This is a genomic window from Curtobacterium sp. PhB190 (assembly GCF_004365385.1).
In the GTDB taxonomy this organism is placed as follows: Bacteria; Actinomycetota; Actinomycetes; order Actinomycetales; family Microbacteriaceae; genus Curtobacterium.
The window spans coordinates 1-111,441 of record NZ_SODN01000009.1; the positions used below are offsets into that span (position 1 = coordinate 1).

Genomic DNA, 111,441 nt, shown 5'->3' on the forward strand with positions numbered 1-111,441 from the left:
TAGGCGGAGAACCGGCCGAAGTGCGCAATCCCACTCGCCGCCGCGGCCGTTCCGACTGGCTGATACGGGTTCGCGAGGATCATCTGTCGTGCCCGATGCAACCGCAGCACCCGGACCACGAGGGAGGGCGGCATCCCCAAATCCCGCTGGAACGCTTCCTGCAGGCCCCGTTTGCTGTAGCCGCTCGCCACCGCGATCTCCGGCGCTGTCAGCCGCCCCCGATACCGCGACCCGATACAGACCAACGCCCGAGCCACCGCCGGCTTCTGCGCGCCAACATCGATCCCCACCGCTGCAAGCTCGTCCGACGACGTCGACATGAACCGACCGTAGACCCAGCCCACCAACCACGGTCACGGATCGTGAAAGCGTCCCCGAGGACGGCCGCCGCAGCCGGCACGGTTTGCTGGCATCCCCCTTAGTGAAGCGGGCCGCAGCGAACTCATCTTCTGGGAAAGCATGACCGCGTAGCGATCCCCTCAGGGACCCTCACTGCTCCCGCGGAAAGGGCGACACCACGGGCTCGCCAACAGCTCCCCCAAGCCCTCTGCCACGCGCTGCGTCCCACAAACCGTCAAGACAACGCAACGAGCCACCAGCCAGGCCGAGACGACATTCCGAGACAAGCGGCACCCGCTTGGATGCTGATGTCACCGACATGGCAATGTGTCTCACGGCTGCATCTCGGAAAACTATAGTTTTACGAGGCGGACGACGTGCTGCGTTTGTCGCACCCTCACCGGGCAGTTTCGCGGGACACCTACACGGGATTCCCCGGGTCAAGCAGGACAGGGGCAAGTTGTCGCGGTTGATGCCGCCGAACGTGCACCGGAAGGCGACCGGCTGGCGGGCAGCGCAGAAGCCGCCGCAGGGCGAAAGGCAGCTGCTGCCTTTCGCCCTGCGCGTGCTAGCTTCCGTATTCGCGGATGGTGATGTTAGAGAAGGTGGCGGGACCGCCGTCGGAGTACAGCGAGATACCTGTGTCGCCGGCGTCGAAGTTCACCTGGTTGGACAGGACCGTGTAGCCGGCGTTGACGAACACCTCGACGCTTTGCGTGTCGACGAGGATGCGGAGATGCACGGCGCGGGCGGCCGGATCGATGGGCGCTGCAGCCCGCGTGTAGGGCGCCAACGCGAATCCTGCACGGTCGGACGGCGCGCGGTCGACGTACAGGTCGCTCCCGTACTTACCGATGTTGGTGTGCCGCGCCCCGTCCGTCGAACGTCCGACCGAGACTCCGACGTTGGTGGCATTGGTCCACGTGACGTCGAGCTCGATCTCGTACGCGCGGCCGTTGTAGGGCAACACCACCGAACCGTTCACGGTCTGGTTCGCGATCGGCACGGTCCGCTTCGCGGTGCCCTTGAGCGCCGCGATCGGTGCACTGAGGAGGGTGTAGCGACCATCGGTCTGCTTCTGCAGCGTGATCTCGCGGACGATCGAGTTCTGGCCGTTGTACCCATCGGATGCGTCGGTGGGTACCTGCCGGTTCGCGTACTTCCAGTTGTTCATCCAGCCGAGGCCGTACCGCTTTGTTGTCGGCGCTTCGTTGGCAGGCCAGGTGACTGCAGCGTACCAGTCCCACCCCCAGTCGAGCCATTGCGGGGTGAGGTTATCCGCCGTGTACGTGGTGCCGTTCCAGGAGCCGGTCCAGTACGCGTACGTGCAGGGCAGCCCCTCGTTGTAGGCGTCCATGCTGCCGGCGAGGACCCAGTGTTTGGTGCCGTCATTTGCTGCGATCTGGAAGAGGTCGGGGCATTCGATGCCGCCGAGGTTGTGGTCGGGGTAGTCGAAGTTGTGCTGCAGCGTCCAGTCGATGAGGTTCTTCGATGTGTAGAACGCGGCGTAGCGCTGCCGGCCGATGACGCAGACCCATTCGTTGCGGGCGTCGTCCCAGGCCACCTTGGGGTCGCGGAACCACTCGGCGTTGGAGATCTGCGCGTCGGTGGTTGCGGCGCGTCCGTCGGTGTTGACGATGACGGGGGTCGGTCGGGCGGTGAAGGTGAAGCCGCCGTCGGTGGAGTAGAAGAGGTACTGCTCCTGATACTTCCGAACGCCTCCAGTGGGGCGGGTGGCTAGCGCGATGACGGCGCCGGCGCCGTAGCCGGCGGTGTTGTTCGTGTCGATCAGGGTGCAGCCGGTCCAGGTGGGCAGGTTGGTCTGCAGGGGGATGACGGTGCCCTGGAAGGTGAAGTTGATGCCGTCGGTGGTGGAGACGTGGTCCCACCCACCGTCCCCGTTGTCGACATCGGAGTGCAGGTAGTAGAGCTGGTAGGCGCCCCGGGTGAACACCGGGCGCTGCGGGTCGGACAGCCATCCAGCCGGCGGGGTCATGTGGTACTTCGCGCGGAATGATGTCGCTGCGGTGGCTGACGTTGAAGCGGATCCGGCGGTGGCGGCCTGGGCGGCCTCAGCGGGTGCCGCGGTGGCGAACAGCGCCAGGGCGCCGATTCCGGCGCCCTGGAAGAGGGCTCGGCGGTGAATTTCAGAGGTCATCGTTGACTCCGGTTCGAGGGTTGGTTGGTCCTGCGGTGTGGGTGAGCGCCGTTGGTTGGACGGCCGGTTCGTGTGGTGTCTGGGGTTGCGTGAGAGCGTCGCGGATGATGCGGCGCGGGTCGTAGCGGCGCGGATCGAGTTCGGACCAGTCGATGTCGACCCCGGTCTGCTCTTCGATCTGCGCTTTAGTCGTGTCAGCCCATCCCCGGAGTTGACGCAAGAGAGCGGTGAGCTGCTTGGTGTGGGCAGCTAGCCGAGCCGGTCCCAGACATAACCCTGCGATGGCGGCGATGACGAGCAGCTTCTCGAGGTCCACGGTGCTTTCCTTTCGTCAGCCCGCCAGGGAGCAACTCACTCGTGGGACGGCACGGTGCCGTCGTGTGTGACCGGGGTGCTGGCCGGGTCTGCGCTCTTCTTGTTGTCGCCGGCGTGGATCTCGCTGCGGAAGATGTTGAGCGACTGTCCCAGCCCCTTTGCCAGGGCGGGCAGCTTGGTGGCGCCGAAGAGGAGTACGACGATGCCGAGGATGATGAGCAGGTGGATGCCGGTGAGGTTGCCGAGCATGATGAGTCCTTCGTGTGCAGGCGGCGCAGCGGACGCTACGTCACGGGGTGGTGGTTGAGGAAGCCGTCGAGAGGCGCCGGGCGAGACGGCGGTCGTGTAGCCAGGCGACCGCGCACGCTGCGAGGTAGAGCACGCCCATCGGGATGGCGAGCAAGAACATCGACGCGATGTCAGCGGACGGTGTGACGAGTGCAGTGAAGATGAGGATGCACAGCACGGCGATGCGCCATGCGCCGAGGATCGCTTTCGCGGTGAGGACCCCGACGAAGTTGAGCAGGACCAGGAACACCGGCAGGACGAACGCGATACCGACGGCGAGGACGAGCTTCACGGCGAAGTCGTAGTACGCCTTCGCGTCGACGATCGAGGTGTCCTGGTGGGCGACGAAGCTGCCGAGGATCTGCACGATGTGCGGCAGGACGTACCAGCCGAACCAGCATCCGCCGAGGAACAGGGGAATCGCGGATCCGAGGAACCCGACGGCGTAGAGCTTTTCCTTCCGCACCAGGGCAGGAACGACGAACGCCCAGACTTGGTACAGCCAGACGGGGCTGGCGATGACGACCGCGATGGTGATCGTGATTTGGAGGCGCAGGTCGAAGGCGCCGCTGATCGCGGGGAAGTTCAGTTCCGCGGTGTGACCGCCGCCGGCGTTTGCGAGCTCGGTGACGGGTGCGCGGAGTTGATCGAGCACGAACGGTGTGAGGAACCAGCCGATGACCGCGCAGACTGCGATGGCGAGCACCGCGCGGAAGAGCCGCTTTCGGAGCTCGTTGAGGTGCCGGCCGAGTGACATCGTTCCGGCGGCGGGGCGCTCATGCCGCGTCGTCCCTCCGGAAATGGACGGGGCGCTCATCTGGTGGGCGCTCCCCGCGCTGCGAGCACGTTATCAGCGGTTGGTAGGTCCGCACCACGACGGCTCACGGTGATCGCCGCGGCGGTGGCGCTGACCTGCCCGAGTCTTGTCAGAGTGCTGGAGTCCAGGGCGTCGAGCGTGATGGTGGTGTCCTGGAGTTGCCAGATGAGGGTGGCCATATACGTGTCGCCGGCCCCGACCGTGTCGACGACGTCGACGCGTTCGCTGGGCACGGCGATCCGCTCTCGTGCGGTGGTGAGCGTTGCGCCGGCGGCACCGGTGGTGATGGCGGCCAGCGTGACGCCGAGCTCGAGGAGCCGGTCGAGGACGACGTCGGCGCTGTCGCCTGGGTAGAGCCAGGCGGCGTCCTCGTCGGAGAGTTTCAGCACAGTGGTGTCCGCAGCGAGCTGCTCGAACCGAACCCGTTCTGCTACCGCATCTCCGAGGAGCGCGGGTCGGATGTTCGGATCGAACGAGACAATGCCACCGGCGGTTGCGGTGCGTCGAACGAGCTCTCGCACTTTGCCCGCTCCGGGCTGCAGGAATGCGCCGATCGATCCGATGTGCAGCCATCGAGGCGTGTCCTGCAGGTGCGGCAGGTCCCATTCGATGCCGAACTCGTAGGTAGGCTGACCGTCCGGAGCAAGCAGGACTGTCGCCGCGGAGGTTTTCGTGGCACCGAAGACGCCTGGCACCAGCTCGACCCCTGACGCCTCGAGGTGATCTGCGACCTGGTTGCCGCGAGCGTCGTTCCCGAGCCACGTGGCGAACTCGACCGGCGCGCCGAGCCGTCCGAGCCCGAGAGCGACGTTCGCGGGGCTCCCGCCGGGGATCTCCCGTGTGGCGTCGTCGTGGACGATGTCGACGAGGGCTTCTCCCGCAACGGTGATTCGATGCACAGTCATCTCCTTCGATGATTGGGAACGAGGTGGTGTCGGCGAACCTGTCGGCGCCGCTCCGCTAGATCGAGGCGGATCCAGCCGTGGCGTCGGCGGCGGGAGCTGAAACAGTTGTGACGCTCGGCTTGAGATGCCACGCCAGCGCCTGGTTTGGGGCTTCCACGCTCCACGGCGGCGCCTGCGTCGGGTAGACGCGCGTGGTGACGGAACGTCCTGCGCTGGTGAACAGTTCGAGAACCGAACCGTCTAGCAGCACTCGGACTGCGGGTCGGTCCGCGGTCCGGTCGAAGGGAGCACGAATCACCGCGGGGCTCGGGTCAGCGCGGTAATCCGTGCTGGCGTGCGCCCGGTCGACGGTGAGGGTGTCTGCATCGACGTCGACCGTGATGTCGAGGTATTCGGCATCGGAGAAGCGCAGCCGGATGCAGCCAGTGATGGCGACGGGCAGCACGATTTCGGCTTGCGCGCCGATGCGAGCACCGTTTGCAGCCTGCGAGCTGCCGACGCGAAGGGCGTCGATTGCGGGGTGGGGTTCGGTGCCGAGCCGACCGTTCGTGATCCACGCCCGGCGCGGTAGAGAGATCGCGCCGGACCAGCCTGCTTGCTCGGTCCACTGCTCGGTTCGGCCTTCGGTGACCCATCCGAAGAGCACCGGCCCCCACGAGCTGGTCCGCATCACGGAAGCTGCGTAGAAGTGCTGCCCTTCATCGACTTTGAACGGCGAAGGAGACACGGCCAGCGGGATGGCGACCACCTCGCCCGGGCCGGCGGCGTGGGACCAGGACGCCACGATCGCGATGTCGATGCCGTCGACGGTGAGAATCTGTGGGCACTCCCACCCTTCGCCGGTATCGATGCCGTTGACCGTGTCGCGTGCCATCGACACCAGATCGCCCGCGTGGCTCCAGCTGATGCCGTCGACGGATCGGTAGTGGCGGACAGACGCGGTGTGATTCCTGGCCGCCGCGCCGACCGCCATCGACCATCCGTCATCCGTTTGCCAGACGAATGGGTCGCGGAACATGGTGATCGCCTCGTCAGCAGACGGGTCGGCGACGACCTGCACGGGAGGGCCGAACGTTATCCCACCGTCGGTGGATTCCGCGAGGAGGACCGACTGGAACGGACTGTGATCGACTTTGCCGGAGTAGTAGGCGCGGACGGTGCCGTTGTGCAGGACCGTGTTACCAGACCATGCGCCGCCGGAGTCGGCGCCACCGGGGACGGGGACGATCGCCGGCCGGTGGAGCGTCCAGTGCACGAGGTCGTCGCTGGTGGCGTGGCCCCACTCGACGGGGATCTCGAGGTCCACCCGCGGCCGGGACTGGAAGTACAGGTGCGCCTGCCCGCCGATGTCGATGGGGCCGTTCGGATCGTTGACGTACCCACGAGGGAGTCGGACGTGGAACTGCGGAAGGAGGTGGTCTGTTGCGGTCACGGCGGGTGCGGCTTCCTGGGGTGCTGGTGGCAGGGCGTGGAGGTCGGTCATCGGGACGACCCCGCGGTGACGCCTTCGATGAAGTACCGCTGCGCGAAGATGAACAGCAGCACGCTCGGAATCATGGTCAGCACGACGCCTGCGAGGACGACTGAGATCGATCCGGTGCCGAGGTTCCCCTGCAGACCGACAAGCCCGAGCGGCAGGGTGAAGGTGTCCTGCTGGTTGAGGAAGATCAGCGGCCGGTAGTACTCGGCCCAGAAGCCGGAGAAGTTGAGAATCGCCAGCGTCGCGATCGCCGGGCTGGCCATCCGCGAGTACACGTGCCAGAACACCCCGAACTGGCTCGCGCCGTCGATGCGGGCCGCCTCCCCGAGCTCCTTGGGCATCTGCATGAAGTACTGGCGCATGAGGAACGTCCCGAACGCGCTGCCGAGCGCGGGGACGATCAGGGACGCGATGGAACCGGTCAGCCCCAAGTCCTTCAGGATGACGAACACGGGGATGATGATCGTCTGGATCGGCACCATCATCGTGGCGAGGAAGATGCCGAAGATGGTGTTCTTCCCGGGGAAGCTGATCATCGCGAACGCATACCCGGACAAGGTGCAGGTGATGGTCTGTCCGACGACGATGAGCAACGTCACGAGAACGCTGTTGACGAAGAACTGCCCGATCGGGATCTGGTTGAACACCGCCGCGTAGTTGCCGAAGTCCCACGAGAGCGGGATCCACTGCGGCGGGTTCTGGAACGACTCCGCCGGGGTGCGCAGCGAGGTGGTCAGCGTCCAGAGCAGTGGCCCAAGGGCGAACACGGCGGCGATGATCAGGATGATCATCCCAAGGATGCTTCCCACCTTGGCGACGGGCTTGCGGCGCCGAACGATGTGGCTTACGGCCGGCTGCGCGACGGTTTCCGGGGCGTGCAACGGGTTGAGGGTGTCAGTGGTCGTCATTGGTAGAACACCAGCTTTCGTGCGGCGATGAACTGGATCCCGGTGATGATGCCGATGATGACCAGCAGCAGGATCGCGATGGCCGAGGCAAACCCGAACTGCAGGTTCTGGAAGCCGGCCTGGTACATGGAGATCGTCGCGGTCGTCGTCGCGGTGCCGGGGCCGCCCTTGGTCATGATGAACGGCTGGTCGAACAGCTGCATCGCGTTGATCATCGCGATCACGGTCGCGAACAGGATCGTGGGGCTGATGAGCGGGATCTTGATCCGGAACAGGGTCCGCCAGGGGCCGGCACCGTCGATCGCTGCAGCTTCCTGCACGTCGACGGGCACCGCGAGCAGTGCGGCGACGAAGAGCACGAAGGTGAAGCCGACCTGCTGCCAGACCACCACCATCACGACCGTGACCTTCGCCCAGAAGGGATCGTTCAACCAGTGCGCCCCGGGGAGTCCGATCTCGTTCAGGTAGTAGTTGATGAGGCCGAACTTGGTGTCGAAGATGTAGCCCATGAAGATCGACACGGCCGCCGTCGACGCCAGCAGGGGCAGGTAGAACGACGTCCGGAAGAACACACGCGTGGCGTTGCGCTTCCGGTTGTTCGCCAACACCGCCAGGAGCAGGCCGAGCGAGATCTGCAGCACGACGATGGCGATCGCGAGGGCGACGGTCACACCGAACGATGCCAGGACCGGCCCGTCGGTGAAGAGCCGCTTGTAATTGTCCAGTCCCACGAACTTCGGGCTGCTGATGACGTCCCATGACGTGAACGAGAGCCCGAGGGAGGCGAGGATGGGGATGAGGGTGAACACGGCGACAAAGAGCACCGCGAGCCCGATCATCAGGAACCCGAACGTGGACTCACGTCGGCGGGCGCGCTTGGCCGCCGGCCGGCGGGCTGCGACCTTGGCAGCCCGCCGGATTGGTGTTTCTGTTGCTGCTGTCATCACGAAGCCTGCGACGCTGCCTTCTCGATGTCTGCCTGGAGGCCGTCGAGCGCCTTCTTGGCGTTCCCAGAGGAAATCGCCTGGGTGGTGCGCTGGTTCAGAGCCGTGGCGAGGGCGTTGTAGTACGGCGGTGCGGAGATCGGCACCGAGTTGTCGAGCTGGTCGTAGAACACCGACCAGTGCTCCGGCCCGGTTGTCTTGTACCGCTCGGCGGTCATCAGCGACTTCTGTGCCGGTGTAGTGACGTTGCCGGGCCAAAGGGCGTCGAAACTCTCCGGCTGCACCATGACCTTGATGACCTCGAACGCGAGTTCCTTGTTCTTGGAAGAGTTGAAGATGCCGTAGCCGCCGGCGCCGAAGAGCGACTTGTTGCTCTTCCACGTGGGGAACTCGACGACATCGAAGCTGCCGTTCTTCATCCCGGCGTTGTGGAGGCCACCGGCCCAGAAGCCGCCACCGATGGTCATACCGATCCGTCCGGATGCCATCAGACCCTGCAGCGTGGCGCCACCGCCAACGTCGGGCGACGGGGACGCACCGGACTTCTGCAGGTCGATGACGTACTGCAGCGCCTCGATGGCGGCATCCGAGTTCGCCGTGGGGTCGCCCCACTTCCAGCCGCCCTTGCGTCCGGAGACACCGATCGGGTTGTCGGAGAAGGCCTTGCTGTTCCACAGCCAGTCGCCGCCGGAGTACTTGCCCTCCTCGAGCAGGTTCCCGTCGTTGGCGTAGAGGAACGAGGTCCAGCTGCCCCAGAGGCGAACGACCCAGTCGAAGGCGTAGGTGCCGCCGCCGACCTTTGCGATGCTCTCAGCCGAGGAGTGGAAGTCGTCCATCGACCACTTGCTCGTCGGGCGGGACAGGCCGGCCTTGTCGAACAGGTCGGTGGAGTAGAACATGCTGCCCGCGTTGAAGCTGTCGGGCAGCGTGTAGAGGTGCCCCTGGTACATCGTCGACTCGAGCAGCGCCGGGTGGGCCCCGGTGAAGTAGGTGTGCAGGTCCGAGAGGTTCTTCGTGACGTAGTCGTCGAGCGGGGTGAGGAGGTTCTTCGACGCCAGCAGCTGCTGCCCCTCGGTTGCCACGCTGACGATGTCTGGCACGTCACCCGAGGCGATCTGCGTGAGGACCTTTGCGAGGAAGTCGTTCCAGTCGGTCCCGTTAATCGCCGTGACCTGCAGGCTCGCCTTCTTGTCGAGCTGCTTGATCTTCGGCTCGATGGCTTTCTGCAGGGCCGTCGCTGCGCTCTGCTCACCGAAGTAGAGCATCTTCACCGTGCCGGAGGTGCTGCCTCCGCCGCCGGTGGTTGAGCAAGCAGCCAGCGATCCGATACCGGCCAGCGCGAGGCCTGCGCCACCGAACTTGAACAGCGTGCGCCGGTCGATCGGGGTGCTGAATCCGTTCGCCATGGGTCGCTCCTCTCTGAGCGATAGTGACCCCGCTAGGTCGGGGCCAATACGTATTTGCATGGCGAGCGTACACAGCATGCAGAGCGGACGCAATACGTATTTGCTTCTGGCATGATGATGGCAACGGAGGAGGCTCAATGGCGAACCGCAAGCGCACAACGCAGTCACAGCGCGTCACCATGAAGGACGTCGCGCGCCACGCTGGCGTGTCCCAGCCGACGGTGTCGTTCGTCCTTAACGATCGCCGGGACGTTTCAATCGCTGCTGAGACGCGCACTCGTGTCCTCGAGGCCGCGAAGGAGCTGAACTTCCAGCCCAACCGGGCGGCGCAGTCGCTGCGATCGAATCGGTCCTACACAGTTGGTGTGATCGCCGACCGGCTTGTCTCCCAGCCCTACGCCGGTCACATCGTGCTCGGCGTGCAGCAGGCCGTGCAGGAGGCCGGGTACGTCTGCTTCGTAGTCGAGACCGCGCAAACCACCGACGGCGGCAAGGCCGCCGTTGAGAACCTCGTACAGCAGGGCGTCGCCGGCTTGATCTACGCAGCGCCTGGGCCCGAGTACGTCACCCCTGTCGACGGACTGGACACGGTCCCGACAGTCTTCGTTAACTGCTTCCCGCCCGGGGATACGCCCGCGGTGACCGTACTCGCTGACGAATACCAGGGCGGGTACGACGTCGCCGCCGCCGTTTTCGCAGCCGGCCACACCAATGTCGCCTTCCTCGGCGGCCCTGCGGACGACTACGCCTGTCAGGAGCGCAAGCGTGGACTCGAACGTGCCACCGCCGATTCGGGCATTCCCTCGACGCAGATCAGCATCACGTTCGGCACCTTCCAGGTGGGATCCGGCTACGACCTCGCGGTGGAGGTCCTCGACGACGCTGCCACCCGTCCGACGGCGATCATCTGCGGCAACGACCGAATGGCGGTCGGTGCGCTGATGGCGGCCCAGGCGCTGGGAATGCGCTGCCCGGAGGACATCAGCATCGTCGGATTCGACGACCAGCCCGACCTCGCCGACCAGATGCATCCACCGCTCACCACCGTCGCACTCCCGCACCAGCAGATGGGCTTCGAAGCCGGAACGCTGCTCCTGGCGGAGGCGGAACAGCCCGGCCGACACCTCGTGCCCTGCGAATACGTCTCCCGCAGCTCGCTCGCGGCCCCACGACCCGAAGGAACCTAAGTGACTCCCCCGCCCAGCACCCACTTCCAACCCCCGAATGGCTACGTCGGCGACGTCATCCCGTTCGAACACGACGGAACCGCGTGGCTGTTCTACCTCCTCGACGAACGACCGGACGCTCCGCCGCTCGAACGAACAACGGGGATGCCCTGGGCGGCCGTCACCACAACCGACTTCGTCACCTTCACCAACGAGGGCGTCATACTGCCCTCCGGCGGCCCCGACGCGAGCGACTTCGACTGCTACACCGGCAGCGTCGTCCGCGATGAAGAGGGAACGCTGCATTTGTTCTACACAGGGCACAACCCCCACATCAAGACCGGATCCGATGGCGGCGGCAAGGACGCGCAGGTCATCGCGCACGCGACGTCGTCCGGCGACCTGACCGACTGGGTCAAGCACCCCGACTGGAACTTCCCGGCGCTCGCTGGCTACTCCCCCGAAGACTGGCGAGACCCCTTCGTCTTCCGCCCGGCGGCCGACCGGCCCTGGCAGATGCTCCTCGCCACGCGGCGACTCGGCGAGCCGTACCGGCGCTCCGGCCTCGTTGCACGCCTCGAATCCGATGACCTCGTCACTTGGCGGGACGCCGAGCCGATCTGGGAGCCGCACCGCTTCATCACGCAAGAGTGCCCGGACGTGTTCCAGTGGGGCGACTGGTGGTACCTGGTGTACTCGGAGTTCTCCGACGCCTTTTGCACCCGATACCGTATCGCGAAGTCACCAGACGGCCCATGGCTCGCGCCCGCTGATGACACAGTCGACGGCCGCGCCTTCTACGCAGCAAAGACAGTTGCCCTTGGCGATCAGCGGTACTTCGTCGGGTGGATCGCGTCGAAGGAAGACGAACGCGATGGCGGCCCGTGGCAGTGGGCGGGCACCATGGCGACGTTGCAGGCCCACCAGCGTGCCGACGGGTCGTTGCGGTTCGACCTACCTGACGGGGTGAAGGCTGCGTACCCGAACGAGGTCGACGTCACCGCGGAGCTTGAACCGACCAACGGTGCGGAGGCAACCGTCGGCGCTGGCGCAACCACCCGATACGCATCCTGGGTTGGCCCGGAGCTACCAGAGGAAGCGCTCGTGGCTGTGGACCTCACCCTGGAAGCAGACACCCGCTCGCTGGGTTTGCTCCTGCGCACCAGCGACGACGGGGAAGAGGGCTACGCGCTCCGCCTCGAACCTGACCGGAACCGGCTCGTGTTGGACCGGTGGCCACGTGGCACGACTGGCACCGAGCAGTGGCAAATCCTCGGCGATGTGCCGCACGCCGTCGAGCTCGAGCGCTCGGTAGAGCTCGCCCCCGGCAAGCACCACATCGAGGTGCACCTGGACGGGGACATCTGTGTCGCTGTCATCGACGGGGCCGTCGCGCTGAGCACACGCCTCTACGACAGCCCTGCCGGCCGCGTCGGCGTGTTCGTGCAGGACGGCGCGTTCACGCTTGACCGCCTGACGGTCCGCACTCGCTAACGCTGGCACGGACGAAGTGCGCCTGCCCCGGACGACGGGGCAGGCGCACTTCGTTTCCGCGTTACTTCCAGATCGACTTCAGAGTTCAGGCTCGGAGGTCATCGACGCGGGCGGTGCCGCCCGTGGCGAACGCGCTGACCCCGGTGCTGGTGGAGTCCGGGAAGATCTGATCGGTGAGAACGACCTGGCCGTCGGCGCCGAACACTTCGATCGAGGAAGCGTCGACCAGGATGCGCAGGTCCAGGCCGCCGCGGGCAAGCTGCAGGGGCGCCTCACTGCGTGATGCGAACACGCTGCTGAAATCTACGTTCCAGGAATGGGTGCGGTCGATGAACACCGTTCCGGTGCTTATGTCGTACCCAACCTGCGTGTACCGGATCAGCGCTAGGAGCGCGATGCGGGTGTTTTCGTCCTGCGGCGGATCGAAGCGAAGGGTGGCGCGGAGGCCGCCTTCGGGTGGGGTGTCGAGCTGGAGGTGGGTGTGATGAACTGTTGCGATCCACTCCACGATCGCAAGCCCGGTCCCGGTGCCCTCGCTGGAGCCGTACCCGGCTTGCCGGACGAGGCGTCGCTGCGCGGTGGGTACCCCCGGTCCGTGATCCGTGACGGTGAGCGTTGCGTCGCGGACCTGGACCGACGGGGTGTCGCCGCTCTATTTCAGGGCGTTGTCGACGAGGTTCCGGGTGAGAAGTTCACCGTTGCCGAGGACGACGGTCGGTGTTGTCTCGAGGGGGATGTGATGGTCGGGGTAGTCGTCGAGGGCGACGTCGACGAGCTGATCGAGACGGATATGGGTCAGTGGCACGGGGTCGTGGCCGGCGTCGGCGCGAGCGCGCATCAGGAGCTGTTCGGGATCGGACGCGCGACGGTGTACCGGGCGGGCGACCGGAACCCGGTCGCCGAGGCTCCCGACCCCACGCTCCCCCGCGTCGAGGCTTAGTCGATGAGTGCAGTTACGCCAGCGGCCTACTGTGCCCGGCTACTCAAACGGACTCGAGAAGACGTCGCCGCGGCCATTGTCGAAGCCGTGGAGCGTCGGGATGAAGGCGAGGACTCGTCCGGCCGTGGCCGGCTCATCCACTGGGTCGCCGGCATTGACGACCCAGACACCGCGGGATTCTTCCGATTCATGGCCGACGAGTCATTGGAGGACGCCACCCGCCTCCTGACCGCGATCGACGAACACGCGCATGCGATGCAGCTCGTCATGGAAGCCGGCGCGGCGTCAACGTCGCTCGTGACGCTCCAGCGTGCGCTGATCGAGGCCGTTCTGACGCTTTGCTACGTCCATGACGCTGACGCAGCCCCGGCGCGGTCCATGCTCCGAATCCTCGCCCGGCAGCTCGATGCCTTCGAAGGGTCGGAGCGCAACTCCGCGGCATTCCCTCGTTCGGTCATCGGCGACCGTGCCGCTGAGATTCGCGAGGGCGTCGAAGGTTTCCGCGCCATGCTCGTGAGGTACGGCGTCGAGCTCGCTCCGCTCCACAAGGGGTCCACGCCGTCGCTGGCCTACGACGGCCACCGCGAGAACGTCATGTTCAACGCTACCGACGCCGCCAAGCGGTACCTCAAAGCCGACGCACACCACTGGAACATGGGAAGCGGTGGCACTCACTCGAAGGCGTGGTTCCTACCGAGCGTGCTGGACGGGCTCACGGACGAGAAGCTGTCGAGCGAAGTGGAGCAGTTCGGTGCGCCAACGTTCGCGGTCCTCGCGTCGGCACGGGTACTGCTGGTCGCGGTCGCCGCGCACAGCGGGGTGTCCACGACGCCTCCGCGTGAAGCGGTGTTCATGCGGGAGAAAGCGTTGATGGCCTTCGTGCAAGGCAACGACCCCAGCCCCATGTCTCTGGCCGAGTTCGAGTCGCGACCGGCTGACTGGAAGCCGGAGGCACGAGACCTCTCGGCATTCCAGCTGCGGCGGCCGCGTTGAAGAACGAACACAACCCAGGCAGCCACAGCGCAGCGAAGACCAGCAGCTAACCACGCTCAAGGTTACTAGTCACAAGTTATAAACTGCAAACTGCAAACTCATTTGGGCAGGGCGTCGTCGGTGATGCCCAGGGACGCCCGCAGCTCAGCCTCGGTGGTGCCCTGCAGCCGCTCGCCGTTCACGATCAGAAGGTCGATGGCGACACGGATCAACGTGTTGTCAGTCAGCCGCTCTCCCGCGCGCCCCCGGAGCGCATTCAGCTCCTTGCGCTTTGCCTCGACCCAGTCGAGTTGATCGCGGCGCTGGCGCGTGGGCTTCGGCTCGAACGTGAGCCACTTGGGCACGTCCGAGTCGGGCGTCGAGGGCGCCGGCGTCGACTGCGCCGCAGGCCTCGGCGGTGCCTTCGTGTCCGCCACCGGAACGGTCTCTACCTGCTTGCCGATGATGCCGGCGAGGTTCGCGCGTGCCATCACTACTTCCCTTCGTTGGCCCAGATTGTTGTCAGCTCGAGCGCTGCTGACATGAAGTCGTCCACCGCGAGGCTCGTGTTGCGGGTCGACGCGTAATTGGTGACGACTTCGCCGGTTCCTTGTGCATCCGAGTGGGCGATGTACTCGCGGATCCAGGTGTTCAGATGCGGGATCCCGGCGCCATCGAGGGCTGTGAAAGTGTCGTCCTTCCGCGCGTAGGACGCCTCGTTGCGGCCCACACGGCTGATGACAGCGCGATACGGGATGCCCCGCGGCTCCACGAGGGATTTGATCGTCCGGAGCAACGGACGGATGCTCGCCGGCTGAGGCTCAAGTGGAAGGACCGCGAAGTCGGTCGAGTCCAGCACCAAGCCGATGCGCTCCGCCGCGGAGGGTTCAAGGTTGCCAGGCGTGTCTACGAAGATCGTGTCCCAGCTGTCGGCGGCGCGAAGCTGACGAAGCACTGCGGGATCGTTCTCGTCTGTGAAGTCGAACGGCAATGCGATCCCCTGCTCGTCGGCGGTCTCCGCCCAGTCAGTGAGCGTGCGCTGAGACGGGTCAAGGTCGACAACCAACACACGAGAGTGCTTTGCGGCAATGGCCGCCAGGTTCATGACGACAGTGCTCTTGCCGACGCCGCCCTTTTGGTTGAGCACAGTAACGATGCGCATCTGATCCTCCAACTTGCTACTGCAAGTTCGTAGTTGGGAGTTCGCAACTCCTAAGTAGAGTGTACTTGACAGGTCAAAACTGTCAACTAACAACTCGCAGTTGTTAGCTGCCAAGTAGATCCTACAGGCCGAGCTATAAAGTAGCAACTACTAGTTTGGAGTTGTTAACTTGGAGTTGATACGTTCAAGCTGCCAACTCCGTGTCTCGTAGCTCCTGCAGGATCCCGCGTCGGACCAACCGCATGGCTTCTTGGTGGTCGGCTCGGCCGTCGCCCGAGCATGGATATGACGGGTACGCCTCGGGACCGCCGTAGTCATCGACGGATCGGAACATGACGACCTGCGTGGTGGGAGTGCGGTCGCGGCCGCGACGGCCGGCCTTGCGGATGAGGTGGTTCTGCCACCACGCCCAGAGGTCGCGCTCGTCGGCATACTGCTGTTCCCGTCGCCGGAGGATCCCGTCCACTCCAAGCTGCTTGGCCACGTGTGTCCGGAAATCCTGGAGCCGTCGACGCCAGCCGGTAGGTGTGGCAATCACGAGTGTCCAGCGGCGCATGCGTGCGAGCGCTGCACGTGCGCGGCCGCGGGGGAGTCCTGCACGGTCAGCGACGACCTCGGGGGCGTTCTCGTCAGTGGTCAGGCTCTCGTAGACACGGCGCGCAGTGGGCCCCAGCCCTGCGCGGGTGAAGACGTCGTGCCGTCCGGCATCGAGCCGGTCTTCCAGCACGTCCAGGAGGGTGACTCTCGTGTCGAAGAGGTCGGCCGGGGGGCGGGCGGTCACATCGTGAAGTGGCCCGACATGTACGAAGGGTGTGGAAAACCGGTCTGTGAGTCGCCAAACTGCCGCGTTGGGGCCGTCCGCCTGGCGTCGGCGGGTGATCCATCCGGCCGCCTGGAGGCGGCGGAGTGAGCGGTCGGCGGTGCTCGAGGGGATCCCGGTGGCGATCGCCACGGACCGGAGTGCGGCGCCGACGTCGCGGGAGCCGGAGCGCAGGGACAGCCAGGCGAGGTGGGTCAGGACGGTGCTGTCGTGCAGGTCCGCCTCGGTGCGGGTCCAGCGGCCGGGGGAGGCGGTGAACGCCTGCAGCATGGCATCGACGATGTCGACGATCCCGGTCAGCTGGGTCAGGTCGCGCTGCTGGCGTTCCTCGGGCGCGTACCGGTACAGCACGGCCCGCTCCTGCGCCTTCGCCCACTGCCGCTCGAGGCGCGCGGCAGCCTCCGCCGCGGTGCGGGGCTCGCGGCCGCCGGTGGGGCGGTTGCGGGTGCGGTAGTGCTCCATGCCGGGTGCGGTCTTCGCGGCGTGCTCGACGTCGGCGAGGGTCCACCCGGACACCGCGGCCGCGAGCAGGCACAGGTAGCCGGTGCGCGACGGGTCGCGGCCGCCGGCAACGGTTCCCATGTGCGCCTCACCCCACGCCGGCAGGGACCGGTGCACCCGGTGACCGGCGTCGACGGGCCCGGTGGGGGAGGAGTCCGCGGGATCCACGGTGGGCCGGAGCTCACGGAACGCGGCCGTGACACGGAGGAGATCGCCGGCGGTGACGATCGGGGTGCGGAGCACGTCGACGTCGTCGGCACCGGCCATCACCTCGGACGCGCCACCGCGTGCGTGTGGAGTCAGGGGCGGGCGGACGGCGCCCGTGCGGTCGTTGCAGAGCAGCCCGTGGTCAAGGGACGGCAGGACAGCGCGCGCGGCGCCGGCGAGCTGCACCATCGTGGCCTTGTCGACGCCGGCGAGGGGCACCCACACGTGGAACCCGCCCGTGGGGCTCGAGCGGCACACCACGTGCGGCACCTGCGCGTCGCGGAGGATCCGCACCAGCACGCCAAGGTCCTCGGCCGCCTGGTCGAAGTCCTCCGGGGTCTTCGCGTCGAGGTCGAACGCGGCGAACCAGAACCGTCCATCAAGGTCGGTGAGATCGATCGTCCACGGCGTCGACGGGGGAGTACGCCCGGCAGTCGGGAACTTCGACGGGTAGCTGTTCGACCGGACCATCCCGTCAGCCTCCGCGATCATGCGGTTCACGTACCGACGAGGCGCGATCGAGCGCGTGAGAGCCCAGGCGGTATCCGTTGAGGACACGCGGGCAGATTGATCTGTACCAGGCGCAGCAACGTGCGTTACGATGGCGACACCTCCTCCTCTCGGGGTGGCGGTACGACGAAGGCTCCCGGCTCCAACCGGGCTTCTTCTCTCGGAACCTCAGAACCTGAACTGATTGGCGTCGTGCCAGGTGCTGAGATACATGACTTGGGGCTAAGCCCCGGACCCCCGCTTCGGCGGGGGTTTTGTCGTTATGCGGTCCTCTTGAGCGCCTCCGCGGTGTCGTCGGTCAGCAGCGGCAGGGCGCCGTGCTCGGTCTTGACCAGGAGCGCCAGGCGCTCGAGGTACATCGAGAGGGACAGGTTGCCCGAAGCGCGGGCAGCCTGTCCGAAGTCCTCGGCCGTGGTCGGCGCGAAGGAAACGTGGTCGTATACCGCCTTCTGCCCGCGCGGCAGTCGGTTGCGTCGAGTCCCGGCGTTCACACCCATGGCCGCAGTCTGTCGCGTTAACAAGCGGTTAGGCGTGCAGGCGCGCCGGTGGGTCGCGGTCACGCTGCGTTCGACCACTGTGCGTACCCGGGCAACCAGCCCTCGATCGCTGCGTCGAACTCGTCGGTGCTTGCGGAACGGACGGCCGCGAGCTCCGGGGCGGGACCGAGGTGCGAGATGAGCTCTGGGGTAATGTCGTAAACAGAGACGGCCGCTTGTAATTTGCTACGAGTAGTCATGATGACCTCCGGTAGTTCCGGGCTGCGAGTCGGGTCTCGTGAGCAGATTGTCAACCAGGGTAAGTTGTTGTCGAATGGTACTCTAGAGCATGCTCTCGGAAGATGCGTTCGCGGCATGGCTGGTGATGGTGGGTGCACCGTCCCGGTCCAGCGAGCTCGCGCATCTGATCGGGGAAAACGTCGGCAAGATCAGGGCGCAGCGACTTCGCTCACGCGTGTCATGGTCGGTCGTGGTCGCAGTGAGTCGTGCACTGGGCCGGAACCCTGTCCAGGATCTTCGGAGCTTCCCGGCGTTCGCCGCGGTGGACGCGGTCCAGCCGTCGGCGCCCGAAGCGCTGAGCCAGGTGGAGGTCGAGGACGTCCTGCTCGAGATCTCGAAGCGGCGCCGCTCGCAGATCGCGCGGATGGTCGGAGGGGCAGGGTACGAGCTGCAGTCGTTCCCGTTCGAGGACTCGACCCGGTACTGGTTCGATGCCATTGACACCGACGGGACCCTTCGGGCGAAGTTGATCGACGCCACGACGCTCGATAAGGCGTCTCTCTCACGTGCCATCAGCGCGAATACGCTGAGTCCAGAGCAGGCAGTCGTGGCAGCGACGATCGCGGACGGGACGCCCACTGTTGGGCTGGTCGTCACTGGCCTTGTGTCTCCGGCGGAGGCAGGGTGGTCACCAACCCTGCGGGACACGGCCCTCATTGAGGCCTCTGACACGGAGCTGATCGACCTCGCGGGTGCCCGGCTGAGAACGCTTCGGAGAAAGATCCGCGCTGACCAGGTGGAAGCGAACTACTGGAAGACACTGGGGTGAGCACGTGAACATCAGCTTGACCGTCATCATGGCTGCGGTAGCAATTCCGGCTGCTCTGTTGGCTGTAACGAGGCTTCCGCAGTGGAACCGGCGCCGCAACCTTCGCGCGATCAGCGCGTTCCTGCTGCTGTCCGCGTCGTTCTCGCTGATGATTCCGGGGGTCTACACCGCACTCGACGTCGGGCACAACAACGCCCTAGATCTCGTCGTCAAGGGAGTGCTCTTCCTCTCGCTCAACATCGTGTGTGTGGATCTCGCTGACGCCAACGGCGCGCCACAGCTGGCGCGTCGTATGAACGGCGCTCTGGGGTGGACCATCTTCGGCGCCTTCATGATCGCGCTGGCAGTGATGCTCGCGCTCATCGGTGCCCACGGATCAAGCCCGGCGCTCGAGGCGTACCGGAGCGACCCATTGGTGGTCTGGTACAACACCCTCGCGAACGCCTACCCGGCAGTCATCGGCGTGGTACTCGCCCCACACGTGCTTGCGACAATCCGAGACACAGCCGCATCCGAGAAACGGCGCCGCAACGCGATGCTCGTCGCCGCGGGCTTCCTCTTGAGCGTGATCGGCACGGTCCTGCTGCCAGTCTTCGCCGAGAGCACTCCGATGTACCGGCTAGACCAGGCAATCAATGGCCTCGCCGCCATCTGCGTCGTCATGGGTTTTATCTTGGCCTACCGCGAGATGGGCACGCAGAAGTACAACAGCGTCCGTAGGTCGGCGCTGAGCGTCGACTAGGAGCCCCAGTCTCCGTCCGTGACGAATGCGCGCCACAGGTCGATGAGCTGTTGCAGGCGTTCGCGGTCGAGTGTGTAGGTGACGGAACGGCCGTGCCTGCGATCGGCGGGAACGTCGGTTGAGACGACTGCCCACTGCTCGAGCTGCTGCATTGAAGCGCTGATGGTGCCTTGGAGGATGCCGAGCTCTCGGACAAGCTCCGACGCCGGCGTCGGACCGTTCAGCCACAGGTACCGCACAACGAGAGCCTTCGTTCGGTTACCCATGATCGCGCTGGCGACGTCGAGATCAGGCTCCGTCGGGTCTAGCGGGTCCTGGGGTCTCGGCACGTCCCAAGTGTGACTTAGCACATGCCACGGTGTCTTACTAGCCGAGTTTGACAAATTGAGTTAGTGTTGCCCCAGACGGGGGCCAACCGGTGGTTCCCGGGGGAGGGGCCACCGTGGCTGAGCTAAAGGGCACGGCAACTCCGAGCTCGCGGACCGAGTTTTCTGACGGCTCTGGTTCCGCGTCCGTCGTCGGCAACGGCGACGACGGTCAGGTGCAGACGCGTCGACCCCTCACGCGCCTGCACCTGACCCACCACCCACGCGCGACCATCGCGCGGAACGTTCTCGTGGCCGCCGCTGCAGCGGTCGTCGTTGGTACCTGCATCACGGTCGCCGTGGCGGCTCGTCCGACCGAGCAGTTTTCTGCACCGACGGCGGCACCGAGCACTGCGGTTTCGATCCCGGTTCGTCCCGGCCCGTTCCACGCTCTGACCGCCGGCCAGGTGGCCTCCCTGCCGGAGGCCCGGTACGACGCGGTGATCCCAGGCCTGATCCGCTACGACAGCACGAACACCACGGCGTTGACCCGATCGGCGACGGTCACGAAGGACGTCGCCCTCTACGGTGCCGCGCAGAAAAGTGCAGTGGCGCACCTTTCTGCAACGAACTTCCTCGACGACCCGACGACCGTCGTCCCGGTCCGGACGGACGGCGCGTGGACGCTGATCCTGACACCGGCCCGCCAGCAGCTCCCCTCGAGCACGAACGGTGACGCGGCAGCGCAGACCGCAGCGTGGATCCGCACTGACGCCCTCACCGCGGGGGAGGCCCTGCCGTCGCGCGTGGTCGTGTCCGTGAGCGAGCAGACCCTCAGCATCGTCACCGGCAAGGACGTCGCCACCTACCAGGTGGGTGTCGGCACGAAGACAACCCCGACACCAACCGGAGTCACCGGGTACCTGCAGGCCCGCTACCTCGACCCGAAGCAGGGGCAAAGCGTCCACCCGATCGAGCTGACGTCGCTGCACTCCGCGGCGAAGGACGAGCCGTTCGGCGGCTCGGACGGCGGCCTGATCGGGGTGCACTTCAACACGACCAGCTCCGGGGCGGTCTCGCACGGGTGCATTCGCCTGACCGCGAAGGCGATCGCGGCCGTCAACGGGCTGCCGCTGGGTACTCCGATCACGATCACGAAGTGAGAGCACGATGACGGACACCACACACGAGACGCCCCCTCCTGGCGAGCGGGATTGGGTGACCTGCCCGGAGTGCAGCGAGACGGTTCCGGACGCGCCGTTCTGCGCGAGCTGCGGCCGCCAGCTCGGCATGCCGGACCTGTCGAAGATCTTCACGTCCTCGCACCGTGCCGCCGGCTACGCCGAGGTCGACCAGCGCGCTCCACTGGCGCGGACTGGCGACGTCGACAGTGCGGTGCTCGACGAGCCCGAGGTGGAGCACGACGAGCCCGTGGGTGAACCGGACGCCCGCCCGACGCTCCGCGTGCTGTTCGGTGGCCTGTTCGGCCGCGGCGCACGACCGACCGATGCCGCCGCCGACGACACGACCGGCGACGAGGGGGACACCGTCCCGAGCGCCGAGAACGAGAACCCGAGCCTGCGGACCTTGTTCGCCAGCTGGTTCCACCGCGCGCCGGCGATTGCCTCGAACGAGAACGACGAGCATGCAGACACGGCGGACGGTGACCAGCCGCAGCCGTTCCTGAGCCGCCGCGGGTGGCTCTGGGCGGCGGGGGCAGCCGTGGTCGTAGTGGCCGCAGCCGCGGCGCTCGTGGCGAGCAGCGGCCACCAGGACACGCAGAGCCCGACAGCGCAGGTCGCGTCGGCGCCCACCACGACGCTGCCGGGCTGGAGCACGAAGCAGACCTGGTCGCGCACCGGCGCGGCCGGTGCGGTCGGGGTGACCAGCGACGGTAACTACGTCGGCTACGCCCATGGGCGCACCGTCACCGTCCTGCACGCCGGGTCAGGCCGCACCGCGGCCACGCTCACCCTGCCGGGGAAGGCCGTTGGCGGCGTCAGCGCGGTGACGGTCGACGGTGAGCCTGCCCTCGCGGCCGCGTCGAAGAGCGCCGTGACCGTCTGGGGTGCCGGGAAGGTGCAGCTCGAGGCGGGGATCCCCACCGGCGGCGAATTCCAGGTGCGCGCCGGCGTGCCGTTCGTGACCACCGACACCACCGCAGCGATGCTCACCGGCCACGGCGCCGTCCCGGTCACGTTCCCCCGACCGGGCGCGCTCATCATGGGCGGCACCGCGAACGGGCAGGTGCTGTGGGCATCCGCTCGAGGGGAAGTTCTCACCGCGGCCACGAACGGCACCGTCACCCGCACCGCGAAGCTTGCCGCCCCGAAGAACGCGACGGAGATCTCCTCCTGGATCGTCGCGACCGGGAACACGGTCTGGGTGCGGTGGAAGACGGACGGCAAGGGCAGCGTCCTCGCCGCACACAGCGTCCGAACCGGGCAGATCGTCAGCACGACCGGTACCAGCTCGGACGAAGCGATCGCGACCAGCCAGGACCGGTCGGCGCTCCTGATCGAGGGCACCGCATTCACCACGTCCGGCCGGACCGTGCAGCTGCCGAAGGGATTCGTCGCCGACGGGTTCGTGGGGAACCACCTCTACGGGGCCAACAGCGCCGGGAAGACCGCCTACCTCGACGGTGACACCGTCCGCACCGGCCCCGCGCCCACCGTCGTCCCGATCGCCACGACCGGCGGCGGGGACCTCATCACGGTCACCAACGGCCGGATCAGCGCGTACCCGTCCACCGACCAGCACACCACCAACCAGTGAGGATCTCCATGCACACCCGCTCCCGCATCGCGCTCACCAGCGCCGCGATCGCCACCCTCGTCCTCGGCCCCGCGGCCATCAGCCACGCGGACACCCTCGACCCCGGCGTTGTCGCCGCCGTCGACGAGCCGACCGACCCCACTCTCCCGGTCGATCCGACCTTGCCCGTCGACCCGATCCCGGCGGACCCGATCCCGGTCCCGACCGACCCAACGGACCCGACCGACCCGGGCACCGACCCGACACTGCCCGTCGATCCGGTCCCGGAGCCCTCCGAACCTGCACCCGCAGACCCGACGCCGGTCGACCCGGAGCCCGCGCCAGCAGACCCAACGCCGGCACCGTCGGAGCCCGCACCGGCAGACCCGACGCAGCCGAGCGACCCGGCACCGGTAGCACCGACCCAGCCGACCGACCCCGGCACGACCTCGCCGGCACCGTCCGCGTCGGCGCAGCCCGCCGCACCGGCCCCGGCGCCGTCGGCCTCCGGATCGTCGTCGTCCTCGGCCACTGGCACCGGCAGCACCGGTGCTTCCCAGACCCGGGGCAGCAGCAGTGCAGCCCCGACTCCCCAGCACACCACTACTGACCCCGGAACGGCCCTCCCGGTCGTCGCCGGCTAACCCAGAAAGGCCTTGTCTCATGAGCGCACTCCTCGCCCCGGTGATCAACATCACCACCAGTGCCGTCGTCGCAACCCACACCCCGTTGCACGTGGTCGCGGGTAACGCCGACATCAACCCGTTCGATGGCGTCAAGCCGGACCCGTCGTGGCTCGGTGACAACTTCACCACCCAGTGGAAGCTCGCGCTCGGCGGCATCTGGTTCGTCGTGATCCTGTTCTGCGCCTTCTTCCTCCTCCGCGCCGTCACGTCCCTGCGGCACTTCAAGAACGCGAAGATGCCGCAGAAGGCCGAGCAGGCCAAGGGCGCCGTGATCGGCACGTCCGTGATGACCGGCGCCGCGGTGATGGTGCCCGCGATCTTCGGCTTCATCCTCAGCGCCGTCAACGGCTGATCCGTCCACACCAGCGAGGGGAATCGCCCATGAGTAAGCAGCCCGCAACCAGCACCCGCCGCCGCCGGAAGTGGTGGCTGATCCCAGTCGCCATCGTCGCCGCGGCGGTGCTGGTCGGTGTCGGCGTCACCGTGACGAACCTCGCCTCGCCGAACACCACCCGCACCCCGGCCGGGGCGAGCACCAAGGCCCCCACGGGCACCGGCAGTGCCGCCCCGGTCCAGGGCGTCGACTACGCGTCCGGCTGTGTCGCCGGCGTCGGCATCACGTCGAAGGATCTGCTCGAGCTCCGCGAGCAGAAGCAGTTCACCCCGGCCGGGGCCGCGGAGTTCCTCGGCGCATTCATGCAGCTCTACAGCGCAGCGGACCCCGACCGTCGACCGAACCTGCGGGAGACCGTCAACGACGTCACGGACGGCACCGCCCACTCGATGCTCGCCGCGTCGGACCTGTCGAAGTCGGGCTACGACGACGGGCAGACGCACGGCGTCGACCTGTCCGGTTCGGCGTACCTCGTCCGGGACAGCACCGACACCACCGTCACCATCGCGTTCGCCGGCCTCACCACGACGAACGGCAAACCCGACCCCGCCGAGGACAGCGCCTCCCAGTACCAGTACACGGGCGGCACCTTCACCCTCACCACCAGCGCGCAGGGCTGGGTCATCTCCGACGCCGACCCCTCTCCCGGCTGGGACGAGGGCCTGACGTCCGGCACCAAGTACAAGGAGGGCTGCTGATGGCATGCCAAGGAGGAGCAATCGTCTGCGGCAGCGGTAACGCAGTCGCCACAGGCCTGTCGTGGATCTCCGGCGTCTTCGCCAAGGGCAAGGGCGTCGTCGAGGGTGTGAAGAAGGGCATCGAGTTCGCCCAGGACCCGCTCGGGTTCATCACGCAGCAGATCCAGGACGCCGTGCACGCCGTCGCCGGGGTCCTCATCCCGTGGCTGCTCAGCGCCCTGCACCCGAACTACGACGCGCAGTGGTGGCTGAAGTCCTACGCGGTGTCGTTCTCGATGTCGATGTTCGTTCTCGCGCTGCAGCTGCTGTTCATCACCCTGCGCCGCAAGAACGGCTCCCTCGGCTCCAAGCAGCTGATCGAGTCGATCTTCGTCGCCGCCCCCGCGTTCCTCATCGGTGCCGCCTTCGGCCCGGTGATCGGTATCGCGTTGACCAAGGTCTTCACCGCGGCCGGCGACTCGATCGCGGAGTGGGCGGTGAACTCCACCACCCAGGAGTTCTTCACCAAGATCGCCGAGCTCGCAGCCGACGGCGACGCGGGCGCACTGCTCGGATCGGCCGTGGTGTCGATCGTGGTCCTCGGGACCCTGTTCCTCAGCCTGCTCGGGGTGGCGTTCATCTTCATCCTGCAGCTGGCCACCCAGTACCTCGTCGGCGCGGTCCTGCCGCTCGGGTTCGTGTGGATCGTCAACCCGGACACCCGGAAGATCGGCAAGGCCGTCCCGGTGATCTGGCTCGTCATCGGGATCACGCAGGTCGCGCTGATCCTCCTCGTCGGTCTGGCGTTCCGGGCCATCAACGGGATCTCGATCACCGCTGATCCCGGCACCCTCGGCAAGCTCGTCAACCCGATCCAGACGTTCGTGAACCTCGCCGTGCCGGCGGTCATCTCCTTCATCGTCGTGTTCGCGCCGCTGTCGATGCTGAAGTTCATTCCTCGCCCCGGCGGCGGTGCCGGAACCGCCCGCGGTAGCGGGTTCACGCCGCCGCAGGTGGCACCGCAGATCCCGAACATGCCCTCCCACGCGCCGCAGTCCGCGCACCAGACCGCAGCCGCCCAGCCCGGCGGACAGAGCGGCGGTGGCGGCGGGTATCAGTGGAACATGCCGACCGCGCCGGCGGAGCCCGCCGGCGGGTACGGGTACGGCGGCTCCCAGATCGGCGCTGCCGGCAAGGCCGCCGCCGGCGGCGCCGGTGGTGGTGCTGCTGGTGGTGGCGGGCTCAACGTGACCGCGAACGCTGCCGGGACCGCCGGGAAGCACGCCGTCGGCGGTGCGGCAGGGGCCGCCGGGAAGGCCGGCGTGGGCGCTGCTGGCGCCGGCGGTGCGACCGGTGGTGCGGCGGCCGCGGCCGGGACCGCGTCGACCGGTGTCGGTGCGCCGCTGGCGGTCGGGATGCTGCTGGCGAACTCGGCACTCAAGGTCGCGCAGCAGGCCTCCCAGGCGGCGTCGACGGCCGCTGAGCAGGCCGTCGACCACGGCACCCACCAGGAGGCATGAGCATGCGTACCTCGATCATCGGCGGCGACAGCGCCCACCGTGGCCTGTTCGGGGGCCGGATCTCCAAGGCCCGCCTCTGGGCCGTCGGCTCGAGCATCGCGCTCACTCTCGTGCTGGTGTTCATCATCGGCCTGTGGGCACTCGCAATCGGCGTGGTCCTCATCGGCCTTGCCTGGTTCGCGACAATCGACACGGCGAACAACACCATCCTGCAGCGCCGCATGAAGGCCGCCCGGTGGAAGGAACGCAATAAGCGCGGGACCACGAAGTTCGTCCCGTACGACCAGGACGGGTGGGACATGCTCACCGACCGGTGGGCGGAGGCTGCCACCCGCGAGGAGAAGCGGGACTCCATGCAGGAGCTCCACGCGATGCGGGACAACCCGGACGGGGTCACCGGGATGCTGTGGCTGCAGGACGGCGTCGGCGAGCCCGGCATCCAGTGGCACCAGACCCCGGAAGGGGAGGAGTACCTCGCCGTCACGTTCGCCACGACCGGGCAGGTCACCGGCATCGAAACCGACCAGGTGTTCGACGTCGCCTCCGCCGGGTTCTCCACCGTGCTGGCATCCCTCGGCGACCCGCTCGGGTTCGCCAAGCGGATCCAGTCGATCAGCCGGGACATGCCCACCGACTCCGCCCAGCACGAGGCATGGATGGCCGAGCACGGTGACCCGTCGGTGCCGGCGAAGCTGCTGCACTCCTACAAGGACGTCATCGACGGCGTCGCCGCCGGCCAGCTGATGCAGCGGCCCATGTTCACCGTGTCGTGGCCGGTCACCGACCGGTTCGTCAACCGCGCCGCACGGTTCGGCGACGCCGCCCTCGGGTGGCGGCTGTTCATGGCGAACGAGATCGAAGGGATGCGGCGCCTGCTCGTTGGGGCCGGCTTCGAGAACGTGCACGCCCTCTCGGCCCGGCAGACCGCTGCCGTGATCCGGCACATGCAGCACCCCGGGTTCCCGATCGACCAGGTCGCCGACGTCACCCCCACCAGCGGGTGGTTGCCCTCCGAAGACGCCTGGTCGTACACCACCTACGTCGGCGCGCCGAAGGGCGGGCAGGTGTCGGTGTCGCTGTCCAGGACGGCGCGGGTCACAGCGAAGAACCTCGAGGTGATCGAGCGGAACGCGCTGTGGATGGCGCCGCTGCTCGGCGGGATGCAGCAGCAGGTCGTCCGCACCATCGCGTGGCACATCGAAGGATCCCCGCAGGACGAAGCCCGCCACCTCGCCGAACAGGACCGGGTCTCCGATACCGCGGACCAGATCAAGCGCCGCAAGGACGGCCAGCTCGAAGACGTCGCGCTCGACGTGGAAGCAGACGCCGCCGCGCGCCGACACATGGACCTCAAGCCCGGTACCGGGCACGCCGGCGCGAACTGGGTCGGCTACATCACCATCACCGACGGCACCGAACGGGGCCTGGCCGACGTGTCCGAGCTCCTCGAGGACGCCGCCAGCCGTGCTGGCATCCGGAAGCTCGAATGGCTCGAGGTCGACTCCGCGACCGCGAACGCGTTCACCTGGCCCGTCGGCCGCGGCATCGCCCCCGCGAACGTGTCGATCGGCTCCAAGGTCGAACAGTTCGCGCAGGGCAAGGAAGCGAAGGAAGCCCTGTGACCGGCCGCATCGCCACACCCGCTGAACGAACAGGAACCAACCGATGAACACACCAGCCTTCATCCGCCACATCCCGTCCAACGGGACCTCGACGCCGCCGACGACCACCGCGCAGACCCGGTTCCTCGACACGTCCATGCTGCCGCCCCGCCGAGTCGTGCGCCTCGGAAAGTCGACCGTGATGGCCGAGCTCGCCGAGTACTTCGGCACGCCGAACCAGTTCGTGCTTGGCGAGAACACGCGGAACCTGCTCACCGAAGGGAGCGAAACCGATGTCTGATCTGGCAACGCTCAGCACGGACGAAGCGGCGCTACCGGTCGGGGACTGGGAGTTCCCGCGCCTGGAGCCCCGCGGCTACGTCGAACCGCGCCGGTGGCCGCTGAAGCGCACCGGCTACTACGGCGGCCCCGTCAAGGGAGCCCCGTCGACATCGCGACAGGCGGAGATCCTCAACGGCGCGATCCTGGAGTCCCCGATGCAGTTCGAGGGCCTGCTGTCCGGGGTAGAGACGCTGTCGAAGACCCCATCCGTGAACGACCCCTTCCAGGCGTACGCGATGGGGAAGGTCGACTCGGCGAACGTGGTCACGATCGGCGACGTCGGGGTGGGCAAGTCGACGCTGATGAAGTGCGACTACGTCCTCCGCGCGCTGACGCTCCTCGGCCGCCGGGTGGTCGTCGTCGACAAAAAGCAGATCTCGCCGACGCAGCCGTACGGGGAGTACACCACCACCGCCGAGGCTGCCGACGGCACCCGCATCCTCCTCGCTCTGGGCAACCCCGAGGGTGTGACGATCAACATCCTCGACCCCGCCCTGTGGCAGACCCGTGACGTTCCCGGGATCGCCGGTGCGCTGCAGGTGCTGCAGCAGACCGCGACGCTGCTGAACGAAGGCACGCCGCTCGACACGTGGGAGTTGAAGGCGCTGCGGATCGCGCTGCAGAACGGGGTCCGACAGGCCAAGGACCGCGGCCGCGTCGCGAACATCTACGACGTCCTCGACCACGCCGGCGTCATCAGCGATGAGCTCCACAAGCAGCTGAGCCCCTCCGCGCTCGAGCGGATGCACGAAGCTGGCCTCACCGTCCGGTTCATCCTCGAGCGGCTCCCGGAGGAACTGCCCGGCCTGTTCGACGGAGACACCTCCTCGAGCGTCAAGCTCGGCAAGAAGCTGACCGTGTTCGACATCTCCCAGCTGCCCGAGGACGGGCCCGCGGTGTCGATCGCGATGATGCTCGCCAACGCGTGGACCCTCGGCACCATCCGCCGGTCCGAGGAAGGGTGGAAGACCACGTTCTGCGTCGACGAGGGCTGGTTCCTCGTCGGCGGGCCGATGGGGAAAGTCATCCAGTCGAACGCGAAGCTGTCGCGGAACTACGGCCTGTCGAATGTGGTGAACATCCACCACATCTCCGACATTCCCGCCGACGACCCGGCGGTGGCGTTCATCAAGGAAGCCGGCACGATGCACCTGTTCCGGCAGTCGAAGGCCGACGACGCGGTCGCGGCCGCGCAGATCGCCGGCCTCAAGCCCGGCGCCGCCGAGCAGCTGATGACGCTGCCGAAGGGGCAGCACTTCAAGAAGGTCGGCCTCGACGCCGAGGTGCGGATCGCGCACTTCCGGTCCGAGCTCGAGAAGGAGATCACGGACACCTCCGCCGCGCTCACCGGGACGGTGACGAAGTGACCCGCCCCAGCGTCGCGATCGCGACCGCCGTGGTGATCGCCGCCGCCCTCACCGGATGTGCCAGCACCGACTCCGACGCGACGTCGTCGCAGCCGCAGGTGTCCGTCCCAGGAGCAGCGCCGTCCGCGACAGCCACCGCGGATGCCGAGCAGCCGAAGATCACCGGCCCCGGCCAGGTGACCGCGTCCGCGCAACCCACCGCCCCCGCCGACGCGGAGGATGCCATCACACCCGCGCAGGAAGGCGCCGCGACGGGAGCAGCCTCCGGGTTCGTGTCCGCGTACGTCGACAAGCGCGTCACCGGTGACGCGTGGGCCAAGGGATGGATGCCGTACCTCACCACGCAGGCGCAGGCCGCGTACGAGGGCACCAGCCAGCAGGCGGTCCCCGGCACCACCCTCTCCGGCACGGTGCAGCTCGAAGACGGCGGCACCAACGGCGCCGCGATCGTCGACGTCCCCACCGACGCCGGCACGTACACGGTGCAGCTCAACCAGGTGAACGGCTCCTGGAAGGTGCTCCGCGCGATCCTCCCCGGCGAGGACGGCTGACATGGTCAAGTTCGTTGTCGGCGCCGTCGCGGTCATCGTGCTGTTCATCGGGATGCTCCTCGGAGCCTCCGGTGGCAGCTCGTCCGCGGCCGCGGCGTGCGGCACCGGCGCCGGCGACACCGGAGCGGTGACGAAGGACCTGCCGAAGAAGGTCGGCACGTGGGACGCCGACCAGGTGAAGATGGCCGCGCGGCTCGTCGCGGCCGCGCACGAGGTGAAGGTCAACGAGCAGGCGACCACGATCGTTGTGATGACGGCGATGGGTGAGTCGTCGCTGACGAACCTGAACCACGGCGACGCCGTCGACAACACCACCATCGGTGTCCTGCAGCAGGACTCCAGCTACGGAGAGCGCGCCGACCGGTTGAACCCGGAGAAGGCCGCGAAGGCGTTCCTGGCGAAGCTGGTCAAGGTCCCGGACTGGGAGACGCTCGAACCGACGCTCGCCGCGCACAAGGTGCAGGTCAACGCCGACCCTTACCACTACGCGAAGTTCTGGACCGGCGCGCAAGAGATGGTCGCCGCCGTCACCGGCGCCGCGACAACGTCCGGCTGCGACGTCTCCGGCGACCAGGTCGAGCTTGCGAAGACGCTCAAGGCTGCGTGGGTGAAGGGCACCTTCACCGACACGTACCACCCGCAGATGGTGGAGCAGGAAATCCTCCCCATCGTCGACGGCACTACGAAAGACGGCTGCCAGGTCGACACTCGCATCCTGCAGCTGCTCGTCGCCGCGCTCAACAAGTACGGCTCCGTGCAGATCTCCGACATGAATCGTCCCTGCGTCGGCATCGGCACGCACTGCACGTCGGGGTCGCTGCACTGCAAGAACCCGGCCGTGGCCGTGGACTTCAACGCCGTCGGCGGGAACGTCCTCCTCGGCTCCGGGAAGCAGGACATCGAGTTCCTGCAATGGCTCGACACCGTGATGCCCCACGGCTCCCAGGCAGGGCAGGTGCAGTGCCGGCCCAACACGCAGCTGTCGAACCTCCGGCAGTTCTCCGACCCCTGCTCGCACCAGCACATCGACCTCGGCTCCACCACGGAGCCCTTGACCCTCGGCAAGGACGCCTCATGAGCAGATTCGGCATGCCACTCGACGCAGCCGCTCTCGACTTCGCGAGCGTCACCCAGCTCCGCGATGACACCCAGATTGCCTGGGGGGAGCTCACTGCGGCGAAGTCGCACATGTACTCCCCGTCACTCGGCGCGGCCTTCCCCGACTACACCGTGTTCCCGGACCCCACTCGTCCGGATCGTTTGTACGTGTTCCGAAGCGTGCCGCGATCGCTCGACACGCACAAACCGATCCATGTGGGAACCAGGACCCTCGGCGCGGCGCTCGAGTGGATCGACGCAACCGAACCGGTCTGGCGTTTCGAAGTCGGAACCGACCTCGATCCCCTGGATCCAGATGGTGACCGCTTGTCACCGTCATTGGCTGTTTGGACGGGCCCGATTGTCGATGCCGCCTTTGTCCCCGCAGCCGGTGGTCACGGCAACCTCCGCGGCCGGATTGTGTTCCGCAATCAACTCTCCGACCGGACCAACATCGGGGACGAAGACCCCGGGCTGCTGCCGCACCCGAAGATCATCCTTGAACAGCACCCGTCGTGCCGCGAGTGGACGCTGCGGTCCGGCCCGCAGATGCCATCCGAACTACACGAGTCGGGCGCGGACCTCCGAACCCTCGATGATGTGCTGACTTGGGCGGTGCCCTGGCTCGCAGCCGCTGCTGATCTTCCCTACGCGCTTGAGGTGCAGTCATTCGTGGTCTCGACGCGCGGGCCCGGGCACCCGTTGACGGTGCGGGTCTGGTGAGCGTCGTGGGGAAGATCGTCGACGCTGTCACGGGCGGGGTTGACGAGGTGCACCGGACCGTCGCCGCGTACAAGGCCGCCCGAGAAGCACGCGACCTCGCGATCGCCGAGGCCGCCCTGACGGTCGGCCACCACCGTGTCGCGCAGGAAGCCGGCCTCTCCCCATCGCGGGTGCGGCAGATCCTCCACGACGTCACTACGCCGCAGGACCACCACGATGACCGGGAAGGGGGCCCCCAGTGAGACGCCGCACGAAGCAGCAGCTCGTCACGGCGGCCGCCCTACTCGCGGCCGCGGCTGTCGGCACGATCGCCGCACCCTACGCGCACCCCACGACCGCGACCGGCGAGATCCGGTCGACGTCGACGGGGCAGCCGTCGCCCTCGAGCACGGTGTCCGCGGCCGAAGCGCTGCGGGATCTCCGCGGCCTGGAGATCTCCGACGCGTACGTGCCAGCAGACTACGACCGGAACGCGTTCGGTCAGGCGTGGGCCGACACCGACCGGAACGGCTGCGACACCCGCAACGACGTCCTCCGCCGCGACCTCACAGCCGTTGTCACGAAGCCGGGCACCCACGGGTGCGTCGTGCTCTCCGGGACGCTCCACGACCCGTACACGGGCCGCACGATCGTCTTCGAGCGTGGGAACACGTCAAGCCTCGCCGTGCAGATCGACCACCGCGTCCCGTTGTCCTACGCATGGCGGCACGGCGCCGCGTCGTGGACGGCTGCGCAGCGTGAGCTGTTCGCCAACGACCAGGCGACGAACCTCGTCGCCGTCGACGGGCCCGCGAACGAAGAGAAGTCCGACTCCGGGCCCGCGGAGTGGATGCCGGCGAACACCGGCGACGCCTGCAGCTACGCGGCGTCGTTCGTGACCGTGGCCACGAAGTGGCAGCTGTCGATCGCCACCGACGACGAGCACGCGCTCGCACGCACCCTGACCACCTGCAGCTGAAGGACACGACGATGACCGACAAGCCCGTTGACACGGACCGTTCCGACGCACTGCGGTTCGGCATGTCCCGTACCCGCGTGGTGTTCCTCATCCTCGCCGTGGTGCCCGTTCTCGTCGGCATCGGCTGCGGGGTCGAGTCCTTCCGCGCAGGGTGGCAGCCCTACGTGGCGTATTGGGGCGCGCCGATGCGGGCCGTTCCGGCCAACGACGCCGCAACCGCCTGGTGGCTCGCGGCAGTAGCGGCCGTCTGCATCGGGGCCGGAACAGCGATCAGTGCCACGGCGCCGAAGCCGTTCGTCGCCGCCGCGTCGATCGCAGGTGTCTACAGCGTGATGACCGCGCTGTTCTTCCTCGTGCTGGCGGCGATCGCATGAAGCGGCCGACAGCGCCAGTGCCTGAGCCGCGGGCGACGGTGCGCCGTGGCCGGCTGGCGATCGCGCGGCTGTGCCTGCTGCTCGGCGCTATCTGCGCGATCGCGGCCACCGTGGTGGGGCTGCCCGTCGTGCAGCTGCTCCCCGGCGGCGTCACGGGCCCGGTGGAGCTGCATCTGACCGCGCAGGCGGTGTGGGCGCTGCTGGGCGTCGCCCTCCTCATCGCCGGCAACGTGATTGTCGCCGGCGAGTTCGACCGCATCGACTGGGAATGGCAGCTGGAGGACCTCCTATGACCCCGATCCCCACCGAGTGGGACATCACCCACACCTGCGGGCACACCGTCCGCAAGAACCTCTCCGACAAGCCCGCCGGCCAACGCGCCGGCACTGCCCGGTGGTTCGCGAAGAACCGGCAGTGCCCGGAGTGCGAGGCAGCGCAGCGCGCCGCTGAGGATGCCGAGCTGCGAGCGGAAGCCGAGCGGGACGGCATGCCCGAGCTGGTCGGCAACGACGGCGCCGTGCGGTGGGCTGTGCGGATCCGGCAGGAGTTCCTCCGCGCATCGTTCCGTGAGCTCGTCGAAACGAACCTCGTCGACGCCGCGGTGTTCCAGTCCGACGTGCTCGAGGCAGCCCGCCGGGTCACGGCCGCGCGGTGGTGGATCGACAACCGAGAGATCGCCGCCGTCGACCTGCCCGAGCTCCTAGCCGAGCCGGGCCCCGGCGCGATCGCGAAAGCACCGGCCGCACCGGCCGCTGCATCATCCGACCCTGCACCCGCCGCCGGCTGGGTGTCGTTCTTCGACAAGGAAGCGAACCGCTGATGGACACGATGAAGGAATTCTGGGCGTCGGCGCAGGTGTACGTGTGGATGGCTGTCGTCGTCCTCGCGGGCTGGACCGGCCTGCACATCGCCGCCGACCAGGACCCAAAGGTCGGGCACCTGTCGTGGAACCCGCTCGACGTCGCTCTCACCGCGCTCAAGGGCCGGTTCCGAATGCCGGAGAACGGCATCGTGTTCACCATCGGCGCGATCATCGTCGCCGTGGTGATCCTGATGGTGCTCTGGTTCGCCGTCCCCGCCATCTGGCGCGCAGCGTTCGGCCCGTCGAAGCCGAAGGCCGAGGAGGGCTTCGCCGGCGTCCAGGAGCTGCAGGACCGCGCCGAGATCGGCCACAAGGTCGAGACCACCGAGCCCTACGCGTACATCGATGACCACCCGATCCGCGCGACAACCGAAGACGTGGCCACCGTCGTCGCACCACCCCGGTCGGGCAAGACGATGCGGCTGGTCATCCGGCTGATCCTCAAGGCGTTCGGGCCGGTCGTATCGACGTCGACGAAGCCCGACGTCGTCCGGCTCACCGCCTGGCTACGGTCCAAGGTCGGCACCGTGCACGTCTTCGACCCGGAGGGTGTCACGAAGTGGCCGAACCGGGTCAAGTGGAACATCGTCGCCGGCTGCGAGGACGACATGGAAGCCACCCGGCGGGCGAAGGCGATCATCGCCGCCCGGCCGCTCGAGGGCGCCAGCAACGCGGGCTTCTTCGCCGGCACCGCGCAGACCGTGCTGCAGTGCCTTCTCCACGCCGCCGCGCTCGGCGGCCACTCGATGCGCGACGTCGTCCTGTGGTCCAAGAACTTCACCGACGACACCCCGTACAACATTCTGCGCGACCACCCGGACGCCGCCCCGGGATGGCTGTCAGACCTGCGGAAGTTCTGCCGGTCCAAGGCGCACGAAACCGTCGACAGCACCGACATGAGCCTCCGACTCGCACTCGGCGCGCTCGGCATGCAGAAGATCCTCGACGCGGTCTGCCCGGCCGAAGGCGACCAGGTATTCGACGTCGCCGCGTTCATCGAGTCCCGCGACACGCTGTTCCTGCTGAGCGAGTCCGGGGACGCGTCGCTCGCGGCGCCGGTCATCACCGCGCTGGTGTCGACGATCGAACGGGAGGCCAAGGCCAAGGCGACCCACTACGCGACGAACCGACTGCCGAAGCCCCTCACGTTGGTCCTCGACGAGGTCGCGAACATCGCACCGATCCCGGGCCTGCCGGCGCTCATCACCGACGGCGGGGACCGCGGCATCATCACCTGGGCGATCCTGCAGGACCCCAAGGATGCAGAAGCACGATGGGGGAAGGCCGGCGGAAACAAGATCCTGAAGTCCTCGAACCTGTTCATGGTGCTCGGCGGCCTCAAAGACGACGACTTCCTGGAGAGCCTGTCGAAGCTGTGCTCCGAACGGGAGGCCGAGCGGGTCGGCACGACAGAGTCGACCAACGGCACGTCCACGTCGACGTCGACGTACAAGGAGCGGGTGCTCTCCGCCGGCGCGATCTACCAGCTCGAGCCGGGCAAGGGGCTGCTGTTCTACCGCGAGCTCCCGCCGGCGATCGTCGACCTGCCGGGCTGGTGGGACGAGGCCGACAAGGACAGCATCGAAGAGGGCCAGACGTGGGCGCTCAAGCAGGAAGGGATCGCAGCGTGACCGACGACACGAGCACCCCCGAACCGATCGACGAGGGCGCGGCCGCCGAGCAGCAGCCAGAGAGCCTAGAGGACAAGGTCCGCCGCCTCGAGCAGCTCGTCGCCGGGATCCTCCTCGCAGACGCCGGCGCCGCCGCCGACGACGAACCGGAGGTACCGCACATCGGCGCTGCACCGGTCGCCGAGACGTCGGTCGCTGACACCGGCGGGCCCTGGAACTGGGTCGGCGTCGACACCGAGCGCCGGACGGGGCTGGCCGAGGAGCTGACCGCGTTCGTGCACTGGCTCGAGGAACGGTACCTGCGGCACCTGAGCAGCGAGGAGTACCAGTTCCCTGCGAACTGGTATGAGAACCCGGTCGTGGTCGAGGTCCTCACCGCGGTCATGGTCGCGCGGCAGGCGGCCTACAGCGACATGCTGGCGGACCCATCGTCGGCGCTGTCCGAGTGGCACGAGCGGGCGCTGTGGCCCGCCCTCGAACGGCTGCAGTCCCTCAACGTGTTCCACGACAACGGGTTGGTTCCTCGGAACCGACCGGCGGTCACAGCCGATGACGCAGCGGCACAGCTCGGCAAGGCGGCCGAGGTATCGGTGCGCGCCCTGTCTACCGGCGCCGCAGATCCCAGGACCGGGGAGGTGCCGACGGGGCCAGCAGACCCAGCGACGGAAACGATCAACGTTGTTGCATGACCCCGGGTTGACGGAAAGAGTCGGGTAGGACACCATCTGCCTGTCGGTACGACCGGCAGGAAGATGGGGGCACCATGCCAAATGGCCAATGCACCGCGAAGGTGACCGGTAAGCACTGGAGTCCGCTGGCGGAGGCGCGCTGCCCGGCCTGTGGGCCGAGGATGAGTGCCTCATCGAGCTGGTCCCCGCGGACTGCTGACTGGCCCTCGAGGCGAGGATCGGTCTCCACTTCGGTGCCCTCGGCTGTGCGGCCAGCACAGCCTCGCACCAACTATGGCGACATGTTCCAGCATCACATTGATGACCTGTCCGATCAGGTGCTTTCGCTCATGCTGACCGCACCTGACGCGCGAGTGAAAACTGCAACAATCGACCTCATCACGGCGCTTACACCGTCGAGCGAGACACCACCCAAGGGCAACCACCTGCTCTGCGTGCTATTCGAACACGTCGCAATCGGGCTTAGCGAGTTGATCGATGCTCCAAACGCTGTCATTCGAACCGTCGTGGGCAGCAAAGTCGGCGGATCGCGAATTCTGGCATCGGTAGTGCGGGTTCTTCTCATACGTGCAATGGCAGCGGTCGGCCCTATGGCACCGCTGCTACCGATCCGACTGAAAGCATGCGCGCTCGCAATAGCCTTCTGCCCCGACCAAAATAATCACCGATCGCTCGATAAGACGTGTGGTCTTCCACTATTTGAGGCAGGCGCTGAAGCAGCTGACGCCTAGTTAGAGGTGCCGCTGTGGGCCGCCCTGGTCGAGGCGCGGTCCCGACTGGTCGTAGGTGTTCCGCTTCGCGGCCTCGGCCTGCTGCTCGGCCTCGCGCGCCGCGGCCGCCGCCTCGCGTGCGGCGGCGGCTTCCTGGCGCCGGCGCAGCGCGTCGGCGAGGGCGTCCGGGTTGTCGGCCAGCTTGCGGAGTGCGTCGGAGGCATCCGCGGTCTGTTTTTCAGCGGGACCAGCTTCGGGCTCAGCCATTTGGGCTCGGGGGTGCTCGACGGCGACGCGCTGCTCGGTTTCCTCACGGGCGTCAGGCGCTTGGCCCTCGACGACGTCGGGCTGCCGCTCGGGCTCGCGAGCGTCGGAGGGGTCTGGGGCTGCTCGTTCGGCCGAGGGGGCAGGGGTGTTCCGCTCGACGCCGTCGCGATCGCGCATCCATCCAGTGCGGCGGAGGTCTTCATGTGCCTGTTCCGCGGCCGCGAACGCGTGGCGGGTGTCGCGGTCGACCATGCCCGGGTCGGTGAGCCGGTAGGCGTCGTCTGGGATGCCGTAGGTGTCGCGGTACGCGGCCACGGTAGCGACCTGCTCGCGCCAGGTGTTGCGGGCGTCGCCGTCCGCCGGCTGCGTGCCGTACTGCGCCACCCAGGCGGGCTTCTGCTCGAGGAGCCGGTCGACGTCGACGACGGCGGTCGTCTCGGGCAGCGTCGCCGCCGCCGTGGTGCGCGCTGTCGGGTCGATGCCCATCCGCTCGAGGGCGTTCGCGGACGCCTGCTCCCGAGCGATGCGGTCCTGCTGGGTGCGGAGGTCGAGCCCCGCTGCGCGGGCGTCCTGCCATGCCTGGACGGCGTGGGAGCCGCGGGGTTCCTCGCTGAGGACGGCTTCGCTCGCGGGCACCTCGAACGCTTCTCGGTAGGCGACGATGCGGCCCATGTTCTCCCGCCACTGCTCCGCCTGCGCGGGGTCCGTGGGGATCCGGCCGAACGGTTCTGCCCACGCCGGCGGTTCGGCAACGACCTGGTCGACGAGGGAGGTGATGCGGTCGCGCATCAGCTCCTGCTGGCCGTGGAGCCAGGTCCGGACCTCGGAATCGCCGATCCGGTCGTTGAACGGTGTGACCCACTTCGGGAGGCCGTCGACCGGCTTGAGGTCGGTGCCGATCGTGGTCGCTGGGCCAAGCCGCCACCAGCACACGCGGGCCGGGGACTCGATCGGGTCGATGGTGTCGAGGTCGCGCGGGCGGACGAGGCCCTGCAGGCGGTCCTGGAGGGCGGTGCCGGCGAGATCGTGGTCGACCAGGCGCGCGGCGAACGTCGACCATGCTTCGTCGTCGACGATGCGGCTCGCGAGATCCGCGGGCAGGGCGTCGCGGACGGCCTGCTCAGCGCGCTCGAGTGCCTTCGGGTCGAGGGCGGTGACGCGGCCGTGGTCGTACTGCGGCAGCAGCGTCGTGAGCGAGTGCGCGGTGTCCTGCTCGGCCCGCAGGGTCTCGGTGGCGCTCTTGGTCGCGCCCTCGCGGCCGAGGACCTGCTCGAGGGCGCCGCGGATCGAGTTCTCCCGCTCGTCGTCGGTGTGGCCGGAGGAGTCCAGCGGCTTGTCGATGACGACGTAGAGGCGGTTCTCCTCCTTCGCGCGGGTGCTGTCGACGTAGAGCTCTTCGCGGGTGGTGCGGTCCGGGTCGATGACGGCGCCGCCGGTGGAGACGGTGTCACCCTGGGTGCCGTGGCTGGTGCGTGCGTAGCCGAGCTGCACGTGCTCGTCGACGTACTCGAGCGGGAGCGTGACGGTGCCGCCGTGCAGGTGTGACTTCGCCATGACGCCGTACGGGCCGACCGCAGTGACGGTCCACATGGCGTTGTTGGTGACCCAGTCCTTGCCCTGGTTCATCCGCAGCGACCGGTCCGTGTTGCGGGTCAGGATGACGTCACCGGTGCCGACGGTGTTCCCGTCTGCGAGCAGCCGTCCGGCCTCCTGCACCTGGCCCAGGGCGACGCGGTCGGCGCGGGCCCGGGCGTTCAGGGCGGACACTTCCTCGTTGGTGCCGGCGATCATCAGCGACGACTTCCCGGCGGTCGTGTCGGCGTGCCAGTCGGTGTAGATCCGGTCCATGACTTCGTCGCGGGTACCGGCGAACACACGACCCCGCTCGATGTAGAAGTCGAGTCCGGTGGTGTCGCCGGTGCGGAGCTTCAGGGAGGCGGCGGCTTCGGCGGTGGCGTGCTCGCCGGTGAAGCGGTGCACCTCTTCTAGGCGGGTGACGGTGGTCTCGCGCTCGAGGAGGCGGAGGACGCCGCCGGCGCCGATGGAGCCGTGCTGTGCGGGGTCGCCGAGGGGTCGGAGGGCGGCGCCGTGCTCGTCAGCGAGGGCGAGGAGACGTCCCATGAGCGGCGTGCCAGCCATGGATGCCTCGTCGACGAGAAGGAGCGTGTTCGCGTCGATGCGGTGCTGCTCCGCCACCGGCCGTCCGCTGCGCTTCGCGTTCGCGTGCGCCTGCAGGAGCATGTCGGCTGTGTCCGCTGTCGCGCCGAGCTCGCGGCCGAGAACTTCCGCCGCCTTGCCGGTGGTGCCGAGCGCGAGGACACGACCACCGCCCGCCTCAACGGCGTAGATCGTGGCGCGCATCGCGGTGGTCTTTCCGGTGCCGGCAGGGCCGATACCGGTCTCGATCCGGTGGCCACCGGTCGCGAACTGCCGGGCGAGGTTGATCTGGCCGGCGTTGAGCTCGTGGTGTCCGTCGGCGATCGCGCGGTCGTTGAAGCGACGCATCGCGTCGTCGAACGCCTGCGGCTCCATCGCGAAACCGCCCCGTGTGCGGGCAGCATGGAGGATCGCTTCTTCGGTGCGGAGGGTCTTCTCGGAGGTGAACTCGTCGGCACGGTGGATCCGGAAGACGCTCTCACCGTTGCTGCGCTGCAGCTGCGCAGGCGTGGGGTTCAGCTCCGGCGGGGTGAGCGAGATCGACCGCTGCACCGCGGCGGCGGTGATGTCACGGGTGAGGGCTTGGACGTCCTGCCCGGTGGCCTGCGCGACGCGGCGTGCGACGCGCTCTGCCTCGGCTTGCAGGTGCGAGTCCTTCCACGTCGACCGGTCCTGCTCGACCCGCGTGACGACGAGATTCCCGAGCTGCTGCACGCTCTGCCCAGCGAGCAGATCCTGCGCTGGCATCGCCTTCGACTGGGCGACGATGCCCGCCGCCCACCCGTCGACATGCACCTTCTCGGAGGCCGCACGACGCCACTCGGCGACCTGGTCCTGCTCCGACGACGGGGGTGCTTTGTGGTCGCGGGTGGCGAGATTGGCCTGCTCGTAAAGCTTGTGCTGGATGTTCTTCGGCGGAGTGTGGCCGTGGGAGGCCACGTACTCGTCGACGAGCTCCGCGTACGCCTGCTCGATCCCGACGCGGCGGGAAGAGAAGCCCTCGCGGAGGCTGCGATCGACGCCCATGATCTCGCGCACGTCACGCTTGCCGGCACCCCGGGACTCGTCGACGAACTGCACACCGAGACGGTTCCGCAACTCTTCCTCGACGAGCGAGTTGTACCGCTCGGATGCGGCGACACCGAGGCGGTGCAGCATGCGCCCGTCGAGCGATCGCCACTTGCCATCGACGCCCTCAACCTTGGTCGAGACGGCGACGTGGGTGTGCAGGTCCGGGTCACCGGTGCGGGAGTCGCGATGCTCGAACGCAGCGACGATGAGACCCTTCGTCTCGACCTGCGCGACGCCGCCGGCACCCGTCCGGGTGAACGCTGCTTCCTCCTGCAGGAACGTCATCGCACCCTGCCACGCAGCCTCATGGGAGGCGTGCACCTCACGTGCAATGTGCGCCTCACGAGGGTCGTTCCGGTCCGCCAACGCCCACAGCAGAGACACCGACTTGACCGGGCTGAACACCAGGTCGTAGCCCGCGACGGGCTGGCGCGGCGGTGTGCCACGCTCGGTCAGGAACCGTGCGACCTCACCGGTCGTGGCCTCGCGGCCGAGCGCGCCGCGCAGGTGATCAGCGGCGAGGTTGTGCTTCACCAAGTCGCGCTCAGGACCGGTCTCGGGGTTCCGGCCGACCTCGTCACGGAACCCCTGGTAGCCGCGGGAGACCTGCTGCTTCCAGTCCGGAACACGGAGCGCGACGAACCAGGAAACCTCGTCCGATGTGGCCGGGCGACGCAACGACTTCTGCAGCATGGCGGACGCGACGTCGGCCTTGATGCCGGACAGTTCCGCGTCCGCAGGGGCGCGCTGGTGGTCCCGCTCGAACGCGACGGACGCGGCGTGGATCTGCACCTGCCACTCGGTGTCGGGGTCGTTCGTGGTCATGAATCGACGGCCCAACCGGGCGGCGTCGATGGCCTCGGAGGCGGACGCGCCGGCGGCGATCTGCTCCTGAATGAACGCAGTTGCGTCAGGGCGCAGCCCCTCGCCGAAGAGGGCCTGCATCTGCTCTGCGGACACCTGCCCGGACACCCCCAGGGAGGCCAGGCCGTTGCCCCACCACTGGCCGGGCTTGGCGCCCTCAGCGGTGTAGTAGTCCGTGAGCTCTTCGCTCCGTCGGACCTGCTGATCGCCCGCAGCAACCTGGTTCGTCAGATATGAGTATCCGTCACCTGCGTGCAGGACGTGCACCGTCATCACGAGCGATCACCTCCTCCCACACCCCCACCGTAGCGGGTTTTGGAGGACCACACACTGTTAGTGCAAGAGGTGTGTAAATTCGGTAGTGTGATGTCAGGCGGTCGGTCAGACTTCGTCAGCACCTACCAAAGCTGTCGTTGCGATCGTCGGAACTCGTTGAGGGGACCAGCGAGAGGGAACCAACCATGGCTCGAACCAGCACGAAGAAGGACAACCGAGAACGAGCACGTCAGCGCCGGGCGGAACTGGACGCTGAACGAGCCCGACGTGACGCCGCGATCGAAGAAGCCGCGTCGACGTTCTTCGACGCCAACGACGATCGCGAAGAACTCATCGCCAAGCTCGACGCGATCGACGTAGACCGCGCCCTCGCTGTCCAGACGCTCGTGGAGCTGAAGGAAACCAACCCGCGGATCGCACAACTGCTCGACATTCCGGTGGCGGAAGTGCGCCGCCTGCGAGACCTCGGCGCGGAGTCCGCCAGCGCGAACGATGGCGCGGCATCGGACGTGGAGGCCATCGAGGGTTCCGCGGCCGCGGAGCACGCGAGTGAAGCCGGGCGGGCGGCGTGAACATCGGAACGGCGATCGTCGCGTCCGCGATCGGCGTCGCGTGGATCGTCTGGTACCTCGGGTGGCGACTTCGCAGCCGAACGGGTCTGCGCCGAACCGACCGAGCGCGTCGCGCGTCGAACGCCGTGATGGGGTGGGCGGCGTTCGAAGGGCTCGTGCTGACAGGCACGCTCGTGTGGACGCCGGCGCTCGGCGCGGTGCTCGTGCTCCTGCCGCTCTGGTTGGTGTTGCGCGGAGTGATCGCGATCGTGGACCGCAGCGCCGAGCGCGCCGCGCAACGTCGCGACATGCTCAACGGGTACCCGCCGGAACCGCGACCGGTCAGCTGGGACAACGTGCCCATGGTGGTCGTGCTCTGGTGGTTCGCGATCGCGTACGTCGGGGTCTTCCTGACGGTGGTGTTCCTCGTCGCGTTCGCCGGCCCCGACGCGCTCGAGTCGGACCTCTCGACGAACGTGCTCATCGGCAGTGTCGCCGTGTGTGCCGTCCCGGCAATCGTGATCGGCGTGGTCCGCAAGCTTCGCCGCGATCAGGCCATCCGCGACTTCCAAGCCCTCACCGCCGGCATCGAATCGCGAGTGCGGCTCGCTCAGGGCACGCACCCGGACGGCCCGCGCGACGAGCAGTAAGCAGCGCCGCCCGCGCGCAAGCGGGCAGGCAAGATAGGAACCGCCGGGCCGCGGTGCCGCGACGCGCGGGGCGCTGTGGCCGTTAGGGATGAGGAGCTGGACGATGGGTGCACGAGCCGCGATGGTCATCACCTGCGACGTCGCCGGCTGCGACCAGGTCATCGTCCCGATAGCCGGACCCGACGACAACAGCAGCCGCACCGAAGCACGCGCCTACGCCCGCGCTCACGGCTGGACGACAGCCGATCACTCCCCCAGCTGGACCGACACATGTCCGTCGCACACTGCGGCCGGTTCAGGCGGCGCCGGCGCTCGGACCGCTGGCCAGGTCGGGGCCTCTGGCCGTTAGGTGTCGGTGGTCACCAGAGCGTCGGAGTGTCCGGCGCGATCCCTGTGCGGCACGCACGGATCGCTGCCGGATCCCACCCGTGATCCCGGAACGCTTCGCGGAGCTCACGAGACAAGCCCACACGTTCACTGCGCTGCAGGCCAGCCATCCGAACCGCGGTCGACCCGTTGCGGTGACGGCCGCGCTGTACACGCTCGAGCATGTTCCCCCGGTGCGTTCCCGGCGCCAGGTGCGACACCGCTGCGTCGACGTCGACGTGGACGCACAACGGGATATCGCAGGCATGCAGCAGCAGCACCGTCGGGTGCAGCGCCGTGCCGGTGAGGTGTTCGTACAGCCACCGCTGCGGCCGCATCGCACGCTGACCACCGCCGGGCTGCGGAACCCAGAAGCGGCCGTAGCCGTCATCGCCAATGGCACCGGTCCAGATCCAGCAGTCACTGGGCGCCGGCCCCCGCACAACGTGCGAGAAGAAGCGATCCTCCGCGGGGATCGGCTGCCGTCCCGGCATCAGTCGCTCAGTGCACAACGAACGAGCATGCTGGGGATGGCGCCGGGCCACTCGCTCATTCCGACGGCGTTCATCAACGAGTCCAAGTGTCTCGGCTGGTCACGGTCGCTACGACGTTCCCCGCCACCGCAACCGCAGTCTCTCGGCGATAGACCGGCCCGTCGAGGCGTACTGGGGCGAGTGTGTAGAGGTATCTCGCGCGAGCACCCTTCACGTTGCCGTTGACGTGATGCCGAGACGGCGGCTCAGCGAACAGGTAGACCGCTTGCTGCGAGCGAGTGAACGGGCAATCGGATCGGAACATGCGGGCACTCCGTCGGCACCGAGCCTGCTCGAGCATGACCATGTCACCGACAGCCCAGTCCTCCGCGGTGGCGTGCCACACCGATCCGGACATCAACGACGCCGTGTCTCCCGCCCCGAGGAGTCTGTACCCGCCGCACACCCACGGAACCAGCGCGACCCCGATGAAAAGCAGGGGCATCACACTCAGCACGACGATCAGCGAGCCGACACCAGGGGCAACAACCGACCACACCATTGCGCCGAGATAGACGAGCAGGAGCACAACGACCGTTACAGCAAGTGCTCTCCCTGCTCCGCCACCAAACGCTGTGCCGGCGCGAACCGAGGCGGCTGACGGCTGCCCGGCGCTTGCTTGGTTCCGCTCCCAGTTCACCGTTTCAGTCTCCTCCGGTCAGGCGCGGGCGCCGACGTACTGGGGGAACATGCGGTCCATCGTCGCTTCGTGGCGGGCGGCACGGTCGTCCTCGCCACGGGCGCGGGAGATCTCCGCGAACGTCGGCCCCGACGCGGACGGTTCAGCGGGTGCGGGTCGGCGGCTCATTTCGGCGTAGTACCGGTCTGCGTCGTGCTCGGCCTGCTCGAGGCGGGCCCGCAGCTCGAGGACCTCAGCCACGAGTGCCGGGGCGGCCATCTGAAACCCGACCATGAACCCAGCCTCGTAGACCTGACGCTGCTCGTCGGTGAGTTCCCACTCGCGGACGTGCTCGGTCGGGTCCGCGCATGCCTGGTCGATCGCGCGGAAGGCTGCGACGGTGTCGCCGGCGTAGAGCTCGTCGACGGCGTCGCGGGTGGACTGCTGCACGATGTCGGGGCTGATGGTGGTCGGACGTTCGAGGGTCATCGTCATCACGCGGCCGTGCTCGAGGCGAGTTCGCTGATCTTGTCGGGGCGGAACCCGCTCCAGGAGCCGGTCTCCGTGTCGGTGACGACGATGGGGGCGTTCATGCCGAGGGTGGTCTTCCACTCGTCGATCTGCGCCTGGTCGACGTCGTCGAGGTGCAGCTCGGTGTACTCGATGCCGGCGGAGGCGAGAGCACGCTCGGTGGCCTTGCACATGCCGCAGAACCCGGACTTGGTGTAAACCGTGATGCTCATCGAAATCACCTTTTCGTAAAGTCTGTTTGCCGGGGACCCGCTCCCCGTTGCATGCTTCTATTCTACGTCGGCGGCACCAATAATGGTACCCTTTTCCGCACATTCTTCTACTATTTTTTAGCCGGGCGGCACACCTGTTGCGGACCCATGCGTGTGCATTGTTTGGCACCAGGGAATGGCGTTTATGAACGCACGGCTGGGGCATCAATAACGGCGGGAGGGCTGGGGATCCCCAGGAGCATTGAACCGGTAATGCAATCACGGGAAGCCGTTAGGAATAGTGGGCTGCGCATTCCTGAACTGTGTCGTCCCGGCGCTTTTCACCACGTCGGGGACAGCCGCCGCCTCCCGTGGGTCAGCCCGTGACGGGGTGCGGTGCGCTGGTCGCGGCGGTGGTCACGGTGACGTCGTCGTGGTCGCACTCCCAGAACAACATGCGGACGTCGTCGGCGATCGATTCGGGGAGCTGCTCGTTCGTCCACGCCGTCGACGGGAACGAGACCGTGACGGTGACTGTCGTCATGGGGGCGGTGGAGGACGGGCCGTGGCCGGCGCCGCCCCACTCGTACTGCCACGCGATCGCGACGTGTCCGGCGGGGCCGCCGTGGTAGCGGTCGAACACGGCCCGGTGCTCGTCGTCGGTGTGCTGCAGCGGCCGGGTGCAGGTCCAGCGGGTGCCGTCGACGTCGTAGGTCGTCGCACCGCACACCGGCACGCGGGGATCGACGTCCGCGCCGGGAGCCATGTCCGCGGCCGGAGCCTGCGGGTCGGTCTGCTCGTCGTCGAGGTGGGTGGGGCGTTCGTAGGTGATGTACATGGTCGTGGTGCCTCTCTAAGCTGTGTGGGCGGTCTGGGTCGAGACGTCCGGACCGCGCCTCAGGGAGGCGGGGGCGTTCCGAATCCGGGACGCCCCCGCCGTTTATCTAGCGGCGTGCGGCGGCCGGGGTGAGGTCGACGTGCTGCAGCAAGAACCGCACCGCGGACCATGCAGAGAGTTGCGGGCGGTCCCAGGCGTGCCAGCCGTCGTTGAACTCGCAGCCCTGCGCATCCGTGATGTCGCGGCCCTCGACCAAGACGCCGGCGTCGTCGCAGAGGACCAGGTGCGGCATGTTGCTGCACTCGCGGATGATCCGCTGGGCTTCGAGGTGCCCGGCGGCGGTGAAGTCGCGGGCGGTGTTGATGCCGTCGCAGCAGTAGCGAATCTCGGTCGGCATCTCCCCCGGCTCCCCAGCGACGAGGGTGGTGCCGTGGTCGGTGTAGGTGTCGGTCATCCCGTCGAACGAGCGACCCTCGTACTTGCCGCAGATCTCGTCGACCTGCGCAGTGGTGGGGCCGTCCTCGTGATGGACGTTGATCCACGCCGCCGCGGTACCGGTGGAGCAGCGCACGGAGAAGCGCTCGCCCGGGAACTGGGTGCGCAGTTCCTTGCGGAGCAGGGCCGCGACGGCCTTGGTGGAGATGAGGGTGGTAGGCATGTGGTGCCGGTCCTTTCGGGGGTCGGTTGTGGGAGAGTGATTCGGGCGGCCGGGACCAAATTCGTGTTGGTCCCGGCCGCTTGGTCACTCCCGACCGCTGTCGTGGGTGAAGGTGTCGACGAACGTGGTGAACTGCAGACCCGCAACCGTGGCGGTGTGGGTCAGCTGGTAGCCCTGACGGGCGCGGCCCCGGAGGTCGTCGTCCCGTTCGGCGATCTTCGCCAACTGCCGCGGAATGTCGTCCTCGCCCACGACCGGAACAATCGTTGTGACGGTGTCGATGTGCTGCATTCGCTTTCCTCTCCCTCTCGTTGTTTTGCCTGGAAGGCGACTTGTCGCCGCTAGGACGGGAGGGTGGAGTGCAACCCGAAGGGCGGAGGGGAGAGAATTTCGGCGCGAAATAAGCGAAGCGCGTGCCGGAAATCTCGGAGGATCCGGCCGCGCAGCGGCTTGCGCGGAGCCCGGACGTCCGTACGCTGCCGAAGGCTTCCAGGCAAAACAACGGCTCGCAGGGTCTGACAGTGCCGGCGGAGCCGGTTCCACCCGGAGCGCAGCGACTCCCGGCCCCCGGCCGGAAGCCCTGGAAGACTCACCCCATGACCGAGCACGCAGAACACTCCGCCCCGCGGCCACGCCGGCGCCCGTTCCGCGCGATCCAGCGGTTCCTCGACTCGATCGCGCCCCTGCTCGACTTCCTCGGTCTGCTCGCAGGCCTGGTGCTCGTCATCAACCTCATGATCCGATCGCTGAACGGCGAGCACTTCGGCATGTTCTAACCCCGAGACTTTGTGCAAGACCGCACAAAGTGCGGCAGGATCATGCAAGCGCGTCGACGATGCGAGCGCTTCATCCCTGGGGGGCGCATCGTCGATGCTGCTCATGCCCGACCCGAGGGGAGTCGATGGTGCTGCTGCGGAAGCATGCTGAAGAGATGCGTGACATGTACGCGAACGAGATCGCGGCCGCCGTCCACGGCGGCGTCGAACCGGCACAGCTGCAGGTGGAGTCGTGGGCGCGGTACGACGCCGCGGTACGCGGCGGAGATCCCGCGGCCGCATTCCCATCGTCCCGGCCCTGACCGGCAGCCGGCCCGCTCGAGCGTCGATCCTGGCTGCTCCCCTGGCCCGCCGGAGGCGGTGACAGCCGCGAGCTCCGTCGAGCGGCTCCGGGTCGGGAGGGGCGAAGCCCTTGCCGCCGTGCCCGCAGGGTGCGGCGCAGCCCACGGACACCCAGACGGTCCAATGGGACATGTTCGGGGCCGGATGGGACACGATCGTGGGCTGGGTGGGCGTGAGGGCCGCTTGCTGCGACCCTCACGCCGGTTCACCTACTCGGCCGCGGTGTCCTCGTTCGCGGTGTCCGCGGTGTCGGCTGCCGCCTCAGTGGGGGCGTCGCCAGCGCTGGCCTGGCCGGTGACGATCTGCTCAACGTGGGAGAGGGTGTAGCCCCACGCGGTCAACTGGGTCAGGTACGGCACCGCGACGGTGGCGGCCATGCTCCACCCGTACCGGCCCACCGCCGACTCGACCTCCGCCAGGCCGAACGCGAACGCGACGTGTCCGGCCTTCCCGGGCCGCTTCCGCGCCCACTCGGCCGCGTCAGCGTCCTCGGGGACGCCCAGCAGGTCGGCGGCGGTGACGCGCTGGCCGTAGTAGTCCCGCATCGGCGTCAGCAGCGCCGCCGCGGTCCATCGGGCTGCGTCCTTTGGGATCGCCTTCGATCCGACGAGTCCGGCGAGCCAGACCCGACGGACCTCGCGTGCAGCGGTCCACTCGTCCTGCAGGCGGTTGTCCCGCTCACGGCGAGCCGCGGCCGCTTCGGCTTCGGCGGCGCGCTCGGCTTCTTCCTCCGGGGTCAACTCGGCCACGGGGCGGTCGTAGAAGTGCCGAGCCGTGTGCTGCTCCGGGGTGGTGCACACCGCGGCTACGGACGCTGCGCCACCGATCGGCTGCACCAGCACCGCGTGCCCCGCGCACGCGGTGTGGGCCTCCGGGTCGAGGGCGGGGAGCATGGCCCGCGAATCGTTCTCGGGGACCGACTCGTCCGACAGGCCGTCGAGGCGCTTCCACCCGAGCGCCGCGTCGTCGTCGACGACGGCGACACCCTGCTCCCGGTACTGCTCCGCCACCTTCGCAGCTTCCGCTTCCGCAATACGGCGGTTGCGGTGCTGCTGGGCGACGAACGGCAGTTCATCGTCGTAGCCCTCGCTGATGCACTCGTTCAGTTCCGCCGTCGCGTCCTCGTCACCCTCGAACTCAGCCAGCAGCAGCGCCGCGTCGAACGACACCTGCCGGTCGATCACCGCGGCGGTGGCGGCCTCCGACTTCGCCACGGTCAACGTCGCCTGCACCTGCTCCTTGTCGGTGCCGGTCTCGCGGGCGATCCCGGCGACGGAGAGGCCTGCGAGTTCCAACTGCCGGTACGCGTTCAGACGGTCCCCGTCGGTCAGGGCGGTGCGGCGTTCGTTGGCGACCAACTGCTCCGCGATCCGCTGGGCGGGGGTGTCGCCGCGCTCAGTGACGAACACGGTCACGGTCGTCCCGGCCTCGCGGGCGGCGAGGACGCGCATCTGCCCGTCGCGGACCACCACGGCCCCGTCCGTGTTGCGGTAGCCGATGGTCGGCAGGAGCACCCCGTGGCGCTTCACGGACGCGAGGAACGCGGGGTCGAGGTCAGCCGCGGTACGGACGTTGTCCTCAATCACGGCCTCCGAGGCCGGGATGGTGACCAGGTCCACGCCCACCGCGTCAGCGGTGTCAGTGGTGGTCTGGGTGTTCTCGGTCATGGTCATGTCGTTTGCTACGCTTTCCGGTAGTGACCGGGTGCGGGTCCTGGCAAATTGCAGTTGTCGGGAATTCCGCACCCGGTCTTTTCTATGGGTGCTGCGGTGTCTTACTGGTGGAGTGCCGCGGTGAGCGCTTCCGCTCGGGTGAGTGCGGCGCGTGCGCGGCCGAACGCGGTCATGATCGCCGTGTACTGATCCGGCGACAGTGACCGGGTGTCCCCGGCCTCGTCGTAGGTCAGGAACAGGACCGTCCCGTACAGCGGCGACGCCGCCCGCGACCGGCCGAGGGCAACCGCTGCGACAGTGGCGAGGTCGTTGCGCTCCCCCGCGTACATGCCCTCGTCATCGATCCACGCATCGATCCGGCCGTCGAGGCGGACCACGTCCACCAGGCGGCACCCGATCTGCTCCCGCGTGCCCTGCAGGGTCGACTCACGTGCGTTCACGACGACGCCTTCAACCGCACCATCTGCGGTCGCTCGAATACCCATCAACTTCATTTCCTTCTTCCTCTCCCTTTCGTTGTTTGCCCGGGAAGGCACGTAGTGCCGATAGGACGAGGAGCCGGGGTGCAAGCCCAAAGCGGCGACGCTCCGAGAAGTTTCGACCGGCCCCGTCCCGCCGACGCAGGAGATCTACACGACGGGGCCGGTCGAAAGTTCTCGCGTGCGGCGGTGGCGACGGCTTGCGGCCCGGAACCTCGTCCGTACAATCGCCGAAGGCTTCCCGGGCAAACAACGAACCCGGCAGGGTTCGACAAGCACTGGCCGGCTCGCCGGCTCCCTCCAGTCAGGACAGGCCGCCGGAGGCGGGGCCGCTCAGACCAGAACAGCCCGCCGGCAAGGCGGCCCGCTCACCTCTCCCCCTCGAGGAGCTCACCGGCGCGCAGAGGCCAGCAGGCATGAAGCGGCCCCGGCCTGCAAGGGGGGACAGCAGTACCGGGGCCGGTGCTGCTCGGATCAAAATTGGGGGCTGATCCAAGCGGCCGCGCTCGAACGTGTTGGGGGAACAGTCCGAGCGCAACTCCACGGTATCGCTAGAACGTCTAGCGAGTCACCCCGACACGTTATGAGCCTGCTGAGACTCCGCTCGATGCTTCACCGCAGTCCGCCACACCCACGCCGCCGTCGCCGCCTGCCCGCTCCCCCACTCGACCAGGACCGCGTCACCGGTCGCCGCGATCGCCTTCGCCTCCACTCGCCGGTCGACACCGCGGTAAGTGCGGATCCACGCCCACACCGTTACCGGCGGCCGGACGTCGCCCACGGGCCCGCCACGGGCCTCCTGCGGGATGGAGACGGCTTCTTCGGGCAACCAGCGGCCACGCCGGCGCTGACCCATCAGCGGCGCGCCTGCGGCCACAGAGAACGCTTCTTGAGCCGGTCCATCGGCACCCACACGTGGTGCACGAAACCCGTGTACACGAGCTGCACATAAACCATGTCCCCGTCGACTTGCTCAACGAACCCGGCACGTTTGCGGGCCCGACCGGGTGAACTCGACCCGCACCCACACCGCCGGGTAACCGGACACTCGATCTGGTGCCGGCGGGGCCTCGATGCCGAGGGGCTGGTCCCCGGGCGGATCGGGATGGCTCGGCGGCGCCCACCGGTGTTCGGGCATGAGTCCGATGATGACCGCGGCCGCCGACACCCGGCCTCAGCGGTCGCGCCGGTTCAGCCGGCGGATGACCCTCCGCTTTGCGGCCGCGAGCTCGTCGATCAACATCCACTGCAACCGCGCGAGCTCATCGTCCACAATCAGCCGGCTAGACACGCGAACCGATCATCCATCCACCATGACCCCGCCACCTCGTGCAGCTGTTGCCGACGTCGGCGAACCGGCCACGGCTCCGCCGATGGCCTGCGCAGCGCAGCGCAGACAGGGCGCACGCGCGCAGCGCGAATCTGGTGTCGGCGCGATCGGTGAAGATGGATCCATGACCACCGTCCGCGGCACGATCCGCTCCACAAACGCCATCACCGCTGACGGCCACGCAGACAACCAGAGCATCGCCCGGGCCCGCGACGTCGAAGGCCTGGACCGCACCGGGTACGACGTCGTGCAGACGAACAGGCTGAGCTCGACCGCGGCCGTCCGCGCTGTCGCCCGGTCGACCGAGATCCAGCCGCACGAGGCATCCGGGCCGAACTGCGACGCAGCCCTGAAGGCGTACCGGCAGTCGATCCCCGACGGGTGGATCAGCCTCGGCATCACCGTCGACGCCTGACGCCGGCGAGAGACGAGACGGCATGGCAATCCACCCAGCGATCGTGCTCACCTGCGACGGCTACCAGTGCAGCGAAAAGCTCGCCCTTATCGGCCCCAACGCGGTCAGCTACGGCGGTGCTCGGGGGCATGCCGAGTCGTACGGGTGGGACTGCTCAGTAGACGACGTCGACTGGTGCCCGAACTGCAGGGCAGCGCAGGCCGCCCTCGATTCACGGGACACCGTTCAGGGTCAGCGGTGACGTCGCTCCTCCTGCACCAGTCCGATGAGCGCGAGCGTGCGCTGCAGCTCGGCCTCGGACTCCCAGAACCCGGCCGCCGAGCAGTCTGCACGACGTCCCGTGACCGATCTTGCGGCCCGCTAGCGCCGGGAGGTCGCTCGGAGTGCGGCCATTGGATATGACAGAGGGGTGAGTGGATTGCTCGACTCACCCCTCTGCATCAAATAATTAGACGACCTTGCACGTCAGACTAGCTACTGCCGACGAAAAAGCCCAACTATGGTGAACACCAGGCCGACAACACCGGTGACCAATCCGAGTAAGTACAGAAGTCCTGCTGGAAAATTGACACCGGTCCCCTCCGGCGTGAAGATAACCCAGACCGATCCCACCGCAATGAGCACGAACGCACATGACAGGATAATAGCGGCTGCGCCAAATGGCGTCCTTAAGCTACTCATACCTTGCTTCCTTTACCCTTGTAAAACAGGAGTCCGAGGTTTCGAACACCGAAGTAGTATTCCGCAGCGATGCCATAGCAGAGGTTTCGGTTTCTCCCCGCTGAATAAGCATTACGGCAAACCTTCTGCAGCCCAGCGAGGAATGCATTGTCGCAACTAAGCCTGCTGGTACGTGATTCCTTGGCATAGCAACGGTCATGGTTGTTGCAGACCGGCTTGAAGTAAGCCTTGCCCCACGATTGCGGCACTCCCGTGCAGCCATTCACAGTCGACTTAGAAGCCATGCTACTCATGGCACCGCTGTTCGCTGTCTGATCTTCTTCCGGTTCCGTCGAAGTCACCGGCTCTCCATCGTTGGCCACGCGGAAACGCCACGTCGGAGTGGACACTTCAGTGGTACGAGTCCAGTCACTGAGAGCCCGAACCTTCGCGCTCCACTCGAACGAGTGGCCTGCGGGAAGGCCAGTGAGGGCAGTCGGTAGACCTTCGTTGGAATTTGTCGAGAAGACGGTACCATCCGTCTGGTCGACCACCGTGTACGCCACACTCGCGTCTGCCGGAAGGGATCCAGTCAAGGACGACATTGCCGCCAGTACAGCCTGCTCGCCAGAGATTACTGAGTTGTCAGCGATTGAGGGGATCAGCGCCGCGGTTGACCAATCGCCGACACCAAACTGATAACTGGACACTGGCCCGTCGGAAACGCCGTCCGTTACGAACGCTTCCACCTTCACTGACCCAGTAAGGTTCTGCAGCTGATACGCGAAGGAGCTTGATTGCCCCTCACTAAGCGCGAATGCCGCCTCCGGGAGGCCGTTGACGTTGACCTGCAGTTCCTGACCCGTACGGAAGGCGGAAGGAGCTGAGAAGGTGCAGTTAATCGCACCGGCGCCAGTCGTCGGCGCCTCTGCCCACGCGCCGGCCGCGAAGGGAGCGTCACAGGCAATTCGCGGCAGCTGCGCATTGGCGTACCAGCCTTGCACATCGATCAGATAGTTGGTGGGGGACGCAATATTGTTGAGGCTGATCTTGCCGTTTGCGCCGACCGGAACGGTGATCGTGTTGGTGCGGATCTCGTCAGCGCGGAAGTTGATCGAGGTGGTGTCTGGCTTGGCGGTGCCGTCCGCCCAGACGGTTGCGCGGCCTTCACTGCCACCGTGGTACGCCGTCAGGGTGAGGACCACCGCGTTGATGCCGGAGCCCATCACGGGAACGCCCGCCTTGCCGGTGACCTGAATGGAACGCGTCTCGTTCGCGGCAAGGACTGTTTCGCCGCTTGCGGTGGAGTTGTACACGCGGCCAATTCCAGGGGTGAAGGTGGCGCCTGCGGTGCCAGCAGCGGTGAAGTACCCCTGCAGATCGACGGCGAGGTTCGCAGTGCCCGACGGGTTCGCGATAGTCATTTTTCCTGAAGAAGACAGCTGCACCTGCGCCTGGATCGACGTGTTCGTCGATGGGGCATAGTGAAGGGCGTTCTTCGGGGCGGTGGTGCCGGTCGGGTACGGGGTGAGGTAGCCGTCGGAGGTGCTGGTGCTCTGGGGCACCAGATTGACGACCGCGGCGGAGGCGTTCGCGGGAACGCCGTTGGCGCCGGCGACCTGCACGTCGATGCTGCTGCCAGGGGTGAGGATTGCCTTGGGCGCACCGAGTCCGCTTCGGGTATCGACGATCCGCTTCCCAGCGACGGGAACGAACCCGCCGGCAGCGGTGCCATCCTCGCCGCTGGTGTAGTAGCCCTGCACGTCCAGGATGAGCCGCGAGGCGGTCTCGGTCGCGACCTGGATCGTGCCATCGGAGTTCACGGCGACGATTGCCGAGTTCGACACATACTCCCCAGTGTTGTCGTTGTAGATCAGCATCATCGTCCGCGACGTGTCCGCGTTCGGTCGACCGAAGAGCGTGCCGTTGTCGGTAGAACCACCGACGGTGGCGTTCAACGACACCGCGCCCACCGAGCCGTCGTCGGGGATCCCAGCGAGACCGGCGATCTTGATGGTCCGATACTTCCCGGCTTCCATCGGTGTGCTGTAGCCACCGACGCCGTTCTTGGTGTCGAGAACACGGCCAGTGGCAGGAACGAACACTCCACCGGTTCCGGTGTCGTTGATTGCCTGCGCCGGTGTGGCGACGAGCAGCGATCCAACAAGTGCGATGGCGCTGAGGATTACGACAGCGATGCTGCGCTTCCTCGTGCGCGGAGCGTGCAGCAGTGTGCGCACGAGACCCCCTAGATGAACGACAGCACGGGTTGCTGTCAGCTTGCGCAGCATATGAGGAAGCTGAGTGTCTGTACCCGACCCCCGAACGGGGAAAAACGGAAAAGCCCTGGTCAAACCGGGTAGCACCGTGGCGGGCTTAGTGAACCCTCAGCAAACGCGGTCGGGGAGGTACCCGTGCGACACATCGAAGCCAAGCGGATAGCCAAGCCTGAGGCGCGAAGACCGGCCCGATAGCCGATCGGCTATCGAGGCAATCGGCTGGTGGCGCGGGATGTGCTTCGATACCCCGATGAAGCTTCACGTTGAGGTGCAGGGCCGGGGGAAACGTACGGCGGTGCTGCTACACGGGATGACCGGATCACATGAGAGTTGGTGGCGAGTCGTCCCGCTGCTGGTCGAGAGCGGCTACCGCGTTCTTGCGGTCGATCTCCCGGGCCACGGGCTGTCGCCCCGCGACGACACCATGACGGTGGATCGCGCCGCTCGGTCGATCTCGGAGTCCATTGCCGACGATTGCGGGTCGGTGCTCAACCTGGTGATGGGGCATTCGTACGGTGGGCTGCTCCTCGCCGCGGCTGTGGACACCGCGCTGCTCACACCGGAACTCTCGGTCTACATCGACACTCCATTCACCACACGCGGCGGCTGGGATCGAGCCGAGCTCACCGCCGAGTACGAGCAGGACAAGCGGGCTCGCACCTATGACGGGCTCCGAGCATCGCGGCCGTTCTACAGCGACCAGGACTGCGTGGTCGAGGCTCGGGCAGCGGAGCACTTCGATCCGGCCACTGTGGCCGCGCCGGCGACGGGCGCTGGGGTCTCCTTCGAGCCGGATCCCGGATCGATCATCGTTCGAGCGAAGCCGAGCTCGTATGTCGACGACGAGACGGCGGCTCGGCACCGTAGCCGGGGCGTGATCGTCCGTGACGTTCCCGGTGCTGCCCACTCTGTCTGGTACAGCCACTTCGACCAGTTCGTCGCCGCACTGCCCGAGGTGTTCCAGTAGCCCATCGGTGACCGAGACGCCCGCTACGCCTCGCACGACCATCCCTCAAACTGGTGAGATGGCAAACATCCGCCGAGCAACCGTCCGGGACGCTGAAGCGATCGGACTGTTCCAGATGCGTGCATGGGAGCAGACGTACCGCGGCGTCGTCCCGGACTCGTTCCTCGACGCCAGGGCCGCCCAGCCGGGAACCGGACGCTGGGCGGAGCGCATCCGTGGCGGAAGCCGGCGCGTGTTCGTGGCCGAGTCGGCCAACGGCCGGCTCCTCGGCGTCGCCAGCACGACGCACACATCCGAAGCACGGCACGGCCTTCCCGCACTCGAACTATCAACCCTGTACGTCGATCAGGGCTCACACGGAACAGGGCTGGCGTCGAATCTCCTCCACGCCGCGATCAGCGAAGACGACGCGCACCTGCTCGTGTTCTCGTTCAATCTGCGCGCCCAGCGCTTCTACGCGAAGCACGGATTCGAGCGCATCGACAGGCGGCAGCTCGACCCAGGAACCGGACTCAACGAAGAACGATGGATCCGGCAGCTCCCCGATCCCGACAGCCCGACTCGTTAACCGATCCACTACCGGTCAGCCCTGTGCCGGGACTTGATCTCAGGCGCTGATCCCTCCGCGAGGAGGAAGTAGCCGAGGAACACGAGGTCCTCGCTCGTGGTGTCGAACTTGGAGATGACGACCTCCGCCGGCTCGTAGAAGACATCACCCGCGCGGAGAGTGGTCTCTGCCTCGTCGCCGATTTGGAAAGTGACCGACCCCTTCTCGATGGTCCCGAACACAGGGCCGTTGTGAACATGGGCGCCACCCGTCGTGCCGGCCGCGATCGAGATTCGGCGCACCTCGACGTGCGATACGTCCATGCTGCCGCCGATAGCCTGGTCGAGAAGAGTCGATCGAGTGATGGGCGATTCAGTCATAGCCGCAGTCTGCCAGGACTGGCCGGCCCTCCCGAGGAGCGTCCTGGACCTAAGCGGGTACGGCCAAAAGATCGCTCGAGGCTGTCCGTAGACCGATCGCCTTGACGCTGCAGGATCGTCGTCCCGATCCCCCAGTAGAGGCGGATGAATTCTGTGTTCACGCGGCGCTGCGCCGTGAACCGAGCCGCATGCACTTGCCGCGTCAGCTCGGCAAGAGCAGCGGCATACCCGGATACGGCTGGCGACGAATCAGACATCACTGCCCAGTCTGTCCGATCAGCCGATCGGAAGAAGAACGAACGAAGCGTTCTCCGGGATCAGCTATGCCAGGGTGGAGATGATCCCCAAGCGAAAGGCGACCTCCACCATGGCGCAGAAAGTCACCACGCACCTGGTCGATGACCTCACCGGCGACACCATCGAGGAAGGCAAGGGCCGCACCGTGTCCTTCTCCTTTGACGGCGGGCACTACGAGATCGATCTCACCGACGACAACGCTGACGCGCTCCGCGAAGCGTTCTCTGACTACGTCGCTGCCGCGCGAAAGGTCAACGGCCGCGCCGCGCGTACCAGTGCTGGCAGCGCGCCGAAGCGTGAGAACTCGGAAGAACTCGCGAAGATCCGCGAGTGGGCCAACGCGAACGGCCACGAGGTCTCCTCGCGTGGCCGTATCAGCCAGGCCGTCCGCGACGCGTACGACGCCGCACACTGACGCCACTCCCCCACGAAAAGAGCCGGCTGCCCTCGAGGGCAGCCGGCTCTTTTCATTGACGCCGATACGGCGCTCTTATGTCAGCCCAGCTTTCTGGAGGGACAAGACGGCTGCCGTTACTCGACTACCTTCACGAGCACGGCGGCCGCGGAATCGAAACCGTCCATGGCCGCGAGCGTGGGCAGCTCCGCGCCACCCAGTCCAGCGAGCTCGAGCGCTGCTCTACCAAGGCCATGCGCTGCGCCGATTGACTGACCATTCGCGAGCGCTGCATAGAATTGAGCAGCGTACGCAATCGCGTCAGTGTCGTCGATTTCATCAGACATCCCGATTGCGAATGGAGCGAGCGTCTCTACAAGCGCCTCGGCTTGAGCGGCTGAGTTGCACGAGTTGAGCACGATGAGAAGAGGTGGTTCGTCGACGGCTTGTACTGCATTCGCGAAGGCTCGCGCGGTGACCACAACGCCATCGTGAGGTTTGTCTACCTCATCCTCGAACTCGATCAGGTCATCATCGCTATGCCCCGAAAAGTGCACGATATGCGGCCGGAATCTAGTCAATCCGTCCAAAAGATCCTCTGTGGTGGCGGCAGGGCGGACGTCGAGTTCGATGAGATCCCGATGCTCCGCAGATTGAACCGCTCGGCGGATTCGGGTCTGCTCACGACCCACCCTCAACCCCCCGTCGGAGGATGCACCGAGGATCAAGATGCGCAGCTTTTCCTGGCGAGGAGTTCGAAGTTGCTGAACGGCGTCACGAACAGTGGCTTCACTCCGAGCTACACGAACTTCGAGCGCGGACTGATTCGCCGCTGCCGAGCGGCTGGCGCTTGCCAAAGCCTTCGCCTGATCGCGCTGAGCCGCTAAGGTCTCGGCTTGCTCTGCCTTGAAGAGCTTTGTCTGCAGTCCGGAAGCATCCTTCGCGTACGCCGTGGCCCGCGTCTGCCAGCTCGCCGCATCTTTGCCCGCTTGCGCTGCTTCAGCATCCCGTCGCTGCGCTTCGCGAAGTCGACTCGAGGCAGTACTCGCGCTTGTCGTTTTAGTCGCCGCCAAGCGTGCTTTGCTGGCATCGGCTCTCTTTTTTGATTCCTTCGTTCGATACTCTCCGACACGCCTTTCGGCGTCGATTTGCTGCTTCTGCTTGTTTTCCAGTTGCCGTCGGTACTGACTGGCACTCATGGCACCCTCGCTTCTGCTCTATCGGAAGAAGTGTCGCCCGGCCGCCGTGAGCGGCGGCCGGGCGACATGATCAGATGCGGAACGCTCGACCGCACTTGCCGCAATTGATGAGGCCGTGCCGCGTCACCTTGACGCCAACGAAGACGTTTCGGCAGTACGGGCAGGTGATGGTGGGGACGGACGGTGCCATGAAGAAACCTTTCGAGTCGGGTGCATGCTCTTCCACATGCCTCGAGAAGATTGTACGTCGACTGACCGACAATGTGGGATGGATCGATGACAGTTTCTGGATCGGATAGCATCACCGGCACGTGCACTCATGTTGACTTAGACAACTCGGGCGCAAGAAGTCGGTTTGGATTCGGTCGTAGTTCCTGCGCGTGGAGAGGGGCCGCTTACGCTCCTTGAGACGCGTGGTAGTGAGGTATACCCCAACGCAACAGTGCCGGGAGTAGTCAAATCGCGTGGTTCTAGGGTGCTGTTTCGTACTTCTGCCACAGGAGTGTGCGAGGGTCTAGGAGTGGTGCAACACAAGACGCAGACCGTCGCCTACGTTCGGGTGAGCTCGGTCGATCAGAACCTCGACCGGCAACTCGAGACCATCGGCGACGTCGACCGCGTGTTCGAGGAGAAGATCTCCGGCGGTGCACGCGCCGACCGTTTGGCCCTTGCCGACTGCATCGGCTACGTCCGGGACGGCGACACCGTCCGAGTCGCATCGATGGACCGGCTCGCACGCTCCCTTGGCGACTTGCGCGACATCGTCGACGAGATCACCGCGAAGGGTGCCTCAGTCGAGTTCGTGAAGGAGCAGCAGACCTACAGCCGCGACACCGACGACGCGATCGGCCGGCTCATGCTCAACCTCCTCGGCGCGTTCGCTGAGTTCGAACGCACCCTCATCCGCGAACGCCAACAAGAAGGCATCCGCATTGCAAAGGCTGCGGGCAAGTACAAGGGCCGCAACCGCAAACTGACCGACGACCAGATCACCGAAGCACGCCGCCTCATCAGCACCGGCGTGCCGAAGACCACCGTCGCTCGAGGGCTCGGCATCGACCGCACAACTCTCTACCGGATGCTCGCCACACCTATCTCCCCCGCTGCCACCGATTCAGCCGCTGGCGACGTCGTCGGTGTGTAGCGGGCATTTTCGCGGGACAGGCATACGGGAATACCCCTGTTCAGGCGGCCGTAGGCAACGGAACCCGTTGTGAGCGACGACTGTCGCGTAGCGGTGAACGACCGGCTACCGAGACGTCGACATGACCGGTTCAGCGTGCGTACGATCGACGCTGTCGGCGCTTCGCCGGCAGATGGGGAGTATGTCTCCCGGGTGGGTGGGCTCCGATCATGGAGCTCTCATGGCTGTCGTCTACCGACGTCTCGTGGCAAATCGGTCCTTCGTCGCCGGCATCGGAGCGGTTGCCCTCTCGGCTATCGCGCTCGGCATGATCCCGCTGTCACTGATCCTTTCCTCTGGCACGTCCCTGGTCGACGGAGCCTTCGCCGCGGGAGCGTTCGGCCTGGCGAATGCGGTGGGCGTCCCGATCCAGGGGGCGCTGATGGCTCGCATCGCTGCGCGTTGGGTCGTGGGCTCCAGTGCGGGCATGAGCTGCGGCGTCATGCTCGCGGTCGCTGCGTCGCCCGGTTCGGCGTGGCAGCCGGTCCTCTTGGTTGGAGCCGGGGTGTCGTTCCCGGCCCTGGCTGCGGCACTTCGAGCGTCGATCCCGCGCTCGTTCTCGAGGCCCGGTGAACGCACCGGCGCCTACGCGCTGCTCTCGGTCGCGTTCCAAGCGGGACTCGCCGTCGGGCCGGTGGTGGCGAGCCTCCTCGCGACCTCAGCGACTCGACGTCTCAGCTTCGTGATCGTTGCGGCAGTGATCGCGACCGCTGGCTCCCTGCTGGCGTTATCGATTGGAAGAAGCGCACCCTCGCACCGTTCCGGTCCGCCCCTTCCGGTGGCCGGCGTGGCGACATTCGGCCGGATCCTCGCGATCAGCGGGCTGGTGAGCATGGCGACGGGATCGCTGACCGCCATCGTGCCTGCAGTGGCACAGGCGGTCGGGAGCCGAGGACTGACAGGACCCGTGCTGGCGGCTCTGGCGCTCGGAGAAGCGGCTGGTGCACTCCTCTTCGGCGCCCGCCCGTTGCCGAGCAGTCGACGGTCGCAATTGGTCACTGCTCTGGCTCTAACCGCGAGCGGGTACGCGGCACTGGCGCTCGTTGCTGGCCAGCTCGTGCTCGTGGCTGGTTTGGTGTTCATCGCCGGGGCGCTGTCGAGCCCCGTGACGATCCTCCTATCCGCCGCGCTCGACGACGTCGTGCAGCCGGGGATGCTCGCCAGCGCGTACGGACTGATCGTCGTGGCTGCCGTCGGAGGCGCTGCGCTCGGAACGATTGCGGCCGGCCTCATCATCGGTAGCTCGGCAGGCGTCGCCGGCGTCGCCTGCGCAGCGGTCATATCGGCCACGGGAGTCGCAATCGCATCGGCACTTGCTGTTCCTCGCATCCAGCGTCGACCTACGTCTCACTGAGAGATCCCCTGCCGGGCGCGGCCTCGTGCCCTCGCTCGTCAGTGCCCGGTCACGGCCTGCGCGCCGAGGCGCGACTCCAGCATCGTGTCCATCGCCTCGTGCACCAGCGCGTCCCCCTGCTTCCGGGAGATGCGCTGGGAGGCGATGAGCGCTGCGATCCCCTGCATCGTGGCCGCGAACAGGAGCTTGAACATCTCTCGGGCGCCGCCATCCGCCTCCGACTCGTAAGACGCGCCCATGGCCTCATCCAGGACCCTGAACAAGGTGAGCGCGGCGTCGTGGACGGGGCCCTCGTGAGCGCTCGTCTTGGCGGCGAACATCAGTTCCATCAAGGCGGCGTCGTCGACGGCGAAGTCCACGTATGCCTGCCCCACGCGGCCGAGCCGCTCGCGGAGCGGCCCTGGTCCGGCCAGGGCTGATCGCACGTCGTCGGTGAGTCGGGCGAAGCCGCGCGCGGCGAGAGCCTCCAGTAGTGCCTGGCGGTCGATGAAGTGGGTCCTCGGAGCGCCGTGGCTCACCCCGGCTTGCCTCGCGAGCTCACGCAGGGACAGGTCGTCGACTCCGTTCTTCCGGAGCATCGCCTCGGCCTGCTCGAGCAGCACCGCGCGCAGGTTCCCGTGATGGAACGGCCGCATCGTCATGGCCTGATCCTAACGCTCGACTAGGCATTGACTAGATTCTAGTCACCGCCTAGATTGATGAGACGGCGCACACGCGTCGTCTCCGGATCGCGCCTCTCGGGGTGCGCTCGATGACAGGACGATGCACATGGATCGACAGAAGACTTTCGTGGTGCTCGGCGGGACGGGCCAGACCGGGCAGCACCTCATCCGTCTGGCGCTCGAGCAGGGGCACCGCGTGCGGGCCTTGGCTAGGACGCCGGCGAAGCTCACGATCGAGCATCCCGATCTGGAGATCGTCCGCGGCTCCATCACGGGGGACTCGGACCTGGATCTGGACGCGCTCGTGTCCGGTGCGGACTTCGTGGTCTCGATGCTCGGAGATGCTGCGGCGCAGCGCGAGCGTCCGATCAACACCGAGTTCGTCCGGCGGCTCATCCCTGCCATGCGGCGGCACGGCGTCGGCCGATTCCTCTACCAGGCGGGCGGGCTCAGCGCCGCTCCCGGGGTCGGGCTCCCGCCAGCGCTCCGCTTGATCCGGGCCACCATCGCCCGCGGGTACATCGGTCAGCACGAGGACAACGAGGCGGTGATGAGGTACCTCACCGACGAGGCAGGTGACATCGAGTGGATGGTCCACCGTGCCGGCATCGGGGGAGACGGCCCGTCGAAGGGCGCGCTGCATCGGTCAGAGAAGGCGTTCAGCGTCGCCACGTTCCGAGACTGCGCGGCGTACGCCCTTACGACAGTGATGGACGCCACCGCCATCCACACCTGCGACTTCAGCTCCTACCGCGCATCGGCAGGAGGCACGGCGAGGGCCTGAGCGACGAACGGAGATGAATGTCAGCCGTCCCTGTGGTGACGAGCGCGTCATGCCTGGTTGCCATACGGGCCAGCGGCCGTAAGCGGTCCCGTCAGTCGATCGTCTCGACGGCTGCCACGTGGCCCATCGAGAGACGAGGCGACTATCGCGCATCGTTCTGTACCGCGGTGGGAGCTCGAGCTCGAGCCGGCACCGAGTTCGCGAGTCCGCCGCTGTCCTCCTACGCCCGGGTCAGGAGCGAGGCGGTGGCGCCACAACGTCGAGCACGCGCAGCGGTGGTCTGCGGCCTTGGCCTGGCGATTCTGGGTGTGGCTTATCGAGCTCGCGGAGTGCGAGGACCGAGACTCCGACCACTGAGGCACTGCCAGGGGCAATTAGGGTCCGGGTAGCGGATCGTCAAGCGGACGGGCTGGTCTGAGGGACGAGACCTCCCTGCGGTCGCGATGATCGTATGAGCACCTCGTTACCGTCGTGCGGGTCGCGCGGATCACCGACGGGCATGAGCTGTCCGTCCGGAGCACACAGAGCCTCCGCTGGTTGCAGGCATTAGCTTCGAGGGGTGGACGAGATCCTCGAGGTGTCAGAAGTCATCGCCCTGCTGCGGCCGATGTTCCAGGTCATGCTCACGACCCCTGAGCTCGCGACGCTCACGCTGGACATCCTGCCGATCGACGACGTCACCGGCTCAGCGCTGGACGGGGACGATCTCGTCGAGCAGAACAGCGCCGTGGTCCGCTGGCGCATCATGCGCGAACGCGGTTGGTCCGGCGGTTTGTGGGTCGAGGACGGTCTCGACGCCCTCGTTCGCAACGTGCAGAGTGATCTCCAGGACTTCATCGCGGAGAGCCGATTCGGATGGGGTCAGCTCAGAGGGCCTCACGACCTACCGTGATGTCGACCTGGTCGACGCAGTGGCCCGGTCAGGACGTCCGGTGATCGATCGTTGACCGGGCGCGCACGGGATTTGGTGGGATCCTTCGGGTATGCAGGCGAACATCCGGCTGGTGACCGTCCGTGGCGAGCAGCAGGGCCGCGATGCGGACCTGGACCATGTGCAACAGTTCGAGGTTGAGACGGACGCTGGCCACAGGTACCTCGTCGTGTGTCAGGGCCCTCCTGTTGGCTCACCGTCGGACTGGGATGTGTCCAGCGCAGAGGATGGCCGCCTGGTGGGTCATGTGCGTCTACTCGGGGCGGGAATGCCGGGCGCTACGACCTACCGATTCAAGAAGGCTGGAGCGCTCTTCTCCAGCGGGAAGCAGATGGACCTCTGGAACGCGGTGCAATCGCTCCTGGAGTGACTCACGACCGGTAGCCGATCCCTCACCGGTACATCCGCCAAAGCGTCGGTGGTAGTCGTGGCGTGTGAGCTGAGCCGTAGGCGGACAAGCCAGGTGGGCCCCGAACTCACCGGCCGTCTTACCTGCTGTGGATCACGCGGCAGGGGAAGGAGCAAGCACGATCTCGCACGGACGACCGCTCAGCCCGTCGGAGAGCTCGGGATCGGGCTTGGTGATGGCGTGTTCATGCCGGCCGCGACGAGGAGGAGGAGCGATAAAACCATCCCGACAAGCACCAAGCTGTTGATGATCACGCCAGCGATCGCTGCCTTTCGTGGGCGCCGGCGAAGATCGATCATTCCGAGCACGAGACCGACGATCGGCAGGATGAGGAACCCGCCAGCGGCGAACGCGGAGATCAAGCCCAGCACCAGCGAGGCGACTCCGAACCCTCGAGGTCGGCGTATCGAGGTTGCGCCCCAGGTCCATTGCCGGGGAGGTGGCTGCCGTCCCGGGGCAAACATCGGGACAGGCCGTGCCGGCTGGGTTGGGTACACCGGTGCGGGCGCCTGGAATGGCGAGGCTGACGCAGCTGGTCGCTCCGCCCGTCCATGTCGAGGCGACGACGCTCGGTACGTGGGTCGCGTCGGGGTACTCCGGCGCGGCTGCGGTGCCGCTGTCTTGGGTGCTGCGTTCAGCCGGGGTTTCTGAGCTGCGAAGTACCGCTGCCTGAGCGCGACACGCATGGCCTGGCCGAGCATTCCAGGGACCGGCATCGACGCCGTGGCGACGTGATCGGCCCAAAACACGTTGCCGCGATGCCCGAGCGCCGTGAGGATCGGGTTGCGTGCTTCGATGATCGCGTTCACCACATTTGGATGGTCAAACGCCCACAGATCTTCCCCGCGGCTCCCGCCGCCCCGCACCAACACGACCACATGATTGGAAGCCGACGGGATAGCAGACAACGTCGCCGCGATCTCAGCAGGAGTGTCCGCCGTCCCCAACGACACAGAGCGCCGCTCCACCATGGGCCGCTGCGCTTGTGCCAACGCACCATAGAAATCGTCGAACGCTTCCGACTGGTGCCCAGTCACCACATACACACGCGAGATCACCTCCGGCAGTTGCTCGCTCAACACTCGTTCAGTGACATACGGCTCGACATCTCCCGGTCTAGTTGGAGTGTTACGGCCCGCTCGCGCCAACTCGGCAGCAACAGCAGCACGCGACTGCGCGAACTGCTGTTGCAACGCCTGCGGATCCGGCCGGAACGCCTGGAAATCGCCCACATCTGCCCCCGTCGTGTCGCCGATACTCACCGGCAAACCACCGTAACCGACCCCACCACCACCGCGACGGCGCCAATGTTCGCCAGTCCCTCGAGACGGAGATATCTTGCCGCGCCGCCCCGCCACCGGCTCGACCTCGCGTCTCAGCGTCCGATACACCGTCGTCCGGCTGACCCCAAGCACGTCCCCGATCTGCGCGACCGTCATGTCCCGCTGCTCATACAAGCGCTTGGCCGTCCGCACCTGATCCGCCGACAGTCGCGGCGGACGCCCACCAGTCCGTCCACGAGCACGCGCTGCCGCGAGGCCGGCGTGGGTGCGTTCCTTGATGAGGTTCCGTTCGAACTCCGCCAACGCCGCGAACACGTGAAACACCAGCCGGCCACCCGGAGACGTCGTGGTTACACCTGCGCGAGCCTGCCGTTGCGGAGCCGAGAGAGCCTTGGTACAGTCATCGACGCAAGGCCCTATGCGATCTTTGTGGTCGACCAAGGGGTCTTGCACCCCGCGAACCCCCGGCCTTGGCTGGGGGTTCTTGCGTTAGTCCAGCCAGTGGACGCCAAAATCTGACCCTGCTGCCCATCGGGTGGCGAGCTGCATGTACGCGACGATCGCTCCTTCAACCGGCTTCCCCTTGCTGCCCCAGATATCCGGGTGTTCCTGCCGATGCTTTTGGTAGGCGCCATACGCGATGAGATCCGCGGCCTGGATGAGCTGGCTGTACCGGCTGTCCTGCATCACCACGTCCTCGATGATTCGGCGCTGGCCAATCTCGAGGGAACGGTGAACTTCTCGGTACGGAGCGGCGTCACGGAGCGCTCTCTCCCACAACTCTCGGTCCCGCGGGGCAGTGAGCTCCTCACCTGGATTGCCCAGCCCCTGCTGGCCGTCGTACATCACCATCACCTGCGTGTCAGCACGATCCGCCCAGTCTTCGAGCCACGCGATAAAGCGGGCGTACGCTACCGGCTTCGACACGTCGCGCACGCCGATGGTGAACACTTCGAACTGCGCGTGCTTCGCGAGAGTGGAAAGCATGATCCGCGCCGCCGCCGCCCGGCTTGAAGTCCCGAACCGGGCATTTTGCTTGGTCGTTTCGCAGTACTCCCCCCGACCCTTGTAGAGCTTCGTCGCATGCAGCTCGGCAGTCTTCGGCACACCGAACTCGCGATGAATCGCGCGACGACCCTCTAGCCATGCGTTCAGCACCGTGGACCAGTGCGCGTCCTCCACGAGCAGCCCGGTGAGCGTCACACCGTGCTTCGAATCCCCCGAGTCGTCCACGTAACAAAGGTGCACCCCACGAGTATGGCGAACGTCGCGCCCTGTCGCTCCCCTATTCGCTGGGCCGAGGATGCTACAAGCCAGGGAAGCCGGCCACATCCTTCGTCTTCATGGCGGATCGGGCAACGATGCCTGCTCGTTCGAGCGTCGCGGCGTACCCACCCGCTCGGACCTGCGGCTGTGACTGCTCACGCTGTCCTGCGTGATTCTGGTCATGCTCTCTTGCCTCACTCGCTCGCGGGTGAGGCTGCGGCACGGAGGTAGGCGTAAACCGTCTCCCGGCTGACGCCGTACTCCTTCGCCAGCACCGTCTTCGGCACGCCGGCGCGAGCGCGGCCGATCAACTCCGCGACCTGCACTACGCCAAGCGATCGCGCCCGGCCGCGGTACACGCCACGCTGCTTTGCCAACGCGATCCCCTCACGCTGGCGTTCCCGGATCAGCTCGCGTTCGAACTCGGCAAACGCACCCATCATGTTCAGCAGCAGGTTCGCCATCGCACTGTCCTCTCCGGTGAAGGCCAGCTGCTCCTTAACGAACTCGACACGGACCTTCTTGTCCGTGAGCCGGCGCACGAGCCGGCGGAGATCTTCGAGGTTCCGCGCAAGCCGGTCCATCGAGTGCACCAGCACCGTGTCACCGTCGCGGACGAACCCGATCATCGCCTCGAGCTGCGGGCGATCCACGTCTTTCCCGGATGCCTTGTCCTCGAACACCCGATCCAGCACGACACCATCGAGCTGGCGCACCGTGCTCTGATCCAACGTGCTCACCCGCACATACCCGACCCGCTGACCCGACACCACGCCTCCGACCCCTACTTGTCCAGTTGAAGTCTAAGACCCTCAACAGAAAGTGTCAGATGTGAGCAGCCTCGCTCTGTGTCGTCGTTTTCGCTGCGATCGGTGTCGGGTCAGGTGGTGCCGATGACGAGGGTGCTGCGGGCGGCCTCGACGACGTCGTTGGTGATGACGTCGAGCTCGTTGATCTTCAGGACGCGTTGGATCTGAGGGAGGAGGCGCTCAAGGAGCCGGAAGTTGCCGCGGGTGATGCGTTCGACGGCGGCGATGGCTTGCGCGTCGGTGAAGTCGTCGGGGTCGAGCGTCTTGCCGAGCTTGCGCCATTGACGTTCGAGGACGAAGAGCAGCTCGTCGTGGCCGAGCGGACGGTACTGGTGGGCGAAACCGAGGCGGCTGTAGAGCTGCGGGTAGTGGCTGAACTGCTTCTCGATGCCGGGCATGCCGATGAGGATCATCGCTATGCCGGTGCGGTCGTACTGGTCGCGGAGCCACTCGATCGCGTTGCCGGTGAGGCGTTCGGACTCGTCGATGATGATCAGCTCGAGCAGGGACGGGTTGGGGCCGTGTGCGTGGTCGAAGTGGCGACCCTGGAGCAGGAGGTGTTCCTCGATGCAGCGTTCGGTGCGGAGCATGTCGTGCCGGAGGTCGTCCTGCAGGGCGCGCATCGTGGCGGAGACCTCGGGCGTGTAGAAGACGGTGCGGGCTCGGTGGGCGGCGGCGTAGATCTTCGTGTCGTCTTCGCTGCGTGCGGCCCATCTGGCGATGAACGGGCCGATGCTGTCCCAGTGGGCGTAGCGGCGTGCGGAGAGGGTCTTGCCGACGCCAGCGGGGCCGAAGCAGACGCCGATGGTGTTCTGCTTCCGGACGGCGTCGGCGAACTCCGCGAACCGACGGTGTTCCTTCGTGATGATGAACTGGCTCGTCATGACCGGTCCTCCTCGTAGGTCATCAGTCGCGGTTGATCCGGTGCCGGTGCGGGTGCTGGTGGGGTGTGATCATCGGGTGTGGGGCGGACGATCGCGATGCGTTCGCGGATCTGCCCGCGCAGGGCTCTTCGTTGCGCGTTCCGGGCGGCCTGGATCTGCTTGAGACTGATGGTCTCGGTCTGATGCGCGGTACTGATCGCGGTGCACAGGAACGCGTCGCGGTGAAAGACACGGATCTCGGTGACGTCGCGGGGGTCGTACCGGACGCTGACGGTGCTGCCCACGAAGGGTGCGAGAGTGGTTGCGGTGTAGCGGAGCCCTTCGAAGTGGATGCCGTCTCGTTGCACGACACGCGTGGTCGGGACGGTGAGCAGGAACCCGTCGAGCTGCTCGAGGGAGTCCGGCATTCGTGGCAGCCACCCGTCTGCGATCCACGCTTCCAGTGGGCTCTTCCGGAGCTCGCGGTGGATGCGGGCGTTGTAGCGGCGGATGAACGTGTTGATGGCACTGTCGACACCGGCGAGATCCAGCGCCGGCGTCGGCGCCGGCGCCGAGGATCCGGGTGCGAGGTGGCCGGGGAGCGTTGGGAGCAGCTCGGTGTTGATGGTGCCGAAGAACCGCTCGATCTTCCCGCGGCCCTGGGGGCGAGCGACCTGCGAGTGGATGATGCGGAGGTGCAGCACGGCGGCGGTGTCGCCGATTCGGTGGCTGGTGAAGTCGGACCCGTGGTCTGTGTAGAGCACGTCTGGGATCCCGCAGACAGGCCAGTCCGGTTCCGGCTTGTGCCAGATCGCTTGCCGGAGCGCGAGCGCGGTGTTCGCGGCGGATGGGGCGCCGAGGAACACCATGTACCCGCAGACCGCGCGGGAGTAGTCGTCGAGGATCACCGTCAACCACGGCCGTTCGGGCTTGCCGTCGGGTCCGACGATGAGCAGATCGAGCATCGTGTGGTCCGCCTGCCAGATCGCGTTGGGGCGATCCGCACGACGTCGGAGCAGCAGTTCGTGCTTGTCCCGATATGACGCGGGCCCCTCAAGCGCGAGCGTCACCATCCCGGGATCAAGCCCGTTCACGATCGACCGCACAACGGAGTACGACGGCGCTGAGAGACCTCGTTTGGTGCAGTAATTGTCGACCTGGCGGTGAATCGTGGCGATCGAAGGTCGTGGCTTGGTGAGTGCGAGCCCCTCAATCAGGCGCACCAGTTCCGGTGCCGTCCGTCGGGCGCCGTGATCGGTGCGGGTGCCGTCGGCGAGAGCCGGGTATCCGCCGGTTCGGTAGCGGGCCAACCAGCGTTGCAGGGTGCGCTCAGCGACGCCCGTGGTGCGGGCCAGGGTGGCGAGCGGGATGGCGTCCTCGACGTGCAGTCGAAGGATGCCCCACCGCTCGCTCGCGTCCATAGCCAGCTACATCGTTGGGGAAGGCTTGGTTCGTCGCGCCGCGACGGGCTCGGCGTGCTTCGCGAGTGCACGGTAGATGGTGGTGCGGCTAACGCCGAGCACGTCGCCGATCTGCGCGACGGTCATGTCCTGCTGTTCGTAGAGCCGGCGTGCGGTGCGCACCTGGTCCGCGGAGAGCCGAGATGGTCGGCCGCCGGTGCGGCCGCGGGCTCGAGCGGCGGCGAGGCCGGCGTTGGTGCGTTCCTTGATGAGGTCCCGTTCGAACTCCGCCAACGCGGCGAAGACGTGGAACACGAGCCGGCCGCCGGGCGAGGTGGTGTCGATGGTCTCCTGCAGGGACCGGAACCCGATGCCGCGCTCGGCGAGAGCGTGCAGCTGATCGATGAGGTGCCGGATGGACCGGCCGAGCCGGTCGAGTCGCCAGACGACGAGAGTGTCGCCGGGGCGGAGCTGGTCGAGGAGCTTGTCGAGCTCGGGCCGGTGTTGGAGCGACCCGGACATGGTGTCGACGAACACGCGGTAGCAGCCAGCGGCGTTGAGCGCGTCGATCTGCAGCGACGCGTCCTGGTCTGTGGTGGACACGCGCGCATACCCGAGAAGGTGACCCATGAAGAGAACGTAGCGAAACTCGACCAGGAGGGGTAGTGGCGGCACGTAGATTCTGGGACTGGGTTCCGCTACAAGACACGGCGCCTCGCACCCGGACTGAGCGCCGGTACGGATAGTTGTAGCGGAATCGTTCGTATTTGTTACGTCTGCCGCGCTCGCGCGGCGAGCCGGAGTGCTTGCACGGAACGGAGGTGTTGTTCCGATCGGTGGCGGCCGTTGGCGGGAGACGGATGTGGTGCTGCGATGACCGGAAGGAGTCGGGGGTGCTCGTCCAGGGTGAAGTGTCGCATGACGCCGTCGAGGGCAACGGCCCCGTACGTGACGATCGCAGTGAGAGCGGGGAGGGCCGCGAGCAGTGTGGCGAGGGCATGCCGCCCCTCGTCGATGTCCTCGAGTCGCACGCGGTCGGGCAGTTCCCATGGGACAAGGTTCCAGCGGACGTACTCGCCGCGTGCGAGTCCGGACTCGATACGGGCTGCTCGGAACGCGGCCGCGGTCGGGCCCGGGTTGTCCTCGCTGCAGATCGCTGCGTGCGCTGCGGCGATGGTCTGGGGGCCAGGCGACTGCATCAGGACCAGGACACGGCTGAATCTGCCGCCGGATCGTGGGTCGAAGCTCGGGACGAACCGTCGGCTGCCGTCGGGCGCGGTCCGCCACGTCTCCGCGAGACCGTTCAGCGATCGAACGTCAGCGAGTTCCTCGGGGGTACTCATGCCGGCTGTGGCGGTGCCAGCAGGGTGCCACGGATGACGGATCCGTGAAAGGTGCGAAGGGCAACGGTGATCCATGCGGCGACGAGGCCGGCGTAGTAGATGACGGCGAGGACGGCAACGACGGTCAGGCCTGAGTGCAGGGCGAGCCCGTTCAGGCCGGTGACGCAGGTCCCGACGGGGAACGTGAAGGACCACCAAGTCAGGCTGAACGGCAAGTGTTCGCGGGCAGTGCGGATGGTGATCGCGAGGGCGATGACGGTCCACAGCAGCGCGAAGCCGAGCATCGCGAACCCGTACACCAGCGCCACGACCAGCAGGGCATGCGCGGTACTCGCATCGACAACGGTGGGGGCGTTCGATGCGAGGAGGTTCACCGCGGTGATCGACTGTCCGACCGGCCCGAGGACGATCCACAGAGTCGGGACCATGCCGGCGGCCCCGACCTTGTGCTGCGCGAGACGGTTCCAGATCAGCGTGATCACGACCAGCGACGTGATGAGGCTGAGGCCGAAGAAGCCGTAGCAGGACCACAGCAGCGTCTCCCGCGCCTGCCCGGCGGGGGCGTACGGCAGCAGGAGCGCACCGGTGGAGGCGGACACCATCGGCGGGACGATCGGCATCAGCCAGCCGCCGAACGCGGAGTCGGGCTTGTTCTCGTGGCGGGTGAACGCCAGGTACGGCACGAGCACTGCCGTGAGCAGTCCTCCGATGGTGCCGATGGTCCACAGGACCCAGTCGATGGTGACGGCGGCGGGCAGGCCGACCCAGTCCTTGCCGAGCAGGAGTGTCCCGGCGCCGACGGTGAGGAACGCCATCGGTGGTGCGCCGTAGAAGTGCGAGATCACCGGGTTGAGCTGGTGCCCGGCTGCAGTGCTCCGGTAGCGGATCCAGTGCAGCACCGTCGCGGTCGTGAGGGCGACGAGGAGCACCGCGGCGATCGCCCACACGACCGTCGCCGCGAGGCGCAGCCCGGGGAACTGCAGCGGCAGTGACGCAGCTGCGACAGCGACGATCCCCGTGCCCATGATCGACGCGAACCAGTTCGGTGTGAGATTCGACACGATCAGGCCTGGCCGCTCCAGGTCACGGAACAACGCCGTCTGCGGCCGTTGGGGCAGCTGGCTACCGTTCGCGGGTGCAGGGTCCGTGCGGAGCGTTGTCATGGGCCAAGCCTGCGCGAATCCTGCCTCTGGCGGTACCCGGAACCTCTTGGCAGGGCACAATCAATGATTGTGGCACTACGGCGACTCACGGACCGAACCCTCGACCTCGACACACTCGACGTGCTCGCACGCGTCGCCGAGACCGGCTCCCTCTCCGCTGCCGCTGGAGCGCTCGGCGTCACGCAACAGGCAGTGTCTGCTCGGATCCGGGTCGCCGAGCGTATGGTCGGTCACTTGTTGGTGCACCGCTCGACCACGGGGTCGGTGCTGACCGAGACCGGCAGGCTCGTCGTCGGGCTGGCCGGACCGGTCCTCGACGCGTCTCGCCACCTCGAAGCAGGAGTGGCTGCGCTGCGGACTCCCACGGGTTCGCTCGTCGTCGCAGCGTCACAGACGATCGCGGAGCTGCTGCTGCCGGGCTGGCTGCTCGAATTCCGCCGCCGCGAACCCGACGTGCGGGTGCGCCTGATCGCGGGCAACTCCGCCGCGGTGACGGACCTCGTGCAGTCGGGTGGCGCGAACCTCGGGTTCACGGAGACCCCGGTGACGGCGGCAGGTGTGTCCGCGCAGGTGATCGCGGACGATGAGCTCGCGGTCGTCGTTGCGCCGAAACATCCCTGGGCTCGGTCGACCGGGATCACTGCGGAGGTCCTGGCGGCGACGGCTCTGCTCCTGCGGGAAGAAGGTTCCGGAACTCGCGCGACCCTCGCCGCATGGCTCAGGGAGGCCGGTTTGAGCATGTCGGTTCCGGCCGCGGTGCTGGAGACCACGAGCATCATCCGGGCGAACGCGCAGGCTGGAATTGCACCGGCGGTGATGAGCCTTCGCACGGTCGCCGCCGACATCAACGACGGGTCGCTGGTGCGGGTCCCGCTCGCTGGGCCGCCACTTGCCCGGCCGTTGCGGGCGATCTGGTCGGGAGAGCCTCAGCCAGCTGGTTCTGCTTTCCTGCGCGTCGCCCACGAGGTGACCGGTCGGGGTCAGCGCAGCCCGTAGGGCAGCTCCGGATTGTTCTCCGCGATCTCGGTGAGCCGGTTGTACTTGGCGACGCGTTCTCCGCGGGCGGGTGCGCCGGACTTGATCTGTCCGGTTCCGGTGCCGACGACGAGGTCCGCGATGAACGTGTCGGTGGTCTCGCCGGACCGGTGCGACACCATGCTCCGCATCCCGAGCGAGCGTGCGACGCCGATCGCGTCGAGGGTCTGGGAGACGGTGCCGATCTGGTTCGGCTTGATGAGCGCCGCGTTCGAGAGCCCGTCCTTCCCACCGTCGCGGATGCGCTGCGGATCGGTGACGTAGAGATCATCGCCGACGATCTGGAGCATGTCGCCGAGCGCGAACGACATCGCCTTCCAGCCGCCGTGGTCATCTTCGGAGAAGCCGTCTTCGATGCTCCGGATCGGATACCGGCTGATGAGGTCGCGGTAGTAGTCGACCATGCCTGCGCGGTCGAGCCGGCGGTCCACGACCCGGTAGCTACCGTCACCGAGCGCGAACTCGTTCGCCGCCGGGTCGAGTGCGATCGCGACGGTGTCCACGCCGGGCTCGTAACCGGCGGCACTGATCGCGGCGACGAGGAGGTCGAGGGCCTCCTCGGGCGCGGCGATCGACGGGGCGAAGCCGCCTTCGTCCCCGAGACCGAGACTGCCGAACCGTTCCCGGACCAGTGCCGCCAGCGCGTGGTAGACGTCCGATCCGATCCGAACCGCGTCGGTCATGGTCTCGGCGTTCACCGGGGCGATCATGAACTCCTGGAAGTCGAGCGCGTTCGCTGCGTGCGCTCCGCCGTTGAGCACGTTGAAGTGCGGGACGGGCAGGCGGGGCGTGCTGCCGGTGACGTCTGCGATCCAACGCCAGAGCGGCAGCTCCGCTGCGGCGGCGAGAGCGCGTGCCATCGCGATCGAGGTCGCGACGACACTGTTCGCGCCGAGCCGGCGGTGGTTCGGGGTGCCGTCGAGGGCAGCGAGGGCGGCGTCGGCCTGCCCGATCGAGGTCCACGACTGGCCGGTGATCATCGGTGCGACGTCCGTCGTGATGAGGTGCAGTGCCTGGCTCACGTCGCGGCCGCCGTAGCTGCTGCCGCCGTCGCGAAGCTCGACAGCCTCATGCGCGCCAGTGGATGCGCCTGCGGGGGCGTCACCGGTGACGACGGTGCCGTCCTCGAGCTCGAGACGCACCTGGATCGTCGGGTAGCCGCGGGAGTCGAGGATCCGGGAGCCGTGCAGGCTGCTGATGGTGACGGGGCGGCTGGTGTGGGTCACGTACTCGCCCTGATGGTGGGTGGTGTGGTGGACGTTGCTGATGTAGTCGTTCACGGCGGTTGTCGCCTTTCGGGTTGGTCGTGCGGGTGTGGGCCGCGGGGAGGCGGAGGGACGACCTCCTGGCGATCACTGGGCGCCAGTTGCCTCCCCACGGCGGTTCAGGGCGCGCACTGGATGGTGTCGGGTGCGCGGGTGCCGGTCAGGGGTGCGGGGTGAACCGTTCCTGTGCGGCGCGGATGATGGCTTCGGCGTCGACACGGTTCGCCCACCCGTTGGTGGTGACGTGCTTGCCGTGCTCGATCTCCTTGTAGTGGGCGAAGAAGTGCTCGATCTCCGCCAGGACCGGCTCGGCGACGTCGGAGATGTCCTGGACGTGGTCGAAGCGGACGTCTCCGGCGGGGACGGTGAGGATCTTGTCATCGCCGCCGTTCTCGTCGACCATGCGGAGCATCCCGACCGGGCGGACGTCGATGACGACGCCGGGGAACGTGGGCCGGGGCAGCAGCACGAGCGCGTCGAGGGGGTCGCCGTCATCGCCGAGAGTGTCGTCGATCGAGCCGTAGTCCTGCGGGAACACCATGCTGGTGAACACCGCCCGGTCCAGGCGGATCCGTCCGGTGGCGTGGTCGACCTCGTACTTGTTGCCGCTGCCGCGGGGGATCTCGATCGTGATGTCGAAGTGCATGAGCTGTTCGTCTCCCAGTCGGATGGTCAAGTGAGGGTGCCGAGGGTGACGCCCCCGGCGGCTGCGGCGACGGAGACGACGAGCATCCCGAGCCCGTTCACGGCAGCCGCGGTGGTGCGGCCAGTGCGTGCGAGGCGGACGGTCTCGAAGCTGGCGGTGCTGAACGTGGTGTAGCCACCCATGAGCCCTGTTCCGAGCACCGCGACGGGGGTGGCGCCGAGGTGACCGGCGGCGCCGGTGATCAAGCCCAGCAGGAACGAGCCGGTGATGTTGATCGTCAGCGTCCCGACCGGGAGCCGGAACTGCCGACCCCGGTTGATCGCACCATCCACGAAGAACCGTGCGGCCGCGCCGACACCGCCAGCGACCGCGACGCTGAGGAAGGCCAGGGCGCTCATGATGTGGCCCCGTTCGGTCGGACCAAACCCGCGATCGCGAGGCCGCTACCGGTGGCGATCGCGCCGGCGAGGACCGTCAGGAGCGCGTACCCGGTGCCGGCCAACCCGCGGCCAGCGAGGAACAACACCGCGGTGCTGGTCGCGAGGGTGCTGTAGGTGGTGAACCCGCCGAGGACACCGGTTCCCAGAAGCAGGCGCAGTGTCCGGCGGCGACCCTCGTCAGGTCCGCGATGCGCGAGGTGTTCCAGCAGCACACCCAGTAGGAGCGCGCCGGCGATGTTGATCCAGAAGATCGCCCAGGACACCTCCTGCTGAGCGGGGAAGGCGGTGCTGAGTCCGTCGCGTGCGGCGGTACCGATGGCGCCGCCGAGTGCGACGACACCGAGGTACCGCCACCGCAGATGCACTGGCCGGTCGATACGTTCCGGGTCGTTGGCGTCGATGTCTGGGTCGGGCGGGAGCTGCCCATCGGGCAGGTGCGTGTCCGTTCGGGAGGTCATGTTCCACCTTCCGCAGCGACCGCTGCCGCTGCTGCTCGTGCTGCCGGATGCAGGTACTCCCCACCCCGCGGACAGAACCCACCGTCGCCGTCGAACCGGTAGATCAGGGGTTCGCCCGTGGGGAGGTTCAGGTCCGCGAGCTCACCGTCAGTTAGGCCGTCCATGCAGGCACACAGTGCCCGCAGTGAGTTGCCGTGCGCGACGACGAGCACTGTCTGCCCGTCGCGGAGTGCCGGGGTGATGCTGTGCGACAGGACGGGTTGGACCCGGCGGATGACGTCGGAGAGTGTTTCGGTTCGACGAAGTGCCGCCCACGGCAGTCCACGAAGCGCCGGCGTCCGCCGGAGCGCCAGCCACGCGCGGATCGACATGCGTGGTGGCCGTCCCGTGCGGGTCCGACGAACAGCGAAGAACTGCTCCGCCCCCAACGCCGCTTGCGCATTCTGCTTGGACATGCCGGTGAGGGCGCCGTAGTTCCGCTCGTTCAACCGCCACGTCGACTCGATCGGCGCATCACGTCCGAGGACGTCGGTGACGAGCTCCGCCGTGTGGAGCGCCCGCTCGAGCGTCGACGTGAGCACGAGGTCCGGTCGGATGCCGGCATGCAGAAGTAGCAACCCAGCCCGATTCGCTTCGGCGCTGCCCTGTTCGGTCAGCGCGACGTCTCGCAAGCCGGTGAAGGTACCGGCAGCGTTCGCAGTGCTCTGTCCGTGGCGGAGCAGAACAAGCTGGCCGGTCACGGGGTGTCCAACGGCAGTGGGGCATCGAACCCGACCGGATCAACGGGCACTACGAGCACTGAACGGTGCTGCTGATGGGTCAGCCGTACCGCGACCGACCCCGTGAAGAACTCCGCGATTCGACCCGCTCCCGTCCTGGCCCCGACGACCAGCATCGCCGCGTCGCGGTCTTCGGCCACCTGCGACAGTGCCCGGCTCGGATCCCCGACACCCGGGACGAACGTGACGTCGACGCCGTAGGTCGTTGCGGCAGCACGTACTGCCGCCTTGTCACTGTCCGACAAGCCCTGCGGTGTCGTGTCAGCGGTGTCAGGGTCGATCGGTTCCACCATCACCGACCCGTCCGAGCGCGTACCGGCATCGAAGAGCGATGCATCCACGCTGACGCACACCAGCGTCGTACCGAAGCGCCGCGCGATAGACGACGCAACCTCGATGACCCCCGGAGCGAGGCCGGGCAGGACGCCGACGACGACCGGTCCGGAACCGATTGGTGCTGTCATGACACTCCCTACCTCAGGCGCGCAGAAGCGCGACCAGCTGAGATAGGGACTGTTGTCGACAACTGTCGAGGTTGGGTCCGGCAAGCCCCACTACCGGGTCCGAAGACACCACCATTATGCACCCGAACCCCAAGTCACGCGGGCCGTCTCGCGCACCCGCGACGTCCCGACACCGAAGGAAGCGATTCCGACGACACGGAGCGAAGCTGCCCACAGTGTCAGACAAGCCCATATCGGACCCTATTCGGACGCGCGCCGCATCACGAGCCTGACGTCTAGTTGGGGTGTACTCCACCTGGGCGCTGACGTTGGCCGCTTGTACCGTCAAGGACGGGTCCCCGGGGCCTGGTCTGGTAGATCGCCGGACGGATGGCCGTTCACTTCGTTCTCAGTGTCGGCATCGGGGTCTTCTTCGGACTCTGCGAAGGCGCCCTCGGCGTCGAGGGCGTGGTGCGCTGCACGGCGTGCAGACTCCGAAAGTGCGGACCAAGCAGGGTCAATACCGCTCAGTTCACGACGCGCAAGTGCTGCGGCGACCGACCCCACGCCTGAATTCTCGGCCGCGCGCCGCTGAATCTCAGCAGCAATCGACCCGACTTTCGTCCCGTCGGCCGCACGGCGCTGGATCTCAGCAGCAATCGACCCGAGGTTCGCCCCCTCAGTCGCACGCCGCTGGATCTCCGCAGCTATCGACCCAAGGGTTGCCCCCTCAGTCGCACGCCGCTGGATCTCCGCAGCTATTGACAACTTCGGCATTGCCGCCTGCGCGGCAAAGACTGCTGAGTTCATCTGCTGACGCTCCCAAAGAGAGAAAGCGCTTGATGTGAGCGTCCGTGTACCCTGCGCATTTACGACGCCGAAACGTGGCCCGGTGTAGATGGGGGCGGGCTGGATGTCGGTGCGGTCTCTATCGATGCGCATCCCGTGCTCACCAACGGTGTACCAGGCAGTGATGTCGAGCTCTTGGTACGAGCTCTCGTCATCATCATCTGGCCAGTCGATCCAGTCGAAAGCAACGCGGGCCGTCATACGGATTCTTGTCCGGTACGACCGGCCTCCATCTACGAGATTGCGGGCAAACGCCCAAACGAGTTCGGGAGTGCCAGGGTCGCTGACATCAGCATCGACCGATTCACTCAGATCGAGAGCGACCCACAGTTCGGGCGCATGAAGCTTCCCATCGAGGAACAGTGCACGAACCAGATTGCTCAGATCCTCCGCTTCCGGGACGACGCGGTCTTCCTCGCTGGAGTACTTCTGGGGAGGCTCAAAGTCGTTGAGCGTCTTGCAGATGCGGATGGTCCCATCTGCCAAAATCGATTCAATCTCGTCGCGGAGCTCTGGATGAAGGTCCGTGCCCTTGGTGTTGCGGTAGGCGAGGTCCTTTGAGATGAACACGATCTCCTCGTCCGGGAACTCGCGGGCGATGTCGAGCACGGTGTACCAGTGCAGCGCGTCACGGTAGCCGCCACCATTTTGGTTGAACGGCTTGCCGCGGTCGATCGCGCGCTGAGCAACTTCGTCGTGCGCAACGACCGGGGTGTCCCTGATGACTACCCCTTCCGCTTCGAGGAAAATTGTGGCGTCGTAGTTGCTAGCCCAGCGTTCTACCTCATCGGACGCGGCGCGTATCGCCCGCTTCACCTCGTCCGGTGCTCGGTGCACGTCGACCCGGGGACGCTGATCGCGACGGTTCTCCCGAACCTTCCCAGTGATCTCAGCGGCAACGATGCGAGGTACCAACACGGTGAGGGTGCCATCGTGGATCGCCGTCGTGATTGCGCGCCACGTACCGCCCTGTAGCTCGGGGTTCGGCACGACTGCGTTCGCATCGGGTACAAGAATCATGGAGATCGGTCTTCAGTCTCGGGTTCCACGAAACGCTTCGGGCGGGTCAGTAGCGGCGCCGGAGGCATCGAGGAACACTTGGAAGTAGGCGGTGAGTGGGTTTGCGTCGGTAAGAGCGCTCATGTCGACAGCGGCGATCTTGTCGGCCCATGCCTTCCCGACGAGGACTCGCACCCAGGGGCGGACTGCTGGTGTGACCGGGACTCTGTCGTCAGTGCCGGGACGGCGGGCGGACACTGACACGGTCAGGACCTTGCCGTCGCCGGCCGCATCCCCCGTCCAGGCTTCTTCGGTGGTGAAGTCTGCTGTAAACAGGAAGGCGGTGTCGGGTTCGTTGACGGCCTGTATCGGCCCGAGACGTGGCATCGTCGCAGCCCGCGACCGGGCCGTCTCTTCAAGCTCGGCGCCCTGCTTACCGCCGTGCGTGGCGAGAATGTCGGTGGAGTCCCCGGCGGCCGTGAAGAGGGCTTGCTGGAACGCTCGGATCTCGGGTTCGTGGTTCGTCCAGATGACAGCCTCGAGAGGGTCTTCTGGTGCCGACTCGGCAAGGTGCCCGCCGGACTGTTTGTAGGCCAGCATCAGCGCGTCAACACCGGCGGTTTTCCGTGCGGCCTCGACCTGGGCCACCTCAGCTGCCGTACTCGGAAGCCCAAGCAGATGCCCTCGCAACGGCTTCGCAGCGTCGATGACGGCCTGGTGGTACTGCATCGCGCAGATTGCAGCGGCGGCGTCCGAAAGGTGGTCTCCCGTGAGCTGGGGAACATATTCCTCAGCCGGCACTTCGAGTTCCCCGACCGTCAGGTTCGCCGCGGCCGCGACCGCGCACACCGCGTCCCACCCGGGGTAGAGCTCCCCAGCTCCCCACCCGTTCACGATGGTGTCGTTTTGGCCGAGCGCGGCAGCAAGTTCTGCTGCGCCACCAGGGAGACGGCGTACCGCGTTGGCGATCCAGAACGGCCGGAGCTCCCCAGCCCGCCACTGTGCGAATGTGGCCGGGAACGACCGTTGAGCTGTGGCGACGCTCACGCCGTCGAGGCGTCTCTGGAGTGCCGTGGTGTCGATCCGGTTCATAGGTTCCATGATGTTCCCCAACTGCGAGCGGACTGTCCACGTGCAGCACTGCCGTGTCTTCCAAGAGCGCAGATCCGGAACGGTCGCGTTCGGTGACGACGGTGGATGCGGGCACGCAAGAGGGGGCCACCGTGCGGTGGCCCCCTCTTGGCGGTTGCTACTTCCCGTCGTGCTCTGGGTTTGGCTTGCGCCGCTGGGCCGAGATCTTCGTGACCATGATGATGCTGGCGATCGCACCGAGGCCGCCGGAGATCCCGAGGAACACGCGGGTCACGGGGTCTTCCAGGAAGAAGATCGCGATCACGAGGACTGCGACGAACACGGCTTCGAGGATGAGCCAGTACGCGAGTTTCCGATTCATGGGATCAACTTCCGCAGGTGTTGATGGCATCTCCGACGCTGTAGACCGTACCTGCCACGCCTACTGCGAATCCGACAGCGCCAATGGGACCACCCACGCCAGTGCCGATCACGGCGACCGAAGCTGCCGTGGTGATAACGCCGGTGACAGCACCGAAGATGGCGCCACCGCAGTCGAAGCCGGTCGGGTCGGAGTTGTTGATGGGGTCACTGGCAGCGAAGGCGTACCGGTTGCCGTTGCTCGGGTCGAGCGGGCTGTCGAGGGTGTCCTGCTGTGTCCAGGCGCCGATGTACGGGTTGTACCAGCGCTGGCCGAACTTCACGAGCCCGGTGTGGATGTCGTCGATCCCGGCCTTGAACGTGAACGGGTTCGACGGCAGACCATCGCCGCCACCGTCGTAGGAGACGGTGTCTGTGCCGTACGGGTCGACGGTCTTCACGAACGCTGCTGGGCTGCCGGTGAGGAGCGCGAAGGGGTTCCCGGAACCGTCGTAGGCGTACTGGCCGAGCGCGTCGGACGGGGTCGACAGGGCGATGGGCTGCCCGGTCTTGGCGTCGTTGACGATGTTCGCCCGGTTGCCGTTGCGAGTGGAGCTCGTGAGGGTGGGGGTGCCGTTCTGGTCGGCGCGCCCGTACTGGTACGTACGGGTGTCGCCGTTCGGGGTGGACAGCGACAGCAGCGACTTCTGGTCGGCGCCGGCGTAGGTGTAGTTGGTGACCTCAGAGCCGTTGTGGATGGCCTGGGTCATCTGCTCGGCGGCGTTGTAGGTGAACGTGTACTCGGGTGCTGCGGTCAGGTTGCCGGCGCCGTCGTAGGTGTATCCGGTGTTGGTGATCTGGTTCGCAGCGTTGAAGGTCAACGTCTGGTTGGTGCGGACGGTGCCGCCGGAGGTGGTGAACTTCGCCGAGGTGCGGTTCCCACGGATGTCGTACCCGAACTCCCACGTCCCAGGCGTTGCGGAACCGGTGCCGGTGGTCACGGTCTTCGTGACGCGGCCTCGGCTGTCGTACGTGTACGCGGTGCTCTGCCCGGAGACGTTGTCGGTGACCCACTGGAGTTCCGCGCGGTCATTTGCGCTCGTGGTGCCGCAGTTGGGTGAGGTGCTGCCGGCGTTGTAGCAGTAGTACAGGTCGTAGATTCGCTGGTTGCTGCTCGAGGACGGACCAACCCATCCCTGAACCTCCTGGATGCGGCCGCTGCTGTCGTAGTCGGTGTGCGTACGGCTGGCCCAGGTGCTGTTGTCCGCGTTCGAGTCGACGTAGGTGTCGGTACGACGGCCGGTGTCGGGGTCGGCGACAAAGCGGATGGTCTCGGTGGTGTTATTCGGTGCCGGCGTCGTGGTGGAAGTCAGCGTGCCGGAGTCGTCGTAGGTCGAAGTGAGGGTGCCGTCCTGGTCTGTGTAGGACGTCTGGTTGCCGGCCTTGTCGTAGCCGTAGGTGATGCCGCTCAGGCCGGGAGTATTCGCGGTGTTGGTAGTGGTGAGGAGATTCCCGAGCTGGTCGTAGGTGTTCGTGACCGTCCCGCCGGCGGAGGCCTGGGTGAGCAGGTGTCCGGCGTTGTCGTACGTGTTCGTCACCGACGCAGTGCCGTCGGAGAAGCTCGTGGTGAGGACCCGGTCGTTGCCGTCGTAGGTGTAGTTCGTCGTCCGACCGGCACCGTCAGAGGCTGATGCGATCCGGCCGAGCGCGTCGTACGAGTACCCACGAGCCGCGAGGCTGGTGCCCGTCACCGGGGTGACGGTCTTGAGCTGCTTGTTCTCGTACGTGTAGCTGGTCTTGTTCGAACCGTTGCCCGGCGCAGTCGCGGTCGCGACCTGCCCAGCCGTGTACGTCAGCGTCGACGTCGCGGCGGTGGCGCCGGTGCCGGTGCCGCTGGTCAGCTGATTCCCGACGCCGTCATACGTCCGTGCGGTCGCGTTCCCGGCGCTATCGGTGGTCGATGCCGGCAGGTAGGCAGTCGCAGCAGGAGATGCGTTGTAGCTCAACGACTGCGATGCGCCGCCACTTGAGGCGACCTTCGTGAGGGACTGGCTGCTGTTCGCGCCATACGTCGCGGTCGTCGTCGACGCACCCGAACCAGACCCGATCGTCGAGGTCGACGGCTGCAGGTTCGCGCCGTTGTACGTCTTCGACCGCACCCGACCGACCGGGTCCGTGACGCTGTTCACGAGCTTCTGCGACGAGTTGATCGCGTACGTCGTGTGCGGCACCGCGGACACCGCGGAAGCGGTGCTCGTGTTCGGGGACGCGACCAGCGTCGACGTCGCCGAGGCGTAGTCGAACCGGGTCGTCGACGCGCCGGCAGCGCCGGCGGTGGTGTTGGACTGCAGTACCTGGGACACCTTGTGCGTGGTCCCGGAGTAGCTGATCGTCGTTGTCGCGCCCGTCGGGCTTGTGATCCCCGTCAGGTCGTTGCCGGAGTACGCGAACGTCGTCGTCTTCCCAGCACCATCGACGTAGGAGGTGAGATTGCCGTTGGTGTCCTTCACCCACTTCACCGACCGGGCAGTCGAGCCACTCCCCTGCGTCACCGTGTACGTCCGCGTGGACGCGTCGTAGGCGCCGTTCGCGGTCTTCGCCGCTGCCGTCCCGGCGGTGCTGGTGATGGTGGTGGGCACGCTGGCGGTGTTGGACATCGTCACCGTGTTCCCGTTCTTGTCTGCGACCGACACGGGAACACCGTTGGTGTTCGAGGTGATGACCTGCCCCGTCGCCGGATCGGTCAGCGTGTAGGTCGGGTTCGTGGTCGCCGACGCGACCAGCTTGCGGAGGAACCCGGCAGGAGCCGTGAACGTTGTCGACGTGGCCGACGGGAAGTTCCACGTCGCACCATCAGCGTCCGTGTACACGACCGATCCCGAAGCGCCCGACGAGAAGGAGCCCGCACCAGCGATCCCCGTCGTCCACCGGACTGCCTGCGCGGTGTTCGCGTTCGAGGTCTGCCATCCGAGCGAGTTGTACGTCTGCGTGATCGCATTCGTCCCACCAGCGCCCGGCAACGCCAGACCTGCAGTCGTGACCTCGAGGTTCCCCGTCGCGACGTCGACGGCAACGCCGACCTGGTCCGACACCGCGAACGGCAACGTCGTCGCCGACGGCCGCGAACCGGTCAGGCCGGTCGCGGCCGGCCCGGTCGGAATCGCGGCGTGCGCAACCTGGGTGACACCGCCCACGAGCGCAACGCTGACCGCGCCAACGAGCGCAACCTTCCAACCGAACGATGAATGGACTGCCTTACGGCGTGGAGCAGAGAGCACGGGTTCCCCTAATGGAAGCAACACGCTGACGCGGTGATGGAACGTGGCCAAGACACCCCAAAGCCACGCCTGAAACGCCCGCACCACCCGTCGACAGCGATGTCAGCTCAGATGAGGGTTGTTCGAAACTTAACGGTATCTATGGATTCGGCGCACCCCGCAAACGGAGACATGCGTAAAACCGCACACCATCGCGTACGGGTCACTGCGCTATCCGGCTCGCGTGCACCGCCGGGGCCGCGGGGTCGGCCACCGGGGATCCGCCGGCGGAGCTCGGGAGGGGCTGCTCTTGCCCTAGATTTCGAGGTAGCGGTACCCGCCCTGGATGACCTGCGTATCGAAGTACAGAGCGGTGTTCGCTCCGGCATCGCGCGTCACGACGAGGCCGTCGAACACAGATTGCGGCACATCGAGATAGAGGCGCACGGTGCCGCCGACAAACTCAACCTCGAGCACGCTCTGCGCCTCGTCGTAGCCCACCGATACAAGATCGCCACCAGGTACCGGCACCCGCCTCATCGCAGTCCCGTCGATGCGCTCGCACGGCGAGCTGCGGCCCGAAATACCACAGGCCGCCGCTCATTTCCGCGGTTCTTCTTCACCGTCACGTCGTGAGCCTATTGGCTGGCGCCTGCCTCGACACCATCGCCGGCGACATCATCGAGGCAGCGACCCGCCCTCGTCGCCAGACACTGCAGAAGACCGTGACAAGGACCCTGCAGCACAACGTGGACAGTCGCACTCAATAGACCCGCCCGGACGAATGCCCGGTTGCGGCCCCCTATATGAGACACTTCCGGAATGGCTGGTCAACTCGTCGGGTACGCCCGCGTCTCCACCGACGCGCAGGACCTCACCGTGCAACGTGAAGCGCTCGTCGCCGCCGGCGTCGCACCCGAACGGGTCTACGTCGACCACGGCCGCTCCGGCACGAACCGGGCCCGCCCCGGGCTGGAGAAGGCGATCGAGGCGTGCTGGCCTGGTGACACGCTCATCGTCACCAAGCTCGACCGACTTGCCCGCTCCGCCGTCGACGCCAGCACGATTGCGGCCGAGCTTGCGGCCAAGGACGTGCGTCTGAGCTTCAACGGAGCGGTGTACGACCCGCTCGACCCGATGGGTCGGATGATCTTCGGCATGCTGTCGGTGTTCGCGGAGTTCGAAGCGAACCTGGTCAGCGCCCGTACTCGCGAGGGCATGGCCACCGCTCGAGCGAAGGGCCGGCTGAAGGGCCGCAAGCCCAAGCTCTCCGAGAAGCGGGAAGCGCTCCTGGTGTCGATGCACCGATCCGGCGACTACACCTCGGCCGAGCTCGCGGAACTGTTCGACGTCGCCCGCGCCACCGTGTACCGGGCGATCGCTCGAGGCGAAGCGGCTGACCAGACCCTCGCGCTCCCCCGCGTTGAGGGTTAGGAGCAGACGGCGCCGCGTTCCTGCGACTCGCGGAGAACCGGCATCGGCTCGCCGACGGTCACGGAGCGCACGCCCTTCAAGGCCAAGCGTCCACGCTCACGTGAGTAAGTGCGCGTGTGTGTTTGTGTGTTAGTGTGCAGATGCGGACCCGCCCCACACTCGTGGAATGGCGGGTCTTGCTGTTTCTCGGATCGGGTTCAGATCATGAGTGGTCCGCTGTTGACGTCGTTCCCGTCGAGGTACTTCTTCCTCCAGTCTCGGGCGAACTCGTTGCCCTGGTGGGGGTTCAGGCTGACGAACGTCGTGTACGCGACGAGGTCGGCCATCTGTACGAGCTGTGACCGCTTCGAGTCATGGAACATCGGGTCCTCGATGATGTGCCGGGTGTCAAGCGAGAGCGCCCGATGGGCGTTGAAGTAGTTCGGGTCGGTGCCGTTACCGTCCATGCTGACGAAGGCGTAGGTGTCGTCGGCGCGGTGCTCGTTGTTCCACCGGTTGATGAGGTCGAGGTACACCCGCCCGCGCTCCTCATGGTATTCCCGGCCGCGCAGCGTGGTCCTTCGGTAGATGGCTCCGACGCGAAGGTCTGCGCACGCCGCGATCGCTTGGAGGCACTGGATGGCTACTGCACGCCCTAGGGTCTTCCACTCTGTGCTGTCACTGTCGCTGCCGGCGGTGGAGATGCGGGTGCGGCCGTTGACAAACTTCGTGGCGTGCAGCTCCTCAGTGGGCGGTACCTGGTGGTCCCGGTACAGGGCCTTGCGGAGCTCGAGCAGCGAGCGGAGGGCGTAGCGCCAACGGGTGGGATCGCACTCGATCCAGCCGTACACGATCAGCCCAGACGGTTCGGAGCCGGAGTCATCGACGTACAGCATGCGGGAGATGGTCACGGGGCTTCGGTTCCTTGCGTCGGGTCTGACTTCTTCAACTTCTTCTGCCGCTTCTTGATCGCCTTCTTGGCCCGGTCTTGCAGAGCTTTCCGCGACTCGTAGCCGAACTCGTTGGTGAGGGCGTAGTGCATGTGGACGGTCTTACCGTCCGGGGCGAGCGGCGCGTCGATGCTCTCCACCGTCCGCTTCACCAGGCCAAGCTGGCGCAGCTCCGTAAGGCCGTTCTGAGCGCTCTTCGGCTTGATGCCGTACCACTTCTCCATGTCGTCGTAGGTCAGCCAGACAGAGCTCTGCCGGCTGGTCTCTTTCGCGACCACGAGGAACATCACCAACGCGGACAGGTTGAGCTTGGCGAAGATCTCGTCGTTCCAGAACGCATCGGGGATCGAGAAGTACCTGTTCCAACCGTCACGCCGCCCACCGGGAGCGTCATATTCGGCGCCGCCGTCCTCGCGGCGCGGCACAACACGCACAAGCCGGTTCTCCCGGTTCTTCTCGACGAGCCCAAGTTCAACCAGATCAGCCCAGGCACGCGACAACGTGGACGCAGACCACGTCGGTGCACCCTTCGCCGTGAGCGCGCGAATCCACACACTGCCCTCGAGCGGCTTCCACTGCTCCTGAAGCCAGGGCCAACACGTCAGCAGGAGGATGTAGAGCAACAGCGCGCGATGCTTACGCTCATGCATCACCTTGGCGAGCGTCGCCGCACGAGGCTTGTCCCGCTCTGGGAGCTGAACGAGGATGTGCCGGATCTGGGTGTAACCCCGCGCCGAGAGGCGGGCCATCTCCGCTCGAGTTCGTGCCGGAGTCGAGCCTCCCGATTTCGCTGTCATGACGCAATCACACCACGAACGCCGATTCTTGATCCCGTTGACCCGGCGTTGCCGATTGCGGTCCGGGACCACATAATGAGACATACCGTGAGATACCCCGCTGCGATGCACCGTGCGATGCAGAGACTCCCCAGACATCGATCCCGCAGCACCTACTGCCGCTTGCAGGGCGGGGCGTCGGAAGGTCACGAGTTCAGGGAAATTTCATGCCAGTTCGGAGATGCGCCTGTTTGTGGGGTCGGCCACCTAGTCGCCGACATCACCCAGTGATCGGACGAGCAACCATCTAGCGCGCGATCGATCGCCATCGGGTCGAAGCGACCCAGAGCTCGCACTCCCCCGCGCGGACGAACGCACTGGTGTGCACGACTGATACTCGCGCCCTGGGACTAGTCGGTATCAGGTGATCGCCGTTCGTCGACATCGTCGGCAACGACTTCGCCACTGTCGACTTCGTCAGCCGTGAACAGCAGTGCGTGGTCGAACTCGCTCAACTCAGCAAGCGAGCCATGTTCTTCGTCGATCCGGACCGGCACGATGATGGAGTTCCCGTCGACAAAGAGTCGGACCGCCTCCGGGCCCACCTTCTCAGTGGTGGTTGACTTTGGCTGGCGTGTAGCGCGCGCTTCCGTAACGAACCGGCCCTGGATTGCACTCCGGCTGCCATACGCCCTCATGCCAGCCGTCCTAAGAGACTGGGGCAGTGATCCAGAAGCTATTTGCCTCCCTACCTGTCCCGAACCCCGACCGGTCACGCGGGCACTTACTGAGAGCGCCTGGCTAGCGACCTCGAGCGCGTTCTGCAGCACTCCACCCAAGTCTTCAGATGAGTCCGGTGTCCCCTCGCCGTGGGCCACCGGCTCCGGCTCTTCGTTGAACTCCCGGGCCGCGATCTCGACAAGCCACGCAGGCGGATCTTCTCGGCCGTCGCGCATCAGGGCGACGCGAGCACGCGCAGCGGCGATCTCTGAGTTCTTCATCGCGGCTCCTTTGGTCCTAGAACCTTCGTCACTTCGATCAGCATGTTGCGGTCCCACTCAGAGATGCGCGCGGGCGGGGCCTCGGACCGCTTCAAGCGGTTCGACTTTGCCAAGTCCTCCACGAGCAACATCCCTACTGTCCGCGTGTCGTCGGCGTCTGATGTCGCGAGTGTAAGCGCCTTCTCGATACGTCCCCACAGCTGCGCTCGCCGATCAGCCCACATGCGTTGAACTACTACTGCGACTGCGACTGCGGCTGTCAGTATCGCCGCCCCACCAGCCACGACCAGTGTGAGCGTCAAGTCCCAGGGTCCCGCCATCGCTTCGTTGCTCCGATCAATGCTCGAACGGCGGATCGAATCCTCCCCGTCGTGAGATGTAGCGACTGGCTCGAGCCAGCGGCGCCGGTCAGAAAACATGGTGCGCCGCCGACCAGGTCCCAGGTTAGCGTTTCTCAGCTATAGACCAATAGCTGCGGCTAGCATTTGATATCATGCGATAGTTTCGGACGGCGAAGGGTTCCAACGATGGTGCGTGTCGTGCGTCCCGGCGGGGATGAGGCCGAGGCCAACGAACGCCTGAACTGGCAGATGCAGGTGCTGCGCTCAATGGTGGCGCACGATGACCGGACGGGCACTCCCGACATCGCGCGACCAGGATCTGAGCTCGCCGGCGATGATCGCGTAACGGCTCCCTTCCACACCTCGCACCTGGTGCACTATGCCCTCGGCGTGGCCAGCGATGCACTCAGGACGACGCTGCTCCTCATGGACGATGGCACCGACATCCGGGTCCCGATGATCGGGCTCTACCCGCTCCTTCGCACCGTCATCGAAGGGTCAGCCCTCGCCACGTGGCTTGTAGCTCCCGACGATCGTCTCGAGCGCGTGAAGCGGACCCTCGAGACTCGCCTGTCTGACCTGATCCACGACGATAAAGCAGTGATCGTGGCAGCAACGATCGAACCTTCGGACAACGCGGCCGAACTGTCCGACAAGTCGAAGACTCTTCGCGAGAACGCTCGCCGAGTGCGGGCGGAGAAGCGCCGGCTGCGCGAGCATGCCGCTCGCGTCGGCGTTGAGCTCGACCTGTCCGGTCGACCGGGATTCGGTCCGCTTCTGCAGGCGATCGCACCGGTGATCGGGATGAGTATCGGCGAAGTGCGCGGCGTGTGGCACTTCGTCTCAGGACTGACTCACCCGTCACTATCACGTGCTATCAGCATGGCGGACGTCGAACTGAAGCAGCCCAACGGCGACGGCACGGTCACCGCGACGATGTCAGCGAACCTGGCGACGGTGAACCTGGCGATCGATGCCGCACTGCTGGGCTACAAGACGGCGCTCGAAACCGTGGGCCGTCGCGGCGGTCGGGATGACCTCGCGTGGACCGATGCCTCATTGCCAGTGCCGCCGAACTTCCGGCGGGTGTGGAACGACCGGTAACGAGTGATGCCCCCGGATTGGGCCGGGGGCATCTGGCTGGCGGGCACGAAGGGAGCCAGCCTTGTCAAACAATACTGACCCAGACTGGATACGAGATAGCCCCTGATATCGCGTGATACCAGGGGCTATTCAATGCTTGTTCGTGCTAGCCGCGACTAGCAGCGGCTAGCAGCGGCTACCGCCTGCTACTCCATGCCGTTCTTCTCGATGTGCTCCATGCCGATCTCCATAGCGCGCAGCATGATCGCGTGGTTCGGATACCGGGTCGCCTTGTTGTAGTCGGCGATGCGGTCACGGAGGGCTTCGTGGCCACGCCAGCGCACGAGGGCCGTCAGGGGCGCATCACCCGCCCCCTGCGCCGGCGCCTTCGCCTTCGCCCGAGCAGGCGGTTGGGGCGACTTCGGTGCTTCGGAGGGCAGAGCCTCAGCCGCGGCACCGAACGCGGCAATCGCATCGGGATCCACCGTCGTCTTCTTGTTCCGTGCGATAGGCATCAGCCGTACACCTCCGCCGTCAGTTCCTGGATCTCAGCCCGCGCCTGCTTCGCCTTGGATGCCGGGAGCTCCATCACTCCAAGACCGGGCGCGGCAGCGTCGCGGTAGGCCTTGCGCGAGTACAGAACGGTTTCGAGGGGCTTGACCTGGGGGTACTCCACGATGAACTCGGAGACGTCCTCTGTCTCCGTCTCGTTGTGGTTGGTGGGCGCCTGGCTGAGCAGGCTACGGACCTCCAGGTCCGGGTTGAAGTCGCGGGCCGTGGAGATCACCTCGTCGAACTCCTCGAGCGTCTCCACGTCGAATTGGCTGGCACGGAGGACAACGATCATCAGATCCGCAGCGGTCATCGCTGTTCGCATCTCCTGATTGTCGTCACCGGCGACGTCAACGATCACGTGGTCGTAGAGCTTGTCCAGGTCACGGAGGGCGGCGTGAACGTTGCCGCGCTTCTCGACGAGCGTCATCGCGGGTTCAACGCCGGCGTCGACGCGACGCGCGTGCCACTTGGCGAGCGATCGCTGCTTGTCGGCGTCGACGAGGATCACGCTCTTGCCCTGATGAGCGAGCGCCGCCCCGATGTTGGTGGCCACGGTGCTCTTGCCCGGGCCTCCCTTAGTTCCTCCTACGAGGGTGATCATCGCAACCCCTTTCGTGTGCCGTTGCTATCACGCACTATTAGCCGCTAGCCCAATCCAGCAGGCGATAGTTCCTGCTAGCAGGCTAGCAGACGCAAGTACGTGATAGCACTAGTGGGTGCTATCAACTGCTAGCAGGAAGCACTATGCGGCCAACTCGAGATCACGGAGCTGCTGGAGGAGTCCTCGTCGGACGAACCGCATGGCTTCTTGGTGGTCGGCTCGGCCGTCGCCCGAGCATGGGTATGCCGGGTATGCCTCGGGGCCGCCGTGGTCGTCGACGGATCGGAACATGACGACCTGCGTGGTGGGAGTGCGGTCGCGGCCGCGACGGCCGGCCTTGCGGATGAGGTGGTTCTGCCACCACGCCCAGAGGTCGCGCTCGTCGGCATACTGCTGTTCCCGTCGCCGGAGGATCCCGTCCACTCCAAGCTGCTTGGCCACGTGTGTCCGGAAATCCTGGAGCCGTCGACGCCAGCCGGTAGGTGTGGCAATCACGAGTGTCCAGCGGCGCATGCGTGCGAGCGCTGCACGTGCGCGGCCGCGGGGGAGTCCTGCACGGTCAGCGACGACCTCGGGGGCGTTCTCGTCAGTGGTCAGGCTCTCGTAGACACGGCGCGCAGTGGGCCCCAGCCCTGCGCGGGTGAAGACGTCGTGCCGTCCGGCATCGAGCCGGTCTTCCAGCACGTCCAGGAGGGTGACTCTCGTGTCGAAGAGGTCGGCCGGGGGGCGGGCGGTCACATCGTGAAGTGGCCCGACATGTACGAAGGGTGTGGAAAACCGGTCTGTGAGTCGCCAAACTGCCGCGTTGGGGCCGTCCGCCTGGCGTCGGCGGGTGATCCATCCGGCCGCCTGGAGGCGGCGGAGTGAGCGGTCGGCGGTGCTCGAGGGGATCCCGGTGGCGATCGCCACGGACCGGAGTGCGGCGCCGACGTCGCGGGAGCCGGAGCGCAGGGACAGCCAGGCGAGGTGGGTCAGGACGGTGCTGTCGTGCAGGTCCGCCTCGGTGCGGGTCCAGCGGCCGGGGGAGGCGGTGAACGCCTGCAGCATGGCATCGACGATGTCGACGATCCCGGTCAGCTGGGTCAGGTCGCGCTGCTGGCGTTCCTCGGGCGCGTACCGGTACAGCACGGCCCGCTCCTGCGCCTTCGCCCACTGCCGCTCGAGGCGCGCGGCAGCCTCCGCCGCGGTGCGGGGCTCGCGGCCGCCGGTGGGGCGGTTGCGGGTGCGGTAGTGCTCCATGCCGGGTGCGGTCTTCGCGGCGTGCTCGACGTCGGCGAGGGTCCACCCGGACACCGCGGCCGCGAGCAGGCACAGGTAGCCGGTGCGCGACGGGTCGCGGCCGCCGGCAACGGTTCCCATGTGCGCCTCACCCCACGCCGGCAGGGACCGGTGCACCCGGTGACCGGCGTCGACGGGCCCGGTGGGGGAGGAGTCCGCGGGATCCACGGTGGGCCGGAGCTCACGGAACGCGGCCGTGACACGGAGGAGATCGCCGGCGGTGACGATCGGGGTGCGGAGCACGTCGACGTCGTCGGCACCGGCCATCACCTCGGACGCGCCACCGCGTGCGTGTGGAGTCAGGGGCGGGCGGACGGCGCCCGTGCGGTCGTTGCAGAGCAGCCCGTGGTCAAGGGACGGCAGGACAGCGCGCGCGGCGCCGGCGAGCTGCACCATCGTGGCCTTGTCGACGCCGGCGAGGGGCACCCACACGTGGAACCCGCCCGTGGGGCTCGAGCGGCACACCACGTGCGGCACCTGCGCGTCGCGGAGGATCCGCACCAGCACGCCAAGGTCCTCGGCCGCCTGGTCGAAGTCCTCCGGGGTCTTCGCGTCGAGGTCGAACGCGGCGAACCAGAACCGTCCATCAAGGTCGGTGAGATCGATCGTCCACGGCGTCGACGGGGGAGTACGCCCGGCAGTCGGGAACTTCGACGGGTAGCTGTTCGACCGGACCATCCCGTCCGCCTCCGCGATCATGCGGTTCACGTACCGACGAGGCGCGATCGAGCGCGTCAACGCCCAGGCGGTATCCGGAGAGGACACGCGGGCAGATTGATCTATACCGGGCGCAGCAACGTGCGTTACGATGGCGACACCTCCTCCTCTCGGGGTGGTGGTACGACGAAGGCTCCCGGCTCCAACCGGGCTTCTTCTCTCGGAACCTCACAACCTGACCTGATTGGCGTCCTGTACAGGCAGTGAGACACATGACTTGGGGCCTAGCCCCGGACCCCCGCTTCGGCGGGGGTTTTGTCGTTTAAGCGGCTGTGTGGGCGACCTCCAGCGAGTCGTCAAGGATCGGCAGGGCGCCGTACTCCGCCACGAGCTGGGCACGAAGCCGCTCGAGGTAGAGCGAGACGCTCAGATTCCCGGATGCGCGAGCGGCATCGAGGTAGTCCTGCCCCGTGTCCGGGTGCAGGGCGATATCCGGGCGCGCGGCGTTCACACCGCGGGGAAGACGATTGCGCTTCACACCTGCGTTGGATCCGGTCATACGCACGAGTGTGGTGTTAACGGGTGGCTTATGCGGGGAGGCCGGGACGGTGTGTCGGATACCGCTCGTCAGAAGAGTCCTGGCTGGGCTCGCGGTAGACAGAGCGGTTGGCATGTTCGATAGGTTACCGCAGCGGGCACACCGTAGTGCCGTTTACGGCAGAGACTCGACGAACTGGCGGACGCGCGTCGTGAATCGTTCCGGGTCGCTGTTCCACTCCATGCCGTGCGGGACGGGCTCGAACCGCTCGAGGGTGACCTGGGCCGGGTAAGTCCGCATCAGGTCCTCGGATGCCCCGATCGGGGCGTCCGTGTCGCCCTCGGAGTGCAGGATCAGCACTGGCGCGGTTGTGCCGTCAAGGGACGGGCGAAGGTGGGCGGCGCGGAGCGGCCGGCGCAGGCCGGCAGCCTGTGCGAGACCGGGCACTGTCAGCGCGGTGGTGAACAGCGGTGCGAGGAATCCGGGGATCCCGGAGCGCCGAGCGGCGGCGCCGATGATGGACCGCCAGTCGAGGGCGGGTCCGACGAAGATCAGGCCGGCGATGCGCGACCGCTGCTTCGAGGTGGCGGCGAGGATCAGGTTAATGGTGGCGCCCATCGACCAGCCGACGAGGACGACGTCCTTCGCGCCGTGGTCGACGGCGTACTGGATCGCAGCTTCGACGTCGTGCGCCTCCTCCTGGCCGAGCGTCGCGGGAGGTGCGGCGGCGTCCTCGACGTCGCCGCGGTAGGAGACGACCAAGGAGGTGAGCCCGGCCGACAGTGCGCCGGGCACGCTCCTGAGCGCGGAGGTGCGGGACGAGTGGATGCCGTGGACGTGGATAGCCCAACGAGTGGTCGGCGTGCCGCTCTGGAACAGGTACGCCTTCCGCGGGCCGCTGGGGGCGTGGATCTGCACTTCCTCGTACGGCGCGTCCACCGAAGCAGGATCCGGGTAGACGTACCCGGTCCACAGAACAGCGTCGTCAACGGCCGGGAGGCCCTGACTGGCGTCTACGAGCGCGCGCGTGACCGTTGTCTCGTCCTGGCCCTCGATGTCGCCGACGAGGGCGCTGAGGGCGTCCTGCGCCCCGAAGCGGATGCGGTACTGACCTGGTGCACTCGTGGCGGGGGTGCGCTCGAGTCGGATCTGCTGCACGTCGACGGATCGGACGACGGGGCGTCGTTTCGGCCGAGGGTGAATGGCCCGTCGGCCGCCGACGACGCCCAGCGCTGCGGCGCCCAGGACGAGGCCGGCGCCGATCGCGATACCCGTGGTGAGTGCTGCTGATCCGGTCATTCGTTCCAGGTCCTTCCGGAGGGGTTCAGGGTGGTGCGGGCGATCCAACGCTCGGTCCTGCGGAACCGCCGGCTTTCGGCGCCGGTGAGCTGCAGGGTCTCGTTCATGAGTCGGTTCTGGATCTCGATGGTGAGGCCGTAGGCATGGTCGAGCGGGTCGGGGGCCTGAACCATCCGCTTGATGAGGCTGAGCGAGCTCGGTGTGCCGAGCATCCGTTCGAGCTGCCAGGCGCTGTATCGCCACAGGGTGCGGCTGACGCCGGCGAGCACGTAGCCCACGATGATCGTGATCATTCCGGGGTAGAACAGCAGCTGGAAGGCGAGGAAGAACGCGCTCCCGAGCGGCGTGAGCTCGCCGGCGAAGTGCCCGATGGCCGTGTACACCAGGTCGGCGATCGCCGCGGCGATGACGAGAGAGAACCCGGCGATGAACAGGCGTCCCGCGACGGCGTTCCTACGTGGCAGTGCGGAGAAGAGCGAGCTGAGCGAGATCCACAGCAACCCGATCATGTACAGGCTGATGTAGACCCAGCAGGCGAGGGACGCGAGGTGTTCGTCGATGAACGTCTCTGTTGGCCCTTCCCGATTCGGGATGGCCATGAAGAAGCCGGTGAGGACCGCGGCGATGAGAACGAGGTAGCGGATTTGCCCTGGTTCTCGATCTCCGCTGTAGAGACGGATCGCGTCGCGGAGGTACCAGAAGCCGGCGGTCGCGGTCAGCGCTTCGATGAGGTTCAGGAAGTTCTGCCCACCGACCAAGGGGAGCGCCTGGTCCAGGGTGGTTGCTGGCCAGAGGAGACCAAGGGTTAGGAGGCCAAGAATCGCATAGCCGGACGCCACCCACGCCGGCGGGAGCGGTTGCTGCTCACCAGTGGAGAATCGCCGGCGGAGTGCTCGTGGAGTGCGGCCGATGAAGACCGCGAGCGCGAGCGCGAGCGCGAGCGCGGTCGCGGAGAGCACGACGGGCATCAGAAGATGTCCGCCGCCGCCTCGCTACCAGCGCCACGGAGCCACCTCGCGAGCGCGAAGGCGCCCTGCTCTGCGACGGCCTCTTCAAGTTGCAGCTCGTCGCTGAGATGCCCGTCGGTGACCGACCGGCCTCGGATCGAGATGATGCTGCCGCCGCCGGCGTTCCGGATCGCGTCTGCCGCCTCCGGGCGTGCGGAACAGCCGCTGTGGCGTCCCACGACGTGGATGAACTCGTGCAGGAGCGTGTGGAGCCGCACCGTGGCCGTATCGGCCTTGCGGTACATGATCACGCCGTAGTCGTCATGGTCAATCCAGTAGCCGGTGTGGTGCTGATCCGGGCTGCTGATCGAACTGATGTTGAGGCGCTTGCCGTACAGGGACTCGACGATGCCGAACAAACGGTCAAAGCTGCGGTCATCGTCCGGGAGTGCGAGGCGATCCAAGATCCCCTGCAGCTGCTCGTCGACGGCGACTTCGACCTGGTCGCTCTGACTCACGTACATCTACTCCTCTGCCCGCTTGCTCTCCCGGATCGCGCGCGCGAGTGCGCGGAGGGATGCGGGGCTGGCGCCGGCGACCCCACGTGACGACGCGCCCCTCGCTTCAGTCTGCGCGAACGCCTGCTGCACGTCTAGGCGCGCGTCGATGTCGTCGATGGTGCCGGAGAGCTCGAGCTGCGTCAGGTAGGACTCATCAACGCCGAAGAACGTTGCGATCGCGACGAGCTGTTCAGCGGTGATATCCGAGTGTTCGCCGGCAAGCACGGCCTGCCAACGCTGGAGGGTCAGGTGGGACTCCTGCGCGACGTCGCTAGCGAGCAGGGCGCCCTGGACGTCCAGCTTCGGGAACTGAGCCTGCGCCACTGCGAGCAGCTTGTGCACGCGCTCCGACACGACCTCTTCCGGGCTCTTCACCTTGGGCGTGAGGGAGTCCTGCGCGCGAGACCACAGGTCGCCGACGGTCACACCGCACGCGGTTGCCAGGGCTGACATGTCGTTCGTCGTGAACGGCAGCTCACCGCGGGCCCGGCGGTAGTAGTAGTTCGCCGACAGACCAGAGCGCTTGATGAGGTCTCGGGTGGTCAGTCCCGCGGCAGCTTTGGCGTCCTCGATCGCTCGCGCAATCGCCTGCGAGAACTCGTCCGCGGCGCCTTGGGGTACATCCGGCATCCACCCAGGATAGGGACTCCCACCAGGGAAGTATGTAGTGTGCCGCTAGCGGCACGTACCGCTAGCGGCACAGAGAAAGCCTCGAACGGCTTGCGCCGCTGCCGGCACAGTAGTTTACTGTTAGCGGCACATTCTGCCCCTAAATGGGGGTCCACTGCCCCCGCAGTTCGCGACCTCCGCAGGGGTGGGGGACCCACAACTTATTAAGTTGGAGGGCTCTCTTGGAGACTCAGCACCAGACCAGCGTGCATCACGCCCCCGATCCGGCACACACGCTGTTCCGCTCCGTGGAGGTGGAAGGGGACGCCGCCGGGCTCGCAAAGACCGGGTTGAGAGGCGGGCTGAACCGGATCGGCTTCAAGCTGCCGCCAGGTGCGGCGGAGCAGCAGGCACGCGAGCGCCGCGCGGCGCTCGAGAGCGCGCGGGCGGTGATCCTGCATAGTGCGTTTACCCGCCCGGTGGGGGTGCTGATCGCGAACCCGAAGGGCACGTCCGGGAAGACGCCCGCGACCCTGGGGCTGGCGTCGGCATTCGCGGCGGTGAAGGGCAACGGGATCTGCGCGCTCGAGGTCGCGGATGACTCCGGCACGCTTGCACTGCGTGCGGAGGGTGTTCCGCAGCTCGACCTCGGCGACCTGGTGCGCGACATCACGTCGATCCGATCCTCCGGGCAGCTCGCCGGCTACGCCGTGCAGCAGTCCTCGTTCGTCGACGTGTTCGGCTCCCGGCCGGGGGAGTCCCGTCCCGCGTTGACCGCGGACGACGTCGTGAACGTGTCCCGGGTGATTGACGAGTACTACCGGTTCCGGTTCATGGACTCCGGCAACGTCGTCACGACGGGGCCGTTCCTCGGCGCGATCGACGTCGCGGACGTACTGGTCGTGCCGGTGATGATGGCCCGCGACTCCGGCCTGAAAGCGATCGAGATGCTCGACGGGCTGATCGCGACTGGCGGGCACGCTGCCGAGCTCGCTCGGAACGCCGTGATCCTCCGCATGACGGATGGGCGGCCGGAGAACAGCGTCGACCGGGACGACGTCGTTCGCTACCTCGAGGAGCGCGGCGGTGCACGGCAGTTCGACATCCCGTTCGATGCGCACATCGCAGAGCGGCGGGACATCACCTGGGCGAAGGTGTCCCAGCAGACGCAGGATGCGTTCACGTTCGCGGCCGCGGAGATCGTCCGCGTCGTGCGAGGCGAGGCCCCCAGCACGGCCGTTGCACGGCCGAGCGAAGCAGCACCCACTGCGGCAACGTCGCCGCAGGATGACGAGGACCCCGACGGGGCAGAGTCCGCGCCGAACGCTGACGAGGCGCCTACGCCGGCGCCGGTGTCGGCAGCGGCCGCACCGCGGGCGTCGGTGGTGCCGGCAGTGGCGTCGGATCCGCGTGAGGACTGGGTGACGTGCTCGGAGTGCGGCAAGCAGACCCCGCCCTACACGTACTGCTCGTTCTGCAAGCACCAGTTGACCGACAACGTCAACCTGCAGCGCTTCTACAACCGCGGCCGACGCGCCTCCGGGTACGCCGAGCCCGCGGAAGACCTCCCCGAGCAGCTGCGCGCACTCCCGCCCGTCCCCACCGATGACGACTCCGACGACGACTCCGATTCCGGCTCCGGCCGGGTGTCGGCGTAACCCACGAAAGGACCATCCATGTCTGTTCTGCCCATCCCCACCGCCCCGGTGCCGACGCGCGTCGTCGCAGCGTGCTCGGGGAACAACACGAACCCTTTCTGCGGTGTCACGCCGAACTTCGACTGGCTCGGTGACGGCTTCAACGCTGTCTGGGTGCCGGCCCTTGGCGGTGCGCTCGGGATCGCGCTGATCATCCTGGCGTTCTTCTTCATCAAGGCCCTGCTCGGTCTGCGGAAAGCGCTCGATGCGAAGAAGCCGAACGAGGCCGAGCACGCCCGGAACGTCGCGTTCGGAACCGGGCTGGCGATCGCGGGCGTGATCCTCGCCCCGACCCTGTTCGTCGCGATCACGACCGCCGCGCAGCGAGGCGCCTGATGAGCACCCCCGATCAGCACGAGACGAACACCGGACATCCGAAGCGGGTCAGCGTCCGAAAGGCTGCGCTGATCTTCGCCGCCGCAGTTGTTGCGGCCGCCCTGGTGGTGCTGATCGTCGTGGCATTGCTGCCCCGACCGACGAGCGCTCCCGCCGCGTCCGCCTCTGCGCCGGCGACGACGTCGTCGGCGACGCCGGGTTCGGCGCCGACGGTGGACAGCCTCGGCACCTCAGAACGGCGCACTGTGTCGGGCTGCGTCGCCGGGGTCGAGATCACCGGGAAGGACCTGCTGCAGCTGCGACGGACGAAGGACTTCACCGTCGAGGGCGCCGCGGAGTTCCTCGGCGGGTTCCTACAGGTCACATCCGCGGCCGACCCGGAGTGGCGGTCCGGGATCGAACAGGTCGTGAACATCGCCACCACCGGCGCAGCGCACGACCTGCTGCAGAACCAAGTCTCCGAGGGCACCCCGTACGCGGACGCGCAGCAGCACACCGCCGACCTGTCCAAGGGCGCGTTCAAGGTCGTCGACCTCACCACCCACACGGTGACGATCGACATCGCCGCCGCGACGACCACGGACGGCAAGGCCGACGTGCGGAACGGGCAGACCAACTACACGGGCGGGCAGTTCACCCTCACCGCCACGGACGGCGGCTGGGTCGTGTCGGGGGCGTCCGGTGATGGCGACTGGCGGCAGAACGCCACCCAGACCGGCACCACGTTCACTGGAGGCTGCTGATGGCCTGGTGGCAGGACGCCGGCGCGAACCTCGCGGGCGGGTTGACGGGCATCGTCGCCGGGATCGTCGGCCACGGTGCGAAAGCAGCATCCGACGTGGTGAAAGCGGTCGAGTTCACCAAGGACCCCGCCGGATACATCACGTCGCTGCTGCAGCAGGGCGTGTACGTGGTCGCCACGAAGCTGGTCCCGCCGATGATCGACGCGCTCCACCCGGACTACACGGCGAAGTGGTGGATCTCGTCGTACCGGGTGTCGTTCGGGATGGCGTTCCTCGTCGCCGCGGTGCTGCTGGTGATCTCGTTCGTGCAGACCCAGAAGGGCAAGAACTCCGGCAAGGAGCTCGCCGAGACCCTGTTCGTGGCGCTGCCCGGGTTCGTCATCTCCGCAGCGTTCGGGCCGCTGGTTGGCCAGCTGGTCGGGAAGGTGTTCGTCCAGCTCGAGGACTCGATCGCGTTGTGGTCGGTGTCGTCGTCGACGAAGGACTACTTCACCGGCCTCGGCGACGCCGCCGCGTCCGACAACGCGCAAGCGTTGTGGGGGACCGCGCTGATCTCGCAGATCACCCTCATCGGGTTGCTGCTCGGGATGATCGTGGTGGTGTTCGTGCTGCTGATCCAGCTCGCCACGATGTACCTCACCGGCGCGCTGATGTCGCTGTTCCTGGTGTGGCTGATCAACGCCCGCACCCGGCACCTGGGAAAGATCGGCCCGACGGTGTGGATCGCGTTGAACTTCGCCCACGCCCTGCTGATCCTCCTCGTCGGCATCGTGTTCCGCGCCGTCGGCGGCCTGCAGATGAAGGCAGTGAACGGTGACGCCGGCGACTTCGCCGTGTTCGTCAACCTCGCCCTGCCCGCGGTACTGATCTGCATGATGGTCTTCGCCCCGATGGCGCTGATGAAGATCGCCTCCCCAGCAACCGCCGCAGTCGGCGGCGGCGGGCAGTCCCGCGACGGCGGGCTGAACAGCCCGAACGGGAACTCCGTCCCGCAGATCCCCACCAACGGTGGGGGTCGTGGCGGTGGCGGTGGCGGTGCGGGGCCGCAGAGCCCCAACGACGCTGCGCAGAACGGCAGCGGCAGCGGGTGGACACCGTCCACCCAGCCCGCACAGGCCAGCGGGGGCGGTGGTTCTACGACGATCAACGCCATCGGCGGTAGCGGCGCTGGGGCTGGTGGTGCGGCGAATCAGGCAGCGCAGTCCGGGGGACGGAAGACCGCGCAGGCGGCCGCGCAGAAGGGCGCCACCACCGCAGCGGGCAAGGCCGCGACCGCCGGCACCGCAGCAACCGGTGTCGGGGCGCCCGTCGCCGTCGGCGCGGTCCTCGCCAACGCTGCCCTCAAAGCTGCCGCATCCGCGGTGCGTGCCGGCCACCAGGCCGCTGAGCAGGCCGGCGACGCCGGCTCCCACGACTAACCCGCTCTGACCATCGAAGGAGTGCTCCTGATGCGTACCGCGAAGCGTTACCCGGCGAACCTGCCGGACCCATCCACCGTCACCGCCGGCACCGTCGTCGCGTCCGAGGGCTGGGGTCTGTGGGGTGAAGGGCAGGGGTGGCGGCAGCGCACCGGCCGGTTCACCGGCCCCACCTGGACTGCCGTGTTCCTCGAAACACCGGCGCTCCGTGCAGTGCGGCGGAAGGTGACCGACCTGGTGCTCCTGCTGTCGGTCGGGTACATCGCCGGTGTGTTCGGGTGGACCGCTGCTCGAGCCGGGCAGCAGATGACCACCCTCGACATTCAGCTGATCGCCGGTTCCGTCATGGCCGTGTTCGTGTCGCTGCTCGTTGTCGGGTGGGGGCGGTTCAGCGTCGACGACCCCCGTGGGGTGCCGCAGGCAGGGGCGGTGCGCTGATGCGGACCTCACTGATCGGCGGCGACGTCACCCACCGTGGCCTCTTCGGCGGACGGATCTCCAAGACCCGGCTCTGGACCCTGACCGTCGCACTGGTTGCCGGGTTCGCCGCGGCCGCGTTCTGGCAGCTGTGGGGGCTGATCGCGTTGGCGGTGCTGCCGTTGGTGGCGTGGTTCGTCACGATCGACACCGAGAACAACACCGTCCTGCAGCGGAACATCGACAAACGCTCCTACCGCGACCGTGTGCAGCGTGGTCTGACGACGTTCGTCCCATACGACACGGACGGGTGGGACGCACTCACCGACGCGTGGGCGTCCGCACGCGGTCGGAGGGCCCGCCGTGCGGCGGAGCGGCAGATGCACGCGATGCGGCTCACACCTGACGGGGTCGAGGGGATGCTGTGGCTGCGGGAGCGGAACCGAATGCCCGGCATTCAGTGGCACCGTCCGTCGTTCGGGCAGGAGTACCTCGCCGTGGTGTTCAGCACCACCGGGCAGGTCGAGGGCATCGAATCCGACGCCGTCTTCGACGCCTCCGCCGCCGGCTACGAGCAGGTCCTCGCCCAGTTCGGTGCGGCACTGACGCTGCCGAACCGGGTGCAGACGATCTCCCGGATCCTGCCCTCCGACCCCGCCCCGCACGAGGCGTGGCTCGCCGAGCACGGCGACGACAGGGTCCCGGATGAGATCCACGAGTCCTACCGGGAAGTCGTCGACGACATCTCCGCCGCGCAACTGGTGAACCGGCCCATGTTCGTCGTCTGCTGGCCCGTCACGGACCGGTTCGTCGCCCGCGCCGAACGCGCCGGCGACGGCATCGACGGCTGGCTGGCGGTCATGGACCGGGAAATCCGGTCCGTGACGGCGGCGTTCACGGCGGCCCGGTTCCGGAACGTGCACGCCATGACAGCGCGGCAGACCGCCGCGGTGCTGCGGCACCTGCAGCACCCCGGGTTCCCGATGGACCAGGCCGGAGACATCACCCCGGACCGGGCGTGGCTGCCCTCGCAAGAGGACTGGTCCTACATGACCTACGTCGGCGCCCCCGAGGGGCGGCTATCGCAGTCGCTGTCGCGGACGTGCCGGGTGACGGCGAAGGATGTGAAGATCTCGCACCGCACGTCGCTGTGGATGGCGCCGCTGCTCGGCGAGATGGAACACCAGGTCGTCCGCACGATCAGCTTCCACCTCGAGCTGACCCCGCAGGATCACGCCCTGTTCCTCGCAGAGAAGGACCGTGTGTCCGATATGGCGGACGCGAACCGGCGGGCCCGCGGCGGCGGCATCGAAGACACCACCCTTACTGTCGAGCAGGAAGCCGCGAAACGGCGCATCGCCGACCTCACCCCGGGCACCGGGTACGCCGGCGCGAACTGGGTCGGCTACATCACCGTCACCGCGGGGAGTCGTCAGGAGCTCTCCGACGCTGTCGAGGAGATCACCGCCGCAGCATCGAACGCCGGGATCAGCAAGCTGACCTGGCTCGACCCGCACCAGCAGACCGTCGCCGCGTACACGTGGCCCGTCGGCCGTGGCATCGCGTCGTCGAACGCGTCGATCGGGACGCGCGTGGAGAAGCTCGCCGCCGGCAAGGAAGCGAAGGAATCGCTGTGACCCTCGATCAGATCTTCTTCACCGTGTTCGGCGCGGTGTTCTTCCTCGCGTTGGGAACAGCGCTGCTGTCGGCGGTGCGACCGACCATGGGCGCTGCGATCACGTTCCTCACCGCAATCGCACTCAGCATGCCGGCTGCGACCCTGGTGGGGCCGGTGGCGGGGATCTGCGTGTTGGTGCTGCTCCCGTTGGCGGTGCTGTACGGGTGGTCCCGTCGGGCGACGCGACGGCTGCAGCGCCACACCGATGATCAGGAAGCGGCGGAGTCGCTGTGATTGTCATTGGCTGGATCCTCCTCGCCGGGACCGTCGTCCTGATCTTCACCGGCACGGCCCTCTTCGCAGTTGGGTTCTTCACCGGCAACCAGGTCCGCGTGCTCCAAGGGTTCGGCCTCGCGGTCGTCGCCATCGCCGCGCTGGCTATCAGCAACGCCCTCGGTCCGGTCGCCGGCGTGCTGCTGATTGCCGTGACAGCCCTCGCTGCGTGGCTGCTCCGGCGCCGCATCCGGCAGCTCAACACCACCACCCTCGAACAGACAGGACCAACTCGATGAGCGCGACGACGAACAGCCCGAACGAGACGGACGAGCCGTACGAGCCGACTCGTCGTGCTCGGCGCGCAGGGCTGCTGTCCGCGAAGCAGCGGGTCAAGCGGAGCATCCGGTCCGCGCCGGTCGTCGTCGACGACGTCACCGACGAACTCGCCCCCGGGAAGGACGCGCACGGGTTCCCCGTGGCCGCGGACGGCGGATATCAGCCGAAGCGGCGGAAGCTGCTGACCCGGATCGGCTACTACGGCCCGCTGGTGAAGGGTGCGCCGTCGACGACGCGGCAGGTGGAGATCCTCAACCCCGCACCGATCGCGTCGCCGATGGAGTTCCAGGGGCTGCTGTCGGGCATCGAGACGCTGTCGTCGACGCCGGCGACGAACGATCAGTTCGCGGCGTTCCGCGCCGGGAAGGTCACCAGTGCGAACGTGTGCACGATCGGCGATGTCGGGGTGGGGAAGTCGACGCTGATGAAGTGCGACTACGTGCTCCGCCCGTTGGTGTTGAAGGGCCGCCGGGTGGTGGTCATCGACATCAAGCCGTTTACTGGTGACTCCGGGTTCGGCGAGTACACCCCCGTCGCTGCCGCGATCGGGGTCGATCCGATCCGGTTCATCATCGCTGACACGTCCACGTCCGCCGCCCGTGAGGGTGTGACGTTGAACCTGCTCGACAAGCGGCTGCTGCAGACGCAGCTCGTGCCCGGCCCGACCGGCATGGTGCAGATGGTGCAGCAGGCCGCCGCGGTCTTGAACGACAACATCGAGCTGAACCGGTTCGAGAAGAAGGCCGTCCGCGTCGCGGTCCTGCACGCGCTCCGCTCGGCGGAGCAGAAGCGGCGGTCGGCGAACATCCTCGACGTGCTCGAGCACCTCGGGAACATGGACGTCCCCGAGTACGCCGGCCTCAGTTCGTTCGTGAAAGATCACCAGGAGCTCGCCGGCTACGGCGCCCGGATCCTGCTCGAGCGGATCCCGGAAGAGATGCCCGGCCTGTTCGACGGGGACACGTCCTCGTCGGTGGCGCTGGATGACAAGGCGACGTTCTTCGATTTCAGCCAGCTGCCCGAGGACGGGCCCGCCCGGTCGATCGGGATGATGCTCGCCAACGCGTGGACCATCGGCGCGATCCGCACCTCCACGGAGCAGCAGCAGACGAACTTCTGCGTCGACGAAGGCTGGTTCCTTGTCGGCGGTCCCATGGGCGCCGTGATCCGGTCGAACTCCAAGCTGTCCCGCGCGCTGGGGCTGTCGAACGTGGTGAACATTCACCACGTCGCCGACATCCCCACCGATGACCCGGCGATCTCGTTCATCAAGGAAGCCGGCACCCTGCACCTGTTCCGGCAGGCACGGCAGGACGACGCGCAGCAGGCGGCCGCGATCGCGGGCCTGCGCACGGGGGCGTCGGACTACCTGATGACGCTGCCGCAGGGACACCACTTCAAGAAGGTCGGCATCGACGCCGAAACCCGCGTCGCGCACATCCGCTCGAGCCTGGAGAAGAAGATCACCGAGACGAACTACGCGATGGGGATGCTCGAGGACGAGAACGCGCAGCTGCCGAGCCTGGTGGCGGCATGAGCGCCCGGCAGGACCGAGACGTTCCCGCATGGGTGGTCTTCACCGTCGTGTTCGGCGCCGTCGTGATCATCCTCGGCGCCGGGCTTGCTCTCGGCATCGCCCGGCAGACGTCGGTGCCCGCACCGGAACGCGCCGCCGTGACACCGACCACGACAGCGTCGACGGCACCCGTACCACCGTCGGCGCCGTCGGACACGCCGGAGTCGGCGGCCGCCGGCTTCGTGACCGCGTTCACGGATCACCAGGCGCCGGCGGATGCGTGGGAGAAGACGTTCAGCGGCTACCTCACCGAGCAGGCGAAGACCGCCTACGCCGGCACCGACCGGACCCAGGTGCCCGGAATCCGGGTGACAGGAAAGGCGGTCGTCACTGCTGGTGTGTCCGCCGCTCCCGTGCCGGGTAGTGCGGACGATGACGGCGAGTCCGACCCGGTGCCCGCGATCGTCACCGTCCCGACCGACGCCGGTCGGTACACGGTCAACCTGCAGCAGCAGGACGGCCGGTGGCTGGTGGTCTCCGCGCAACTGCCCAGGAGTGGGCAGTGAAGGGCGGGATCCTCGCGGCGATCGCGCTGATCCTCGCCCCGATCCTGCTGATCGTCGGGGGGATCTACTTCGCAGTCGCCGCGTCATCGAACCCGCCCGCCGCGGCCGCAGCCGCATGCGGCACCGCGTCCGGGACGACCGGGACGGTGACCAAGAAGGTGCCGGACAAGGTCGGGCAGTGGGGCCATGACCAGCTGACGGTGGCCGCGCAGCTCATCGCCGCAGCGGAACAGATGCAGGTCAACCAGCAGGCCACCACGATCGTGGTGATGACCGCGATGGGGGAGTCGTCGCTGTCGAACCCGAATCACGGTGACGCGGTCGACAACACCACGATCGGGGTGTTGCAGCAGAACGCCGCCTACGGCACCCGCGACCAGCGCCTCGACATCCCCACCGCGGCGAAGGCGTTCCTGACGAAGCTGCTGCAGGTCGACGGGTGGGAGTCGATGGAGCCGACTCTCGCCGCGCATGCCGTGCAGGGCAACGCCGACCCGTACCACTACGCCGAGTTCTTCTCCCAAGCCCAAGACGTCGTGAGGGCGCTCACCGGGACGGCCACGACGTCGGGCTGCGACGTCTCCGGGGATCAGAAGGAGCTCGCGTCGGTGCTGGCGGCGGCGTGGAAGAAGGGCACCTTCACCGACACGTACCACCCGCAGATGGTGGAGCAGGAGATCCTCCCGATCGTCGACGGCACCACCAAGCCCGGCTGCCAGGTCGACACTCGCATCCTGCAGATCCTCGTCGCCGCCCTCAACCGGTACGGGTCCGTACAGATCTCCGACATGAACCGGCCCTGCGTCGGGATCGGCACGCACTGCACGTCCGGGTCGTTGCACTGCAAGAACCCGGCCGTGGCCGTGGACTTCAATGCCGTCGGCGGGAAGCCGCTCCTCGGCTCGGGCCCGCAGGACATCGAGTTCCTCACCTGGCTCAACACGATCATGCCGAAGGGCTCTCAAGTCGGGCAGGTGCAGTGCCGGCCAAACACGCCGCTGTCGAACTTCCGGCAATTCTCCGACCCGTGCTCGCACCAGCACGTCGACCTCGGCAGCACCACGGAGCAGCTCACCCTGTCCGCTGCGAAGGGGAAGTCCCGCTCATGACGACCACCCAGCCGCACACGGACCCGATCGACCAGGTGCGCCGCGCCGTCGCCGCGTACCAGGCGTCCCGGCAAGCACGGGATGACGCGATCGCGGCCGCCGCGATCGCTGTCGGCCGCGAAGCCGTCGCCGAGGCGTCGGGACTGTCGATGTCCCGCATCCAGCAGCTCGTCACCAACCGCAACCAGGGCGCGTCGACGTCGACGCGGGCCCGCTGACCGAAGGAGAACGCATCATGGCTGTCAAGACGATCTGGCCCGTGGAATACACGTGCGGGCACATCGAGAACCGTGACCTGTCCGACAAGCCTGCCGGGAAGCGGGCAGCGTCCGCGAAGTGGTTCGGTGAGCACCTGGTGTGCGGCCGCTGCTTCAAGCAACAGAACGGCTCCGGCGAATCCGACGCCGACCGCAACGCCCGCCACAAGGAGGAAGCGAAGCAGATCCGTGAGGACGCCAACCGCGACGGCCTGCCGCTGGATCTCGTCGGCACAGAGAAGCAGGTGCCGTGGGCACTGCGGATCCGCGCGGAGCTGATCCGCGGCGCGTACGAGGCGCTCGTCGAGGGCGGGGAGCTCACCGACGCCGACTTCGAGGAGCAAGTCCTCGTGACGGCGCGGCCGCTGGACCGGGCCCGGTGGTGGATCGACAACAAGGACGCCGACGCCGCGGACCTTCCCGAGCTGCTCGCGGATCCCGGCACGATGGACGCCGGCGCATCGACGGAGAACGTCGCATGAGCCACCACACGCATGACACAACCCCAGCAACAGCAGCGATGAGCCCGACGCTGGGGGAGCGGGGCCTGAAGCGATGACCGAGGTGCGGTCAACGCTGGAAACGGTGGCGCTGTTCGCGGTCGTCGTGGCCGCTGCGTACCTCAGCATCCACATCGGCGCCGTGTTCACCCCGACGGGAACGGAATACTCCTGGAACGTCGTGGAGCTGATCGGGCAGTTCATCGACGGCGCGCGCGTGCCCGGTGCGGCCATCCCGATCCTGGCCGTCGTCGCCGCCGCTGTCGTGGCGGCCGCGATCGCCGTCGGACGGCTCGGCCGGATCCGCCGCGAGGAGCGGCAGACCGTCCGCCGGATGGCACCACCGTACGAGTACAAGGCGCTGCTGGAGAAGACGCGCCTTGAGCAGGCCCGGGAGGACCTGCACGAGGATGAACCGGACATCGGCCCGGGTCTGCCGATCGGCGCGGTTGCGACCCGCGGCCGCCACAAGGTGTTCCAGTCGTGGGAGGACGCCGGCGTGCACCTGCACGGCACCCGGCGCGGCAAGACCACGTCCGAGGTCGTCCCGCACTGCGCGGTCGCGCCCGGCGGGGTCATGGTGACCTCGAACAAGCCGGACGGGATCCGCGAGATCCTCGCCGCCCGCCACGGCGCCGGCGAGACCTACGTCCTCGACCCGAACCAGGTGGTGCGCCGCTCGTCGACGCCCGACTTCACGTTCAACCTCCTCACCGACATCCGCACCGACGACGACGCATACGAGCTCGCGGAGATCTTCGAGGCGTCCACACGGAAGGCGTCAGACCGCGGCGGGGACGCGCAGTTCGACGAGTCAGGACGGAAGATGCTCGCCGGCTGCTTCCTCGCCGCCGCGCTCGAGAAGCGGCAACTGCGAGACGTGTACGGGTGGTTGACCCGGGAGAAGGTGACCACCGTCGCCGACATCCTCCGGAGGCACGACGTTGTCGGGCTTGCCGCGACCCTCGACGGGTTCGCCGAGTGGACGGAGAAGACCCGTTCCGGCATGTACGCCACCGCGCAGCGCATGGCCGGCGCCCTGTCGAATGAAGCGATGATGGCGTGGACGGTGCCCACGACGGGAATCCGGCAGTTCGACCCGGCCACGCTCGCTCAGAGCAAGGACACGCTGGTGCTGCTGTCGAAGAAGGGCGGGTCCGCGGCGGCGTTCGTGACCGCGCTTGTCCGGGCGGTGTGCAAGGCCGCCGAGGAGCAGGCCCACGCCAACGGTGGGCGGCTGCGGGTGCCCCTTGTGGTCGAGCTCGACGAGTGCGCGAACGTCGTGAAGTGGCCGGAACTGCCGGAGGTGTACTCGTACTACGGCTCCCTCGGGATCGTGCTGAACGCGTACTTCCAGTCCCCTGCACAGGCGATCACCGCGTACGGGAAGGAAGGGTGGGAAGCGATCTGGTCCGCCGCCCCAATGCGGGTGTTCGGCGGGGGCGTGGTCGACCAGCCGCGGCTGCAGGAGCTCTCCGCGCTGATCGGTGAGTACGAAGAGGTCATCGACAGCGCAACCGGCGCCACCCGGTTGCGTCCGATCCTCACCGCCGGGGCGCTGGGATCGCTGCGGAAGTGGCGGGCCGTCGTCTTCGCCAGCGGCGTCGACCCGATCCTGATTCGAACGAAGCCGTGGTTTCGGAACCTCCGGCTCCGCCGCCGCATCAACGGCGGGAAGAAGGCCCTGAATGTCTGAGATCGAGGCAGTCGACGTGGACGGGGCGGACGACGTCGACACCGGATCGGCGGCGGAGGGCGGGAACCCGTTCCAGTCGATGTTCTACGACTGGGTGCAGGAACGATTCGCCCGGGTGGAAGTCACCGGGTCAGCGCAGCGGGCGACCTGGTGCCCGGAGTGGTGGAAACATCCCGAGGTCGTCGACCGGCTGCAGGCGCTGTGGACCGCACACATCGCCGCGGAGGCGGAGCAGGAGGACGAGAACGGGAACATGGCCGCGCTCTCGGACTGGTGGATCCGGCACTGGGACCCGCACCGTGCCGTGCTATTCGACGCGGCCACCGGGCCCTTCCGGGACTGCAGCATGCAACGCGGACACCTCTACGACGAGGACCGCGGCCAGATCAACGCGATCACACCCGCGAGACCGCCAGAACAGTAGCCACGCATCTCTGACGACGACGGGCGTTGCCTCATGCTGATCACCTAGTCGACGACGGTGGCGACAGTCGGGCTTGGTCAGAGGCGTTTCGACGGTCACGGGTGATCTTCGCTCCGTGTGGTGTCTGGCCGGCTGACAGAATCGTCGGGTGTTGATTCGGACAGCTGTTAGCTCTGAGGTGACGACGTGTGCTCGGCTGCTGGCACGGGCGCTGCAGTCTGACGAAGTTGTGCGTGTGCTGATTCCGGGCCGGAGCCGGCGCGAGGAGCGTCTGGTGTTGTCCTACACGGCCAGCCTTCTCGCGGGTGCCTTCAGGAACGGTCTCGTCGATGTCGTTGAGGACGCCGCCGGGCACGTCATCGGGGTAGCAGTGTGGGAGGCGCCTGGGGCGACGACGTCGCTGTTTAGGCGGCTTCGTTACTTGCCGACGTACGTTCGCGCGATCGGTTTGCGGAACTTGCCAGCGACGACGCGCGCTTCCCGTGTCTACAGCGAGAACCGCCCTCAGACGCCGCACTGGTACCTGGCGGACATCGCGGTGGATCCACGCTCCGCCGGACAGGGGATCGGTTCCAACCTTCTTCAGCACCGGCTCGGATCAATTGATGAAGAGCACGCAGCTGCCTATCTGGAAGCGACAACGCCGGGAAGCCGTCGTCTCTACAAGCGCTTCGGGTTCACCGATCAAGCAAGTATGGGGCTCCTCGCAAGCGGCTACCCATACGCGATGCACCGTCCGGCGACGCAACAGACGACCGGCACGGTCGTTCGGTGAAAACCGGCCAGGGAAGCGGTTGTGTTCCTGCTGAACGCCGTAATCACATCGATCGGGCGAGCCGATGACGCACATCGTTCGTGCAACCTCCGGAGATGCGGAGGCGATTGGCCAGTTCCAGACAACGTGCTGGGAGCAGACGTACCGAGGTGTGATCTCAAATGAGTCGCTCGACGCAACGACCGTTGCAGCGCGTATCCGGCGTTGGGCGAATCGGATCAGATCCTCGTCCCGGAATGTGTTCATGGCTCGCTCGGGGAGTGGGGAACTGCTTGGGGTGGCGAGTACCGCTCGAGCGCTATCAGCGAGCAGCGCTCTTCCCGCGCTGGAGTTGTGCACGATATACGTCGATCAGGGCTCGCACGGGACCGGCATCGCGGACGACCTCTTGTATGCCGCAGTCGGAGCGGAAGACGCTCACCTGCTCGTGTTCTCGTTCAATCAGCGGGCGCAGCGGTTCTACGCCCGGCACGGTTTCTTGCAGAGCGGCCACCGCCAAATCGACCCAGGGACTGGGCTCGAAGAGCAGCAGTGGATCCGCCGTGCGGGTTAGGCCACCGTCATCTGACAACCTTCACGGGCAGCATTCTCGGGCCGGTTCAAATGCGCCCACACCGAGCGTGCTACACCGGTGTGTCAGCGGGTGCGGAGTTCGATGTCGCCGACGGTTGTGGTGAAGCGATACCGGTTTGCTGCGTCCGGGTAGCTGTCGAGGTCGCTGGTGACATCGCCGGCGGTCGTTTCGGTCGTGATCGCGTATCGGCCGGTGGGCAGACGCACGTCCTGATCTCCCGATGTGCTTTCGAGCGATATCGCTGACGGTGCGCGAGACAGATTCAGGGCGGCGTCTCCTTGCGTGCTCTGCATCTTCACTGTGTTGACGGTTCCGACGATGGTGACATCACCCTCCGCGCTCGTCACCGTCACGTCTGCGTAGCTGCCGCGAAGATTAACGTCGGCCGCGGTCGCGGTAACCGTCACCGACGGCTTCGCGTCGGCGGTCGGGAGGCGCAGAGTGAGGTGGGCTCCTTGTCGGACGACGGATAGCTCGGAGAAGCTCCATGCGGGTCCGTCGATAGCAACGGTCAGCTCACCATCCGTGACTTCGTGTGTTTCGCGCAGCTTGGTGTCTCCAGGCACGAACACTAGCTGCGGTTGGTCGATATCGGCGTGCTCCACGACAACGTCTGTCGCTGCCGTCTGCAGTGTCACCCGGTCAAAGTCGCCCTTGATCGAGCTGGTCTGGGATTGGCCCTGCTGGTCGGACGACGCGAGTAGCTGTACGGCGATGAGCGCCAGCAGCGACGCGATGAGTACCGATCCCACTATGAGCAGGAATATGCGAAGGGTGCGCGGGCGTCGCGGGGCCGGGGAGGGCGCGGAGGAGGTGGTCATGGGGTCCTCGATCTGTGGGGTGAAGGCGGATGTGTGTGGAGGTCAGCGGCCGGCGCCGGTGGCTTCGGAGAGGTAGCGGAGCACTGCAAGGACACGCCGATTGCTGGATCCCTCGGTGGGGACGCCGAGCTTGGTGAATACGGCGGAAACGTGCTTCTCGACCGAGCTCTCGGCGATGTGCAGCTCGTTGCCGACAGCGCTGTTTGAGCGGCCCTCGGCCATGAGCTGCAAGACCTGCAGTTCCCGCGGAGATAGGGTCTCCATGCCGTCTGAACGGCGCGACCTGGCGAGGATCTGTGCGATGACTTCAGGGTCGAACACGGTTCCGCCGGCGCCGACTCTTGCGACGTGGCCGAGGAACTCGTCGACCTCGACGACACGGTCCTTGAGTAGGTAGCCGAGTCCCGCGGTGTTGCTCGTGATGAGGTCCGCCGCGTAGCGCTCCTCGACGTACTGCGAAAGCACGAGGACGGCGACGCCCGGGTGCTGCGCGCGGATGAGGACCGCCGCGCGCACCCCCTCGTCGGT

The 111,441-nt window shown here is 67.1% G+C and carries 121 protein-coding genes and 2 pseudogenes (1 of these 123 only partly in view); 58 read left to right on the forward strand and 65 right to left on the reverse strand.

Annotation, left to right across the window (positions count from 1 at the left end; genetic code table 11):
- From EDF47_RS15255 to EDF47_RS15300, 10 genes are all read right to left on the reverse strand, one after another.
- Positions 1-320, reverse strand: a 320-nt coding sequence (locus EDF47_RS15255; protein WP_132100774.1) for a helix-turn-helix domain-containing protein, incomplete at its 3' end; no start/stop codon positions are given.
- Positions 321-907: 587 nt separating this feature from the next.
- The gene (locus EDF47_RS15260; protein WP_132100775.1) at positions 908-2,497 is read right to left on the reverse strand and encodes a glycoside hydrolase family 32 protein; all 1,590 of its coding nucleotides are present in this window, start codon (positions 2,495-2,497) and stop codon (positions 908-910) included.
- On the reverse strand, positions 2,487-2,813 hold the full coding sequence (locus EDF47_RS15265) for a hypothetical protein (protein ID WP_131847214.1): 327 nt from the start codon (positions 2,811-2,813) through the stop codon (positions 2,487-2,489). The genes EDF47_RS15260 and EDF47_RS15265 overlap by 11 nt, the downstream gene beginning before the upstream one ends.
- A 35-nt stretch (positions 2,814-2,848) precedes the next feature.
- Positions 2,849-3,061 carry a twin-arginine translocase TatA/TatE family subunit gene (locus EDF47_RS15270; RefSeq protein WP_131847216.1) on the reverse strand — a complete coding sequence of 71 codons (213 nt, stop codon included), beginning with the start codon at positions 3,059-3,061 and terminating at the stop codon, positions 2,849-2,851.
- A gap of 40 nt (positions 3,062-3,101) precedes the next feature.
- On the reverse strand, positions 3,102-3,857 hold the full coding sequence (gene tatC, locus EDF47_RS15275) for a twin-arginine translocase subunit TatC (RefSeq protein ID WP_131847218.1): 756 nt from the start codon (positions 3,855-3,857) through the stop codon (positions 3,102-3,104).
- 56 nt (positions 3,858-3,913) lie between these two features.
- A complete protein-coding gene (locus EDF47_RS15280; protein WP_131847220.1) occupies positions 3,914-4,822 on the reverse strand; it encodes a carbohydrate kinase in 909 nt (302 codons plus the stop codon).
- Positions 4,823-4,877: 55 nt separating this feature from the next.
- A complete protein-coding gene (locus tag EDF47_RS15285) occupies positions 4,878-6,305 on the reverse strand; it encodes a glycoside hydrolase family 32 protein (RefSeq protein ID WP_131847222.1) in 1,428 nt (475 codons plus the stop codon).
- A complete protein-coding gene (locus EDF47_RS15290) occupies positions 6,302-7,093 on the reverse strand; it encodes a carbohydrate ABC transporter permease (protein WP_243650141.1) in 792 nt (263 codons plus the stop codon). The genes EDF47_RS15285 and EDF47_RS15290 overlap by 4 nt, the downstream gene beginning before the upstream one ends.
- A 113-nt stretch (positions 7,094-7,206) precedes the next feature.
- The gene (locus EDF47_RS15295) at positions 7,207-8,154 is read right to left on the reverse strand and encodes a sugar ABC transporter permease (RefSeq protein WP_131847226.1); all 948 of its coding nucleotides are present in this window, start codon (positions 8,152-8,154) and stop codon (positions 7,207-7,209) included.
- Positions 8,154-9,560: a sugar ABC transporter substrate-binding protein gene (locus EDF47_RS15300; protein ID WP_131847228.1), complete on the reverse strand. Its 1,407-nt coding sequence runs from the start codon at positions 9,558-9,560 to the stop codon at positions 8,154-8,156. Before EDF47_RS15300 ends, EDF47_RS15295 begins: the two co-directional genes overlap by 1 nt.
- A gap of 137 nt (positions 9,561-9,697) precedes the next feature.
- On the opposite strand from EDF47_RS15300, the gene EDF47_RS15305 reads away from it, so the two are divergent.
- Together EDF47_RS15305 and EDF47_RS15310 are read left to right on the forward strand one after the other, a co-directional pair.
- Complete coding sequence (locus EDF47_RS15305) at positions 9,698-10,747, forward strand: LacI family DNA-binding transcriptional regulator (RefSeq protein ID WP_131847230.1); 1,050 nt, start codon at positions 9,698-9,700, stop codon at positions 10,745-10,747.
- A complete protein-coding gene (locus EDF47_RS15310; protein ID WP_131847232.1) occupies positions 10,748-12,220 on the forward strand; it encodes a glycoside hydrolase family 32 protein in 1,473 nt (490 codons plus the stop codon).
- Between the two features lie 85 nt (positions 12,221-12,305).
- Here the strand turns inward: EDF47_RS15310 and EDF47_RS15315 are convergent, their stop codons facing one another.
- Complete coding sequence (locus tag EDF47_RS15315; RefSeq protein WP_243650145.1) at positions 12,306-12,719, reverse strand: GH32 C-terminal domain-containing protein; 414 nt, start codon at positions 12,717-12,719, stop codon at positions 12,306-12,308.
- A pseudogene (locus EDF47_RS20220) lies at positions 12,699-12,797 on the reverse strand (hypothetical protein); the annotation flags it as partial. The gene EDF47_RS15315 and the pseudogene EDF47_RS20220, both read right to left, overlap by 21 nt.
- Positions 12,798-12,815: 18 nt before the next feature.
- Between EDF47_RS20220 and EDF47_RS20085 the strand changes: the two are divergent.
- The gene (locus EDF47_RS20085) at positions 12,816-13,160 is read left to right on the forward strand and encodes a hypothetical protein (RefSeq protein WP_207896288.1); all 345 of its coding nucleotides are present in this window, start codon (positions 12,816-12,818) and stop codon (positions 13,158-13,160) included.
- A 3-nt stretch (positions 13,161-13,163) separates the two neighbouring features.
- Positions 13,164-14,153 carry a hypothetical protein gene (locus tag EDF47_RS15325; protein ID WP_131847236.1) on the forward strand — a complete coding sequence of 330 codons (990 nt, stop codon included), beginning with the start codon at positions 13,164-13,166 and terminating at the stop codon, positions 14,151-14,153.
- A gap of 98 nt (positions 14,154-14,251) precedes the next feature.
- Here EDF47_RS15325 and EDF47_RS15330 read toward each other — a convergent pair whose 3' ends face one another.
- The 5 genes from EDF47_RS15330 to EDF47_RS15350 form a co-directional block, all read right to left on the reverse strand.
- Positions 14,252-14,623: a hypothetical protein gene (locus EDF47_RS15330; protein WP_207896290.1), complete on the reverse strand. Its 372-nt coding sequence runs from the start codon at positions 14,621-14,623 to the stop codon at positions 14,252-14,254.
- 2 nt (positions 14,624-14,625) lie between these two features.
- Positions 14,626-15,294, reverse strand: coding sequence for a ParA family protein (locus EDF47_RS15335; RefSeq protein WP_131847238.1), 669 nt, complete (start codon positions 15,292-15,294; stop codon positions 14,626-14,628).
- A gap of 184 nt (positions 15,295-15,478) precedes the next feature.
- The gene (locus tag EDF47_RS15340) at positions 15,479-17,314 is read right to left on the reverse strand and encodes a hypothetical protein (RefSeq protein WP_133938606.1); all 1,836 of its coding nucleotides are present in this window, start codon (positions 17,312-17,314) and stop codon (positions 15,479-15,481) included.
- Between the two features lie 278 nt (positions 17,315-17,592).
- Positions 17,593-17,829: a hypothetical protein gene (locus EDF47_RS15345; RefSeq protein ID WP_131881548.1), complete on the reverse strand. Its 237-nt coding sequence runs from the start codon at positions 17,827-17,829 to the stop codon at positions 17,593-17,595.
- Between the two features lie 59 nt (positions 17,830-17,888).
- Positions 17,889-18,068 carry a hypothetical protein gene (locus tag EDF47_RS15350; protein ID WP_133938604.1) on the reverse strand — a complete coding sequence of 60 codons (180 nt, stop codon included), beginning with the start codon at positions 18,066-18,068 and terminating at the stop codon, positions 17,889-17,891.
- An 89-nt stretch (positions 18,069-18,157) separates the two neighbouring features.
- Between EDF47_RS15350 and EDF47_RS15355 the strand changes: the two genes are divergently transcribed.
- Both EDF47_RS15355 and EDF47_RS15360 read left to right on the forward strand, forming a co-directional pair.
- On the forward strand, positions 18,158-18,877 hold the full coding sequence (locus tag EDF47_RS15355; RefSeq protein WP_131881550.1) for a hypothetical protein: 720 nt from the start codon (positions 18,158-18,160) through the stop codon (positions 18,875-18,877).
- A gap of 4 nt (positions 18,878-18,881) precedes the next feature.
- On the forward strand, positions 18,882-19,619 hold the full coding sequence (locus tag EDF47_RS15360; protein WP_131881552.1) for a hypothetical protein: 738 nt from the start codon (positions 18,882-18,884) through the stop codon (positions 19,617-19,619).
- Here the strand turns inward: EDF47_RS15360 and EDF47_RS15365 are convergent.
- The gene (locus EDF47_RS15365) at positions 19,616-19,948 is read right to left on the reverse strand and encodes a helix-turn-helix transcriptional regulator (RefSeq protein WP_131881554.1); all 333 of its coding nucleotides are present in this window, start codon (positions 19,946-19,948) and stop codon (positions 19,616-19,618) included. The two genes, EDF47_RS15360 and EDF47_RS15365, sit on opposite strands and share 4 nt — an antisense overlap.
- A gap of 113 nt (positions 19,949-20,061) precedes the next feature.
- Here EDF47_RS15365 and EDF47_RS15370 point away from each other — a divergent pair, with 113 nt between their 5' ends.
- From EDF47_RS15370 to EDF47_RS15465, 20 genes are all read left to right on the forward strand, one after another.
- Positions 20,062-21,087, forward strand: coding sequence for a L,D-transpeptidase (locus tag EDF47_RS15370; RefSeq protein ID WP_165932454.1), 1,026 nt, complete (start codon positions 20,062-20,064; stop codon positions 21,085-21,087).
- Between the two features lie 7 nt (positions 21,088-21,094).
- Positions 21,095-22,702: a hypothetical protein gene (locus EDF47_RS15375; RefSeq protein WP_131881558.1), complete on the forward strand. Its 1,608-nt coding sequence runs from the start codon at positions 21,095-21,097 to the stop codon at positions 22,700-22,702.
- Between the two features lie 8 nt (positions 22,703-22,710).
- Complete coding sequence (locus EDF47_RS15380) at positions 22,711-23,325, forward strand: hypothetical protein (RefSeq protein ID WP_131881560.1); 615 nt, start codon at positions 22,711-22,713, stop codon at positions 23,323-23,325.
- A 19-nt stretch (positions 23,326-23,344) separates the two neighbouring features.
- Positions 23,345-23,719 (forward strand): hypothetical protein, encoded by a 375-nt coding sequence (locus EDF47_RS15385; protein ID WP_131881562.1) that lies wholly within the window; start codon positions 23,345-23,347, stop codon positions 23,717-23,719.
- 29 nt (positions 23,720-23,748) lie between these two features.
- Positions 23,749-24,459, forward strand: coding sequence for a hypothetical protein (locus EDF47_RS15390; protein ID WP_131881564.1), 711 nt, complete (start codon positions 23,749-23,751; stop codon positions 24,457-24,459).
- Positions 24,459-25,958, forward strand: a complete 1,500-nt coding sequence (locus tag EDF47_RS15395) for a hypothetical protein (protein WP_131881566.1) — start codon at positions 24,459-24,461, stop codon at positions 25,956-25,958. Before EDF47_RS15390 ends, EDF47_RS15395 begins: the two co-directional genes overlap by 1 nt.
- Positions 25,955-27,580 carry a hypothetical protein gene (locus EDF47_RS15400; protein WP_133938602.1) on the forward strand — a complete coding sequence of 542 codons (1,626 nt, stop codon included), beginning with the start codon at positions 25,955-25,957 and terminating at the stop codon, positions 27,578-27,580. The genes EDF47_RS15395 and EDF47_RS15400 overlap by 4 nt, the downstream gene beginning before the upstream one ends.
- 43 nt (positions 27,581-27,623) lie before the next feature.
- Positions 27,624-27,860 carry a hypothetical protein gene (locus EDF47_RS15405; protein ID WP_131881570.1) on the forward strand — a complete coding sequence of 79 codons (237 nt, stop codon included), beginning with the start codon at positions 27,624-27,626 and terminating at the stop codon, positions 27,858-27,860.
- Positions 27,853-29,268 carry a hypothetical protein gene (locus EDF47_RS15410; protein ID WP_131881572.1) on the forward strand — a complete coding sequence of 472 codons (1,416 nt, stop codon included), beginning with the start codon at positions 27,853-27,855 and terminating at the stop codon, positions 29,266-29,268. The genes EDF47_RS15405 and EDF47_RS15410 overlap by 8 nt, the downstream gene beginning before the upstream one ends.
- Positions 29,265-29,819, forward strand: coding sequence for a hypothetical protein (locus tag EDF47_RS15415; RefSeq protein WP_131881574.1), 555 nt, complete (start codon positions 29,265-29,267; stop codon positions 29,817-29,819). Before EDF47_RS15410 ends, EDF47_RS15415 begins: the two co-directional genes overlap by 4 nt.
- A 1-nt stretch (position 29,820) precedes the next feature.
- Positions 29,821-30,897: a hypothetical protein gene (locus tag EDF47_RS15420; protein ID WP_131881576.1), complete on the forward strand. Its 1,077-nt coding sequence runs from the start codon at positions 29,821-29,823 to the stop codon at positions 30,895-30,897.
- Positions 30,894-31,640, forward strand: coding sequence for a hypothetical protein (locus tag EDF47_RS15425; protein ID WP_131881578.1), 747 nt, complete (start codon positions 30,894-30,896; stop codon positions 31,638-31,640). The genes EDF47_RS15420 and EDF47_RS15425 overlap by 4 nt, the downstream gene beginning before the upstream one ends.
- Positions 31,637-31,882, forward strand: coding sequence for a hypothetical protein (locus EDF47_RS15430; RefSeq protein ID WP_133938600.1), 246 nt, complete (start codon positions 31,637-31,639; stop codon positions 31,880-31,882). The genes EDF47_RS15425 and EDF47_RS15430 overlap by 4 nt, the downstream gene beginning before the upstream one ends.
- Positions 31,879-32,598, forward strand: coding sequence for an HNH endonuclease family protein (locus EDF47_RS15435; protein WP_133938598.1), 720 nt, complete (start codon positions 31,879-31,881; stop codon positions 32,596-32,598). Before EDF47_RS15430 ends, EDF47_RS15435 begins: the two co-directional genes overlap by 4 nt.
- Positions 32,599-32,609: 11 nt before the next feature.
- Complete coding sequence (locus EDF47_RS15440; RefSeq protein WP_131881583.1) at positions 32,610-32,972, forward strand: hypothetical protein; 363 nt, start codon at positions 32,610-32,612, stop codon at positions 32,970-32,972.
- Positions 32,969-33,265, forward strand: a complete 297-nt coding sequence (locus EDF47_RS15445; RefSeq protein ID WP_131881585.1) for a hypothetical protein — start codon at positions 32,969-32,971, stop codon at positions 33,263-33,265. The genes EDF47_RS15440 and EDF47_RS15445 overlap by 4 nt, the downstream gene beginning before the upstream one ends.
- Positions 33,262-33,792 (forward strand): hypothetical protein, encoded by a 531-nt coding sequence (locus EDF47_RS15450; protein ID WP_131881587.1) that lies wholly within the window; start codon positions 33,262-33,264, stop codon positions 33,790-33,792. Before EDF47_RS15445 ends, EDF47_RS15450 begins: the two co-directional genes overlap by 4 nt.
- On the forward strand, positions 33,792-35,465 hold the full coding sequence (locus tag EDF47_RS15455; protein WP_133938596.1) for a TraM recognition domain-containing protein: 1,674 nt from the start codon (positions 33,792-33,794) through the stop codon (positions 35,463-35,465). Before EDF47_RS15450 ends, EDF47_RS15455 begins: the two co-directional genes overlap by 1 nt.
- On the forward strand, positions 35,462-36,154 hold the full coding sequence (locus tag EDF47_RS15460; protein ID WP_131881591.1) for a hypothetical protein: 693 nt from the start codon (positions 35,462-35,464) through the stop codon (positions 36,152-36,154). Before EDF47_RS15455 ends, EDF47_RS15460 begins: the two co-directional genes overlap by 4 nt.
- A gap of 281 nt (positions 36,155-36,435) precedes the next feature.
- The gene (locus EDF47_RS15465) at positions 36,436-36,885 is read left to right on the forward strand and encodes a hypothetical protein (protein ID WP_131881593.1); all 450 of its coding nucleotides are present in this window, start codon (positions 36,436-36,438) and stop codon (positions 36,883-36,885) included.
- Here EDF47_RS15465 and mobF read toward each other — a convergent pair whose 3' ends face one another.
- A complete protein-coding gene (mobF, locus tag EDF47_RS15470; protein WP_133938594.1) occupies positions 36,886-41,496 on the reverse strand; it encodes a MobF family relaxase in 4,611 nt (1,536 codons plus the stop codon). It abuts the gene before it with no gap.
- 188 nt (positions 41,497-41,684) lie between these two features.
- On the opposite strand from mobF, the gene EDF47_RS15475 reads away from it, so the two are divergent.
- Positions 41,685-42,071, forward strand: coding sequence for a hypothetical protein (locus tag EDF47_RS15475; RefSeq protein ID WP_131881597.1), 387 nt, complete (start codon positions 41,685-41,687; stop codon positions 42,069-42,071).
- A complete protein-coding gene (locus tag EDF47_RS15480; RefSeq protein WP_133938592.1) occupies positions 42,068-42,700 on the forward strand; it encodes a hypothetical protein in 633 nt (210 codons plus the stop codon). The genes EDF47_RS15475 and EDF47_RS15480 overlap by 4 nt, the downstream gene beginning before the upstream one ends.
- 359 nt (positions 42,701-43,059) lie before the next feature.
- Here EDF47_RS15480 and EDF47_RS15485 read toward each other — a convergent pair whose 3' ends face one another.
- From EDF47_RS15485 to EDF47_RS15510, 6 genes are all read right to left on the reverse strand, one after another.
- On the reverse strand, positions 43,060-43,560 hold the full coding sequence (locus EDF47_RS15485) for a hypothetical protein (RefSeq protein WP_133938590.1): 501 nt from the start codon (positions 43,558-43,560) through the stop codon (positions 43,060-43,062).
- Positions 43,561-44,257: 697 nt separating this feature from the next.
- Positions 44,258-44,707 carry a hypothetical protein gene (locus EDF47_RS15490; protein ID WP_166673246.1) on the reverse strand — a complete coding sequence of 150 codons (450 nt, stop codon included), beginning with the start codon at positions 44,705-44,707 and terminating at the stop codon, positions 44,258-44,260.
- Between the two features lie 5 nt (positions 44,708-44,712).
- The gene (locus EDF47_RS15495) at positions 44,713-44,961 is read right to left on the reverse strand and encodes a glutaredoxin domain-containing protein (protein WP_131881605.1); all 249 of its coding nucleotides are present in this window, start codon (positions 44,959-44,961) and stop codon (positions 44,713-44,715) included.
- A gap of 355 nt (positions 44,962-45,316) precedes the next feature.
- Positions 45,317-45,778, reverse strand: a complete 462-nt coding sequence (locus EDF47_RS15500; RefSeq protein ID WP_131881607.1) for a hypothetical protein — start codon at positions 45,776-45,778, stop codon at positions 45,317-45,319.
- Between the two features lie 106 nt (positions 45,779-45,884).
- Complete coding sequence (locus EDF47_RS15505) at positions 45,885-46,436, reverse strand: LPD29 domain-containing protein (RefSeq protein ID WP_131881609.1); 552 nt, start codon at positions 46,434-46,436, stop codon at positions 45,885-45,887.
- Between the two features lie 84 nt (positions 46,437-46,520).
- Complete coding sequence (locus tag EDF47_RS15510) at positions 46,521-46,727, reverse strand: hypothetical protein (protein WP_131881611.1); 207 nt, start codon at positions 46,725-46,727, stop codon at positions 46,521-46,523.
- A gap of 305 nt (positions 46,728-47,032) precedes the next feature.
- Between EDF47_RS15510 and EDF47_RS15515 the strand changes: the two genes are divergently transcribed.
- Both EDF47_RS15515 and EDF47_RS19930 read left to right on the forward strand, forming a co-directional pair.
- Positions 47,033-47,212 carry a hypothetical protein gene (locus EDF47_RS15515; RefSeq protein WP_131881613.1) on the forward strand — a complete coding sequence of 60 codons (180 nt, stop codon included), beginning with the start codon at positions 47,033-47,035 and terminating at the stop codon, positions 47,210-47,212.
- Positions 47,213-47,337: 125 nt separating this feature from the next.
- The gene (locus EDF47_RS19930) at positions 47,338-47,514 is read left to right on the forward strand and encodes a hypothetical protein (protein ID WP_165932455.1); all 177 of its coding nucleotides are present in this window, start codon (positions 47,338-47,340) and stop codon (positions 47,512-47,514) included.
- Positions 47,515-47,763: 249 nt separating this feature from the next.
- On the opposite strand, the gene EDF47_RS15520 is transcribed toward EDF47_RS19930, so the two are convergent.
- From EDF47_RS15520 to EDF47_RS15530, 3 genes are all read right to left on the reverse strand, one after another.
- On the reverse strand, positions 47,764-49,221 hold the full coding sequence (locus EDF47_RS15520) for a hypothetical protein (protein WP_133938586.1): 1,458 nt from the start codon (positions 49,219-49,221) through the stop codon (positions 47,764-47,766).
- A gap of 107 nt (positions 49,222-49,328) precedes the next feature.
- A complete protein-coding gene (locus tag EDF47_RS15525; protein WP_166673247.1) occupies positions 49,329-49,667 on the reverse strand; it encodes a DUF3846 domain-containing protein in 339 nt (112 codons plus the stop codon).
- 607 nt (positions 49,668-50,274) lie between these two features.
- On the reverse strand, positions 50,275-50,562 hold the full coding sequence (locus EDF47_RS15530) for a hypothetical protein (RefSeq protein ID WP_133938582.1): 288 nt from the start codon (positions 50,560-50,562) through the stop codon (positions 50,275-50,277).
- A gap of 598 nt (positions 50,563-51,160) precedes the next feature.
- Here EDF47_RS15530 and EDF47_RS15535 point away from each other — a divergent pair.
- Entirely contained in the window at positions 51,161-51,451 is a 291-nt protein-coding gene (locus tag EDF47_RS15535) for a hypothetical protein (protein WP_133938580.1), read from the forward strand.
- 677 nt (positions 51,452-52,128) lie between these two features.
- On the opposite strand, the gene EDF47_RS15540 is transcribed toward EDF47_RS15535, so the two are convergent.
- Entirely contained in the window at positions 52,129-54,351 is a 2,223-nt protein-coding gene (locus EDF47_RS15540) for a phospholipase A2 (protein WP_166673248.1), read from the reverse strand.
- Between the two features lie 289 nt (positions 54,352-54,640).
- Between EDF47_RS15540 and EDF47_RS15545 the strand changes: the two genes are divergently transcribed.
- Together EDF47_RS15545 and EDF47_RS15550 are read left to right on the forward strand one after the other, a co-directional pair.
- Positions 54,641-55,357, forward strand: a complete 717-nt coding sequence (locus EDF47_RS15545) for an alpha/beta fold hydrolase (RefSeq protein WP_166673249.1) — start codon at positions 54,641-54,643, stop codon at positions 55,355-55,357.
- Between the two features lie 7 nt (positions 55,358-55,364).
- On the forward strand, positions 55,365-55,925 hold the full coding sequence (locus tag EDF47_RS15550; protein WP_133938574.1) for a GNAT family N-acetyltransferase: 561 nt from the start codon (positions 55,365-55,367) through the stop codon (positions 55,923-55,925).
- Positions 55,926-55,933: 8 nt separating this feature from the next.
- Here EDF47_RS15550 and EDF47_RS15555 read toward each other — a convergent pair whose 3' ends face one another.
- On the reverse strand, positions 55,934-56,284 hold the full coding sequence (locus tag EDF47_RS15555) for a cupin domain-containing protein (RefSeq protein ID WP_131881506.1): 351 nt from the start codon (positions 56,282-56,284) through the stop codon (positions 55,934-55,936).
- Between the two features lie 367 nt (positions 56,285-56,651).
- On the opposite strand from EDF47_RS15555, the gene EDF47_RS15560 reads away from it, so the two are divergent.
- Entirely contained in the window at positions 56,652-56,996 is a 345-nt protein-coding gene (locus EDF47_RS15560) for an Lsr2 family protein (RefSeq protein WP_133938572.1), read from the forward strand.
- A gap of 116 nt (positions 56,997-57,112) precedes the next feature.
- Here EDF47_RS15560 and EDF47_RS15565 read toward each other — a convergent pair whose 3' ends face one another.
- Positions 57,113-58,174, reverse strand: coding sequence for a hypothetical protein (locus EDF47_RS15565; protein ID WP_133938570.1), 1,062 nt, complete (start codon positions 58,172-58,174; stop codon positions 57,113-57,115).
- Positions 58,175-58,652: 478 nt separating this feature from the next.
- On the opposite strand from EDF47_RS15565, the gene EDF47_RS15570 reads away from it, so the two are divergent.
- Together EDF47_RS15570 and EDF47_RS15575 are read left to right on the forward strand one after the other, a co-directional pair.
- Positions 58,653-59,318: a recombinase family protein gene (locus EDF47_RS15570; RefSeq protein ID WP_243834071.1), complete on the forward strand. Its 666-nt coding sequence runs from the start codon at positions 58,653-58,655 to the stop codon at positions 59,316-59,318.
- A 220-nt stretch (positions 59,319-59,538) separates the two neighbouring features.
- Positions 59,539-60,711 (forward strand): MFS transporter, encoded by a 1,173-nt coding sequence (locus EDF47_RS15575; protein ID WP_166673251.1) that lies wholly within the window; start codon positions 59,539-59,541, stop codon positions 60,709-60,711.
- Positions 60,712-60,749: 38 nt separating this feature from the next.
- Here EDF47_RS15575 and EDF47_RS15580 read toward each other — a convergent pair whose 3' ends face one another.
- Positions 60,750-61,352 (reverse strand): TetR/AcrR family transcriptional regulator, encoded by a 603-nt coding sequence (locus EDF47_RS15580; protein WP_207913289.1) that lies wholly within the window; start codon positions 61,350-61,352, stop codon positions 60,750-60,752.
- Positions 61,353-61,479: 127 nt separating this feature from the next.
- Between EDF47_RS15580 and EDF47_RS15585 the strand changes: the two genes are divergently transcribed.
- The 3 genes from EDF47_RS15585 to EDF47_RS15595 all read left to right on the forward strand — a co-directional run bounded on the left by EDF47_RS15585 (position 61,480) and on the right by EDF47_RS15595 (position 63,458).
- Complete coding sequence (locus EDF47_RS15585) at positions 61,480-62,157, forward strand: NAD(P)H-binding protein (protein ID WP_131881514.1); 678 nt, start codon at positions 61,480-61,482, stop codon at positions 62,155-62,157.
- A gap of 559 nt (positions 62,158-62,716) precedes the next feature.
- A complete protein-coding gene (locus tag EDF47_RS15590) occupies positions 62,717-63,049 on the forward strand; it encodes a hypothetical protein (protein ID WP_131881516.1) in 333 nt (110 codons plus the stop codon).
- A 91-nt stretch (positions 63,050-63,140) separates the two neighbouring features.
- Complete coding sequence (locus tag EDF47_RS15595) at positions 63,141-63,458, forward strand: hypothetical protein (RefSeq protein WP_133938564.1); 318 nt, start codon at positions 63,141-63,143, stop codon at positions 63,456-63,458.
- Between the two features lie 179 nt (positions 63,459-63,637).
- Here the strand turns inward: EDF47_RS15595 and EDF47_RS15600 are convergent, their stop codons facing one another.
- From EDF47_RS15600 to EDF47_RS15635, 9 genes and pseudogenes are all read right to left on the reverse strand, one after another.
- Positions 63,638-64,759 carry an exodeoxyribonuclease VII large subunit gene (locus EDF47_RS15600; protein ID WP_243698134.1) on the reverse strand — a complete coding sequence of 374 codons (1,122 nt, stop codon included), beginning with the start codon at positions 64,757-64,759 and terminating at the stop codon, positions 63,638-63,640.
- A 120-nt stretch (positions 64,760-64,879) separates the two neighbouring features.
- A pseudogene (locus EDF47_RS20225) lies at positions 64,880-65,128 on the reverse strand (recombinase family protein); the annotation flags it as partial.
- A 141-nt stretch (positions 65,129-65,269) separates the two neighbouring features.
- Positions 65,270-66,013, reverse strand: coding sequence for a DUF3800 domain-containing protein (locus tag EDF47_RS15605; protein ID WP_207913291.1), 744 nt, complete (start codon positions 66,011-66,013; stop codon positions 65,270-65,272).
- A gap of 227 nt (positions 66,014-66,240) precedes the next feature.
- Positions 66,241-66,816, reverse strand: coding sequence for a recombinase family protein (locus EDF47_RS15610; RefSeq protein WP_131881635.1), 576 nt, complete (start codon positions 66,814-66,816; stop codon positions 66,241-66,243).
- A gap of 110 nt (positions 66,817-66,926) precedes the next feature.
- Positions 66,927-67,739: an AAA family ATPase gene (locus EDF47_RS15615; protein ID WP_055960810.1), complete on the reverse strand. Its 813-nt coding sequence runs from the start codon at positions 67,737-67,739 to the stop codon at positions 66,927-66,929.
- Positions 67,736-69,139: a Mu transposase C-terminal domain-containing protein gene (locus EDF47_RS15620; protein ID WP_071301383.1), complete on the reverse strand. Its 1,404-nt coding sequence runs from the start codon at positions 69,137-69,139 to the stop codon at positions 67,736-67,738. Before EDF47_RS15620 ends, EDF47_RS15615 begins: the two co-directional genes overlap by 4 nt.
- A 6-nt stretch (positions 69,140-69,145) precedes the next feature.
- Positions 69,146-69,748, reverse strand: a complete 603-nt coding sequence (locus EDF47_RS15625; RefSeq protein WP_055960814.1) for a recombinase family protein — start codon at positions 69,746-69,748, stop codon at positions 69,146-69,148.
- A 140-nt stretch (positions 69,749-69,888) separates the two neighbouring features.
- Complete coding sequence (locus tag EDF47_RS15630; protein ID WP_055960816.1) at positions 69,889-70,461, reverse strand: uracil-DNA glycosylase; 573 nt, start codon at positions 70,459-70,461, stop codon at positions 69,889-69,891.
- Positions 70,458-71,624, reverse strand: a complete 1,167-nt coding sequence (locus EDF47_RS15635) for a TDT family transporter (RefSeq protein ID WP_060915499.1) — start codon at positions 71,622-71,624, stop codon at positions 70,458-70,460. Before EDF47_RS15635 ends, EDF47_RS15630 begins: the two co-directional genes overlap by 4 nt.
- A gap of 63 nt (positions 71,625-71,687) precedes the next feature.
- Here EDF47_RS15635 and EDF47_RS15640 point away from each other — a divergent pair, with 63 nt between their 5' ends.
- A complete protein-coding gene (locus tag EDF47_RS15640) occupies positions 71,688-72,620 on the forward strand; it encodes a LysR family transcriptional regulator (RefSeq protein WP_347812772.1) in 933 nt (310 codons plus the stop codon).
- Here the strand turns inward: EDF47_RS15640 and eno are convergent.
- The 11 genes from eno to EDF47_RS15695 form a co-directional block, all read right to left on the reverse strand.
- Positions 72,605-73,939 (reverse strand): phosphopyruvate hydratase, encoded by a 1,335-nt coding sequence (gene eno / locus EDF47_RS15645; protein WP_083393829.1) that lies wholly within the window; start codon positions 73,937-73,939, stop codon positions 72,605-72,607. The genes EDF47_RS15640 and eno overlap by 16 nt on opposite strands.
- Positions 73,940-74,084: 145 nt before the next feature.
- Positions 74,085-74,570 (reverse strand): inorganic diphosphatase, encoded by a 486-nt coding sequence (locus EDF47_RS15650; RefSeq protein ID WP_055960822.1) that lies wholly within the window; start codon positions 74,568-74,570, stop codon positions 74,085-74,087.
- A gap of 26 nt (positions 74,571-74,596) precedes the next feature.
- Positions 74,597-74,968: a CrcB family protein gene (locus tag EDF47_RS15655; RefSeq protein ID WP_055960823.1), complete on the reverse strand. Its 372-nt coding sequence runs from the start codon at positions 74,966-74,968 to the stop codon at positions 74,597-74,599.
- Positions 74,965-75,375 (reverse strand): CrcB family protein, encoded by a 411-nt coding sequence (locus EDF47_RS15660; protein WP_055962328.1) that lies wholly within the window; start codon positions 75,373-75,375, stop codon positions 74,965-74,967. Before EDF47_RS15660 ends, EDF47_RS15655 begins: the two co-directional genes overlap by 4 nt.
- A gap of 89 nt (positions 75,376-75,464) precedes the next feature.
- Positions 75,465-76,208, reverse strand: coding sequence for a 2,3-diphosphoglycerate-dependent phosphoglycerate mutase (locus EDF47_RS15665; protein WP_055960826.1), 744 nt, complete (start codon positions 76,206-76,208; stop codon positions 75,465-75,467).
- Positions 76,205-76,795, reverse strand: coding sequence for a universal stress protein (locus EDF47_RS15670; protein ID WP_243692505.1), 591 nt, complete (start codon positions 76,793-76,795; stop codon positions 76,205-76,207). The genes EDF47_RS15665 and EDF47_RS15670 overlap by 4 nt, the downstream gene beginning before the upstream one ends.
- 240 nt (positions 76,796-77,035) lie before the next feature.
- On the reverse strand, positions 77,036-78,529 hold the full coding sequence (locus EDF47_RS15675; protein ID WP_165932451.1) for a PIN domain-containing protein: 1,494 nt from the start codon (positions 78,527-78,529) through the stop codon (positions 77,036-77,038).
- 42 nt (positions 78,530-78,571) lie between these two features.
- Complete coding sequence (locus tag EDF47_RS15680; protein WP_131881526.1) at positions 78,572-79,630, reverse strand: hypothetical protein; 1,059 nt, start codon at positions 79,628-79,630, stop codon at positions 78,572-78,574.
- Between the two features lie 157 nt (positions 79,631-79,787).
- Positions 79,788-79,991, reverse strand: coding sequence for a hypothetical protein (locus EDF47_RS15685; protein ID WP_131881528.1), 204 nt, complete (start codon positions 79,989-79,991; stop codon positions 79,788-79,790).
- A 4-nt stretch (positions 79,992-79,995) separates the two neighbouring features.
- Complete coding sequence (locus tag EDF47_RS15690) at positions 79,996-83,163, reverse strand: RHS repeat-associated core domain-containing protein (protein WP_133938562.1); 3,168 nt, start codon at positions 83,161-83,163, stop codon at positions 79,996-79,998.
- A gap of 378 nt (positions 83,164-83,541) precedes the next feature.
- Entirely contained in the window at positions 83,542-83,727 is a 186-nt protein-coding gene (locus EDF47_RS15695; RefSeq protein ID WP_165932452.1) for a KTSC domain-containing protein, read from the reverse strand.
- A 321-nt stretch (positions 83,728-84,048) separates the two neighbouring features.
- On the opposite strand from EDF47_RS15695, the gene EDF47_RS15700 reads away from it, so the two are divergent.
- Complete coding sequence (locus EDF47_RS15700; RefSeq protein WP_131881534.1) at positions 84,049-84,660, forward strand: recombinase family protein; 612 nt, start codon at positions 84,049-84,051, stop codon at positions 84,658-84,660.
- Positions 84,661-84,857: 197 nt separating this feature from the next.
- Here the strand turns inward: EDF47_RS15700 and EDF47_RS15705 are convergent, their stop codons facing one another.
- The 3 genes from EDF47_RS15705 to EDF47_RS15715 form a co-directional block, all read right to left on the reverse strand.
- Complete coding sequence (locus tag EDF47_RS15705) at positions 84,858-85,550, reverse strand: DUF3800 domain-containing protein (RefSeq protein ID WP_165932453.1); 693 nt, start codon at positions 85,548-85,550, stop codon at positions 84,858-84,860.
- Positions 85,547-86,338, reverse strand: a complete 792-nt coding sequence (locus tag EDF47_RS15710) for an ArsR family transcriptional regulator (protein ID WP_133938560.1) — start codon at positions 86,336-86,338, stop codon at positions 85,547-85,549. The genes EDF47_RS15705 and EDF47_RS15710 overlap by 4 nt, the downstream gene beginning before the upstream one ends.
- Positions 86,339-86,775: 437 nt before the next feature.
- Positions 86,776-87,366: a hypothetical protein gene (locus EDF47_RS15715; protein ID WP_131881538.1), complete on the reverse strand. Its 591-nt coding sequence runs from the start codon at positions 87,364-87,366 to the stop codon at positions 86,776-86,778.
- Between the two features lie 527 nt (positions 87,367-87,893).
- On the opposite strand from EDF47_RS15715, the gene EDF47_RS15720 reads away from it, so the two are divergent.
- A complete protein-coding gene (locus tag EDF47_RS15720) occupies positions 87,894-88,811 on the forward strand; it encodes a hypothetical protein (protein WP_131881540.1) in 918 nt (305 codons plus the stop codon).
- 185 nt (positions 88,812-88,996) lie between these two features.
- On the opposite strand, the gene EDF47_RS15725 is transcribed toward EDF47_RS15720, so the two are convergent.
- The 8 genes from EDF47_RS15725 to EDF47_RS15760 all read right to left on the reverse strand — a co-directional run bounded on the left by EDF47_RS15725 (position 88,997) and on the right by EDF47_RS15760 (position 95,855).
- Positions 88,997-89,305, reverse strand: coding sequence for a hypothetical protein (locus EDF47_RS15725; RefSeq protein ID WP_133938558.1), 309 nt, complete (start codon positions 89,303-89,305; stop codon positions 88,997-88,999).
- The gene (locus EDF47_RS15730; protein WP_131881544.1) at positions 89,305-89,946 is read right to left on the reverse strand and encodes an AAA family ATPase; all 642 of its coding nucleotides are present in this window, start codon (positions 89,944-89,946) and stop codon (positions 89,305-89,307) included. Before EDF47_RS15730 ends, EDF47_RS15725 begins: the two co-directional genes overlap by 1 nt.
- Before the next feature lie 141 nt (positions 89,947-90,087).
- Positions 90,088-91,989, reverse strand: a complete 1,902-nt coding sequence (locus EDF47_RS15735; protein WP_133938557.1) for a hypothetical protein — start codon at positions 91,987-91,989, stop codon at positions 90,088-90,090.
- Positions 91,990-92,203: 214 nt separating this feature from the next.
- Complete coding sequence (locus tag EDF47_RS15740) at positions 92,204-92,440, reverse strand: hypothetical protein (RefSeq protein ID WP_131847242.1); 237 nt, start codon at positions 92,438-92,440, stop codon at positions 92,204-92,206.
- Between the two features lie 153 nt (positions 92,441-92,593).
- Positions 92,594-93,718, reverse strand: a complete 1,125-nt coding sequence (locus EDF47_RS15745) for an alpha/beta fold hydrolase (protein ID WP_131847244.1) — start codon at positions 93,716-93,718, stop codon at positions 92,594-92,596.
- Positions 93,715-94,677 (reverse strand): hypothetical protein, encoded by a 963-nt coding sequence (locus EDF47_RS15750; protein WP_133985716.1) that lies wholly within the window; start codon positions 94,675-94,677, stop codon positions 93,715-93,717. Before EDF47_RS15750 ends, EDF47_RS15745 begins: the two co-directional genes overlap by 4 nt.
- Positions 94,678-94,685: 8 nt before the next feature.
- Positions 94,686-95,183: a hypothetical protein gene (locus EDF47_RS15755; RefSeq protein ID WP_131847248.1), complete on the reverse strand. Its 498-nt coding sequence runs from the start codon at positions 95,181-95,183 to the stop codon at positions 94,686-94,688.
- A 6-nt stretch (positions 95,184-95,189) separates the two neighbouring features.
- Entirely contained in the window at positions 95,190-95,855 is a 666-nt protein-coding gene (locus EDF47_RS15760) for a helix-turn-helix transcriptional regulator (RefSeq protein WP_131847250.1), read from the reverse strand.
- Between the two features lie 287 nt (positions 95,856-96,142).
- On the opposite strand from EDF47_RS15760, the gene EDF47_RS15765 reads away from it, so the two are divergent.
- The 16 genes from EDF47_RS15765 to EDF47_RS15840 all read left to right on the forward strand — a co-directional run bounded on the left by EDF47_RS15765 (position 96,143) and on the right by EDF47_RS15840 (position 109,518).
- Entirely contained in the window at positions 96,143-97,492 is a 1,350-nt protein-coding gene (locus tag EDF47_RS15765; protein WP_131847252.1) for a hypothetical protein, read from the forward strand.
- 18 nt (positions 97,493-97,510) lie between these two features.
- Entirely contained in the window at positions 97,511-97,867 is a 357-nt protein-coding gene (locus EDF47_RS15770) for a hypothetical protein (RefSeq protein WP_131847254.1), read from the forward strand.
- Complete coding sequence (locus EDF47_RS15775) at positions 97,867-98,610, forward strand: hypothetical protein (RefSeq protein ID WP_131847256.1); 744 nt, start codon at positions 97,867-97,869, stop codon at positions 98,608-98,610. The genes EDF47_RS15770 and EDF47_RS15775 overlap by 1 nt, the downstream gene beginning before the upstream one ends.
- Entirely contained in the window at positions 98,610-100,028 is a 1,419-nt protein-coding gene (locus EDF47_RS15780) for a hypothetical protein (RefSeq protein ID WP_133938553.1), read from the forward strand. The genes EDF47_RS15775 and EDF47_RS15780 overlap by 1 nt, the downstream gene beginning before the upstream one ends.
- Before the next feature lie 30 nt (positions 100,029-100,058).
- On the forward strand, positions 100,059-100,466 hold the full coding sequence (locus tag EDF47_RS15785) for a hypothetical protein (RefSeq protein WP_131847260.1): 408 nt from the start codon (positions 100,059-100,061) through the stop codon (positions 100,464-100,466).
- Positions 100,466-102,082 (forward strand): hypothetical protein, encoded by a 1,617-nt coding sequence (locus EDF47_RS15790; protein ID WP_131847262.1) that lies wholly within the window; start codon positions 100,466-100,468, stop codon positions 102,080-102,082. The genes EDF47_RS15785 and EDF47_RS15790 overlap by 1 nt, the downstream gene beginning before the upstream one ends.
- The gene (locus EDF47_RS15795; RefSeq protein WP_131847264.1) at positions 102,079-102,357 is read left to right on the forward strand and encodes a hypothetical protein; all 279 of its coding nucleotides are present in this window, start codon (positions 102,079-102,081) and stop codon (positions 102,355-102,357) included. The genes EDF47_RS15790 and EDF47_RS15795 overlap by 4 nt, the downstream gene beginning before the upstream one ends.
- On the forward strand, positions 102,354-102,635 hold the full coding sequence (locus EDF47_RS15800) for a hypothetical protein (RefSeq protein WP_131847266.1): 282 nt from the start codon (positions 102,354-102,356) through the stop codon (positions 102,633-102,635). Before EDF47_RS15795 ends, EDF47_RS15800 begins: the two co-directional genes overlap by 4 nt.
- The gene (locus tag EDF47_RS15805) at positions 102,632-104,212 is read left to right on the forward strand and encodes a hypothetical protein (protein ID WP_131847268.1); all 1,581 of its coding nucleotides are present in this window, start codon (positions 102,632-102,634) and stop codon (positions 104,210-104,212) included. Before EDF47_RS15800 ends, EDF47_RS15805 begins: the two co-directional genes overlap by 4 nt.
- Positions 104,209-104,757, forward strand: a complete 549-nt coding sequence (locus EDF47_RS15810; RefSeq protein WP_131847270.1) for a hypothetical protein — start codon at positions 104,209-104,211, stop codon at positions 104,755-104,757. The genes EDF47_RS15805 and EDF47_RS15810 overlap by 4 nt, the downstream gene beginning before the upstream one ends.
- Entirely contained in the window at positions 104,754-105,866 is a 1,113-nt protein-coding gene (locus EDF47_RS15815) for a hypothetical protein (RefSeq protein WP_133938551.1), read from the forward strand. Before EDF47_RS15810 ends, EDF47_RS15815 begins: the two co-directional genes overlap by 4 nt.
- On the forward strand, positions 105,863-106,084 hold the full coding sequence (locus tag EDF47_RS15820) for a hypothetical protein (RefSeq protein ID WP_131847274.1): 222 nt from the start codon (positions 105,863-105,865) through the stop codon (positions 106,082-106,084). The genes EDF47_RS15815 and EDF47_RS15820 overlap by 4 nt, the downstream gene beginning before the upstream one ends.
- Positions 106,085-106,101: 17 nt before the next feature.
- Positions 106,102-106,605 carry a hypothetical protein gene (locus EDF47_RS15825; protein ID WP_131847276.1) on the forward strand — a complete coding sequence of 168 codons (504 nt, stop codon included), beginning with the start codon at positions 106,102-106,104 and terminating at the stop codon, positions 106,603-106,605.
- A gap of 103 nt (positions 106,606-106,708) precedes the next feature.
- The gene (locus EDF47_RS15830; protein WP_165901484.1) at positions 106,709-108,319 is read left to right on the forward strand and encodes a TraM recognition domain-containing protein; all 1,611 of its coding nucleotides are present in this window, start codon (positions 106,709-106,711) and stop codon (positions 108,317-108,319) included.
- Positions 108,312-108,743: a DUF4913 domain-containing protein gene (locus EDF47_RS15835; RefSeq protein ID WP_131847280.1), complete on the forward strand. Its 432-nt coding sequence runs from the start codon at positions 108,312-108,314 to the stop codon at positions 108,741-108,743. Before EDF47_RS15830 ends, EDF47_RS15835 begins: the two co-directional genes overlap by 8 nt.
- A gap of 274 nt (positions 108,744-109,017) precedes the next feature.
- Positions 109,018-109,518 (forward strand): GNAT family N-acetyltransferase, encoded by a 501-nt coding sequence (locus EDF47_RS15840; protein ID WP_165901485.1) that lies wholly within the window; start codon positions 109,018-109,020, stop codon positions 109,516-109,518.
- A 636-nt stretch (positions 109,519-110,154) separates the two neighbouring features.
- Here the strand turns inward: EDF47_RS15840 and EDF47_RS15850 are convergent.
- On the reverse strand, positions 110,155-110,913 hold the full coding sequence (locus tag EDF47_RS15850) for a DUF4097 family beta strand repeat-containing protein (protein ID WP_131847286.1): 759 nt from the start codon (positions 110,911-110,913) through the stop codon (positions 110,155-110,157).
- 42 nt (positions 110,914-110,955) lie between these two features.
- A protein-coding gene (locus EDF47_RS15855) for a response regulator transcription factor (protein ID WP_131847288.1) crosses the window boundary here: on the reverse strand, positions 110,956-111,441 show its 3' portion. The gene runs 177 nt beyond the window's last position; 486 of the gene's 663 nt are visible here — the last part of the coding sequence; its start codon lies beyond the right edge, outside the window; its stop codon occupies positions 110,956-110,958.

Bases quoted from the DNA above. Each gene is read 5' to 3' on its own strand.
- EDF47_RS15375 (WP_131881558.1), top strand. From the start codon at position 21,095: ATGACGGACACCACACACGAGACGCCCCCTCCTGGCGAGCGGGATTGG.
- EDF47_RS15625 (WP_055960814.1), bottom strand. From the start codon at position 69,748: ATGGGTCACCTTCTCGGGTATGCGCGCGTGTCCACCACAGACCAGGAC.
- EDF47_RS15440 (WP_131881583.1), top strand. From the start codon at position 32,610: ATGACCGACAAGCCCGTTGACACGGACCGTTCCGACGCACTGCGGTTC.
- EDF47_RS15325 (WP_131847236.1), top strand. From the start codon at position 13,164: ATGAGTGCAGTTACGCCAGCGGCCTACTGTGCCCGGCTACTCAAACGG.
- EDF47_RS15380 (WP_131881560.1), top strand. From the start codon at position 22,711: ATGCACACCCGCTCCCGCATCGCGCTCACCAGCGCCGCGATCGCCACC.
- EDF47_RS15630 (WP_055960816.1), bottom strand. From the start codon at position 70,461: ATGAGTACCCCCGAGGAACTCGCTGACGTTCGATCGCTGAACGGTCTC.
- EDF47_RS15305 (WP_131847230.1), top strand. From the start codon at position 9,698: ATGGCGAACCGCAAGCGCACAACGCAGTCACAGCGCGTCACCATGAAG.
- EDF47_RS15700 (WP_131881534.1), top strand. From the start codon at position 84,049: ATGGCTGGTCAACTCGTCGGGTACGCCCGCGTCTCCACCGACGCGCAG.
- EDF47_RS15635 (WP_060915499.1), bottom strand. From the start codon at position 71,624: ATGACAACGCTCCGCACGGACCCTGCACCCGCGAACGGTAGCCAGCTG.
- EDF47_RS15385 (WP_131881562.1), top strand. From the start codon at position 23,345: ATGAGCGCACTCCTCGCCCCGGTGATCAACATCACCACCAGTGCCGTC.
- EDF47_RS15535 (WP_133938580.1), top strand. From the start codon at position 51,161: ATGACCACCGTCCGCGGCACGATCCGCTCCACAAACGCCATCACCGCT.
- EDF47_RS15425 (WP_131881578.1), top strand. From the start codon at position 30,894: ATGAGCAGATTCGGCATGCCACTCGACGCAGCCGCTCTCGACTTCGCG.
- EDF47_RS15485 (WP_133938590.1), bottom strand. From the start codon at position 43,560: ATGCCGGGACGGCAGCCGATCCCCGCGGAGGATCGCTTCTTCTCGCAC.
- EDF47_RS15770 (WP_131847254.1), top strand. From the start codon at position 97,511: ATGTCTGTTCTGCCCATCCCCACCGCCCCGGTGCCGACGCGCGTCGTC.
- EDF47_RS15790 (WP_131847262.1), top strand. From the start codon at position 100,466: ATGCGGACCTCACTGATCGGCGGCGACGTCACCCACCGTGGCCTCTTC.
- EDF47_RS15835 (WP_131847280.1), top strand. From the start codon at position 108,312: ATGTCTGAGATCGAGGCAGTCGACGTGGACGGGGCGGACGACGTCGAC.
- EDF47_RS15300 (WP_131847228.1), bottom strand. From the start codon at position 9,560: ATGGCGAACGGATTCAGCACCCCGATCGACCGGCGCACGCTGTTCAAG.
- EDF47_RS15475 (WP_131881597.1), top strand. From the start codon at position 41,685: ATGGCTCGAACCAGCACGAAGAAGGACAACCGAGAACGAGCACGTCAG.
- tatC (WP_131847218.1), bottom strand. From the start codon at position 3,857: ATGTCACTCGGCCGGCACCTCAACGAGCTCCGAAAGCGGCTCTTCCGC.
- EDF47_RS15350 (WP_133938604.1), bottom strand. From the start codon at position 18,068: ATGACTACTCGTAGCAAATTACAAGCGGCCGTCTCTGTTTACGACATT.
- EDF47_RS15505 (WP_131881609.1), bottom strand. From the start codon at position 46,436: ATGCCTACCACCCTCATCTCCACCAAGGCCGTCGCGGCCCTGCTCCGC.
- EDF47_RS15710 (WP_133938560.1), bottom strand. From the start codon at position 86,338: ATGGCCCGCCTCTCGGCGCGGGGTTACACCCAGATCCGGCACATCCTC.
- EDF47_RS15410 (WP_131881572.1), top strand. From the start codon at position 27,853: ATGTCTGATCTGGCAACGCTCAGCACGGACGAAGCGGCGCTACCGGTC.
- EDF47_RS15560 (WP_133938572.1), top strand. From the start codon at position 56,652: ATGGCGCAGAAAGTCACCACGCACCTGGTCGATGACCTCACCGGCGAC.
- EDF47_RS15820 (WP_131847274.1), top strand. From the start codon at position 105,863: ATGACGACCACCCAGCCGCACACGGACCCGATCGACCAGGTGCGCCGC.
- EDF47_RS15285 (WP_131847222.1), bottom strand. From the start codon at position 6,305: ATGACCGACCTCCACGCCCTGCCACCAGCACCCCAGGAAGCCGCACCC.
- EDF47_RS15510 (WP_131881611.1), bottom strand. From the start codon at position 46,727: ATGCAGCACATCGACACCGTCACAACGATTGTTCCGGTCGTGGGCGAG.
- EDF47_RS15585 (WP_131881514.1), top strand. From the start codon at position 61,480: ATGGATCGACAGAAGACTTTCGTGGTGCTCGGCGGGACGGGCCAGACC.
- EDF47_RS15465 (WP_131881593.1), top strand. From the start codon at position 36,436: ATGTTCCAGCATCACATTGATGACCTGTCCGATCAGGTGCTTTCGCTC.
- EDF47_RS15355 (WP_131881550.1), top strand. From the start codon at position 18,158: ATGCTCTCGGAAGATGCGTTCGCGGCATGGCTGGTGATGGTGGGTGCA.
- EDF47_RS15850 (WP_131847286.1), bottom strand. From the start codon at position 110,913: ATGACCACCTCCTCCGCGCCCTCCCCGGCCCCGCGACGCCCGCGCACC.
- EDF47_RS15280 (WP_131847220.1), bottom strand. From the start codon at position 4,822: ATGACTGTGCATCGAATCACCGTTGCGGGAGAAGCCCTCGTCGACATC.
- EDF47_RS15620 (WP_071301383.1), bottom strand. From the start codon at position 69,139: ATGGACGCGAGCGAGCGGTGGGGCATCCTTCGACTGCACGTCGAGGAC.
- EDF47_RS15530 (WP_133938582.1), bottom strand. From the start codon at position 50,562: ATGGGTCAGCGCCGGCGTGGCCGCTGGTTGCCCGAAGAAGCCGTCTCC.
- EDF47_RS15405 (WP_131881570.1), top strand. From the start codon at position 27,624: ATGAACACACCAGCCTTCATCCGCCACATCCCGTCCAACGGGACCTCG.
- EDF47_RS15730 (WP_131881544.1), bottom strand. From the start codon at position 89,946: ATGATCACCCTCGTAGGAGGAACTAAGGGAGGCCCGGGCAAGAGCACC.
- EDF47_RS15740 (WP_131847242.1), bottom strand. From the start codon at position 92,440: ATGACCGGATCCAACGCAGGTGTGAAGCGCAATCGTCTTCCCCGCGGT.
- EDF47_RS15400 (WP_133938602.1), top strand. From the start codon at position 25,955: ATGAGCATGCGTACCTCGATCATCGGCGGCGACAGCGCCCACCGTGGC.
- EDF47_RS15805 (WP_131847268.1), top strand. From the start codon at position 102,632: ATGAGCGCGACGACGAACAGCCCGAACGAGACGGACGAGCCGTACGAG.
- EDF47_RS15335 (WP_131847238.1), bottom strand. From the start codon at position 15,294: ATGCGCATCGTTACTGTGCTCAACCAAAAGGGCGGCGTCGGCAAGAGC.
- EDF47_RS15810 (WP_131847270.1), top strand. From the start codon at position 104,209: ATGAGCGCCCGGCAGGACCGAGACGTTCCCGCATGGGTGGTCTTCACC.
- EDF47_RS15615 (WP_055960810.1), bottom strand. From the start codon at position 67,739: ATGACGAGCCAGTTCATCATCACGAAGGAACACCGTCGGTTCGCGGAG.
- EDF47_RS15345 (WP_131881548.1), bottom strand. From the start codon at position 17,829: ATGGGTGTGAACGCCGGGACTCGACGCAACCGACTGCCGCGCGGGCAG.
- EDF47_RS15720 (WP_131881540.1), top strand. From the start codon at position 87,894: ATGGTGCGTGTCGTGCGTCCCGGCGGGGATGAGGCCGAGGCCAACGAA.
- EDF47_RS15495 (WP_131881605.1), bottom strand. From the start codon at position 44,961: ATGAGCATCACGGTTTACACCAAGTCCGGGTTCTGCGGCATGTGCAAG.
- EDF47_RS15330 (WP_207896290.1), bottom strand. From the start codon at position 14,623: ATGGCACGCGCGAACCTCGCCGGCATCATCGGCAAGCAGGTAGAGACC.
- EDF47_RS15775 (WP_131847256.1), top strand. From the start codon at position 97,867: ATGAGCACCCCCGATCAGCACGAGACGAACACCGGACATCCGAAGCGG.
- EDF47_RS15565 (WP_133938570.1), bottom strand. From the start codon at position 58,174: ATGAGTGCCAGTCAGTACCGACGGCAACTGGAAAACAAGCAGAAGCAG.
- EDF47_RS15390 (WP_131881564.1), top strand. From the start codon at position 23,749: ATGAGTAAGCAGCCCGCAACCAGCACCCGCCGCCGCCGGAAGTGGTGG.
- EDF47_RS15745 (WP_131847244.1), bottom strand. From the start codon at position 93,718: ATGACCGGATCAGCAGCACTCACCACGGGTATCGCGATCGGCGCCGGC.
- EDF47_RS15395 (WP_131881566.1), top strand. From the start codon at position 24,459: ATGGCATGCCAAGGAGGAGCAATCGTCTGCGGCAGCGGTAACGCAGTC.
- EDF47_RS15515 (WP_131881613.1), top strand. From the start codon at position 47,033: ATGACCGAGCACGCAGAACACTCCGCCCCGCGGCCACGCCGGCGCCCG.
- EDF47_RS15260 (WP_132100775.1), bottom strand. From the start codon at position 2,497: ATGACCTCTGAAATTCACCGCCGAGCCCTCTTCCAGGGCGCCGGAATC.
- EDF47_RS15420 (WP_131881576.1), top strand. From the start codon at position 29,821: ATGGTCAAGTTCGTTGTCGGCGCCGTCGCGGTCATCGTGCTGTTCATC.
- EDF47_RS15715 (WP_131881538.1), bottom strand. From the start codon at position 87,366: ATGAAGAACTCAGAGATCGCCGCTGCGCGTGCTCGCGTCGCCCTGATG.
- EDF47_RS15455 (WP_133938596.1), top strand. From the start codon at position 33,792: ATGGACACGATGAAGGAATTCTGGGCGTCGGCGCAGGTGTACGTGTGG.
- EDF47_RS15555 (WP_131881506.1), bottom strand. From the start codon at position 56,284: ATGACTGAATCGCCCATCACTCGATCGACTCTTCTCGACCAGGCTATC.
- EDF47_RS15595 (WP_133938564.1), top strand. From the start codon at position 63,141: ATGCAGGCGAACATCCGGCTGGTGACCGTCCGTGGCGAGCAGCAGGGC.
- EDF47_RS15520 (WP_133938586.1), bottom strand. From the start codon at position 49,221: ATGACCGAGAACACCCAGACCACCACTGACACCGCTGACGCGGTGGGC.
- EDF47_RS15575 (WP_166673251.1), top strand. From the start codon at position 59,539: ATGGCTGTCGTCTACCGACGTCTCGTGGCAAATCGGTCCTTCGTCGCC.
- EDF47_RS15780 (WP_133938553.1), top strand. From the start codon at position 98,610: ATGGCCTGGTGGCAGGACGCCGGCGCGAACCTCGCGGGCGGGTTGACG.
- EDF47_RS15450 (WP_131881587.1), top strand. From the start codon at position 33,262: ATGACCCCGATCCCCACCGAGTGGGACATCACCCACACCTGCGGGCAC.
- EDF47_RS15785 (WP_131847260.1), top strand. From the start codon at position 100,059: ATGCGTACCGCGAAGCGTTACCCGGCGAACCTGCCGGACCCATCCACC.
- EDF47_RS15650 (WP_055960822.1), bottom strand. From the start codon at position 74,570: ATGCACTTCGACATCACGATCGAGATCCCCCGCGGCAGCGGCAACAAG.
- EDF47_RS15500 (WP_131881607.1), bottom strand. From the start codon at position 45,778: ATGTACATCACCTACGAACGCCCCACCCACCTCGACGACGAGCAGACC.
- EDF47_RS15680 (WP_131881526.1), bottom strand. From the start codon at position 79,630: ATGAACCGGATCGACACCACGGCACTCCAGAGACGCCTCGACGGCGTG.
- EDF47_RS15490 (WP_166673246.1), bottom strand. From the start codon at position 44,707: ATGACCCTCGAACGTCCGACCACCATCAGCCCCGACATCGTGCAGCAG.
- EDF47_RS15270 (WP_131847216.1), bottom strand. From the start codon at position 3,061: ATGCTCGGCAACCTCACCGGCATCCACCTGCTCATCATCCTCGGCATC.
- EDF47_RS15825 (WP_131847276.1), top strand. From the start codon at position 106,102: ATGGCTGTCAAGACGATCTGGCCCGTGGAATACACGTGCGGGCACATC.
- EDF47_RS15640 (WP_347812772.1), top strand. From the start codon at position 71,688: ATGATTGTGGCACTACGGCGACTCACGGACCGAACCCTCGACCTCGAC.
- EDF47_RS19930 (WP_165932455.1), top strand. From the start codon at position 47,338: ATGGTGCTGCTGCGGAAGCATGCTGAAGAGATGCGTGACATGTACGCG.
- EDF47_RS15295 (WP_131847226.1), bottom strand. From the start codon at position 8,154: ATGACAGCAGCAACAGAAACACCAATCCGGCGGGCTGCCAAGGTCGCA.
- EDF47_RS15340 (WP_133938606.1), bottom strand. From the start codon at position 17,314: ATGATCGCGGAGGCTGACGGGATGGTCCGGTCGAACAGCTACCCGTCG.
- EDF47_RS15290 (WP_243650141.1), bottom strand. From the start codon at position 7,093: ATGATCATCCTGATCATCGCCGCCGTGTTCGCCCTTGGGCCACTGCTC.
- EDF47_RS15725 (WP_133938558.1), bottom strand. From the start codon at position 89,305: ATGCCTATCGCACGGAACAAGAAGACGACGGTGGATCCCGATGCGATT.
- EDF47_RS15760 (WP_131847250.1), bottom strand. From the start codon at position 95,855: ATGCCGGATGTACCCCAAGGCGCCGCGGACGAGTTCTCGCAGGCGATT.
- EDF47_RS15545 (WP_166673249.1), top strand. From the start codon at position 54,641: ATGAAGCTTCACGTTGAGGTGCAGGGCCGGGGGAAACGTACGGCGGTG.
- EDF47_RS15685 (WP_131881528.1), bottom strand. From the start codon at position 79,991: ATGAATCGGAAACTCGCGTACTGGCTCATCCTCGAAGCCGTGTTCGTC.
- EDF47_RS15445 (WP_131881585.1), top strand. From the start codon at position 32,969: ATGAAGCGGCCGACAGCGCCAGTGCCTGAGCCGCGGGCGACGGTGCGC.
- EDF47_RS15580 (WP_207913289.1), bottom strand. From the start codon at position 61,352: ATGACGATGCGGCCGTTCCATCACGGGAACCTGCGCGCGGTGCTGCTC.
- EDF47_RS15655 (WP_055960823.1), bottom strand. From the start codon at position 74,968: ATGAGCGCCCTGGCCTTCCTCAGCGTCGCGGTCGCTGGCGGTGTCGGC.
- mobF (WP_133938594.1), bottom strand. From the start codon at position 41,496: ATGACGGTGCACGTCCTGCACGCAGGTGACGGATACTCATATCTGACG.